The organism is Pedobacter folensis, from assembly GCF_056490665.1.
Map to the genome: position 1 here is coordinate 461,372 of NZ_JBWJIF010000001.1, position 115,343 is coordinate 576,714.

The following is a 115,343-nucleotide window of genomic DNA, read 5'->3' on the forward strand; positions in this document are numbered from 1 at the left end:
ACCCTACTCAAGAACAGGCTAACAATACGGAGAATTATAAAGCTGCAATTGCGGCCTTTCCTTATCTTGGAAGCGATGATCTGAATGCCCGAGTTTGGTGGGATAAACCTTAAAAAATTAACTTCTTAAGGTTAAATTATGGCTCTTGTTTTATTAAAATCCCTGTCAGATAATTTTCTGACAGGGGTTTTTTGTAGCTGTTCAACGCTTTCTTGGTTATTCTGAATGCAACAGGTGAATCAGTCTCGCAATAACGATAGATCGATCAATACACCAATGACTAATGAACCAATGACCAATAAACCAATGAACTACTATTTATGCAAAAAACATATAACTGAGTGCAATGGCCGTACAAACGCCAACCAAATCAGCCAGTAACATTGAGCCAATGGCATAACGTGTATTCTTTATTCCAACAGATCCAAAGTATACCGCTACTACATAAAAAGTAGTATCAGAAGCACCCTGGAAAACACCCGATAATTTACTGGCAAATGAATCAGGTCCGCTTGAAATCATGGTACTTACCATCATTCCACGGGCAGCGCCACCACTTAAAGGCCTGATTAAAGCTGTTGGTAGTGCATCAACAAATTTGGTGTCGGCTCCAAAAAATACAAACACGTTTTTAATGCCGCTCATCACCACATCAAAAGTCCCGCTGGTTCTCAGCATACTTACCGCAACTAAAATCCCAACTAAATAAGGAACGATTTTCAGTGCCGTTTCAAATCCACCTTTGGCACCATCAATAAACGCATCAAAAACATCTATTTTTTTATATAAGGCACCCAATACAATCAATAAAAAGATCAATAAGATTATTCCACCACTTAATAAGCCTGAAAATGATTTTATGCTTTCTGCATTTAACTTGCTTACATACCAAACCAGTAAACCAACCACTGCTGAGATACTTAATACCCAGGTAATGATAACCGGTTGAAGCAAGTTTATTTTTTGTTTAAAGGATACAATAAGCATCGCGGCCATGGTGCCGACAAAAGTGACGATTAAACAAGGAATGAAAATATCGGTTGGGTCTTGCGCATTTTGAGTTGACCTAATGGCAATTACACTTACGGGAATTAAACATAAACCTGCAGCGTGTAAACATAAAAACATAATCTGCGAATTGCTGGCAACATCTTTATTTGGATTGAGTTCTTGCAAACTTTCCATGGCCTTGATACCAAATGGCGTGGCTGCATTATCTAAGCCTAATAAATTGGCTGAGAAATTCATGATCATATGTCCCATAGAGGGGTGCCCTTTTGGGATCTCAGGAAAGAGTTTCGAAAAGAATGGACCAATAATTCTGGATAATAAACGGATGCCACCTGCTTTTTCAGCAATGCTCATTAAGCCCATAAATAAGGCCAGTGTTCCGATTAATTTAATGCAAAGGTCAACCGCGATCCAGCAGGTTTCGATAATACCATCTAATTTTAAGGGATTCAAAGGATCGGATGATTTACCAATTACCATCCAGTTAAAAATATCGCTATGTCCGAAAAAGAAACATTTAATACTTGCTACTACAATAGCCACGATAATAAATGCTGACCAGATTCTGCTTAATGCCATTAGGGTTGTTTAGTTTTATTTGAAGGGGTTAAAATACCTTTTTTAGTCGAAAGTTCATAGAAGAGAGTTTGGAGTTGGGAGGCTTTAGTCCGAAGTTAGGTTTGTGCCTATCAAATGATATATCTTTTCAGTTTATGGTTCATGGTCAAATAGTTGATAGACTGATCACATAGGAATTTTTGACCATTAGCCATTAACTATCAACCGAAAAAGTCCATGACCAATAGATATACTATCAACCATGGACTTTTTTGACTTTGGACTCAGGACTTCTGACTCCCGACTAACTAAGGTTTATCATCTGTTAACTCAAAACCCCAGGTTTTTCCTTTTTCAGTAGCAGGAATTCCACTGGTCATCCAGGCCGGAGCCTTTGCACCTTTTAAATAATAGTCGAAAAACTGTTGTTCGCGGATTTGAATATCCTTACGGTTCTGGCGTTGGACCAAATTGTGTGCTTCACCATTGTAGTTAAGCATCCAGACTGGTTTACCTAAGCGACGCAAGCCTGTAAACATCTCAATCCCTTGATACCATGGCACAGCACCGTCTGCATCGTTCGCCATTACCACAACTGGTGTATTTACTTTCGGAAACATAAACAATGGTGAGTTCTCGATATATAACTCAGGTTTTTCCCAAAGGGTTGCACCGATACGGCTTTGTGTTTTCTCATATTGGAACTGACGGTTCATGCCCGTTTCCCAGCGGATACCACCATAAGCAGAAGTCATATTGGCTACAGGTGCACCAGCCCAAGCTGCAGCATACATGTTATTTTGTGTAATAAGGTATGCTACCTGATAACCGCCCCAGCTTTGTCCCTGAATACCAATTTTACTTCCATCAACCCAGCTATTTTTCTTCAGACTTTCTACACCTGAATTGATAAATTCAACTGCCGATTTGCCTGGATGACCAGTTTCGTAACTAATATCAGGTGCAAAAACCAGGTATCCGTTACTCACGAAATAAGAAATATTTAAACGTGATGGCGTAGGAGCCGGCGCCTGATAGGTATATAAACCATCCGTTAATTTTTCGTAGAAATAAGCAATCATCGGATATTTCTTATTTGGATCGAAGTTTTCAGGTTTGTAAAGGATGCCTTCAGCCTTATAGCCTTTTGGCGTGGTCCATTTCACCAGCTCAGCCGTACCCCAGTTGTAGTTTTTTTGTTGAGGATTGGTATTGCTTAATTTGGTTTCCGTTTTGAAATCTGTAGTAATGTAAACATTTGGCGATTCTACGTAATTGGCTTTATCGTAAATGTAAACATCGGCATCTTTAGCTTTTACCAGGTTTGAATATTTAAACTTAGCCATTACCACCAATTCTGGTGCTTTAGCCGAACCAACGTTGGTGCGGTAAAAACCATTTTCTTTAGTGAGGTTGTTAAAGCCGTCTAACCAAACCGTTTCGTTCGCTTTTACAAATTTGCTATCTGCATTGCGCTCAAATCTGTTGTCTTGTTGTACTCTTTCGTAACGGAAAGTAATGTTGTTTGCTCTTCCAAAACCGGCAGTAATATTCTTTGGTGCCAATTTTCCGTCTGGTGAGAATGACCAGATATCATATTTATCGTTAATTAAAACAGCTTTATCACCTTCAGTCCAGGTAGCTAAGCCATAAGCAGAAGGTAAGTCTGGCACATCATTCTCTTCATCAACAAATTTTTCACTTAAACCTGCCGTTAAAACGGTAACCTTTGCTGTGGTTACATTGTAGGTATTCCAACTGCCCGATTTTCGATCGAAGTATAAAACATAATTTCCTGCCGGTGAAGCCAATGCATAACCATTGAGGTTCTCGATGATTTTCTTTTTCTGGCCATTTTTAGTGTCAACCAAATAGTAATCTTTTGAAGTTGAACCGCTCCATTGCGATTCTATCCTGCGACCGTAATCTGTAGAAGCTAAAACCTGCCCGGCATCACCTTCCGCTATGATATTTGCATCAGGTAATTTTAAATCGGTAAGCGGAATTACTTTTGGGTCACTGCTGTAAACATCAATCACCGATAAATAACTTTTTTTGCTGTCTCTTTCTGCGTTTTTTAGTTGCATAGGCTGCAAATAATCGTCTTTGTAATTCCAGACATCAACTTTCGCCACTTCGAAGTCTACGATAGTGGTATCTTTTGGTTTTTTGATAGGAGAGATGCCGAAAAACAATTTCTTGCCATCTTTACTAAAAGTGATTTTACCATCGCCATTAACCGACCATTTTGCGGGTAGGCCAGGCATATCAAAATCAACCAATATCTGTGCAGTATCAAGCGTTAAAGAGTTGTAATAAATATTGTAATCTTTTATTTCCTGTTTCTCCGGGCTTTGCTCGCCTACAAAAGCCACATGCTCGCTTTCCTCATCAAAGGTGAAATTTTTGAAACTTCCTTTGCCCTTAATCAGGGTTTTAAGTGTACCTTTTTCTGTATTTAACAAAAATACTCCTTGTGGAGCAGTTTTGTCCTTTTTAGAGCCACTGCAGGCAAAAACCAATTGTTTTCCATCTTTACTGAAGTAATAGTCGGTAACGAATTTATAGGTTTTATCTGTACCTGTTAAAAGGTTTTTTACCACTAAATCGGTTCCTTCTTCAGTTTTACCTTTAGCCGCAGGCTCATCATCAGCAAAATCTGTTTCGCCATCTTTTTTATCAGCTGGTTTTACTGTTTTTTTTGCTGTATCTGGTTTTTCAGTTAAGTAAGCCATCACACCCGCACCTTCTTCAGGAAATTTGAAAGATTTTACCCTGGCCACTTTAGTAACGGCATTGGTAGTAAGGTTAGCAATACCCAACGAATCTTTTGGCAATTCATCAGCTTTTTTCTTTTTTATTTTAGCCTGACGTAAATCTTTATTTAAAGGGCGGATGTTAAAAGCCGCGAATTTGGAATCGTTACTAAACTGCGAGTTCATTCCTCTTGGGATGTTCATCTTCGCATTGGTTTTAATATTGGTCAGGTACAGCTGTGCATCTCCTTCTTGCTGTAAGATGCTGTACATCGCCCATTGACCATTATTTGATAATTGCTTTGTTCCTACTGATTCCCAGGTATCGTATACCGAATGATCTAAGGGTTTCTTTTGTGCGTAGGCAAAGCTGACAACGAAAAACAGAATAATAGTTAGTCTCTTTTGCATTTTTAAAAGTTAAGTAATTTGTTGGTTGAGATTTAATCTTCTAAAATTGGAATTTTTTAGCTTATTAAGAAACTTGTATGTCAAATATTACAATTAAAAGCCATAAAGGCTGAAGGTTGGAAGGTCCGAAGATATATTGTGTAAAACTCCTTGCTGGGCGTTCTCCGCTAAACGCTTCACGCCATACGCCTTACGCTTCACACCATCCGCTCCGCCCAAAACAAAAATCCCCGATCACTTTGAAGTAATCGGGGATTCCGTATAATTTAAAAGTAAGATTACTTTTTAGCTTGTTGTTGCTGACGCATATAGTCATCCAAACGTTGCTGGAATTTAGACTTTTTCTTTTTCTCATCAGCTGGTCTGGCTTTGTTTTGCTGAATCAAAGCATGGATTTTATCATCATCAACCATTTTACGAATTAAGAACTGCTGTCCGAAAGTCATTAAGTTGGCTAAGAAATAATAATAGTTTAATCCGGCAGGGTAGCTATTTAACACACCTAAGAAAATAACCGGCATGATGTAACCGATGTACTTCATTTGACCTGTTGCTCCAGAAACCTGATTGTTGAAATAAGTCATAATCAATGTAGAGATGGTCATCAATACACACATTAAACTTAAGTGATCGCCGATGAAAGGAATTTTTACACCGAATTTGATAAACTCATCATAAGTTGATAAATCTTTCATCCACAAGAAACTCTCGCCACGTAACTCAAACAAGTTAGGGAAGAAGAAGAAGAAGGCCATTACCAAAGGCAATTGTAATACCATAGGTAAACATCCGCCCAGCGGATTTACACCGGCTTTCTTATAGAGTTTTAAATATTCCTGTTGAACCAATGTTGGGTTATCTTCGCCTACTTTAGCTTTAATTTCGTCCATTTCCGGCTTCAATACCCTCATTTTAGCCATTGAAAGATAAGACTTATAAGTAAGTGGCGATAAAGCAACTTTTAATAAAATGGTTAATACCAAAATGATTAATCCATAGTTCCAGCCAAAGCTGTTTAAAAAGTTAAATACAGGTAGTACAATGAAACGGTTAATGTATTTCAATGGCCAGTAGCCCATATCAACCTGTTGCTCTAAATCGTAACCTTGTGCTTTTAGCGCCGAGAATTTGTTGGTTCCAAAATAGAATTCCATTTCATAAACCTGGTTAGCCGTATGTGCATATGGCAATTGCATATTGGCATCATAAAACTTCACCAAACCTGGAGCTGTTGGAATTTTAACTTCTAAACTTCCTTTTTCGAAAGCCTGTTTAGAGATTAAAGAAGCTGAGAAAAAGTGTTGTTTGAAAGAGAACCACTGGATTTTACCTTTCGATAAATCTTCTTTCTCATCTTTCGAAACACTTAGGTGGTCTACATCGCCATCTAAATATTTGTAGTATGGTGCAGAGTAACGGTGCTCACTTTCGATCGATTTTTCTTGCTGTAATAAAGTAGTCTGCCAGTTTAAACCAATGTTATTACCTGCAATTACTTGTTGTAAGCCAACTAAATTGATGTTGAAAGCAACTTTATTACTTGACGCTTTTAAATCGTATACATATTCTACATATGCGTTAGCGCCATAATTGGCACGCATGGTAACTGTATTTCCGGTTTTTGTTGGAGTAAAGTATAAATCGTTGGTGTTAATTACTTTACCAGCAGCATTAAGATTTAAACCAAACTTGTTCTGATTTCCATCAAATAAAATCAGCGGTTTGCCAGTAAAGGTTTTCTGGCCTTTAATTTCAACCGAAGTAATTTTACCGCCTTTATTGCTTAAAGTAATTAATAAGTTCTCGTTTTCTAACACGGTATTGGCTTCTGTACCGGTTATCGCGGTACCAAAAGGACCTTTTAACGCTAAAGAATCTACAGCCGGGTTAGCAATTGCAGCTGTTTTAGTGGTATCTTTTTGTACTGGTGTAACGCCAGCTTTTTTCAAAGAATCTAAATGCTCTGTTTCTTTGGCTTTTTTCATTTCAGCCTCGTTCGGCCTCAAAAAATAGAATGATCCTGCCAAAATGATCATAATCAGGAACAGTCCTGTAAAGGTATTTCTATCCATTATTTACGTATATACTGCTTTTAATTCGTTTTCTTTTTTGCAAACTCCATCGCAGCGGCGACAAATTTAACAAAAAGTGGGTGAGGATTAGCAACTGTTGATTTTAATTCCGGGTGAAACTGTCCGCCAACGAAAAAGGGATGATTTTTAAGCTCCACAATTTCAACTAAATTGGTTTGCGGATTCATACCTGATGCAATCATTCCTGCATCTTCGTATTGTTTTAAATAATCATTATTAAATTCGTAACGGTGACGGTGACGCTCATTAATGTGCGATTTACCGTATATAGAAAAAGCTTTTGTTCCTTTTTTAATATCGCAAGGGTAAGAGCCTAAACGCATTGTTCCACCTTTGTTTGTTATTTTTTTCTGCTCTTCCATCATGTTAATTACAGGATTTGCAGCATTTTCTTCAATTTCTGTCGTATGTGCATCTTTCAAACCTAAAACGTTACGGCCAAATTCGATCACAGCACATTGCATACCCAGGCAGATGCCGAAGAAAGGAACATTGTTCTCACGAACATATTTTATGGCATCAATTTTACCCTCAATACCGCGGCTACCAAAACCTGGCGCCACTAAAACACCTTGTAAGTGACCTAATTTATCTTTTACATTATCAGGGAAAATTCCTTCTGAGTGAATATATTCTACCTTCACCTTACATTCATTTTTCGAACCTGCGTGTACAAAAGATTCGATAATTGATTTATAAGCATCAGGTAATTCTACATATTTACCAATCAAACCAATTCTAACCTCTGCCGTAGGATTTTTTAAACGGCCTAAGAAATCTTTCCAGCTTTCCATATCCGGATCGCTTTTGGTCGGTAATTTTAATTTCGATAAAACAGTTTTATCCAATTGTTCTTTTAACATCAACAATGGCACATCATAAATAGTAGATGCATCCATCGATTCGACTACCGCATTGATGTTAACGTTACAAAATAAAGCAATTTTTTTTCTGATCTCAGGACTAATGTGGTGCTCGGTTCTGCAAACCAGTATATCCGGCTGTATTCCGTATTCCAGTAAAGCTTTAACAGAGTGTTGTGTTGGTTTCGTTTTTAACTCGCCGGCAGCAGCTAAATAAGGTACCAGGGTTAAGTGGATAACAATAGCATTGGTACTGCCTTCTTCCCATTTAAACTGACGAACAGCCTCAATAAAGGGTAGAGATTCAATATCACCAACAGTTCCGCCAAGTTCAGTAATCACAATATCGTATTCACCGCTATCGCCTAAAATACGCATGTTGCGTTTAATTTCGTCTGTAATATGAGGTACAACCTGAACTGTTTTACCCAGGTACTCACCTTTACGTTCTTTGTTAATGACGTTCTGATAAATACGGCCGGTAGTAATGTTGTTTGCCTGCGATGTTGGAACGTTAAGGAAACGCTCATAATGACCAAGATCCAGGTCGGTTTCAGCACCATCTTCGGTTACAAAGCATTCGCCATGTTCGTATGGATTTAAAGTTCCCGGATCGATATTGATGTACGGATCGAATTTTTGAATGGTTACACGGTAGCCACGTGCCTGTAAAAGTTTAGCTAAAGATGCGGAAATGATGCCCTTACCTAAAGAGGAAGTAACACCGCCCGTAACAAAAATATACTTTGTCATGATTGATAATTTGTGGAATTAACCAGGTGTTTTGAGCCTGTTTAATTGTTTTTGTACGGGATACAAAGGTACAAAAAATTATCGCTCGATTAGATACTTGCCAGATTATTTTTTCATCATATTATATCTCTGATAGTGACTGTTTTAGCTTAGGCGCCAACTTAAAGTATCAGCTTGTAAAGTTCTTTTTTAATATCTTCTATCTTTCTGGGGTTCTTTTTATCATCATAACGGGTATAGAGGTCGATCATTTTTTTGAAATCTTTTTCAGTATCCGTCCTTTTTCCTTTTGAAGGTGGAACAATGTTTAAGATGGGAACGTTTTTGGCCTCAACCTTGGTGGCAAACCAGGTGGTGTTGTATCGTGGTATGGCCAGGCCCAATATCATTCCAGGCAAACCCGTAAATCCTTCTGGACCGCCTTTTAATAAAATTTCTTCACTATAGAAAGCCACTACGGTAACGGAATCGTTTATTACTGCGGTCGCTTTACGACATTCGTAACCGGCAATTTGGCGTACATCGTGCATGATTTTCCAGTTGAGATGGGGGATAGTGTCTTTTAAAATAAAATCTTCGCCATTTATTGGTTTTCTGATTACCCTTGCCTTTTTACTAAAGTCGGTGTACATTTCATTTGTATTCTCCCCGGCAATAAAGAAGAAATTATTATCGTTTAAGGTTTCTTTTGGTTTAAGCTTATAAATAGAGCAGCTATCGTTAAAGCTGTAATCCCAATTGGAAATCCTGTACTTGCTCATTTTATCCCTGGCATCGTCAGATATCCAGGAGTTTGAAGCCAGTTGCTGTTTTTGGTTGATTTTTTTCTCGAAAGTTATTTTAGCACTCTTGATGAAAACGGTTTGTGCTTTAATTATCGTCACTGCAAAAAACAGCATCATTGTTAATCCTAAGTGTTTCATCTTATGTTATTTTTTGTCTTGTTTAATGAAGTTTCCGGTTAAATTATAGGTAACGCCAATCAGTACGTACCTCGGAATAAAGCTGTTGGTGTATTCGCTGATGCTATTGCCTCCAACATAACGGTTATAGCCAATTTTCTCTGCCAGAATATCAGAAATGGATACTTTTACTTCTAACTCTTGTGATTTAAGCATTTTCTTTGATAAATAAGCGTTCCATAATGCAATATTTACGGGTGTGCTAAATGAGGAATTGGCCGGTTGATAAGATAATGATATGGTGGTGTTAAACTCGGTATTATACGGGAGCTGGATGTTCCCTGAAATATCATGATTGTGGATAAAGCTTTTCCCATTATTTATCGAACCGATGGATGACCGGCTGTTCGAAAACGTAAAGGAAGGATTGTACTGCAGCTGAACTTTATTGCCATAATAACTAAAGCGTGGACGGAAACTCAGGCTGTTGTTTATATTTTCATTCAGTTTATTGTTTAAAATGGAAACGGATGTCGAATGGTTAAAACTGGCATTAAAGCCGGTATTAAAATGAATTTTACTAAAACTTTTATTAAAGCTTGCACCTCCGTAAAAATTATTATTCCCATCTAAATTGATATAACTGCTGATGGTTTTGTTTACCTCATCAACTGTTCTCGTACTCACAACAGCATTTTTGGTAAAGCTATAGCCGCCGTATACGTAGGCGTACATCTGCGATTTTTGCTGGTAAATATTAAAATTAAAGCCAAAATTATTGTTGAACGATGGTTTTAAATCTGGATTACCTCTTATTTCATAAAGTGGATTGTTGATTTGTCTGATGGGCTGTAATTGATCCAGACTAGGCTGTCGGGTATTTCCGTTGTAGCTTAATGATACACTGGTACTTTTGCCCAGTTTATAGTTGAAGTTACTCTGTGGGGCCCAGTTTAAATAGTTCCGGTTAAATTTGTTGTTCCGGTCTAAATCATTCAGCTCAAATGTGGTTTCGGTAGCCTCTGCACCACCAGATAAGGTGAACTTCTTCGATCTGTATTGCAATACCACTTTACCAATGTTCGAAAAATTATTGAAATCGAAATTGTTGCTCAGCGAATCGATACGTTTATTATTTAATGATTTATCGAACACCAGTTTATGGCTATTTGATGCCACTGTTTTAAAGCTGTAGGCTGTTTGTAATGAAAATTGTTTGCCCAAAGGTTCTGTATACGATATTCTGGTGCCGAGAGAGCTTTCAGTGCCCGAATTATCGTTCAGGAAATTCTGGTTAACCGTTCTGTTAATTGTTCCACTGCCATCGTAATAATTGGTTACACTTAAACTGGTACCCAGGCTGGTGCTGCTTTTGGTTTCAGGTTGTATATCAATGGAAAGTGTTCTTCCTTTTTTTACAAACTTTTTCGAGTAATTGATATTTCCGTTAAACAAATCATTGTCGCCATTGCTGTCGTTAAACTGATCACTGTTGTTAACAAATATCCCGGCGTCATTTTTGGTTTCGTTGGCGCTTATATACTGGCTGCTGTTTTTTCGTTTACTGCCTGCAAACGATATTTTTAAGGTAGAAAGTGAATCTATTTTAACATCAACGCTACCTTTTAAACTTTGCCCGGTGTTTCTGGTTTCGCTGTTTGATCTGCCTTCGCTAAAAAAATTCGTTCCATTAGGCAATAACGACTGGTTTTTATAGGTGGTTCTGTCCAATATATTTCTTTCACTGCCTTTATAATTCAGTTTTAAGCCAATTTTGTTTTCATTCCATTTGTCGGAAAAATGGGCACCATACCCGGTTACATCAGGCAGGCCACTGGATGGTGAAAAATCATCTTCATCACGGCCGCCGCCATAGCTGATCATCACCGTACTGCCGTCATCGCCCACTTCAATTACATCGTAATCATTACCTTTTAACTTGCTCATGGCGGCACTTGCTTTCGAATCCTGATTGGTATTGGAATTGGATCCAAATACAGCAGCTTTTAATTTGTTTTTATAAATGCCCGCCATACCACCGATATTTTTATAGTGCTTGAGGTCGCTATTGGCATCCAGGGTACTGAGATACCCGTTTTTGGCGTTTTCCTTGAGCTTGATGTTCATGACTTTCTCTTTGGCATCGCCTTCTTTTATGCCTGATAATTCTTCTTCTTTGGTTTTTTTATCGTAAACCTGAACTTCGCTAACTGCATTGGCTTTCAGGTATTTTTGTGCCAGAAGCGGATCGTCGCCAAAAAATTCCTCGCCATCAACCAAAAGCGTGTTTACATCTTTTCCGCCAGCTTTTATGGCGCCATCTTTATCAACCTCAATTCCTGGTAAGCGCCTTAATAAATCCTGTAGATTGGCATGTGGTTTTACTGCAAAACTATCTGCCTGATAAGTTATCGTATCGCCTTTCATGCTAATGGCCTGTTTTTGAGCCTTAATTACCACTTCATTTAAGAGCGTGGCTTTGCTATCCATCGCAATATTACCCAGGTTGAATTTGGATGAATCAGACAACTGGATGTCTCTGATATAATCGGCCATTTTAGGGAAGGTAACCACCAGGGTATAATTTCCTTTTTTTAAATTCGAAAACTCGAATGCACCGTTGGCCTTAGTGCGTGCATCTTTAATTAAAATAGAATCTTTGCTTGATATCAGCAGGATAGCACTATTTTGTAATTTTGTTTTTTCAACTGTATCAACTACAACACCTTTGATGCTTGCGTTTTGTGCCAGTGCGGGTAAAAATAGTAATGAAAAAATAAGAGCCGAGAAGAGTTGCTTGAGCATGGAGGATCTGGAGAAACGTTAAATAATTTATGTTTGGTTAAGTGCACTAAACTACAACTATTTATTTAGTTTAAAAATAAATATTAAAATATTTTTTCGTAAAGAAAAGTTGGAGGGATAGCTTAACACAGGGAATGATGGCATTTTATTTTTCTGCTGCCAAGATCAATTTTTTGATGAGTACAATTTGTCCAAAATGGTAATAGCTATGCTCAATTACGCCTTCTATATTGCGCAGATAGGTGCCATACTTTTCATTTACAAATATTTCATCTAATTTTTCATCAGGAATTTGTGCTACTTCATCAGCGAAAGCTGCCGAATTTGCCAAAAACGCTTCCACCAGTTTTTTCCAATCCGCTTCTGATTGTATTGGCGGAAGGTCGAAACTATATTGATCTTTAATTTCGAGCAAGCCGCCTTTAAATACATTTAAAATGCCAAGCAGGTAATAATTAATGTGAAAGGTTAAAGCCGCAATGGTGTTTAAATCTGCTATCTGATGTGTAGCCTGTTGCCAGGTAATACTTAATAACTGGTCCTTGTAGTTGGTATTGGCAATCCAATATCCGTTTAATAAAACTTCTCTCAGGCGGTTTGCAATAAACTCAGATCTTTTCATTGGTCTCATTTCTTAGTTGAAACTATGGACTTTTAGTGCAAGACTTACTTTTCTACAAATTTTTATTTTTTGCCACAGATTCACAGATTAGATACAATCTGCGAATCTGTGGCTTTTTTTAACAACGAATTGGATTCTAATTTCCTGACATTGATTTATAGCTATTAACAACAGTTGTAGTAAATTTTTACTTTCTGCTCTTTTTCGCTCCAGGCAATGTAAATGTTATTCTCTTTCCCTAAACGATATTTGAAACCGTTTAATCCCGATTTCTTTAATTCTTCGTAAAGGGCTTTGTCGGGCGTGTAATTATCGGCCTTATCTTCCGGCATTACAGCAGGTTCGAGAAAATTATCATCACTAAAAAAATCATCGGCAATGGTTTTTAAAAATATAACCTGGTCTTTTTCCTTGGAGAGATCAACATTTGGATCAGTACTGCCCAATAATTCAGTTCCTTTGATTTTGGTATTGTAAATTTCTTTTCCATCGGCATTTTTAATCGTAAAGTTCAAAACCATTTCTTCAGGTTTTCTGCCGGTGAGTTCGATTTTAAAAGTATCCAAACGTTTTAAATCGGAGAATGACTTAGCGAGGCTTTGGTTAACGTTTTTAAATTCTATGGCATTGTTTACCTTTTTGTTGTCCGAATTACAGGCAAAAAAAACGATAGTTAACAGGAGTAATGTGATGGATTTTCTTTTCATATTGGTAAATCGATCTAAAATAGTAAAAATTTAAATTGAATGATTTACAGATCAAAAATTTGTGATCAATAATTAAGTTTTTATATTTGCGTAACTGATTACGTAATTAATTATTGTTATGAATTTTTTTGAACAGGTAGGTAAGGTCGCTATAGGAAGCAGATTAAGGATGTTAACCGATAAAGTGACAGAAGATGGTGCTCAGATCTATCAATTGTATGATATTGATATGCAGCCCAAGTGGTTTCCGGTATTTTATGCTTTAACCAATGACAAGGAAAAAACCATAACCGAACTCGCTAAAGAAATCGGTCATTCGCACCCTTCAGTAAGTAAAATTATCAGCGAAATGCTGAGAAAAGGTTATGTTAAAGAAAGTAAAGATAAAGCCGACGGACGTAGAAATGTGGTGAGTCTTTCAGAAATGGGGATGGAGATTTCGGCAAAAATAGAAGATCAATTAATTGATGTAAATGCAGCCGTTGAAGAAATTTCCGCTCAATCGCAAAATAACCTTTGGGAAGCCATAGGCGAGTGGGAGTTTTTATTGGAACAAAAAACTTTACTAAGAAGGGTAATGGAAAAGAAAAAAGAGCGTGATAGCTTAAAAGTCGAAATTGTCGATTACCAGCCCAAATACCAGGACATATTCAGGTCGCTCAATGTGGAATGGATTTCACAGTATTTTACCATGGAAGATTCTGATTATAAAGCGCTGGACAATCCGCAGGGTTATATTTTAGATAAAGGAGGTTTTATACTCATTGCACTTTACGAAGGTGAGCCCCTGGGCGTTTGTGCATTAATTAAAATGAATGACGGCGAATACGATTTTGAACTGGCCAAGATGGCCGTATCACCAAAAGCACAGGGTAAAAATGTTGGCTTTTTATTGGCAAATGCCATTGTAGAAAAAGCCAGATCGTTAGGCGCATCTAAAATTTATTTAGAAAGCAATACCATTTTAAAACCGGCAATAAATTTATATCACAAGTTAGGTTTTCAAAAAGTGGCAGGTAAACCAACGCCGTATACGCGTTGCAATATCCAGATGGAGCTGGTGATTAGGTAAATGAATGGTTAGCGCAGGGCGTTTAGGGTTTAGGGAGTAGTAATAACCGCTAAGCCCTAAACTTATAACCAATTATTCCAGTTTCAACGCCTTAAGTAATTTATTTAGTTTCAATAAATCTTCTGGGGTGTCTATTGCAACTGTTTCTAAGTCAGTTACTTTAGTCTGAATGTAAAATCCGTTTTCAATCCAGCGAAGCTGCTCTAAACTTTCGGCAATTTCTAAAGAGGATGGAGGCAATTTGGTAATGGCTTTCAACGATTCTGTCCGGTAACCATAAATACCAATATGTTTATAAAACTGATGTTTTTCTGCCCATACACCTGGTTCACCATTTCTGATAAAAGGAATTGGACTCCGGCTAAAATACATGGCACGACCGTTTACATCGATCACCACTTTAGGGCTATTGGGATTGTATACACTTTCCTGGCTTTGGATCGATTTGATTAACGTTGCCAGTTGTACTTTTTCTTCGGTAAAGCAGCTTGCCAATAATTCAATCTGGGCAGGTTCGATAAATGGTTCATCGCCTTGTATGTTGATCACAATATCGTAGCCGGGTAAAGTTTCAATCACTTCAGCGCATCTGTCGGTTCCGCTTTGGTGATCAGATGAGGTGAAGATAAATTCTCCACCAAACCGTTTTACTTCATCGGCAATCCGTTCATCATCGGTGGCAATGACTACTTTCGATAAGCTTTTGGCTTTCGATGCCTGTTCGTAAACCCTTTGGATCATGCTTTTTCCAGCAATATCTACTAACGGCTTTCCCGGAAAACGGGTAGAGGCATATCGTGCAGGAATAATTCCGATAATTTTTGGATTTCCTAACGTGGAGCTTAAATTTCTATCACTCATATATTATTTCGATAGAATTGATAAAAAACAAATATGAAGATCAATGCGATGATAATATAAGATATCGGATGTGCAAAATTGAATGTCCAACCAAGCAATTTTACACGTTTCGGAACAATTAATCTCGAATCTTTTTTATTGAAATAAAAAGTACCCCATTTCCAGTTCTCCGGATTATCGTGTTCGAAATCTTTTTCCATATTTATCACATTAAATATTTAAACCATTTAGGGGCAGGAGTGTTAAAATAAACCGTTAATCTCCGCTTCTATAGATTGGATTACCGTACCTAAATCTTCAGGGTTGTTGGTGAAATCTAATTTATCTTTATCTAAAATCAATAATTTTCCCAGGTTATAACCTTTAATCCAGGCTTCGTATTTTTCGTTCAGTTTAGACAAGTAATCAATACGGATGCCCGCTTCGTACTCACGGCCACGACGCTGGATATTATTCACCAATGTAGGTACCGATGCACGCAGGTAAACCAATAAATCTGGCGGTTTAATAAAAGAGGTAATATTGTCAAAAATAGCCCGGTAGTTATCATGATCACGGGTGGTCATTAAAGCCATATCATGCAGGTTTTCGGCAAAAATATGTGCATCCTCATAAATAGTCCTATCCTGGATTACGTTACGTTTATTAACCTCAATATCGGTAATTTGCTGAAAACGGCTATTCAGGAAATAAATCTGCAGGTTAAAGCTCCATCGTTTCATGTCGCTGTAAAAATCTTCCAGATAAGGGTTATTGTCCACAGCTTCGTATAAAGCTTCCCATCCATAATTCTTGGCCAATAAGCCTGTTAAGGTAGTTTTACCGGCACCTATATTTCCTACAATTGCTATGTGCATATTTTCTTGCGTTTTGCGGTGAGCGTTTTGCGTCAGGCGATTATAGCGCCAACCGCGATCCGCTTACCACAATATTAATTAAAAACTTTTAAACCCGATTAAACTGCGAACTTCTCTGATGGTTTTTTGTGCGCTTTCACGGGCCTTTAATGCGCCGTGTTTAGCAACTTGTCTTAGGTAAGCATCATCTTTGGCAATATCCAAAATACGCTCACGCATAGGTGCAGTCGTAATAATCATATCTTCTGCCAGTTGTTTTTTGAAATCACCATAGCGGATCTGCATTTTGCTGTACAAATCTTCAAAATGTGCAAGGGTATCAGCACTCGATACCACTTTCATTAAATCAAAAAGATTCTGGATCGGCTCAGGTTTAGGTTGGTTTTCTTCTGTTGGACCACCGTCGCTAACCGCTTTCATTACTTTTTTGCGGATGGTTTCAGGATCATCAGATAGATAAACGGCATTGGCTTCACCTTCTGATTTACCCATTTTGCCTTTACCATCTAAACCAGGTACTTTAACCAGTTTGTCAGAGTAGCTAAAAGCATAAGGTTCAGGGAAATATTCTGTATTGTATAACCTGTTGAAACGGTTTCCGAAAGTACGGGCCATCTCCAAATGTTGCTCCTGATCTTTTCCAACAGGTACTTTTGTAGCTTTATGGATTAAAATATCGGCCGCCATTAGTACCGGATAGGTTAATAAACCTGCGTTTACGTTATCAGGGTTGGCACGCACTTTATCTTTAAAAGAAGTACTGCGCTCCAGTTCACCCATATACGCGTTCATATTTAGATATAGGTATAACTCTGCAATTTCGGGAACATCACTTTGTATGTAAATGGTGCTGTTTTCTGGATCAATTCCACTGGCCAGGTATTCAACCAAAACATGTTTAATGTTTCCATGTAAATCGGCTGGAGTAGGATGTGTAGTTAACGAGTGTAAATCGGCAATAAAAAAGTAGCAATTATAGTCGTTCTGCATTTGAACGAAGTTTTTAACCGCACCATAATAATTACCCAAATGTAATTTTCCTGTTGAGCGAATGCCGCTCACCACTGTTTCTTTCATAATGGCACGAAATTAAAAATAAAATACAAGCAAATCATAAATCGCTTCATTTTTAATGGTAAGATTTTTTAGAACACTCGTCATCTCGACCGGAGTACACATACAGCGCTCGTCATCTCGACCGGAGTGCAACGTAGTGGAGAGATCTTTCTAGTGGCTGGTTTCGCACTAACCATAATTAACATGCCCATAATTTGAAAATGAAAGCCAGCATTTCATCGGGAGTTTCAGTCCTTCTTTCCGTTGCATTCTTCGCTGCGCTGTGGGCTTTCCACTTCAATAAGGTTTATAGTTTGTGGTTTTTGCAAGGATGGAACTCTACGATCATCATCTCGGGCGCAGTGGAGAGATCTTATCTCAATACAATCACTTGCTTAAAATATCAAACTATTTTATATTTTTGGTTATCTATGATTTATTTTCTAAGACAAGTACACCGGATATGGTTTCTATTCTGGATACTGTTTTTTTTCGCTCTGTTCTATCCTTTATATTACGTTACTTCGCGTAATGAGAAATATTACAGCATCCTGAATTTTTTCAGAAAAGCCAATAGTTTTTTGTGCAGTCTGTTTTCAGGTGTTTTTTTTCGTTTCCAGTATGAAGAAAAGCTGAATCGTAAACAAACCTATATCTATTGCGCCAACCACACCTCTAACCTGGATATCATGATTTTCTGTATTATGGGGCATGGTAAATTCCATTTTATGGGAAAGGATGAACTGCTGAATAATCCGGTATTGGGCATTTTTTTTAAAACCATCGATATTTCAGTAAACCGCGACAGTAAGATTTCGGCCTTTAAAGCATTTAAAAAAGCTGGCGAGAACCTGGAAAAAGGAATGAGTCTGATTATCTTTCCCGAAGGTAAAATTGATGATCATTACCCACCAAAGTTAGGCGAATTTAAAAATGGTCCCTTCCGTTTGGCCATTGATAAAAATATCCCGCTGGTACCCGTAAGTATTACTGATGTTTGGAAAATTAATTGGGACGACGGCGCAAAGTATGGAAGTAAGCCAGGAATTTGCGATATTTACGTCCACAAACCCATAAATACATCAACTTTGGCCGATGTTGATGCTGATGTATTGAAAGAAAAGGTTTATACATTGATTGATAGTAAGTTAGTATAGATATGAATTTAGACGCAAAAACCATCCATAAAATAGCCGATCTGGCCAGAATTCATATTGATGATAAACAGGTGGATACACTCATTCCTGAAATGAACAAAATTTTGTCATTCATGGAAAAATTAAATGAATTGGATACTTCAAATGTAAAACCGCTGGTTTATATGAACGAATCGGTAAATGTTTGGAGAGAAGATATAGTGAAACAGGAAATAGCTACGGCTGATGGCTTGAAAAATGCAGCAAAGCATAGCGACCAGTTTTTCATGGTGCCAAAAATTATTGAAAAATAATAGATCTTTCGTCATGCTGATCTGAATCTGATAGTTATCGGATCAACATCATGAGTTTTATTAATTTTTAATCCGCTTGTAACATCTTACCTGCTACGCTTGTCTAAAAAAGAAAAAACATGGAGAAACCACTCATCACGATAAAAGAAATTGGCCGTAAATATGTTATTGGATCTGAAGTGATTCACGCTTTAAAATCAGTTTCTTTAGATATTAATAAAGGCGAATTTGTAGCATTGATGGGGCCATCTGGTTCTGGTAAATCAACCCTAATGAATATTTTAGGGTGTTTGGATACACCTTCAAGCGGAACCTATGTTTTAAATGGAACCAATGTGAGTCACATGAGTGATGATGCCCTGGCAGAAGTGCGTAATCAGGAAATCGGTTTCGTTTTTCAAACCTTTAACTTATTGCCACGCTCAACATCTTTAGATAATGTAGCCTTACCTTTAATTTATGCCGGAACAAGCAAAAAGGACAGGGATGCAAGAGCCGCTAGAGCATTAGAAAATGTAGGCTTAGGTAATCGCATGGATCATAAACCAAATGAATTATCGGGCGGTCAGCGTCAGCGTGTGGCTGTGGCCAGGGCTTTGATCAATAACCCTTCTATTATTTTAGCAGATGAGCCAACCGGTAACTTAGATACCAAAACATCAATTGAAATAATGGGTTTACTGGAAGAAATCCACAGCAAAGGCAATACCATCATTTTAGTAACACACGAAGAAGATATTGCACAGCACGCCCACCGGATTGTACGTATGCGTGATGGTTTGATTGAAAACGATTATTTAAATACCGACATTAAAAATGTATCTCCACGTTTGCAGGCTTTGAAAGATAATGGCAGCGATTGGGAGAAAATCAATTAAGGTTGATGGCATAAGGTGTAGGGCCTAAGGCTTTGAAAACCCTAAACCTTAAACCTTTCACCTTAAACCATTCCAGCATGAAAATCTACACGAAAACAGGCGATAAGGGGCAAACATCACTCATTGGTGGTACCCGTGTGCCTAAATATCATTTGCGTATCGAAACTTATGGAACTGTTGACGAATTAAATTCGTACATCGGCTTAATCATGTGTCAGGATATTGAAACGCAGGACCAGAAACTACTAAAGGAAATTCAGGACAGGTTATTTACCATTGGTTCATCGCTTGCGGCCGATCCTGAAACGTCCAGAATGAAGATCCCTGATCTGCACGATGCCGATATTACTTTGCTGGAAAATGAGATGGACCTGATGAACGAAAAGTTACCCGCTTTAAAACATTTTGTTTTGCCTGGCGGAAACACTGTAGTTTCTTACTGCCATATTGCGCGATGTGTGTGCAGAAGGGCCGAACGGCTGACCGTGGCACTTGCAGAAAATAGCTTTGTAGATGAGCGTGTAAGCATTTATTTGAATCGTTTAAGCGATTATTTATTCGTTTTGGCACGAAAACTGACCATGTATTTTAAGGCGGAAGAAAACATTTGGATTCCGCGGGTTTAATAGTGGAAAAATAAGTTTGTTTTGCTCAAAAATTTTAATATACTTTGCGCAATAATAAGAACAAGAATTTAATTGAATTGACGATATGTATTGGACATTAGAATTAGCATCGCACTTGGAAGACGCACCATGGCCTGCAACTAAAGACGAATTAATTGATTATGGTATCCGCTCTGGTGCCCCGGTAGAAGTAATTGAAAACTTACAGGCATTAGAAGATGATGGCGAACCTTATGAAACCATTGAGGAAATTTGGCCTGATTATCCAACTAAAGAAGATTTCTTCTTTAATGAGGATGAATACTAAACATCAGAAACTACAAAAAAAACCTTCCAGCTAAACTGGGAGGTTTTTTTATGCCTTCATCTCTTCATTTTTATTTCCTATATGTGAGCGCACCAATAAAATAATTACATTTTTTAAACAAAACGGAAAAGCTGAGTGTTAATACTCCAAATAATAACATTACTAAAAAATTAACACTATGGGAAATTTATTGTATTTAGTCGCAGTAGTATTGGTAATACTATGGGTGATCGGATTTATATTTCACGGCTTCGGCGACGTTGGCGGTATAATCCACGTTTTATTGGTAATCGCAGTTATTGCAATTCTGCTTAAAGTAATTGGCCGGGCTGCGTAAAAAATATATCGCACCGATATCCATGAGTTTAAATTAATACTTTAAAGTAAGTGGATTAAAAAAGGAGTTTCATTTTTGAAACTCCTTTTTTGTATTTTAATTTTTCAGCAACAATTCGGCAAGCTCCAGATCGATGGGGTAGGTGATTTTAATGTTTCCTCTTTCTCCTTCGATGATATTAATCCCGTAGCCTACAGATTCTACTACACTTGCATCATCGGTAAAATGAGCATTGAATTCCTGGTTATAAGCTTCCTTAAGAATGTTAAGGCTAAAAGTTTGTGGTGTTTGCACTAAATAAATTTCATCACGTTTTAATGCCGTTGTTTTATCGTCTCTAAGCAAGCGTACACTGTCGCTTGATTGTACTGCTGTGATCACGTTTCCCTGAAGCTCAGCTGCTTTAAAACAATTGTCGATAAGAGATTTGGAAACCAGTGGACGAACAGCATCGTGAATGGCCACATAACTTTCCTCTTCGATGGCATGGATTGCATTTTTTACCGAATGAAAACGCTCCGTGCCGCCATCAATAACCTGATGTGGCACATGGAAATTAAATTCTTCACATAACCTAAACCAGTAAGCCTGTTGATCTTTGTTGAGTACCAGTAAAATTTTAGGTTGGGTATCGCTTTGTGCAAAAGCTTTGATGGTATGCATTAAAACCGGAAGGTTTTTGAGCAGTAGAAATTGTTTTGGGGTTTCCGTTTGCATCCGATTTCCAGAACCGCCTGCTACAATTATAGCGTAGTATTTCATAGTTGAGCGTTTAGGGTAAAGCGTTTAGGGCACAAAACCCCAAACGCCAACCGCAAAACTTATATAATTAGCATGGCATCGCCATAGCTGTAAAATTTATATTTTTCTTTTACTGCAACTTCGTAGGCATTCATTACGTTTTCGTATCCGCCAAATGCACTTACCATCATCAATAAAGTAGATTCTGGTGTGTGGAAATTGGTGATCATTGAATTTGCAATGCTGAAATCGTAAGGAGGGAAGATAAACTTGCTCGTCCAGTCGTTAGCTGCTTTTAATGTTCTGTTTGCAGAAACAGCCGATTCGATCGCACGCATTGAAGTGGTACCCACCGCGCAGATTTTTCTTTTTTCCTCTAAAGCTTTGTTTACAATGTTCGCATCTTTTTGCTCGATGATAAACTGCTCAGAATCCATCTTGTGTTTGGTTAAATCTTCAACCTCAACCGTTCTGAAAGTTCCTAAGCCTACGTGTAACGTTACTTCTGCAAATTCTACACCTTTAAGTTCAAGACGTTTCATCAACTCACGACTAAAGTGTAAACCTGCGGTTGGAGCAGCTACCGCACCTTCGTGTTTAGCGAAAATGGTTTGATAACGTTCTTTATCTTCAGCAGTAGCTTTACGTTTAATGTATTTAGGAAGTGGAGTTTCACCTAAAATTTCAACGTTTTTTCTGAATTCTTCATCAGTACCTTCAAATAAGAAACGGATGGTACGGCCACGTGATGTGGTATTATCTACAACCTCAGCAACCAATAAATCGTCGTCGCCAAAGTATAATTTATTGCCTACGCGGATTTTACGTGCCGGATCTACCAAAACATCCCATAAACGTAATTCCTTGTTTAATTCACGTAGCAAGAAAACCTCGATGGTTGCACCGGTTTTCTCTTTATTGCCATATAAACGGGCAGGGAAAACCTTAGTGTTATTTAATATCATTACGTCTTTGTCATCGAAATAACCTAAAACGTCTTTGAAAATTTTATGTTCAATTTTACCGCTGTCTTTATGTAAAACCATTAGGCGAGCTTCGTCGCGTTGTTCTGCCGGATTATTGGCTACTAATGATTCAGGTAAGTTGAATTTGAATTGTGATAATTTCATTCTTGATGAATTTTTTGAGGTGCAAAAATACGAATTTAATTTTTCTTTTTCGTATTTTATCAAACGCATTTTATGTATATTATGTTTTAATCATTTTAAATCAAATAATACAGGTCGATTAATGCATTGTAGACATAAAATTAATTAGTTTTGAAGATAAGCTGTAACCTTTTGAAAAGCTTTGCATCTAACCTTTAATTATGATAATCTTTAGGCTAATAGGCGAGAGTTTCCGTTTTGCATTTGATGCGTTGCGCCAGAATAAATTACGCACCATGTTATCGCTTCTGGCGATAACAATCGGTATTTTTACCATTATTGCTGTATTCTCTGCAGTAGATACCTTTCGCGGTAAATTGCAGGCCAGTGTAGATAAACTGGGCTCAAATACGATTTATATTCAAAAATGGCCCTGGAGTTTTGGCGATAATTATCCCTGGTGGAAATACATGAACCGTCCTCAGCCTTCATTACGTGATTTTGAAGCGCTCCGCGAGCGAATTGAACATGCGCAAGGTGTTACCTTCGAAATATCGACTAACGACAGGACAATCAAATACAGAAGTAACTCGGTAGAAGGCATTTCGGTATGGGCTGCCTCACACGATTTTAATAAAACCTGGAATTTCGAGCTTCAGGACGGCCGGTATTTTACTGAAAATGAGAGTAAAAATGGTACACCTGTTTGTATTTTAGGCTCTGATATTGCCGATGGGCTTTTTGATGGCGATGCACCAGTGGGTAAACAAGTGCAGATTTTGGGCAGAAGATTAACAGTTGTTGGTGTTTTCAAAAAAGAAGGAGAAGATATGTTAGGTACTTCTCTTGATAAAAACGTAAATATTCCAATTGCCTTTGCAAAAGGCGTTTTAGATATCCAAAATGAACGTTACGGACCACAAATAACTGTCCGGGGTAAAGATAACGTAAGCCTGGAGGAAGTAGAAAGCGAATTGAAAGGTTTAATGCGCTCGATCCACAGAATCAGGCCAGGCCAGGAAGAAGATTTTGCGTTAAACAAAACCACCATTATTTCTAACCAGTTAGATTCGATGTTCAAAATGGTAAATATTGCCGGCTGGGTAATTGGTGGATTCTCGATCCTGGTTGGCGGTTTCAGTATTGCCAATATCATGTTTGTATCGGTTAAAGAGCGTACCAATATTATCGGTATCCAAAAATCGTTGGGCGCGAAAAATTATTTCATCCTGCTTCAATTTATATTTGAATCAATTTCGCTTTGTATTTTAGGTGGTTTGCTGGGCTTATTACTGGTCTTTCTGCTCGCCCTGGGGATAGGTGCGGCCACAGATTTTCACATTATCCTGGGTTTGAATAATATTGCTTTAGGTATCGGAATATCAATTATTATCGGCACGATTTCTGGCTTTTGGCCAGCTTATTCTGCATCAAGGTTAGATCCGGTAGAGGCAATCAGGAGCTAATTTTTAGTTTCCAGTTGGCAGTTGACGGTTTTCAGTTTGCAAATTCAGTAAAGTTTTATAGTCCTCGTTTGTAACGAGGATTTGTGAGATTCACATTTGTAATGTGAACACGCAGCATCAAAAAAGATACTTTCGGCGATAAAATCGCCCTTCACGTGCATCCTCGTTGCAAACGAGGACGATGATAGTCTTTATAGTCCTTGTTTGTAACGAGGACTTTTGAGAATCACATTTGTAATGTGAACATGCGTATCAAGAAAAGATACTTTCAGTGATAAAACCGCCTTTCGCATGCACCCTTATGCAAAACGATGACGATTAAGTAATCAATAGTTATTTGTTTTCAGTTGCAATGCCTTGGTTCATAAACCTTATTGAAGTGGAAAGCCCGCAAGCCCGATCCTTTATCGGGCGAGGACTTGTAACGGAAAGAAGGACTTGATGCTTTGATGAAACGCTGGCTTTCATTTTCCAAACACCATATCGTCATTTCGAGCGGAGTGCAACGTAGTCGAGAACCACGTAGTGCTCAGCGAAGCTAAATCTGTTGCTATAGATCTCTCTCCCGAACGTTCGGGACTGAGCTTCAGTCGAGATGACGAACCTTTTTTCTTGAGATAACGGTGATATAAATATAAAACCCATGTTAACTTAATTAACATGGGTTTTTATGATGATGTTGCTAACTGAAAACCGTTAACTGAAAACTGATTAGGCTAATTTACCTAAAGCTTCTTTTATTCTTCTTAATGCTTGAACTAAACTTTCGTCAGATGCTGCGTACGATAAACGGATGTAGTTGTTGTTACCAAACGAATCGCCACCAACGGTTGCTACGTGACCAACGTTTAATAAATACAAAGCCAGATCAGATGAATCTTTAATTACATTTCCATCAGCATCTTTTTTACCGAAGAAAGAACTGATTTCAGGGAAAAAGTAAAAAGCACCATCAGGAAGATTTGTTTTTACACCTGGAATTTCGTTTAATAAATTGTAAACCAGTTCTCTGCGGCGTAAAAATGCTTCTTTCATTTCTAAAACGCTGGCTAAACCTTGCTCGTAAGCAACAATTCCAGCTCTTTGCGCGATAGAACAGGTTCCAGAAGTTGTTTGTCCCTGTAATTTATCGTTAGCGGCTGCTATTTCTTTATTAGCGGCAATGTAACCTAATCTCCAGCCGGTCATGGCGAAAGCTTTAGAGAAACCGTTTACAATGATTACGCGGTCTTTAATGCTGTCGAATTGCGCAATAGACTCATGTTTATCAACGAAATTAATGTGCTCATAAATCTCATCCGATAAAATATAGATATTTGGGTGTTTTTCGAAAACGGCAACCAGGGCTGCTAATTCTTCTTTACTGTAAACCGAACCTGTTGGGTTACAAGGTGAAGAAAACATAAATAATTTCGATTTCGGTGTAATAGCCGCTTCTAACTGTGCAGGTGTGATTTTGAAATCGCTTTCGATGTCTGTATCGATAAAAACAGATTTGCCTTCGGCCAACGTTACCATTTCTGAGTATGAAACCCAATAAGGTGTTGGGATGATCACTTCATCATCAGGATCGATCAAAGTTAAAATAACATTCGATAACGATTGTTTTGCACCTGTTGAAACAACGATCTGAGAAATATCATAATCCAGATTGTTTTCTGTTTTTAGCTTGTTTACGATCGCCTGGCGCAGATCTGGATAGCCCGGTACCGGCGAATAACGTGTATAATTTTCGTCTAATGCTTTTTTAGCTGCATTTTTTACGTGATCGGGTGTATTGAAATCGGGTTCGCCAACGCTTAAACTAATGATGTTAATGCCTTTAGACGCTAATTCGCGGCCAAGTTTGGTCATTTTAAGGGTTGCAGATTCAGATAGACTGTTGATTCTTTTGGATAAGGTGCTCATGGTTAATTACTTTGAGCGCAAATATATAAACCAAATATTATTCTGCACTAAAAAAGACATAGTTTTTCTCATTTAATTTATTCGATAAGCGTATTTTTGGAAAAAATATACTTGTGTCGGTAAAAAAGAAAGCAATAATAATTTCTCTGGTGGTGAGTGTGGTGCTGATGTTGGCCAAGTTTGTCGCGTATTTTATTACGGGTTCAAATGCGATCTTAACAGATGCAGCAGAGAGTATTGTAAACGTAATAGCAGGCAGTTTTGCCTTTTATAGCATTTATCTCAGTACACAACCCCGCGACGAAAATCACCCTTATGGACATGGAAAAGTTGAGTTTTTCTCGGCCTTTGTTGAAGGGATATTGATTCTGATTGCAGGGGTGGTTATTATTTTCAAATCATCTTACAACCTGATCTATCCTCACGTGGTAGGGGAGTTATTGACCGGAACACTAATTATTGGTATTACCGGTTTGATCAATCTGATTGTTGGCTTGTACCTCATTAACGTCGGTAAAGATGAGCATTCGATTACCTTACAAGCTGATGGCAAACATTTATTAACCGATACCTATACCAGTGGCGCGATTGTTATTGGCTTAATATTAATTCAGCTGACAAATATTATTTGGCTGGATAGCTTACTCTCCTTTTTAGTAGGCTTTTACATTGTTTATTCCGGCTATAAGCTTACCCGTGGTTCGGTGGGGGGCTTAATGGACGAAAGCGATTTTACACTTGTTGAAGAAGTGGTGGATGTTTTACAAAAGAACAGGCATAATCCCTGGATCGATGTGCATAACCTGCGTACGCAGCAATATGGCCCTGAATTTCACATCGATTGCCATGTAACATTACCCTACTATTTTGATTTAAATAAAGTTCATCGCGAAATTTCGCAGATTGATGAACTGATCAACAAAAATGGCTTCCGTAAAGCAGAGCTATTTATTCATGCAGACCCCTGTTTGCCTGAGTGTTGTCATTATTGCCATATGAGCGAATGCCCGGTTAGGGCTGAAGCTTTTAGAAAAGAAATTGTCTGGACACCTGAAATAGTAATCAAAAATAAAAAGCACTTCGAAAATGAGCTACTTTAATGTTAGGGTTTATGGATTGTTAATTAACCAGAATAATGAGGTTTTGGTGAGTGATGAGGAAGAATATGGTTTCCGTTTCAGTAAGTTTCCTGGTGGTGGACTAGAACTTGGTGAGGGCTTAATTGATGGCTTAAAACGTGAGTTTGTAGAAGAGTGTGCTGCAGAAATTGAGGTGTTATCTCATTTTTATACTACAGATTTTTTTGAGAAATCATCATTTAACGATAGCCAGGTCATCAGCGTGTATTATCTGGTAAAAGAAAAAGCACCTTTACAGCTGGCTTTTAAGGATACCATTTATGATTTCGATGGGGAAGGTGAAATTCTTCAGGCGTTTAGGTGGGTGAAAATTGAGGATTTAAGTATTGAAGATATCACCTTTAAAACAGATAAAACCGTAGGCCAGCTTTTAAAAGATCAATATTCAGTTGAACAGTAATAATTTTTATGTCAGATTTCTCCAAACCCCAAACGCCGGACTCCAAGCTTAATTTAACTGAACGCGATCAAAAGGTAATCTGGCATCCTTACACGCAAATGAAGAATGCGTTGCCCCACATCCCCATTGTTAGGGGAGAAGGTGTTTATGTTTTTGATGAAAGCGGAAAAAGATATATCGATGCAGTTTCCTCCTGGTGGGTTAATATTCATGGCCATTCACACCCTTATATTGCACTAAAAGTAGCAGAACAGCTTAATGTGCTGGAGCACGTGATTTTTGCAGGTTTTACGCATGAACCCGCTGTATTATTGGCAGAAAGGCTGTTGCCTATATTACCGGGTAAACAGGATAAAGTTTTTTATACAGATAACGGATCAACAGCGGTAGAGGTGGCCTTAAAAATGTGCCTGCAGTACTGGGACAATAAAGGCAAGTCAAAAACGAAGATTTTAGCTTTTAAGAACGCCTATCATGGCGATACTTTTGGCGCCATGTCGGTTAGCGGTCGCAGTATTTTTACGGATGCTTTTAATAGTTTGTTATTCGATGTCGAGTTTATCGATCTCCCTAACGAATACAATATCTCACATCTCACATCTCATCTCTCAAATCTTACCGATACCGCTTGTTTTATCTTCGAACCACTCATCCTGGGATCTGGCGGAATGCTCATGTACGAAGCTAAATATTTAGATCAACTTTTATCCGCCTGCAAAGAAGCAGGGATTTTAACTATTGCTGATGAGGTAATGACAGGTTTTGGCAGAACAGGAACTTACTTTGCCTGCGAGAAACTAATTAACAAACCTGATATTATTTGTTTAAGCAAAGGTTTAACCGGCGGTACAATGCCTTTAGGTGTAACCACCTGTACTAATGAGATTTTTGAAGCATTTTTAAGTGATGATAAATTAAAAACGCTTTACCACGGACACTCTTTTACGGCGAACCCGATTGCTTGTGTTGCTTCGCTGGCGAGTTTAGATATCTTGTTAAAAAGTGAAACGCTTCAGAATATCAAACGGGTAGAAGCCAAACATGCTGTTTTTCTGGAAGAGATTAAAACACATGTTAAAGTTAAAGCCATCAGACAAACGGGAACCATTATTGCCATTGAGTGGGAAACTGGAAATGAAACTTCTTATTTAAGTAATCTGCGTAATTTATTGTATGCGTACTTTTTAGATAAGGGGATAATATTAAGACCATTAGGCAATATCATCTATATCCTGCCTCCATATGTCATCAGTGATGAAGACCTGGATTATATTTATGCAACGATAAAATTAGCACTGGAAGAGATATAGGTAGCTATTAAGAAAGTTTAAGTTGTCAAAGAAACTTTAAGGTCGTAGCGAGACGCTACGACCAGTATTTTGACGAAACAAAAGAAATCACGCTGCTGGTTCTAAATAATTTTTAAGCGCATCATTAACAAAATAAGTCCAGCCACCGTTGAAACTGGTTTTGGCAAAATCAGGCCCGTTCTCAGCAAAACTTTCTATTCCACTGTGTGTTAATTTCAATCTGGTTTGCTCGCCTTGCTCGAATAACTCCCAACTAACAACCGAATTGCCTGGATAGCCATCATATCGCCAGGTGTAAGCCAGTTTCCTGCCCTCAACAATTTCTGTTATTTCGCAACGATGTAAATATTGTGGCCCATCATCGGGTCCGCCAGAAAACTCAAATTTAAAACCCACTTCAGGTTTAAAGTTTTCCAACTGAAAATACCATTGTTTAATTTCGTTATTATCGGTTAAAGCTTTCCAAACTTTTTCGATAGGAGCGTTGTACACCCGCTCTACAATAACTGGTTCGTTTTTCATCTTTATGTTGATTTAGTTTCTTTTGATAAGTGTATTTCTAAAGCATCTAATTTGCCTGTCCAAAAAGTTCGGTATTGTTCTATCCACTTAGCTACTTCTGCAAGTTTTTGAAATTTTATGTTACAATATCGGTCACGACCTTGTTGCGTAATTTCTACTAAACCGCATTCTGTTAAAACTTTAATGTGTTGCGAAATGGCCGGCCGGCTCATGTCGAAATTTTCGGCAATTGCATTTAGATTTAAGGTGTTATGCGCAATCAGATTGATGATTTCTCTTCGTGTAGGATCGGCAATGGCTTGAAATACATCTCTTCTCATAAATTAATTGCGTAAGTGATTGCTTACGAATATACATGTAAGTAATCACTTACGCAAATTTTAACTGATGTTTTTAGTAATAAAAAACTAACCTAAAGGCATTTTGCTCATATCCATATAAAGAATGCTCCACCTTTGTCCGTCCAGGTCAACAAAACCACAACCATACATCCAGCCATCTTTGTAGCCTGGCTCGCCATAAAGCGTACCACCGGCCGCTATCACTTTTTGCGCAAGGTCATCTACCTCTTCCGGACTTTCTGCATCAAAGGAGAACAATACTTCAGCACCATCGCGTTTATCGGCAATGTTGGTTCCTGCAAAGCCCTCATACAAAGCTTCTTCAAAAAGCATAATGGCCAAATTGCTTTCTCCTACTAAAAAGCAGGCAGAATCTTCGCGGGCGCCGTACTGTAAGTTAAGGGTGAAACCGAGTTGCGTGAAGAATGCTTTAGACTTATTAATGTCTTTTACCGGAAGATTTATCCAAAGTGATTTTATCATAACGTTTTATATTTTGATGTAAGTAAAGATAGGTAAGCGGCAATAGACTTATCCTTGGCAAAAAAGAAAATTTACAGGGCTGTTTGAGACAATCAGTCTCTGCTATATTTTTCAGAAAGCTTTTTAGGTGCCACGTTACAATAAGAAAGTGTAAGCGCATCGATGATCATTTCATCTGGTAATGTTGTTAGCTCAAAAATAGTCCAGCCTTGTTTACCCCAGGCTCCGGTAGCCGGGCGTATTTGATTTGAATCATAATCGCAGAAAACAGACTGATCAATTGCTGATAATTTGAATGTCGCCTGCATTTTTTGAAGATTTAATGTTGCAAAGATCTTTTTATTTACACGAAAAGAAGTTTTTTCGAAATGCGGCAGTTCCATGACTTCATCAAAAGATAGGCAATGTGCTATAAAGGTTAGATTATCCATAAGAGTTATTACTGGATGAAGGAGACTTGATTACTATTGAAAATCTGCTCAGGAAATCGGTCGTTGATTAGTAAGGTTAATGTTTTGGCCGGTTTTTGATTCTTATCGATGAAATAAAGCGTATTAGCCTTTAATTTAACAGGTAGTTCATCAGGCATATCGAAATGATACTGCGCCTTGAATTTTATATCTGCATTATAGAATATAAGTCTACTATGACCATGATATACTATTGCAGCTTTAATTCTACTAAATTCTTTAACTACATAAAACTTAACTTTTCCATTTTTATCTGTTATTTTCCCCAGATAGATTGATCTTAAATCGCCGTTTTTTGTTTTTTGAAATATATTTTTACCAATATTTTTCTGGGCTAAATCTATGTTTGGATCATCAATATTTTGACCTGAACACCAGGCATATGAAATTAATAACAACAGGATAATTGAGAGGCTCTTGGGCAGCATTTGATTAAATTTCCTACAATTTATACAATTTCTGTGGATGTTGTTCTGCGTAATTGAGAATTAAATTTAAAATATAACTGTTGGATGGATAGATAGATAAATCATTTTTGATGGGGGCCAGGCCATCCGATAAGTAATTTCTGTCTGTAAAATAACCCATCCCATAAAACTTTCCCTTTTCCACCACCAGGCAGCTAAATTCTTCCTCTTTTCTGCCTTCATCTACCAATGCAAAACTGGGTTGCTGGTTTTGAATATCGCTTAATGCCGCATTTAGTTTTTTGTTGTAAACGGCTACGGTTTCTATGCCACTGCATGCACCAAAACATTGGCCATTTTCATGGGCATAACATTTGGTTGCCGTTTTTTGTAAATAACACAGCTTTGCGCAAAGCTGGTACTTATCAACCAGTTGGTTTAAAAAATTATAGCCTTCCAACAAGCTATTGAAACTCTGTAGGGCGTTATTGTTCTTTTTATGTTTATCGATGGCTAAACGTAAATAACCGTTTTGATCTTCGAAAACATATAAATCATATTTATGCTCATAACGTTTCATGGCGCGGTTATTTTCCGGCCAGAGGCGTTTAATTTCATTGGCTTCTAAAATTAAAGCCATCAGTTCGGTACCACAAATTACATAATCTACATGATGAATAGTGCGTAAAAAATCCTGGCGCTGCCGGTTAGGTGTGTTACCAGTAAAGTGACTGGTTACACGTTTCTTCAGGTTTTTCGCTTTTCCAACATAAATAATTTTGCCCTTACTATCTTTAAAATAATATACACCAGGCTGATTGGGCAACCTCAAAATACAGGCTTTATCTAAGTGAGGCGGTAAAACCTGTTCTTTAGATGTTTTCTTCAGCATTTCTGCTATGGTACCTTCCTGATCGTGTTCCAGTAGTAAATTGAAAAGAATACTTGTTGCATCTGCATCTCCTGCTGCCCGGTGCCGGTTTTGAATCGGAATCTGCAAAGCTGTACAGAGTTTACCCAGGCTATACGAAGATTTTCCAGGTATTAGTTTTCTGCTCAACCGTACTGTACACAGTTTTTTACACTGTAAATCGTATCCTGCGGCTGCCAGATGATGCTTTAGAAAGGAATAATCGAAATTTACATTGTGAGCTACAAAAATCTTATCATTTAACAGTTGATAAATCTGTAATGCCACGTCATCAAAAGTTGGGGCATCCATTAACATGAGATCATCAATACCGGTAAGTGCCGTAATGTAAGCGGGTATCGGCTGCTTAGGATTAATCAGGGTAGTGTATGACTCAACTATTTGATTGCCATCATGGATGTTAATGGCAACCTCGGTAATACCATTTGCTGAGGCATGGCCACCAGTGGTTTCAATATCTACAACTGCGTATAACATTAAATTAATTTGAAATACAAATCTATGCTAAAATAATTAGTATGAAAATAATTTTGATTATTTCTTTAGCATAAAAAAAGCGGTTACCTATTTAACGTAACCGCTCCTGTATTTTGTATGTAGATGTTATTTAAGTTTACTGAGCAGTTTACTTAAATTAGGTTTAATGCCCAAAGAAATTGGTACCGTGTTAAAAGCCCGGTTCTGGATTTTGCTAAAACCGTACATGTAACTGGCCTCCACAAATAAATTAGCACCGCCAATATTGTATTCTATACCGGCACCACCTTCTGCAATGCCTAAACTATTCGATTTATTATCCTGGGTAACCTGCAAAGTTGAGGTATTAACCCCCGCCTGTGGCGTAAGGATAATGCCACCGCCGGCACCGGCAAAACCATAAAATGCCCATTTATTGACAATTTTACGGTAACCTAATGCCACATTTAATAAATAAGTGGTTGCTCTTCCTTTTTGTAGCGTGTAGGTATATCCTGCATCAGGGGTAATCTGGTTAAAGGTGAAAGCATGTAAACTTACTTTCGGATAAAGAAACAAACCGCCATCGCCTAAACCTAAATTTAAACCTAAGGATGTTGAAAATTTAGGCTTAAAATAATCCGAAGTTTCACCCATGGGGAATGCAAAGCCAATTCCACTCATCGAATAAAGTTTATCTGGTCTGCTTTGCGCTTTTACCTGGATGGATACTACTGTACATAACAATAGAAGAGATGTTAATAATTTTAATTTCATATCTGATTTTTTAATTTTCGGTTAAAGCATTTACTTTTTGGAGTAAATCTGCTATGTTAAAGGGTTTTTCTAAATAATCGTCGGGATGATATTTTTGTGATGTGATATAATTTTCATCATACCTGGCCGATGCCATAATTATAGGGATGTGCGCTGTTTCAGGATTCAACCTTAACTCTTTAAACACCGCACGCCCATCCATTCCATTCAACATAATGTCTAGAATAATCAGATCGGGATTAAAATCTCTTATGGTTTTAAAAATATACCGTGGCGATAGTAGCGGATAAACTTTATAATGTTCAGTTTCTAATATATCCTGGAAAACTTCTAATACATCTGGATCATCATCCACAATCAACACTCTTTTCAAAACAGATCAATTAATTAATAATAGTCTATCCTAATACAAAGTTTTGAAGGTAATGTTTTGATTAAACGTTAAAAACTGATTGGAGATGATGAGGGGCGGTTATTAAAGACTACATTATAGCACCGGGACGGGGTTTTTCCTGGAGTAAATTGTTCTTAATGAAATTTGCGAAAAGTTCGATGTATGTGCCTGAAACGGTAAAAGATGTTTCGCCCGAAAGCAGTATTTTATTTCCAAGTACACTCTTGATGTGCTGTTTGGCGATTACAACAGTAGGATTGATCTGGATAAATGCAGAATGTTTTTTTAACATTTTCAAAGTCTTGATGAAATTAGATTTCGAACTTAAAAAAGCATTTTTTGTCGTTTTAAACTGAATATCTTCTCCCATTTCTTCTACCGCAATTAACTCATTCAAATCTATTCTAACCAGGTCACCATTTTCACCCTGTAAAGGGATGTAAAAAAAATGATCGTCGAAAATAGATAAAGCATGTTGTACTTTTTTCCCGGTTGGGTAAAGGTTGTTTATTGTTTTAGCAAAATGCAAAATAGAATAAGGCTTAAGTAAATAAGCATCCGCGTCAACCTTAAAGGCATCAATGGCATACCTTGGGTGTGCGGTGGTGAAAACCAGGTGTTTTGTTTTTTGCCTCAACAGGCTTGCCAGTTCGATTCCGGATAGTGAGGGCATTTCGACATCCATAAAAATAATGTCGACAGGGTTAGCTACCGATATTTCTGCGAGGGCCTGGAGCGGTTCAGTAAAAGTTTGGATAAGTTTCAAATCAGGCAGCTTATCCATATATGCTATTAAGCTCTCCAGAGAATGAGGATCGTCATCAATAGCGATACAACTTATTGACATTTTTTATAGGTTTAGTTGATGCAAATTACAATTTCAGCCAGTAAAATGAAAAAAAAACACATTCGAAACGGATTTTTACGTATTCGGCAAGGAAAATCAGCTTTTCTTTTGAGATTATTGCTTAATCTGAAATTTTAGATTAAAATTATTAAATGAGGTATTGCTGATTATAATTTAATGGTTAGCATTACCTTAAAATAGTGGTTTGAATCAGCAAAGTAATTGAATTCGGCACTTTTGCCATAGGTGTAAGCTAAACGTTTCCTGATGTTTTCCATTCCTGAACTTAAACCTGAATTATCTTTAACTGCCCTGATTAAGTTTGAGGTTTCTATTATAAGCTGATCATGTTCAGTCCTCAGGCTCACTTCGGCAGGATGTGATGCGGTAAGCAGCTCGCCATGTTTAAACATGTTTTCTACCAAAGTGGTTAACACTAAAGGAATGATTTTAATGTTACGTATTTCGTCGTCATACCAGAAACGGAGCTGTACGTGGTGATCTTTACGCAGCTGATGCAGGTTGATGAGGTTTTCGACCTGATTGATCTCCTCATCGAGCAAAATAAATTCCCTGTCCTTATTGCTGTCGACCGAATAGCGCATCATCTCTGAAAGAGAATGGATGGCTTCTGCGGCAACCGGAGAAGAATCTTTAGCATTTTGATAAATAAAATCGAGCGTATTAAACAACAGATGAGGCTGTATTTGCGCCTTTAAAAAGGCATTTTCTGATTTAGCGATTTGGATAATATTATTTAAACGTTGTTTTTCCAGATCTTCGATCTTCTTTCGCTCTTCGAGAAAATTAAGGAGAAAATAATAACTGGTAGCAAAACACATAAAATATATGGCGCGATAAATCGGCGCAGCAAAAAAAGCCGCGTTAAATATTAGTTTAATGGGCCCGTTATAGTCGGTATAATTAATTACAATATAATCTAAACAAACCGTTAGGATTAAATAAGCAGCCAGTTCGAGTAAAATGAATAAGGGTAATTTCCACCACCTTTCGTTAAGTTTTTTTAGGGCAAAAGCCAAAACAACGTGAGCATGAAAATAAAAGGTAGCGATGTTTAAACTATAAAAAATAACATAAGTACTCAGTGTAGAGAATCTGCCGGCAAAGATGCCGATGATGATGGCTTCGTAGAATATGAATATGGTCCAAACTAAAATGTGCAGTTTTTTGTCGGAAAACCAGTTTAGAATTTGGTTAAAATTATTCTTTTTAGGGGTAGGCGTCATTTGGCTAGTTAATTGGGGAACGGCTATATATGCTAAACAATAAACCGTCAGCGTTTAATTGTTTAGATAACGAAAATACTAAAAAATTAGTTTACGATCGGTTAGTTTTAATCGTTTTCTCTTTGATGTAGTCCTGTATGCTCTCACGGTAACTATTTCCAATGTTGATGGTGAGGTCGTTAATCATTTTTAAGGTATGACCTTCTACTTTCTCAATGTAGTTTTTAGCGATAATAAACGAGCGGTGTGCCTGGGCAAAATTCTGATAATCTTTTAAAATGATTTTTATCTCTGATAATGCAATGTAGGATACAATCGTTTCGTTTAAGGTAAAAATCCGGACATAGTTTTGCAGACTTTCTATCGCCACGATATCGGTATACCTTACCTTAATCAAATTGTTCTTTTCATTTTTATTCCTTACAAAGAAATAGTCATCCTCTTGCTTAATATTAACATTTGGTAAACTGGGACTGAGGGGAAATAACCTGTTGATGGTTTCCGCAAAACGGGCAAAGGTATAGGGTTTTAATAAATAAGCGCTTGCATTCATTTCAAAAGCTTCATAAGCATATTTGGAATGCGAGGTAGTAAATATTAATTTATCTGTTTTATGTCTGATGGCTTTTGATAATTCTAATCCCGAAATCATAGGCATATCAACATCTATAAAAACAATGTCAACACGATCTCCTGCCGTAATTTCATTTAATGCCTGTAACGGATCTGTATACGATTTTATTAAATGAATATTTGTGAGATTATTGATGTATGATTTTATACCGTTGACGGCGTGAATGTCGTCATCAATTACGATACATGTTAATTTCATTAGGTGTGTTTTAAGGTTAAGCGAAATTATAGCTTGCGTTTTAAATAAAGAAATTATTTTGGACCTGTAATCATGTTTAGTTGGTTTTTGTAGTAAATATGATACGTATATGTTTTTTCCTGCAAGAATTAAAGTCTATAAAATCCCATGACGGCACTTTTTATAAAATGAATAAAACAAATTGATTTAATTGCTTGTATAACAATATATTGTATTTTGAAACGTAGTTATTAATGGATATATTTATTAACCAAAATAATCATCCCTAATTATCTAAAACAATATCCCATGAAAAATAGAATTCGCACCACCAATAGATTAAACGTGTCTATAACTAAAAAGGTTATTGAGCTGCAGGAGCAGGGTTACGACTGCGATTTTCTGCTGCTGGCCAACGGCAGTTTGCAATGCATGCAAACTAACTTAAATTACCCGCTAAGTACGGTGGCGATTAAACAAAGGGAGCATGGTTACGATTTCTTCAGCCATTCGTACAAACACGTACATACCATAGAAACAGGTAACGGGGAAAGGGGAGTATTACTTACCGAAAAAGCATTTTAACTGATTGCTTTATGCGGCTGATCTATAATTAAATTTACCAGGTTTAATAGTAAGTATTTTTTGATCTATGCGCAATTCCAATAGGAATAGCAGGCAATGCATTTAGGGTATTTAGTGAAAAAAACTTTTTCATTTTCTTTTTGTTTAGATTTTATTGAATATATTTAAACAAAATAATGAATTACTCCATTTCAGATCTTGAACAGCTTTCGGGCATTCATTCTCATACCATCAGGATCTGGGAGCAACGATACAATGCGCTGAGTCCGATGCGATCTCAGGGCAATACACGTTTTTATGATGATAAACAGCTCAGAAAGCTATTAAACATCGTTAGTTTAAATAAAAGCGGCTTAAAAATTTCTAAAATCTGCAGTCTCTCTGATGCGGAGATGGATCAACTTATCGATCAACAGTTTTCCTATTCAGCTGATGATGAGCAGGCCGATCATTATGTTTCTCAGCTGATCAGTCATGGTTTAGCCTTTGATGAGCGCGCCTTTAATCAATTAATAGATCAAGGCATTGATCAGTTAGGACTTTCAGGCTGCTACCGGAAAATTATGTATCCATTGCTGGTGCGGTTGGGATTAATGTGGCAAAAAGATGATATTTGCCCTGCTCACGAGCATTTTTTATCCAATATTATCCGTCAAAAAATATTTAGCCATATCAATAATCTTCCCTTAACAAGGCATTCCGGTGAAAGCTGGCTTCTTTTTTTACCGGAAGACGAAGATCATGATATCGGGCTGCTTTTTGCCAGTTATATGCTGAGGCTGCATCACCATCAGGTTATTTTTTTAGGTAGTAAAGTTCCGTTGGATTCGATCAAGCGCGTATTTTCTACCTTAAATGTAGGTCATGTGTTGCTTTTTATGATAAAATCCAGATTAGCGCCTGCGGCTCAAAAATATATAGATCAATTGTCTGAAATATGCTTATCCACTAAAATCCATCTTGCAGGAAACAGTCAGGTTATCGGTAAACTCAAGAATATCGATCACATCAACTGGTTTAAAACACTCGATGAATTTGAAAAAACAATACAATATCCCGTTTTACATGAAAGAAATTTTTGATCAACTATCTGCCGATTGTAGCCGGCTTACCACTAAGTTATATAGTACCAGTTTTTCTTATGGTATTTATTTTCTAGGTAAAGAACTGCGCCAACCCATACACGCTATTTACGGGTTTGTACGTTTAGCTGATGAAATTGTAGATAGTTTCCATCATTATGACAAGAAATTTTTATTAGATAAATTTAAACTCGATACTTTCGAAGCCCTCAACCTGGGCATTAGTTTAAACCCCATCTTAAATTCATTTCAAAAGGTTGTCAATCAATACCAGATAGATCAGGAACTGATTGTTCTTTTTCTTAAGAGTATGGAGATGGATCTTTCGACACTAAAATATACTCCTGATCTTTACAACGAATATATCCTCGGCTCTGCAGAAGTGGTAGGCTTGATGTGTTTAAAGGTTTTTACCCATGGTAGCAGTGCAGATTACGAACAGTTGAAACCTTATGCCATGAAATTGGGTTCCGCATTCCAAAAGGTTAATTTTTTGAGGGATGTTAAGGCTGATCATCAAACACTTAGCCGGAATTATTTCCCTAACGTTAATTTAGCCCTTTTCTGTGATCATCAAAAAAAACAAATTGAAGAAGAAATTGAAGCAGAATTTGCAATTGCGTTAACCGGTATTAAGCTGTTGCCCACAGCTTCCAGAAATGGCGTATATTTGTCCTATATCTATTACAAAAAATTATTCGCGAAGATAAAGCGTTTAAGTGCTGAAAAAATTATGACTGAAAGGATCAGGATTTCGAACACACATAAAGTTGGTTTGATGTTTGATTCGATTATTCGTAATAAGTTAAATGTAATTTAAATGGAAGAGCAAGTTATTCTGGTTGATGAGGAGGATGTGCCGAAAGGGCAGATGGATAAAATGGAAGCACACGAAAAAGGCATATTACACCGTGCCTTTTCTGTTTTTATTTTTAATTCTAAACGCGAACTGTTGCTGCAACAAAGGGCAATGAGTAAATACCATTCTGCAGGTTTATGGACGAATACCTGCTGCAGCCATCCGCGGATTGGAGAAAGTAATATCCATGCAGCAAGAAGAAGGTTGATGGAAGAAATGGGAATGGATTGCGAATTGAATTACCTGTTTAAATTTACCTACAAGGCCCTATTTGAAGATGGCTTAACGGAACATGAGGTAGACCATGTTTTTTTTGGCATGAGTGATGAATTGCCAGTGATAAACCGCGATGAAGTAGAAACTTTTAAGTATATGGATTTAGAGGCTTTGGCACAAGATATTGCCGTTAATCCGGGCGCTTACACGCCATGGTTAAGGATCTGTTTAGATAAAGTGGTCACACACGCATCAACGGCTAAAACAAAAAACGGGCATACAGCCTAAGCCATATACCCGTATCTAAATTAACGCTCTCGAGGACAAATATAGGACTAGTTTGCAAAATTCCTAAACGTTTAACATTTCTTTTACTTTAAGATTATAGTTCGCAGTTTGGATTGGTGTCGGCCTGTAAATTAAGGCATTAATATCTAGCTATTTATAAGTTTGGACGAAATAAATGCCGGAAAATATTTTTTTTCTCTAAGTCAATTTGTTTTTGATATTTCATCTGGTTGTATTTTGTCGACCTGTTTTAAGCGCCTCTTTTTTTATCGTTCTGGCCATATCGCTGTGATATTATTCTTCCCCGAGTTTCTGAAATTCAAATTTATCTTTAATGTGCCTGTTAAAATATCTCCCTTTCGATCCCGAAGCCTTTAACATTTTATAAACGCGTTCAGGAACATTTTGATACAGATAAATCATATCGGTTACAAAGAGGATTTTCAATGTTGCTGTAGCCGCATCATAACTAAAATATTTGATCACTGACGATGGCATAATATCAGGTTATACCTTAAAAACAGCTACACTTACAAATGGTTTCACTCATTTTTGAGTGCTGATTCTTCTTTCTGAACTTTAATCTTTTCCTTTTTCAGATCGATACGGATGAGGTTGTACAGGCTCATATAAACGTTTGCAACCCATACTATCGAAAAGAAGGAAATAATGTAACCCCGCCAATCAGGATAAATTAAAGTGAATTTTGTAATCAAAAGCAGGATTATGGTTACATAATGACTAAAACAGTATTCACATGTAAATACATAAAAAAACTTTCTTTTCGCCAGTTGGTTGCAGTTTTTAGAGCGGTTTACACAGAATTCACGCGCCTCTTTAAAAATTTCTTCCTTGGTAACTGTCCAGGCTATGCAAGCTACTGGTATGGCCATAATAAAGAGGTAATAGATATGTGTTTCCATAATAATCAAATCGGGGTATAAATACAACCTTAAACCCTTGAAAATGTTTACCTAAGCGATAAACATTTTGATTATATTTATGTTAATCATTATCTAATTATTTATTTTATGGAAAGATCAGAAATCATATCTCTACTTGAGGTAATCAATCAACAGGTGAGTTCTTCGGTTTTAGGTGGGATGGAAGAAGAGTACGAAGAATTAGAAAGCATGGGGCTGATTAAAATTAACCGTGAATCGGTACAATGGTCATCGGCTATGACGCCCGCCGGAAATGCTTATCTGGGGCACGATTAGTTAGGTTAAAAAATGCATTAACATAATGCCATTTCTGTAATCGTTGATCGGCTATGGAATATAGACTTCTGACGATGATTCGGAAAACAGGTTCCGGTTATTATCGGTTCAGGAAGTTCTGCACTTCACTTTATGCTAAAGAAAATTCGGGATGATCAGGTTATTCAATCTGAGGTAGTGCTGCTATTTGAGGTTTAATAGGGAGTGCATTTATGCGAGAGATTTTCCGTGCGCGCTGTGCTTCCATGGCAAAATAAAAACAGCTAGCGGAGACACTAACGTGTTGACCTCCATTAGAATCTTTACGACTAAACTTTGACCAACTTATTGTTGGAATTCTGCTAAATTTGCAGCAAGTTTAGAATTGTGCCTAAATAAAATAAACGGCCCTTCTATCTGCAGATATGAACGATTTACAACTTAGAACGGTAAATGTAACCAGATATGTTACGCCTTTACGCGAGGGTGGCTCTATGCCCGCCATTGCTGAAGCTGACGATAACTTTTTATATGTACTGAAATTTAGAGGTGCAGGACAAGGTACCCGTGCTTTAATTGCTGAGCTCATTGGTGGTGAAATAGCCCGCTATTTGGGTTTACGTGTACCTGAATTGGTTTTTGCCAATTTAGATGAAGCTTTTGGAAGAACAGAACCCGATGAAGAAATCCAGGATTTGCTAAAAGCCAGTGTGGGCTTAAACTTGGCCTTACACTATTTATCTGGTGCGATAACATTCGATCCAACCGTAACTACAGTTGATGCTAAACTAGCCTCGCAAATTGTATGGCTTGATTGTTTTTTAACCAACATGGACCGTACCTGCAGAAATACCAATATGTTGCTGTGGCATAAGGAACTTTGGTTAATCGATCATGGTGCTGCCTTATATTTTCATCATTCATGGCAAAATTGGGAAGAACAGGCCATTAAACCATTCTTTTTGGTCAAAGACCATGTCTTATTACCATGGGCCACTGAACTGGAGCTTGTAAATGAAGCGTTTACTAAACTACTTAGTCCCGAAAAGATAAAAGCGGTAATTGATTTAATTCCCGACGACTGGCTGGAAGGTGAAACGAATTTCGAAAGTAAAGCAGCGCACCGCAATGCCTATACGCATTTCCTTACGACCAGATTATCTCATTCAACTATATTTTTAAAAGAAGCACAGCATGCAAGGGAAATTCTTATTTGAGTACGCTGTGATTCGCGTAATGCCCAGGGTAGAACGGGAAGAATTTATTAATGTGGGTATTATTTTGTTTTGTGCCAGGCAAAAATTTTTAAAGAGCATTTTTGCACTGGATGAGAAAAGAATAATGGCTTTTTCTGCTGATGTAGATTTAGAAGAGCTGAAAGAGAACTTGTGCGCTTTTGAAAGAATAAGTACAGCAGCAAAAGGATCAGGTCCCATTGGTTTATACGATCAGGCCTCTCGTTTCAGGTGGCTTACCGCAACCAGAAGTACGGTAGTGCAATGCTCGAAAGTGCACCCTGGCTTTTGTGATGATGCCGAAGCGACTTTGTTAAGGTTGCATCAGGAGCTGGTTTTATAGCGCGATACGCGTGGCGTTAAGCGTTTGATTTACTCAATAGAAGAGTCAATCAATTTAACTTCCAGCAATTAACCGATTAACCAATTTAAACAATTAACCCATCTAGCCTTGCCAAAAGAATATTTCAAAAAACTTCAGGATTTGCTCGATACCGAGCGCAATGAAGATTTACAATCGTATTTAAAACTTACTGAAAATACTTCGGCAGTCGATAGGAGGGCCCTGGGTTTAACCTGGTACCCCATTGCCATCAGGAATACCGAAATAGGTCGTGGTGATTACTTAACCGTAGAGCTGGAAAGAACTACGCATCAGGATTTTTCTCATCAGTTCCGTTTTGGTTCTGCTGTGGTATTGTTTTCCAATCACGATGCCAAAGAAGACCGTTTAGAAGGGATTATTACGCATCAAAGCGGTAGCCGGATGAAAATCAGTTTCCGGGTGGATGAATTGCCAGACTGGACAAGAGATGGCAAACTCGGTGTAGACTTACTTTTTGATAATAATAGTTACGATGAAATGCAGAGTGCGCTTAAACAGGCTACGCATTTAGCAGAAAATGAATCAGAAAATAAACTGATCCGTATTTTAACGAAAGGAGAAAAACCATCATTTCAGGGAGAAGAGAAATTTATTATCCCAAATACACTAAACGATTCACAGCAATTAGCGGTCAATAAAATTATTGCAGCCGATCATTTGGCTGTGGTTCATGGTCCGCCGGGTACCGGAAAAACCACAACGCTCGTGCATGCCATAAAATCGTTGGCTAAACACAGCGATCAGAAAATCCTGGTGGTCGCACCAAGTAATACTGCTGTTGATTTACTTACCGAAAAGTTAGCTGCTGAAGGCTTAAAAGTAATCCGTGTGGGTAATCCGGCAAGGGTTTCAGAAAGGTTGCTTGCCGCTACTCTTGATCATCAAATGGCCGATCATCCGGAGATGAAAACAATCAAGGCTTTAAAAAAACAAGCCAGTGAGTATAAAAACATGGCCCATAAATACAAACGCAGTTTTGGTAAAGCAGAACGCGACCAGCGTAAGGCATTGTTTGATGAAGCCCATAAAATTGGAAAAGAAGTAGAAAAAACCGAGCAATACATCATGGATAATCTGTTTACTAAAGCACAGATTATTACGGCCACACTGGTCGGCGCAAACCACTATACCGTTCGGAATTTAAAGTATAATACCATAGTAATTGATGAGGCTGGCCAGGCTTTAGAACCAGCTTGCTGGATACCAATTTTAAAGGCGCAGAAAGTCGTATTGGCTGGCGATCATTTTCAGCTTTCACCAACCATAAAATCAAATGAAGCAGCCAGAAATGGCTTAAGTAATACCTTATTAGAGAAAACGGTAAAGCTTCATCCAGAGTCGGTTGTGTTGTTGAAAGAACAGTACAGGATGAATAAAGATATCATGGGTTATTCTGCTCAGGTTTTTTATCATAATGAATTAAAAGCCCATCACTCTGTAGCCGGTCATTTATTATTTCCCGGCGATCAACCGATTCAGTTTATTGATACGGCAGGTTGTAGTTTCGACGAAAAATTAGATGGAACAAGTACAACCAATCCTGATGAGGCCGCGTTTTTGATCAAACATTTAACCCACCTGGTAGCTAATTTAGCTGCTAATCCTGCCACAGATGGCTTTCCATCCATTGCAATTGTTTCGCCTTATAAACAACAGGTTCAGATTTTAAATGCCCTGGTTCAGGAAAATGAAATTTTAAATCCTTATCGTAATCACATTGCAGTAAATACCATTGATAGCTTTCAGGGGCAGGAGCGTGATGTAGTTTATATTAGTTTAACCAGAAGTAACAGCGATGGAAGCATAGGCTTTTTATCAGATACGAGGAGAATGAATGTTGCCATGACGAGGGCCAGGAAAAAACTCGTAATTATCGGAGATAGTTCAACCTTATCGAAATCTGATTTTTATGCTGACTTTATTCAATACGCAGAACAACTGGATGCCTACCACAGCGCCTGGGAATTTATGGAGCTTTAGCCATAAAACTGTTACTTATGATATTAAAAATAATAAATAAAATTATTATTTTTACATTAATCATCTCACATTAATGGTAAAATTCGGTGTTATTGTCAACCTGGATAGCACTTCTTTAAGAATGTTTAAACCGATAATAGATTAGATGGCTTGGTTTCAAATTTAACTTTACCATTTAGATGATTGAAAATATCAAAATTCTTATTGCCGATGACAGCGAATTGATGAGGCTTTTAATGAGACGTTTTTTTAGCAAATGCCTCATCTCACCCGATATCTCAGAAACCAAAGATTTACCAGATACCATTAATTACCTCAGGAAAGAAGTGATCGATTTTCTCCTGCTGGACATTAATATGCCACAAGGTGATAGCAATCCGGATACCATAAGGGAAATCCTGGCCATCCAGCCGGATATTAAAATCTGTATGTTTAGCGGAAATGACCGAACTACACTGGAGCAGGGGTATTTAGATGCCGGGGCTGTAGGTTTTATCCAAAAAGATGAAAATATGGGCTCCTCACTCGAAAAAGTAATTAAAGGCGTTTATTGCTAAACTTTTTCCAGTTTCTTTTCTTCTTCCAGTTTACCCGAGATACTTGCTCCTGCAATGAGCAGCTCGTGCGTAATGGTTTTGGTATATTCTGTAATTTCTGATTTAAAATCTTTTACCGATGAGCCGGAACGTATTTCCTCCAACCTTTTTTCCCACTGTCCGGTAAGCTCAGCCTGCGCAATCTGTTTATCTTTAACCACTTCATAAACAGCCAGGCCTTTATTGGTTGGTACAAGATTTCTCTTTTCCCTTGTAATATATTCCCGGGTGATTAAGGTTTCGATAATGGATGCACGCGTTGCGGGCGTACCTAAGCCACTATCTTTCATGGCATAGCGTAATTCTTCATCTTCGATCTCTTTGCCGCATGTTTCGAGTGCTTTTAATAGCGAGGCCTCGTTGTACATGGGCTTAGGTTTGGTCTGCTTTTCTAAAAGAGATTTTTCAGTTATAGCCAATTGTTCTCCAACGGCAACCTTCGGTAAGGCTGCGTTGTCTTCATCCTTTTTATCGTCTTCGGGGTCGTTAAATACCGCCCGCCAGCCCGCAGAGCGGATGACCGTTCCATTGGCTACAAAAGTAACGCCTGATTGAATGGTTATTTTGGTTAATTCTTTAAGGCATTCCTGGTGAAAAGCCTCAATCATACGACCAACAACCATATCGTACACCGCTTGTTTATCTGCACTTAGTCCATAAGCCTGTTCTCCGGTAGGTAAAACAGCGTGGTGATCGGTCACTTTTTTTGCATTAACACTTCGCTTATTTAAAGTAATGCTTTGCAGAAATTGTGCTTGTTTTCCAAAATCGGGATGATCGGTAAATTTCGCAATCAAATCTGGAACGCCGGCAAAAACATCATCGCCAATATAACGCGATCCGGTACGGGGATAAGAAACCAGTTTACTCTCGTACAGGTTTTGCAAAATATTAAGTGTTTGATCGGCAGTATAGCCCTTTTTCTTATTGGCTTCCTGTTGCAAACTGCTTAAATCGTGCAATAGTGGAGGTGGTTCTTTTCTCGGTTTAGCTTCTACAGCGGTAATGTTACCACCTGTTGGAAAACCAGAAGCCACATCCTCTACAAGTGCAAACAACTTTTCTACTTCTTCCTTTTCTTTGTAATTCGAAGTGGAAATGGCCTTAAAAACCTGCTCATCTTTAGAAAGTAAAATACTGATCTGATAATAGGTTTGCGGTACGAAGTTTTTGATTTCTAAAAAACGGGCGCAGATCATGGCCAGGGTGGGCGTTTGTACCCGTCCCAACGAAAGCACTGTTCTGTTGCCTGCTGAAATGCTGAGTGCCTGTGTTGCATTCATTCCCACCAGCCAATCAGATTCTGAGCGGCAATGAGCCGAATTAAACAAGGTATCGTAATCTGTTCCGGGTTTTAAATTTCTGAATCCATCTTTTATCGCTTCATCAGTTTGCGAAGAGATCCAGAGGCGTTTGAAAGGTTTTTTGCATTTCAGGTAATAATAAATATACCTGAAAATTAATTCACCCTCACGCCCGGCATCCGTTGCCACAATGATTTCGCTCGCCTCATCGAAGAGCTTTTTAATGGTGTCTAATTGTTTCCGAACAGCCGGATCTTCTACAAAACCATCTTTTGTTTTAATCTTCCTGACAGCAAGTTTAAACTTTTGCGGAAGCATGGGTAAATGTTGCTTCCTCCAGCCAATAAAACCATAATCCTGAGGAGGAGCCAATTGTAATAAATGCCCGAATGCCCAGGTAAAAGAATATCCTTTACCTTCAATGTATCCATCTTTTCTGGTGGTTGCTCCGAAAACTTTAGCAAGTTCACGACCAACAGAGGGCTTTTCTGCAATTACAATCTTCATGAATGGGCTTATCTTTTCAAGCCCAAAGATGATTAAAATATCGGCAACAGCTTAAAAAAATTACTCACAATAGTACTTAACACTCGTTTTGGCAAACAATTATCAGATAACTTTGTCCAACATTTGGATCCGGAATTTTTATATCGAATTGATTAACAATCCGGTAATATCTCGATCTAACAGCTACACTTGATTTTTAATGAATGGATAAAGTTTACGAATTAGAAGGGAATAAAATTAAAGTCGGGCTCGAGCCTCAATTAATCCGTGTGTACAGTAATGCAGAACTTTGGGCTTATCTCGATGGAAAAGCAGATGCCAGATTTGAGCTAATGGCCAATACCATTAAAGCCGATTATGAACAGCATTTTGGCAAGAAACTGGCTATCTCTAACGCTTCGCTCATTGTAGAAATCCTCGTACACGTGTACTGCGATTACCTGGGTTTATCCTTCAACCGCATGGTACAAATAAAATGGACCCAGGCTTTGGTTAAAAAACTGCTCAAGCGTGCTGAGGTTGTTGATTGCGGCGAAAAAGGGGTAGACAGTAACCGTTGGGTTTGGGATTTACTCGCCAGTTATAAATCAATTTTTACCAGAATCCTACCTAAAAACCTAAATGCCAAAAATATTAAGCACTATTAATCCATTTGAGCGCTTAAAATCTGTTCCTGATTTAAAACAACACTTGCAGCCAGTGTTTCATTTAAAAATGATGAATTGTATTGCTGGTCTGAATTATTGATAAACAGCACCGTTCGGTCTGAAATGGTGTTAATCACCTGATCGGCCAGCTTAGCCGGAACAGCCGGACAACCCTGGCTTCTGCCCAGTCTACCCAACTGATCAATGCTTTTTTGGCTTACATAACTGGCTCCGTGTACCACGATAGACCTTTCGCGTGCATTACTGTTAAAACCCTGGTCCATACCGTCTAGTTTTAGCGAACGGCCATGTTTTCCATAATAGATTTCGCCAGTTAAATAAAAGCCTAAACTGCTCTGATTGGAATTGATCTGGTTTGAAAAATAGGATGGTTTATCGCCACCACTGTTTTGCCCGTGCGCTACCCAGGTATTTAAGATTAGTTTTTTGCTTGCAAGATCGATAATGTATAAGCGTTTTTTACAGCTTTCCTGATCGAAATCGGCAATGGTTAAAATAGATTTGGCGTGTAATAGACCAGAATATTTTAAATTATAAAATCCGGTCAAGGCCTTTTCGAAAACCTGTTCACTTAATCCGGCAGAATCTAAATGAACCTGGTGATAAATATTCGAGATGTATTGATTGTATAAACTATCTGCAGCGACATGTTTAACTATTTCTTGTTGTGTGTGGGGAAGCTCCACTGCTTTCCAACTTGTTCCGACAATGCTCATACCCACTAAAAAAATCGTAGCAATGTCCAGGATGTATTTCTTCATTCAGTATGGTTTAGTTTGATATTGAGCTATTTATACGGTTGTTTTATTCAAATGTTGCCCTAAATCATTTTGTAGTGTTTAAAATACAATTGGTTTTACATTGTTGTGACTTAAGGAAGGTGGATATAGCTTTTAAGAATGTGAATTTAATTTCTTGGAAATGAATCTTGCTAACAATCGTTTTCATTTAGTGTTATGTAATAAACCTGTACAGCATGAAAATTTTATTAACCGGAGCAAACGGTTATATTGGCACCCGACTACTCCCGCTATTACTAGAAGAAAAGCACGAAATCGTTTGTATGGTTAGGGATAAGCGCAGGTTTATTTCTGAGTCTGATTTAAGTGATCAGGTTAAGATTATCACAGGCGATTTACTCGATGCAGAAAGTTTAAACGAAATTCCGAAAGATATTGATGCCGCATATTACCTGGTTCATTCCATGTCTTCAAGCCAGACCGGTTTTTCAGATATGGAAAAGGCTTCGTCCGAAAACTTTTCAGCGGCCATCAGCAAAACCAATTGCAGGCAGATTATTTATTTAACCGGCATTGCCAATGATGAACATTTATCTAAACACCTGGGGTCGAGGTTAGCGGTGGAAGAAGAACTTAAATCATCGGGTAAAGCCTGTACCATTTTACGGGCAGCCATTATTATTGGATCAGGAAGTGCATCCTTCGAAATTATAAGAGATTTAACTGAAAAAATTCCCTTCATGATTACGCCCAAATGGGTAGAAACACGCTGCCAGCCAATTGGTATTCGCGATGTATTGGCTTATCTGCTTGGTGTTTTACAGCGTGAGCAAGCGTTTAATCAAACATTCGATATTGGTGGTCCTGATGTGCTAACCTATCGCGAAATGCTTTTAGGCTATGCTAAAGAACGCGGATTAAAACGATGGATCATTACGGTTCCGGTACTCACACCCCGATTATCGTCTTTATGGTTGAATATGATTACACCCGTACCTTATTCGTTAGCCCGTAGTTTGGTAGATAGTATGAAAAATGAAGTAATATGTAAAGATCACCGCATTCAGGAAGTTGTACCACGAAAATGTTTAAGTTACTCCGAATCTTTACACTTAGCCTTCGAAAAGATCGATCAGAATTCTATTGTTTCAAGCTGGAAAGATGCCCTGAACCGTGGTTATTTAAATTCGAATTTTATGGATCAGATTAAGGTTCCGCAGAATGGAACCTTAGCGTATAAAGTTAAAATGCCCTTTGAACGCAAGGCGGAAGAAGTTTTTGAAAACATCTGGAGCATTGGTGGCAATAGAGGCTGGTATTTTATGGACTGGCTCTGGCATTTACGCGGCTTTTTAGATAAAATGTTTGGTGGGGTAGGTACCAGAAGAGGAAGAACCAGTAATATTGATCTCCAGGCCGGAGATGTGCTCGATTTCTGGCGTGTATTGCTTGCCGACAGAAAGAGTAAAAGATTGTTATTATATGCCGAGATGAAAGTACCTGGTGAGGCATGGCTCGAACTGAAACTGGTAGAGTTTCATGGAAAAGCATTTTTATCGCAGATCGCTACCTTTAGGCCTAAAGGTTTGTGGGGCAGGATATATTGGTATGCCATGTGGCCATTTCATATTATCCTCTTTAAAGGCATGGCGCGGGAGATTACCACATATAAACCCAATAATTAAATCTATTTCCCTATTTTTGTCACATAACGAATCTAAAATGCCAAACGAAGAAAATGATTACACTTTCTGGACCAAATACAAGAAATTTGCTTCAACAGAGATTTTGATGTACTTAATTATGATTATTGGTATCGGTCTTGGAATTATTTTTTTAAGCTAAGGGCTAACTTTAAATAATCCGCAGAATTTACATCATTAATAAATTTCGAGAACTCGTTATACTGCGCTGCAGGGAACGTACCATCATTTAGTATAAATTTCCGGTAATAGGTCAGTTTATTGCCCGCTAAACTTGCCTTACATACATATTCCCCAAAAGGACTTTTAAATGCTTTGTTTTGTGCAGTAATCAATTCTGTATTGACATTGTCTGGTAAGGTATAAACTATGGTATCTTCATCGGTATAACCACGGTTAATATAAACGGGCAGGGTTCTATTCTTTATTTCGGGAATCGATCTCCTCAGATTAAATGCATTAAGCTGCAAAAACATTTTATTTCCATTTACGGGGGCGTAATTTCTGATATTAATGCTTATCTCTTCCGTTAATTTGGGTGATATATCTTTTTTCTGCGCAAAGGAAACCGCCTCGAAATCGATATTGTCGATGTTGTAAGTTTCTTTTAATAATTTATGCTGTTCGGTTATCGATTTGCCAATCAGTGATTCCTGATTTTCATATTGCGAGCCGGCATAAACGGTATTCATCCTGCCCGATACACTTCCGTCTAACTGAATGGTTAAATCGGCCTTACGGACCTGCAGGTTCTCAGCGGTTGTTAGTTTTGGTGTATGCAATAATTTTCCTCCTTCGGGGGTACAGGCTAGCACTAACCGGTCATCCGTAAAATCGCTTAAAAAACCAAAAGGGATTTTTTGGCTGGTGCACTCTAACCAGGTCGTATCACCCTGTAATGGCATACACAGGATAATATGATTGCCTTGTACCATGCTGGCATACTTTGGATCCATGCTTTTCTTTTCAGAACCGGCCGATACGACACAGTAATAAGAATCTATATTTGCCGCACTAAGCAGGCTTTGCATGTAGTTTACTAAAGCTTTACAGTCGCCATATCCTAAACGGTCTACTTCACTGGCTGCAATGGGCTGAAAACCTCCAATGCCAATTTGTACACTGATATACCTTGTTTTATCCTGTAAATACTGATAAATTTTGCGTGCTTTATCTTTCTCTGTTTTTTCGTTTTTTACCAGATCCTTTACCATTTCAATGGTGGCAGGCGGCAGGGCTTTGCGATCTGCCAGCAAATCATCATAAATCCATTTGCCTAGCTCTGGCCAGTTGGTGTAACTGCCTTTATGGTTGTAATAATAAAACGCTTGAGGAGCAATCTGGATGTTGGTTGCGTAAGTTTCGTGTGCCGGACTATAGGGCTCAGTTCTAACAGCCAGGATATTATTGGCTTTCCAGATTGTTTTTTTCTGCTTTTCGTCTGTTAGTACTTCTGGCGTTCCACTATAATTCTGGGTTTTTATCCTGACCTGGTCTGTTGGTTTACAAATAAAGGTATAAGTGCTTTTCTCTACCGAAACATCATCGGCTGGTTTCGGATTCCAGTCAGGTATAATCAGGTTTTGCTTGTTTCTAATTTCATAATTATAAACCAGGGTGTAAGGATACTGGTTAACCGATGGTAAATAATGTTTTATGCGGCTATCAACAAACAGCGAGAAGCCATCGGCTGCGCTCATATCAGCAAAATCGTTCTGAGAAAACTTACTGATAAGTTTGCCAACGCTATTGTAAACTTCTCCTTTGATACCTTTAATTGAGATGTTTTTATCGTAATAGATTACCAAACGTGCTTCATCCTCTCCATTTTGGTTAAATACTGTAATGGCTTTTTTAACATTGAGCATGACATTGTCGGGCGAGCGCATATCAACGGTAGTTTCTTCATTTCTGATACAGGCGTTTGCCCGGTTGCGCAGATTGGCAGGAATTAAATCTACATCATAATTATCTTGTGCAAAGCCAGTAACCGAAAGTAAAAGCAGGAAGCACACCGTGAATAAAAACCTCATTTAGTTTGCTTTTTTTAATAAAAATTCTGTTTTCTGGTTCTGGATAATCTTACTGTAGAATTCCTTTAAGAAAAGATATTCTTCTGGCTGATAAATAGCATTGTTAAACTGCAAAATTTGGTTTACCGAAATGGTGTCTCCATCTAAACCCGTTTGCAATAAATATTTTCCACCGGCATTGGGCAAAGCTATGGCCATGTCTTTTGGTTTCTCCAGCAATTGGTATTGCGCTGGTAAGGTTACGCTAATGATAACGCGCTCATCAGATGCTGCACCCAAATCAACAGGGTAGGTGCGCTCGTTTAAATTAAAGGGATTTTTCGAGATGGTATTAATAAAAAACGGGCTGAAATAGAACTGCTCTTTATTGGTGCCATCGTTTATGGTAAACTCGACCTCGTATTTTTCTATTAAAGCATTTTCTACACTATCCAGGTTCTCGATTTTATGATCCTGGATTTTAATTCTGGTTAGCCTTTCATCAAGTTTCTCTACATACTCATCTGGAGAATTGTACCGAAGAATATCTTTACGCTTGCCCAATGCAGCATAACCCATGGTATGGGTGGTTAAAGTGCCAACAATTTTTCCATCGGTAGTCATTTTTCCCACCAGGATATAACTGGTAGTCGTTTTTTGGCTGGCCTTTAAATCGATCCAGTAAGATGGTTTTTTTAAATTAATTACCCTTCCCTGGTCGTTAATGCACCGGAGCGGTAATAAACCGAAGGGGAGAAGTGGTTCGGTAGCATCTAATAAATAACTTTTATCGGCAATATTTACTTTGGCAACCAGGTAATTAAAATCGCTCATTACCGGATAAAGCTTATTTACAGTACCGTTATCGCGGGTAGAAAGGATAACGGCCTCCGCATCTAAACCTGCTGCAGAAAGTGCAGCAATTAGGCTCAGGTTCACATCTGCCACATTACCTGATCTGTTTTCTAGTGCCTTTTTAATGTTATCCTCTGAATATTTCCCATAATAATTATTCCACTTGATCTGTTTTTTGATGTAATTATAAACGGCTTTTGCTTTATCCAGATCAGTTGTACTCCCTTTTGTGATTTCGGGAATAAGATCTTTAAAAACATCTTTCCTTTTCATCTGATCGCCCAAAGTTTTATAAGACGATAACTCATAATCAACATCTTTCCAGGTTTTGGTGTAAGATGTTTTACCACCATTTAAATTCTGAACATCAGAAAGCTCAAAATAAATCGCCGATTTGAAATTACTAGGCGCCGTCATGTTATCTTCCTCAATAAATGCCGGAATATTTTTCATCATGTAGTTGATTTTTGAACAATCGATCGCTACACCCGAAAGCCTTAAACATTCTTTGTTCAGCTCAACTTTTTGATCAGTTAGTTTTTGAAAACCACGCAAAGAAACATTGTAATTGTAAATGCCCGGAATATAAACCAAATACTCGCTGATTACCTTAGGAATGCTGCTTTGAAACTCCCATGTTTTGAAATTAAATAAGTTAGGCGATTTTAACCTATAACTGTATTCGATAATCGAGCCTTCTTTGAGGTTTGGAAGCGTAAACTTGGTCAGCCTGGTATATTTCGACCTGTTTTCGACGAAAATGGCCTTTTTATCCATAACCGTTTCCACAAAATTATTGTCAACATAATTGAAGGTAGAAGCTTTTAACTCGCTGATTGTTTCTTCGCGAGTTTCATCTTTATAGGTTGGAATAACAATATTGGCTTCCTTAAAGCCATCTTTATTATATATTTTGATTTTTACATGGTGTTCAAAAATCAACTCTAAACTGCCGGTATTATCGTCGCGTTGAATAGATGCCGTACCAAATTCTTTTAAAACAATAGCATTGGCATTGCTGTCTAATTTTTTTCTGTCGAATTCGTAATCGTCGTAGGTAATGGCTCCAAAGTTAAAGTTTTGAGCCTGAGTGGTTAGTGATAAAAAGAGGAGGAATAGTATGGCTAATGTCTTATTCATTTGAGCGTATATAAATTGCCGCAATTTAAACCTACAAACTAACATTCTAAAATAATTTGACAATTAAATTTATAAATTAATAAAGCTGTTTTACAGAACTAATGAAACCTTTTTAGCACTTTTGAAAAAAAGAATTTGACATTCCGATTCAAATCTAATGTCGCCAATCTCACATCATAAGAAATGAAATTAAATTTAAAGCGCCCTTTAGCATTTTTTGATTTAGAAGCTACTGGAGTTAATGTTGGAGCTGACAGGATCGTTGAAATAGCGATTTTAAAAGCCATGCCAGATGGTTCTGAACTTGTTAAAACCTGGCGTGTAAATCCAGAAATGCCGATCCCGTTGCAAACTTCGTTAATACATGGTATTTATGATGAAGATATTGCAAATGAGCCTACCTTTAAGACTTTGGCTGCAGAAATTGCTGAGTTTATTGGAGAAAGTGATCTGGCGGGATACAATTCGAATAAATTTGATATTCCAATGCTTTTAGAAGAATTTTTAAGGGCAGAAGTTGATTTCGACATGAGCAACCGCAAATTTGTGGATGTACAGAATATATTCCACCAAATGGAGCAACGTACATTAAAAGCGGCTTATAAATTCTATTGTCAGGAAGATTTAATTAATGCACACGCTGCAGAAGCGGATGTAATTGCGACCTATAAAGTTTTACTTGGACAGTTAGAAATGTACAAGGAAACCGAGTTCGAAAGCAAACAGGGTGTAAAAAGTATTCCGGTTGTAAATGATGTGGATGCGTTGCATATCTTTACCAATATTAATAAACCTGTAGATTTTGCCGGCCGTTTGGTTTACAATGATAACGATGAGGTATGTTTTAACTTTGGAAAACACAAGGGCAAAACCACCGCTCAGGTATTTTCTGTAGAGCCCAGCTATTATGCCTGGATGAAACAGGGTGATTTCCCTTTGTATACCAAGAAGAAATTAGATGAGGAGTGGGCAAAATTTAATGCCAAGAAAAATGAGAACAGGACTCCCAGACCTCAAAATAATACATCGGCAAACAAACCCCAATATCAGCAAAAGCCTCAACCTAAGCCAGAAAAACCTGCACAGCCGATTAATACGGATATGTTGGAGCAATTGAAAATGAAGTTCGGTAAATAGCTGTTTTTTTGACCACAGATAAAAAGGATAAACACAGATCATTAAGTTTAATGTGGAAGAACTTAATTCTATAACTGAAAAAATAATTGGAGCTGCTTACGTGGTTTCAAACACGCTAGGTTGTGGTTTCCTGGAAAAGGTTTATGAGAATGCAATGTTCCTGGAAATACTAAAATCCAATTTATGTGTAATAAAACAACAGCCATTACATGTTTTTTATGATGATCAAGTTGTTGGTGAATACTTTGCGGACTTGTTGGTTGAAAATGAAGTTATAGTCGAAATTAAAGCAATAAAAGAGCTGAACGAAGTTCATCAGGCACAGCTGATGAACTATTTGGTTGCTTGCAATAAAAGATGTGGACTGTTAATCAATTTTGGGAAACCAAGAGTAGAGATTAAGAGAATGCTAAATGGATATTAAACACTTGTTTAAGATCCGTGTTTATCTGTGTCCATCTGTGGTTAAAAATTATGCATATGAAATCTATAAAAATATTTTGCCTTTTATGGTGTACGGCATTTTATGCCAGCGCACAGATATCCTTGCCTATAGAACCTGTATTTCAGAAAGCCTATCAAAAGGAAACCAGAAATACGAACGGTAAGCCTGGTAAAAACTATTGGCAAAATACTTCAAAATACGATTTGAACGTAGATTTTAATCCTGTCAGCAGGTTTTTAAAAGGTAAGGTTCAGGTAACTTATACCAATAACAGTCCTGATACACTGAAGGAAATCTGGTTTAAGCTTTATCCAAATCTGTACAAAAAGGGAACGCCAAGAAAATCAAAACTGGCAGAATCTGATCTTGGTGATGGAGTTGCGATAGAAAAACTGGCAGCGAACGGAAAATCAATCACTGATTTTAAAATAGATGGAACCAACATGACTGTTAATGTCCCATCTGTGTTGCCTGGCAAAACCATTAGTTTTAGTATTGATTATAGCTACACTTTAAATAAAGGCTCGCATATGCGTACAGGTCAGGTAGATGAGGGCTCACATTTTGTGGCTTACTTTTTTCCGCGCATTGCGGTTTATGATGATGTAGATGGCTGGAATAAATTCCCATATACCGGAGCTGAAGAGTTTTATAACGACTTTGACCAGTTTAATGCTTCGATTACGGTGCCGGGAGGGTATGGTGTTTGGGCAACCGGCGATTTGAAAAATCCTTCGGAGGTTTTCCAGAAAGATATTGTTTCGAGAATGTTATCTGCAGAAAAAAACGATGCTGTAATTGATGTAATTACGGATAAAGATTTAGCCGGTAAAAAAGTAACACAACCTAATGCTTATAACACTTTTAAGTTCGAAGCTAAAAACGTGACCGATTTTGCATTTGCTTTGAGTGATCATTACTTATGGAAATCGAGCAGTTTAGTGGTTGATCCCAAAACGAAAAGAAGAACACGTGTTGATGCTGTTTTTAACCCGAAGCACAAAGATTATTACGAAGTGATCGATTTTGCCCGTAAAACGGTAGAATCAATGAGTTATACTTTCCCGAAATGGCCTTTTCCTTATAACCATGAAACCATATTTGATGGTTTAGATCAGATGGAATATCCAATGATGGTAAATGATAATCCGGTTGACAATCGTACAGATGCTATTACCTTGACTGACCATGAAATTTTTCACACCATGTTTCCGTTTTATATGGGCATCAACGAAACCAAGTATGGCTGGATGGATGAAGGCTGGGCCACCATAGGCGAGTGGTTGATTTCTCCGATGATTGATTCTACGATTGTTGATGAATACGGCGTTCAGCCTACTGCTTCCTCTTCGGGCGGGAAAGACGATACCCCAATTATGACCTTAACGCCTGATTTAAAAGGATCCGGATCATTTACCAACTCTTATCCTAAACCTGGTTTAGCTTATTTGTATGTAAAAGATTACCTGGGCGATGCATTGTTTACCAAAGCTTTACACACCTACATCCAAAACTGGAATGGCAAACACCCAATGCCCTACGATTTTTTTAATAGCATGAATGAAGGTAGTGGTAAAAATTTAAACTGGTTTTGGAAGGCCTGGTTTTTTGATGATGGTGTTACCGATATGGCTATAAGGGCAGTGGATAAAACTTCAGGCGGATACACCATTGTTGTGGAGAATAAAAGTGTTAAAGCTATGCCAGTAGATTTAACCTTAACTTATGAAGATGGTTCTGTTGAAAAGAATCACAGTACAATCGGCATTTGGGAAAAAGGCGACAAACAGGTTAAAATCAATATCACAACCACTAAAAAGTTAACTAAAGTAGTGATGGGAAATCCACATACACCAGATAAGGTTAAAAGTGATAATAGCTTTTCAGTGAATTAGATGGATATTAAGGGAGTTAAGTTTTTGGACGATTTGCTAAGTCAAATTTGACTTCCTTAATGATTTAGTTATAAGATATATTTCTGGCTATCGTCATCCTGAACTTGTTTCAGGATCTATTTAACTTAATTCTTAATGATAGATGCTGAAATAAATTCAGCATGACGACCCTTTCAACCTTCAATCGGATCGTTAAAATTATCCTTCATACTGATTAAACCTTTTTCTAACCCAGCAGTTCTCTTTTGAGATTTATCATCCGACTTCTCTTTAATCATTAGAGTATCAATATAATCTGATACCCTTTTTTTTAATTCGGTAGGTAAGTCAGCAAGCTTTGTATATAATTGAATATCAGTCATCATATCAAATATAATAAAGATTTGTAATTATTCAGGTTTAAGAAAATCGATATTTCTTTTTAGTCCGGTAAATTTGGTACGTTTAACCGCCGATCCCTTAAAAACCCTTTTAAAAACATCATCTGTAATTTCGGTCAGGTCTTTTGCATTCAAATCCAGTAATCCGTCCGCAGGTTTAAAAGCTTCTTCATGGTGTGCTTTAGAGAAGCGGTTCCAGGGGCAAACATCCTGACAGATATCGCAGCCAAACATCCAATTGCTCATTTTATCTTTAAACTCATTGGGGATCTCATTTTTGAGCTCAATGGTGAGGTAGGATATACATTTCGTTCCATCTACCACCTGTGGCGCAATAATGGCATCAGTGGGGCAGGCATCCAAACAGCGGGTGCAAGTTCCACAGTAGTCGGCCTGATATGGATGATCGTAATCCAATTCCAGATCAACAATCAGTTCGGCAAGGAAGAAAAAAGAACCATCGGTTTTGCTGATTAGATTAGAATTTTTACCGATCCATCCAATGCCCGATTTTTTGGCCCAGGCACGGTCTAAAACCGGAGCAGAGTCTACAAACGCCCTTCCGGAAACTTCTCCAATATTTTCTTCTATAAAATGAGTGAGTTCTTTTAGTTTATCTTTTATTACAGTATGGTAATCCTGTCCGTAAGCATATTTAGAAATTTTCGGCGCATTGGGGTCTGACTGTTTTTCTTCGGTATAATAGTTTAGCGACAAGGAAATTACCGATTTGGCACCATCAACCAGTAATCTGGGATCGAGGCGTTTATCGAAATAATTTTCCATGTATTTCATTTCTCCATGACGGTTCTGGTTCAGCCAGTTTTCCAATCTGGGTGCTTCTTCTTCCAGAAATTCAGCTTTGGAAATGCCACAGGCCATAAAGCCCAGGCGCAAGGCTTCATCTTTGATCAGCTGGCTATATTTTGCATGATTGTTGTACACCGATCTGCAAAGATAAGGCTTAAGATTTAAAACATTTTCATTAATCACTTGTTCTCCATACAGAAACTAAATTAATTGATTATGGTTCATCCCGATTGGAGTAATAACCAGCGGGAGAGCTTTTAGAGTATTAGCCATGGAAAATATAGATCCACAACATACGGAATCAGGAGCAGCTCCGAAACCGATTGAAAAAGATTACGAAAGTCACAAAGAAGATCCGGGACCAGCAAAACCAGCCGTTACTGAAAAAGACGAAAACGGAGGTGGACAAGCCTTAAAATGGGTGTTACCGCTGGCTGTAATTATTGGTCTGATTATATGGTTTGTGATGAGAAAATAATTAGCTTTAGATTAAAAATGAAAATGCCGGTACATTAATTTGACCGGCATTTTTTATGGGTATTTATTTTAACAATTTAACCTGATAAAGATCTTTCCGTCTGTCTTTTAACACCTTTACCGTTCCATAATGGTGCAGCTCGTCTAGCAAATGCAAGTCAACATCGACTACCAACACCATTTCGGTATTTGGTGTGGCTTCTGCTTTGATGGCATTGGTTGGAAATGCGAAATCGGATGGCGTAAAAACTGCTGATTGGGCAAACTGGATGTCCATATTATTTACCTTAGGTAAATTGCCCACACAACCTGCAATGGCTACATAACATTCGTTTTCTATCGCCCGTGCCTGCGCGCAATGACGAACGCGTGTATAACCATTTTGGGTATCGGTTAGGAATGGCACAAATAAAATCTGCATCCCCTGATCGGCATAAATGCGGCTCAATTCAGGGAACTCTACATCATAACAAATCAAAATGCCGACTTTACCACAATCGGTATCAAAAACCTGCACCTTATCGCCACCAATCATGCCATAATATTTTTGCTCGTTTGGTGTGATGTGGATTTTTCTATACTCATCTATTTTACCCGTGCGGTGACAAAGGTAAGTGGCATTGTAAAGTTTACCATCCTCAATGAGTGGCATACTGCCTGTAATGATGTTGGTATTGTAGCTCAGCGAATATTCATGCATTTTTTGTACAATCTCTTCTGTTTTTTCAGCAAGCTTGCGCATGGCTTCAATTTCTGGCAAGTGATTGTATGGTTGCAGCAGGGGGGTATTGAATAGCTCAGGGAACATCACAAAATCTGATTTGTAACCACTCAAAGCATCCACAAAAAATTCTACCTGCTCGTAAAACGCATCCATATTGGGGAATAAACGCATTTCCCATTGTACTAAACCTAAACGGATGGTCATCGCAGAACGGGCTGAAGCATCAATACCCTGGTAATAAATGTTATTCCACTCGATTAAGGTGGCATATTCTTTCGATTCTTTATCGCCTGGTAAGTAATTCTTTAATACTTTTCTGACGTGAAAATCATTCGAAATCTGAAAAGTAAGTGTGGGGTCGTAAATTTCTTTAGCTTTTACCTTGTCTATGTATTGCCTCGGACTCAGTTGCTCTGCATATTGGTGATAACCAGGAATTCTACCACCGGCAATAATACTTTTGAGGTTAAGGCTTTCGCAAAGTTCCTTCCTGGCCTCGTATAACCTTCTTCCTAAACGTAGTCCGCGATAATCGGGGTGAACGAAAATTTCGATACCGTACAGGGTATCGCCATTAGGGTCGTGTGTAGTAAAAGAATAATCACCAGTAATTAATTTATAGGTGTGCCGATCGCCGTATTCATCGTATTCTACAATAATGGCGAGTGAGCAGGCTACCACTTTATCATCAACGGCGATACAAAGCTGTCCTTCGGGGAAAATATTTAAAAGTTTTGCAATACTTGATTTCGGCCAGATGGAACCACCCATACTGTCGTAGGCCTGTAGCATTGATTCTTTAAGATCGGCGTAATCTTCGAGCGTTAGTTTACGTAATTCAATATTCATACTGTTTGATTTGTACATTAATGAACACAGAAAGGACTTAAATGTTCAGATGGATTTTATTTTTTCGGCAGATCGTCATTGCGAACTGAAGAAGTAGGACAGTGGGTTGTGTGAAGCAATCTATAATAACAAGTCATTAGATTGCTTCGGCTCGCTCAATCCCTGCCTCGCAATGACGAAAAAACGTAAGGTTGCACGAAACAATCTTACACTAAAACAACTTCCCCGTTTGCCCGGGATAATTCTTTTTTAAATGTTTGTAAGCGGCTTCGGTCACCTCGCGGCCGCGTGAAGTACGCATAATATAGCCTTCCTGGATTAAAAAAGGTTCATAAACTTCTTCAATGGTGCCTTCATCTTCTCCAACAGCAGTGGCAATGGTTTTTAAACCGACCGGGCCGCCCTTAAATTTATCGATAATGGTCACCAGAATCCTGTTATCCATTTCATCTAAACCATGCTCATCTACATTAAGTGCATTTAAGGCATAGCGGGCTATTTCCGTATCGATATTTCCGTTTCCTTTAATCTGTGCAAAATCTCTGGTTCTCCGTAAAAGTGCATTGGCAATACGGGGTGTGCCGCGACTACGGCGGGCAATTTCGTAAGCACCTTCATCACTGATTGGTGTTTTTAGGATGTCGGATGAGCGTAACACAATTGTAGTAAGCAATTTGGCATCATAATAAGCCAAACGGGCGTTAATTCCGAAACGGGCTCTTAAAGGCGCAGTTAACAATCCGGAACGGGTCGTGGCTCCAACCAGTGTAAAAGGATTAAGCGATATCTGTACTGAACGGGCATTCGGGCCGGTCTCGAGCATAATATCGATTTTAAAATCCTCCATGGCAGAATACAAGTACTCTTCCACAAGGGGGGATAAACGGTGGATTTCATCAATAAAAAGGATATCACCTTCATCCAGACCAGTTAACAAACCAGCTAAATCGCCGGGTTTATCTAAAACCGGACCAGAAGTTACTTTGATACCAGTGGCCATTTCATTGGCAATGATATGAGAAAGGGTGGTTTTGCCTAATCCCGGAGGGCCGTGCAAAAGAACATGGTCTAAAGCCTCACCACGGAGTTTTGCTGCCTGAACAAAAATCTTCAGGTTTTCCATCACTTTTTCCTGTCCCGTAAAATCTTCAAAAGCTTGTGGCCTTAAAACCCTTTCAATATCGCGATCGGTAGGGCTTAGGTTGCTTGCTTCAGGATCCAGATTCTCATTCATACAGCAAATATAAAATTAAATGCTAAAAAAATTAGGATTTTTTAAATTTATCAGCAACCACAAGATCTTTTGATCCCGCAGTGTATTTATAAAAACCTTCGCCGGTTTTAACACCTTTTTTACCTGCTGCAACCATGTTTACCAATAACGGACAAGGTGCGTATTTAGGATTGCCAAAACCATCGTTTAATACTTTTAAGATAGCCAAACAAACATCCAGACCAATAAAATCAGTTAATTGTAAAGGACCCATCGGGTGTGCCATTCCGAGTTTCATCACCGTATCGATTTCGTAAACACCCGCAACGCCTTCATATAAAGTATAAATGGCTTCGTTAATCATGGGCATTAAAATGCGGTTGGCCACAAAACCAGGATAATCATTTACCTCAACCGGAACTTTTTCCAAACTTTGAGATAGCGACATAATGGTATTGGTTGTTTCATCACTGGTGGCATAACCCCTGATTACTTCTACCAGTTTCATTATCGGAACGGGGTTCATGAAATGCATCCCGATTACCTTATCGCCCCTGTTGGTTACAGCTGCAATCTGGGTAATGGAAATAGAGGAGGTGTTGGAAGCGAGAATAGCATGTGCCGGAGCATACTCATCTAAATCCCTGAAAATCTTCAGTTTTAAGTCTACATTTTCTGTAGCGGCTTCTACAATTAAATCAGCCTGCTGTACGCCATCCTTTGTTGAAGTATAGGTCGTAATGTTATTAAGCGTGGTCGCTTTCTGATCTGCTGTTAATGTTCCTTTGGCGACCTGTCTGTCTAGATTTTTGGTAATGGTTTGTATGGCCTTATCCAATGCATCCTGATTGATGTCGATCAGGTTGACCTGATAATTAAATTGCGCAAAGGTGTGGGCGATGCCATTTCCCATTGTGCCAGATCCTATAACTGCGATTTGTTTCATTTTTTTAAGGGATTCTAAAAGGCGAATTTACAAGTAAAAGATTAGTTAAAATAGAGATTTTGCCGGATAGCCAATCTCTATTTTTTATAGACAACCTTATGGTGCCAACCTGGTTTTGGTCCAGATTCCTTTAACCTTTTCGAAATTTATTCTGTCGTGCAACCTGTTGCTTCTTCCTTGCCAAAACTCAATTCTGGTCGGTTTTACGATATAACCACCCCAGTGTGCAGGTTTAGCTACACCTTTATCGGCACTTTTAGCTTTTAATTCTTCAACTTTCTCTTCCAGAAAAGCCCTGTTAGGAATAATCTGGCTTTGAGGAGAAGCTACCGCGCCAATCTGACTGTCAACCGGTCTGGTATTGAAATATTCCTCTGAAGTTTCTTTGTCTAGTTTTTCTACTGTTCCTTCAATTCTAACCTGTCTTTCCAGTTCAGGCCAGAAAAATACCAACGCCGCATATGGATTTCGTTTCAGCTCTTTTCCTTTTGCACTCAGGTAATTGGTAAAGAACCTAAATCCATCCGTATCAACACCTTTAAGTAAAACGATACGGGCATCTGGCCGGCCAGCTTTATCGGCCGTCGCTAAGGTCATTACATTGGGTTCGTATAACTGGGCATCAACTGCGTGCTGAAACCACTTTTTAAACTGGATAATTGGGTCTTGATCAACGTCAGATTCGTCTAGCGAAGCGCTTTTGTAATCTTGGCGCAGGTTTTGTAGAAATTCATTTGTAACTTGCATTTAACAAAAATAGGCATCTTTTACGGTGTAACAAATGATTATCATCATGCTGAACAATATAAAACCAAAAACAGGCCGCTTGCTCATCTCAGAACCTTTTATGGCCGATCCGAATTTTAAAAGATCTGTGGTACTGTTAACCGAACATGGCGATGATGGCACTGTGGGTTATATCCTTAATCAGGTAGGAAATCTGATGCTGAACGATGTGATCCAGGATTTGTGGGATGCGAAAAATTACATTTATTTTGGCGGACCTGTTGCTGCAGATACTTTACATTTTATCCATAGGAGTTATGATAAATTGCAGAGTGGCGAACCCATCGGGAATGGATTGTATTGGGGCGGGAATTTTGAAACCCTTAAAATCCTCCTAAATACCAATGCCATAAGCGCTGATGAAGTGAAATTTTTTATGGGTTATTCTGGTTGGGATAATGGACAGCTTGATCGCGAATTAGAGCAGAATGCCTGGATGGTGAGCGATATCTTTAATCCTGATCTCATTTTTAGTAACGATGATGAAAAGCTTTGGCGCGATGTAGTGGTAAACTTAGGCCCGAAATATGCACACATCAGTAATTTCCCTGCAGACCCGAGTTTGAACTAGTCAGTTTTCAGTTTGCAATTTTCAGTTAATAATTAAATAAATGCCAGAATTTATTTAAAATAAAACGATAAATATTTATTGTTTTATTTTAAATTATGTTATATGTTTGTTTCATATTTAAATTTATTAACTATGAAACTCTCAGAAAGTAAGGTCATTAAAGCGCTGAATGGTTTTGCCAGTTTTGCCTTGGTTTTATATATCATTATTTTAATCGTTTCTGTATTCAATTCTGGAGTGCCAAGTGCTACTAAAGGAATAAAATGGTACACTGTATTCAATGTAAAGGCAGAAAAAAAGGTTGAAAAGGGGACAGTCTCTGTTGACGACAGTTTAAATAATTGGTTTAATAGGGGATTCCTTGTAAGCGAAACAAAAATGTCATCAATATCTTTGCGTTTTAAATCTTATTCCGACTTATTTTCATTTTCGGCCATCATTTTTCAATTAGTTTATCTCTGCTATTTCTTGTGTATAGGCTTTTTAATCCTGCTGCTTAAGTGGTTTTTTAAATCACTTACCAAAGATGAGGTTTTTACCAGAAAGAATGTTTCAATTATAATATACAGCGGCGTTGTATTGATGTTATTACCCTTTTTACGATGGATTACACAAGAACTTTTAATTAATTGTATCAACAGATTAAAACTTAATGATTCGGGTTACGATATTAGTAATGGTGTAGGTTTTTTTGGCACCGAAACACTTATTGGACTGGTATTATTGGCTTTTGGCCTTGCTTTCAAAGTTGGCGTTGATATCAAACAAGAAAACGAATCATTCGTATAAACCTAAATTATGCCAATAATTATAAATTTAGATGTGATGCTGGCCAAACGAAAAATGTCGTTAACTGAGCTCTCGGAGAAGGTAGGTTTAACGATTGTAAACCTCTCCATATTAAAAACGGGTAAGGCAAAAGGTGTGAGGTTTGATACGCTGGAAGCAATTTGTAAAGTTTTAGATTGCAAACCAGGCGATATTATTGATATGGAATAAAAAGCAAGGGATGTAAGTTATATTAAGCCGTCATCTCGACTGAAGTGCAACTAAACGGAGAGATCTATCTGGAATATCTCTCTAGTTAGATTTCTCGACTCCGTTGCACTCCGCTCGAAATGACGAACTCTTGAGTTTAGTTATTGCCGTTTAGGACTCCAGACTATCTGCACTTTCTTCAACTTTTCTTCTTAACTCATCTTTATAAGCCTGCATTTTAACGGTTAAAGATTCATCAGCAGTAGCTAAAATCTGCGTAGCTAATAGCCCCGCGTTTTTAGCAGCGTTTAAAGCTACTGTAGCCACTGGAATACCATTTGGCATTTGTAAGATAGATAAAATACTATCCCAGCCATCAATAGAATTTGATGATTTAACCGGAACACCGATTACCGGTAATGTGGTGATAGAAGCGACCATGCCCGGCAAGTGAGCAGCACCACCGGCACCGGCTATAATTACCTTTAGGCCACGGCCTTGTGCTTCTTTAGCATAGTTAAACATACGTTCTGGTGTTCTGTGGGCAGAAACAACCGTAATTTCATAGTTTATTCCAAATTCTTTTAATACATCAGCAGCATCTTGCATAACAGGTAAATCTGATTTGCTTCCCATGATAATTCCTACCAATGCTGAATTTGAATTTCCTTGACTCATATTTATTTTATTTCTTTTTAACTTCTTTTAAATTTAGTACTTCCACCTCGCGATTAGTTCCCCTTCAGGAGGCTAGGGGGCTTATGCAATTACTTTTAATGTTTTTTGTACAAACCGTGCTTTTTCAATGGCTTTGTCCCTGTCAATATCTACTATGGTGACGTGTCCCATCTTGCGGAAAGGTTTAGTGTATTTTTTGCCGTATAAATGAACATAAACGCCATCAATGCCTAATGTTTTCTCCAGATTTTCATATTTAGCTACACCTTCAAAACCTTTTTCACCAAGAAGATTGATCATAATGGCATTGGTAATGCTGCTGGTGTCGCCCAGTGGTAAGTTATAAATAGATCGTAAATGTTGTTCGAACTGAGAAACATAATTGCCTTCTATGGTTTGATGACCGCTATTGTGCGGGCGGGGAGCAACCTCGTTAACCAATAATTCGCCATCTTTACATACAAACATTTCTACCGCTAAAATTCCGGTAATGTTCATCGCCGAAGCAATATTTTTGGCAATGTTTTCGGCTTTTTGCTGTAAGCTTTCGGCAAAAGTAGATGGCGAAATCAGAAACTCCACCAAATTGGCTTCCGGATTGAATTCCATTTCTACCATTGGGAAAGTTTTTACATCACCATTGGCGTTACGGGCAACAATTACCGCAACTTCTTTTTCAAAATCGACCAGTTTTTCAATAATACAAGGTGCATCAAAAGCTTTGTCCAAATCTGCGGCACTGTTGATTTTCATTACCCCCTTGCCATCGTAACCATCTTTCCGCAGTTTCAAAATATATGGAAAAGGGAAAGGACTGTTCTCCATATCTTCCTTGGTATTTACAATCTGGAAAGGAGAGGTTGGGATATCGTTTTCTTTGAAAAACTGCTTCTGTACGCCTTTATCCTGGATTAAACGGATTACCCTCGATTGCGGGAATACTTTTTTACCTTCTTTTTCGAGTTGTTCAAGCGCATCGATATTTACTTTTTCAATTTCAATCGTAATGATGTCGGCTTTCTTTCCGAAGTTGTAAACGGTATCAAAATCGGTAATCGAGCCATTTTCGAAGTAATTGGAAATGTGTTTGCAGGGAGCATCAGGATCTGGGTCTAAAACTAATGTAGTTACATTGTAATTGATTGCTTGTTGAATGAGCATTCTGCCCAATTGTCCACCACCTAAAATACCTAATTTTAATTCGCTAATCTGTTTTGCCATGCGCTTGAAAATAATGCTACTTTTGTGCAAAAGTAACCATAATAAATTTTATTGATGAATGCTGATGCAATAATTATTGGTGCAGGTGCTTGCGGATTGATGTGTGCGGTGCAGGCAGGCTATCTGGGTAAGAAAGTAATTGTGCTCGAAAAAAATGAAAAACCTGGTGCCAAAATTTTAATTTCAGGTGGAGGCCGCTGCAATTATACCAACCAATTTGCATCAGCTGAGCAGTTTATATCGGCAAATCCACATTTTATTAAATCTGCCTTTACGCAGTGGACGGTTGATGATACCATAAGCTTTTTTGAAACCTATGGCATAACAGGTAAAGAAAAAACTTTAGGCCAATTATTTCCTGATGATAAAAATGCGAAAGATGTTGTTGAGGTTTTTACCTCCATTTGCGGAGATTTCGGACAGGAAATCAGGTGTAATGCCGATGTAAAGGGTATCGAAATATTGCCGGAAGGGTTTAAAGTAAGTTATGAGAAAAATGGAAAAACAATCGTTCTAACTGCAGAAAAACTGGTGATTACCACTGGTGGTTTACCCATTCCAAAAATGGGTGCGACCGACTTTGCCTTACGCTTTGCCAGAAAACACGACTTAAAAATCATTGAAACGGCTCCCGCTTTGGTTCCATTAACCATTACCGGAAAAGACGAAGAGTGGTTCGCACAACTTTCGGGTAATTCTGTTTTTTGCGAAGTAAGCAATGATGAGATTTCGTTCGAAGAAAATATCCTCTTTACGCATTGGGGATTAAGTGGTCCGGCTATTTTGCAGATTTCTTCTTTTTGGAGGAGAGGCGAGACGATTAATTTAAATCTGCTGCCACACCAAAATGTGCTTACCTTATTGGATGAGGAAAGAAAAAATAATGGTAAAACACTACTGTCGACATTGTTGAACAGGATTTATACCAAAAAGTTTACCGATGCATTAGGTAAATTTTTGCCTTTAAGCAAGCCTGTGGCTGCATTAACAAAGGCTGAGATCGATTTAATTGAACAGACGATTCACCAATTTAAAGTTAAACCTGCTGGTGATAAAGGTTACGATAAGGCTGAAGTAATGCGTGGCGGAATTGATACCAATGAGATATCTTCTAAAACCCTGGAGTGCAAGAAGATTCCAAACCTGTTTTTTGGCGGCGAATGTTTAGATGTTACCGGTTGGTTGGGCGGTTATAATTTTCAGTGGGCCTGGGCCAGTGGTTTTGTAATCGCACAAAATATTTAGTTTGTAAATATTAATTAAAGGTGATCAATAATATTTTGAAAATGAGCGGCTGTAATACTTCGGATATTGCAGCCCTGCTATCCCTTCAAGTCCTCACTCATGCTTCGCTCCGGGCTTTTCGTTCTATCAGGTTTGTTTAACCCGAAACTGTGGTTCTTTGGCGAAAGGCTAAGGGCATAAAACCTGTCCGTTAGGTTTAAAACTTATCATAAAATTTAGTAAATTTGATATGTTATGGAATCATTAAAAGATATTATATCAACTAACGCAGAGGTGTTAGGGGGGCTACCTGTTTTTGCAGGCACAAGAGTTCCCGTTGAAACCTTATTTTTCCATGTAGAGAAAGGAATCACTATCGATGAATTCTTAGAGGATTTTCCAAGTGTATCTAAGAAACAGGTAATTCGTGTGTTGGAAGTTGCGAACAAATTAATAACCTCAGGTCATATAGACAAAATGTATGAAATTGCTTCTTGATGAAAATCTTCCTAAAAGATTAAAAGAACATTTTATCGAACATGAAATTTATACTGTTAGAGACAAGGGATGGAATGGAGTTAAGAATGGTGAGTTGCTGAAGTTAATGATTGCTGATGACTTTCAGGTATTGATCACATTTGATAAAAATCTGCAATATCAACAGAATTTTGCAAAGTATACCTTACCTATCATTGTTTTAAATGCATTAGACAATACATATCTAACCCTAAAGGAATTGGTACCCCAAACCTTATTATTGTTAAAATCCAATCTAAAAGCCGGCGCTAACGTAGTTACTTACAAATAAACATTCGGCATTACTTCCCATGCCCATGGTTTTTTAAAGGTTTTGAAGGTTCTGAGCTGCGAAAAATACAAAACTTCACTGGTTCTCCGGTTCGAAATATCCCGTCGGTGCAGATTGCCTACGGTGGTAAATAACTCACGTGTTTTAAAATCGTAAACCCTTTCGGTCATATCACCGCTGTTCTGGTTAAAATACAAATTGATTGCGCTGGTTAAAAACCAGTCTTTATTTTCGAATTTAAAGGTATAACCCAGTTCCCAGCGCCATTCAGAACCGCCCTGGAAGCGCAAATAGAGTTGCTGGTCTTTAATGGCAATCTGCTGTAGCGGATCGCCCAACTTTCCACCTTCTTCTGAGCGTAGAATGAAATCGTTGTTTTGTGTAGATAAGCTAAAAGCCCCGGTTGACTTATCTTTAAAAAAGATAGCCAGTATCCTCGGTTTTTGGGTTTCTTTTATAATGTCGGTATGGTTATCTCCATAAACACGTGTTTCATCTATTGTTTTATTACACTCAAAAACTACCGCTAAATCGTCTGAGGCATCGTTGTTTAAATCGCCATAAACCTGATCGATAACAGTCCAGTTGGCAGGAGTAAACTGTTCAACAGAAGCGCCTTGTGCTTTAATTTTAGGAAATACAAATGTTTTTTGCGCAAAGCTGATTTGCGCACAGAGCATCAGGATGTAAAAACAGAAAACTTTCATTCGGGTAGAAAACGTGTTGATGTAGGGTTAAAACGTTTGGATTGGTGTTTTAGTTTAAGATAGTTGCATATCTAGGTAAATTCGTCATGCTGAATTTATTTCAGCATCTTTTCTGCAGAATATACCCTGAAATGAATTCAGGGTGACGACTCTATTAAAAATTCCCTTACTTTTGCAGAAAAAACAATTCCTTTTGAAAACCGAAATCTTTGCCATTACGCCGCCCTTTACCCAACTGAATACTCCATATCCAGCAACGGCGTATATAAAAGGTTTTCTGAACACTAAAAATATCAGTGCCACACAGGCCGATTTAGGTATTGAGGTCATTTTAGCGCTATTCTCAAAAAAAGGACTTCAAGATCTGTTTTGTCACACGGAGCCTGGTCGAAGTGCCGGCGATCAAAAAACTAAAAGCGACAATGCTAAACGTATTTTTGCTTTACAGGATGAATATTTAAAAACAATTGATGCGGTAATTGCCTTTCTACAGGGTAAGAATCCAACTTTGGCTTTGCAGATTTGTAGCGACGATTTTCTCCCGCAAGCTTCGCGTTTTTCGCAATTAGAGGAGTTAGACTGGGCTTTTGGTGCGATGGGTACGCAGGATAAAGCGAAACACCTGGCTACCCTTTATCTCGAAGATATATCTGATTACATAGTAGAGTGTATTGATGAAAACTTTGGTTTCAGCCGTTATGCAGAGCGTTTGGGCAGAAGTGCAAATTCTTTTGATGAATTGTATGATGCTTTACTCAAAGAACCTACCTATATCGATCAGATCCTGATTTCGGTTTTAAAAGATAAAATTGAAACCGTTCAGCCTAAACTGTTTTTGATTTCTGTTCCGTTTCCAGGTAATTTATACAGTGCTTTCCGCTGTGCGCAATGGGTAAAGGCCAATCATCCGGAAATTAAAATTTCTATGGGTGGTGGTTTCCCCAACACCGAGTTAAGGTCTTTATCGGATGCAAGGGTTTTTGAATTTTTCGATTACATCACTTTAGATGACGGCGAATTGCCAATTGAACTTTTATACCATAATATTATACATCCCGTTCCTGCTGAAGCCCATTTTTATAAAAGAACTTTTTTACTCGAAAATGGTCAGGTCGTTTACCGTAACGATGCTTTTAGAAATGATTACAAGCAGGCTGATGTGGGTACACCTGATTACACCGGTCTATTATTGGATAAATACATTTCGGTAATTGAAATCGTAAATCCGATGCACCGCATGTGGAGCGATGGACGATGGAATAAACTCACCATGGCACATGGCTGTTACTGGGGGAAATGTACCTTCTGCGATATTTCATTAGATTATATTAAGGTTTATGAACCGGTTGCAGCTAAATTGATTGTAGACCGGATTGAAGATCTGTATGAAAAGACCGGGCAAAATGGTTTTCACTTTGTTGATGAAGCGGCACCACCTGCATTGATGCGTGAGGTTGCCCTGGAAATCATCAGAAGAAAATTAGCGGTTACCTGGTGGACCAACATCCGTTTTGAAAAAAGCTTTACGCAAGATTTGTGTCTGTTATTAAAAGCATCGGGCTGTATTGCGGTTTCAGGTGGATTGGAAGTGGCCTCAGATCGTTTGTTGAAACTGATTGATAAGGGCGTAACGGTAGAACAGGTGGCTAAGGTTACCCGTAATTTTACCGAAGCTGGAATTATGGTGCATGCTTATTTAATGTATGGCTACCCAACCCAAACCGTACAAGAAACAATTGATAGTTTAGAGATGGTACGTCAGTTGTTTGAAGTTGGGATATTACAATCAGGCTTTTGGCATCAATTCGCCATGACAGCACATAGTCCGGTAGGCATGTATCCGGAAAAATTTGGTGTCGTAAAGGATACCGAAGTGATCGGAACTTTTGCCAATAACGACATCAACTATACCGATAAAACAGGTATTGATCATAATAAATTCAGCTTTGGATTGAAAAAGTCACTCTTCAATTTTATGCATGGTATCTGTTTTGATTACGAACTGCAGGATTGGTTTGATTTTAAAATTCCTCGGACGAAAATTCCTGCCGATTTTATTGAAAAGGCTTTAAATGATGCCGATCAGTTCAATACCAAACCTACTGCAAAAGTTGTTTGGATAGGTGGAAAACCTTCTGCCGATTATTTTACCAAGTCGAAAAAAGGCAATAGCTGGGAAATGGCCGCACTCACTTTTCATGATAAAAAAGAATCGTTTACGGTTCAAACCAATAAAAAAGAAGGGGAGTGGTTAAGCGCTATTTTAAATAAAATCTCCATCTCGAACGAAAAGGTATTCACTTTTCAGGAGGTTAAAGCCGATTTTGAAAATGAAATGGAAAATTTTGAACTTTTCTGGTATTCTAAACCCATCAATACGCTCAGGGAATTCGGCTTATTGGTTTTATAATCTCAATCGTCACCCTGACCTGTAGTGAAACGGAAAGCTACGAAGTAAATTTATTTCAGGGTCCTTCAAAATTGATTTACACTTACGCTCGTTCCTGCCATAGCGCTTAATTTATTTTTACTACATCTTCATTTTAAAATGCGTCAGAAAATAAATGATGCAGATTAATACAATTGAATTTAAGATCAACAGCAACCAGGAAATAACAGATTTCCTATCTTTCATCACCGCTATAAAAGAAGTGATGTAAGCCATTGCAATCAGCGCCAAAAATAGGTTTACTGTCTGGATGCCCAGAATGTAATATCCGCTGTACGAAAAAACCAGTGTGCTAAGGACCAGGAATACAACTGAGGCGGTAGTGTAAAGCTTATTCGGTTTCATGTTCTGCGCTTTAAGACTATTTATTCTTTTCAATATCCTTTAACACCCAATCCATTTCGAGATCTCTTTTTGCCAGATAATCAACTAAAGTATAATTAATTTTTACATCGGGCATTACCCCACGACCAATTGTGGTAGATGGCTGTGGTAAATTAAAAGGTACAAGACCAATACTGTAAGTAATTCCTGTATTTTTTAGTTTGCCGTTAAAATAAGTTCCTGCATTTATGTTATTTCTCCCACCTCCGGTTTCTTCGCCAATTAAAATCCCTCTTTGCGATAATGCCAGCGTGTTGGCAAATATACTAGCTGCTGAAAATGTTCCACCGTTTATTAAAATATACAGCTTGTTTTTATAAGCATTGTTAAAAGGAATCAGGTTTCCGTAAGCATTTTGATTAAATTCCTTAACATAATTGATTTGCTTTTTTCTATTGCTATCCAATGTAGGTAATAACATCCCTTTAATCAATTCCTGTGGAAATTCAATAGGCTTAATGGATTTATTAATGAAGAATTTTAAGAAATGGCACATTAAAAAAATATCCCCTCCTGTATTGTTCCTTAAGTCAAGGATTAAATTTTGAGTTTTAGGTAGTGTATTATTAAATAGGTCAACATCATGCTGCTCCATCTTAGCTGTAAAAGTATTCACTTTTAAATATGCCGTATGAGTATCCAGTTTTTTATAGCTCAAAAATTGAGATTTATTGTTTGTTTGCTGTTTACTAGATTGTAGTGCGTTTTTAATATCATATGGTTTACCAATTAGATAGGCACTGTCGATATGATCGCCATTTTGAAACACTATTTTCAGGCTGTCCTTGTTTTTAAAAATGCGCCAAACGTTGTCCAGATTTCCATAATTCAAAAAGTAATATTTGAATGTGTTGTTATAACCATCTGAAAAAGAATTTTGTAAAGCCGTTTTAATAATATCTACTGCTTTAATATTATTGATGCTAACGATTTCTGATCCAGCGCCTAGATTTGTGTTTAAGCTCCTATTTTCTATCAGAAAGCTCTTATCTGCTATAAATTTCAAGCTCAATTGTTCGAATGGCGAGGAGTAGGGCCTAGCATATTTAGAGTAATCGCTTTCAGTTATTTTTGTCAGTTCATAAAAGTTGATTTTTAAATGCCCATCCCCAACCTTACTTAAAATTGGTAATAACTGAAGATATAAGTCCGCCGATGTTAAAGGTTTATTTATTGATGATTTAAGGCTATCGATCTTAAAATCCAATTCACCTTTTTTGATATATTGATAAAGTTTAAGGTGATGCTTTTTTAAATCGGCGTATAATTGATCGATGTCTGTTCTGATGTTGGAAATAGGATGTTTTTCTTCTAATTGATGATAAAGGTATTGAGCCTTTGATATACTGAAAAACAAAATAAACAGTACTAAAGTAAAACAGTATTTCATAGCGTTAAATTATCTGCCAAGTTCAATATTGTATCTATTCTTGTTTTTGACCACATGAGGAATGTAAAAACATTTAAGCTTATATTTTCCTCATACATCTTAATATGGTCAAAAATTGTTTAACACTGACCCTATAATAGTTTAATCACAATGTGGAACAGTAAAAGTCCAGGTTTCTGAATCAGTAGCAGGAACAATATAACCGTTTCCTCTGGTATTTTCGAACCATAATTTACCCCTTAGTTTTTCTCTGGTTCCTACTTCATTTAAGGTTGCGCTATCATACAGCCGCCCGTTGATCATCACATATTTGATTTTTTCCGAATTGCGGATATCATCTAAAGGATTGGCATCCATAATTACCATATCAGCCAGTTTACCTACTTCCAGCGAGCCAATTTCCTTGTTCATCCCCAAGTAGCTGGCGCCATTTAAAGTTGCCGCTCTAATGGCTTGCATGGGCGTAAAACCACCCTGAACAAACATCCATAATTCCCAGTGTGCACCTAAACCCTGGATCTGCCCGTGTGCACCAAGATTAACTTTTGTACCGCCATCAGCAATCTGTTTAGTGGCTTTGGCAATGTCGATATGGTTATAATCGCTGTACTCAGAAGTTGTTCTGCGTCTGGCTCTTGCATCAATAATAGAGCGTGGCGTATAGGTCATGAGTTTTTCGTTTTCCCAAACATTGGTTCTGTCGTACCAGTAATTTTCACCCCACTGACCACCATAGGCTACAATTAAAGTAGGGGTATAGCCTACTTCAGTATTGTTCCAGAGTGTGGTCACATCTTTATAAACCGGTAAAACAGGAATACTGTGTTCAATTCCCGTATGCCCATCGGCAACCATATTCATGTTGGTGAAAAAGGTAGAGCCACCCTCAGGTACAACTTCCATATTTAACTGACGGGCTGCTTCTAAAATCTGCTGGCGCTGCTCTCTGCGTGGTTGATTATACGATTTTACTGAAAAAGCCCCAACTGCTTTTAATCTGCGCAGATTGGCCAGCGCATCGTCCAGGCTATTAATTACAACTTTAAAATCGCCATCTGCACCATATAAAATACCGCCGGTTGAATACACACGCGGACCAACCATTCTGCCGGCCTTAAGCATTTCGCTCTGGCTAAAAACCATTTCGGTATTGCTCGATGGATCGTGTGAAGTGGTTACACCAAAAGCCAAATTAGCCATGTAACTCCAGTCACTTTGTGGTGTTATGCCATCCGGACTGGTACGTAAGTGAGCGTGAACATCAATAATACCCGGCATAATGGTTTTGCCATTTACATCAATTACTTTGGCATTAGCCGGAATGGTTACCGCATCTGCTTTTCCTATTGCTGTAATTTTATTTCCATCGGTAACAATGGTTCCATTTTCAATTACTTCATCACCTTTCATCGAAATAATCCTAGCGCCTTTGAGTGCCACTATTCCGGTAGGGAGGTCAGACTTTAATACCAGATTGATGTCGATCGAAGATGCCTCAGTTTTAGGTGTTGTTCCATCAAAGTTGAAAGCATTATTTACATCAACCGTGAAATATTTCGGGCCGAGGGTCCAATGCAGGCTTTTACTATCGGCGCTCCATTGAATATACGTTCCACCATCGGTAGTCACTTTTGTAACCGGAATAGCTTTATTGCCCGCTGATGCATCTTGTGCAGCACCAATATTGATCATCGGCGTGATGTATACGTTAAACAATTCGTTAAATGCCACCCATTTATTATCAGGACTAATAACGAACTGATTGGCATATTGAGAAGTAAAGTGTGTTCTTTCGTTTGCTCCGTTTAAATCGATACTTTTTAATGCTTTTTTACCATCAGCAAAACTCTGGAAATAAATGCGGGTATCGGTATTGTTAAACTGCGGACGGATTCCGTTATCCAAAATCAAAGTTTTAGCACCACCATTGGCTGGCATCATAAAAATACCTGTACCTCGACCATAGTTATAACCTAAAACATCGTTGCCACTTCCTTTTCTAAAAACGATTTTGTCGCCTTTGGTTGAATATTGAGGAGAATAATAAAAACCTTTTTCATCAGTTAGCATAATGGTTTTTCCCGATTTTACATCCGTACGTTTTATTGCCCCCCGCAATTCATCGCTCCAGGTGGTATAAACAACGTATTTTCCGTCCGGACTAAAAGCAGGTTCAAACTCGAAATCCAAACCATTGGTTAATCTTTCTGGCGTTCCTGTAGGTAATTCTTGTTTGTATAAGTATCCTGCGGCATTAAAAACAATTATTTTTCCATCAGGTGAAGTGGTTAATTGTCTTAACATTTTGGCCGAAAACTCATTGCTGAAAACCTGTTGCTCAAAATGTAAGGCTTTTTGTACGGTTTGAATGGTGTTCGCTTGAAAAGGAATAGTGCTGTTGATTAAGGTTCCGATTTCTGTTTTTCTGATTTTTCCTTTTGCATAGAAAACAATGCTTTTGCTATCTGGAGTCCAGGCAAAATTTGGATAAACACCGAAAATTGCCCAGGTTTCCTGCTGATCATGAGATAAATCTTCATTTACCGGCCATTCTTCACCAGTCTTCAGGTTCTGTACATATAAGGTAGATTTTAACCTCACACGCTTTACAAAAGCGATTAAATTTCCATCCGGAGAAACCTGCGGACGGCAAGCGCCACCTTGCTCATTAATCAAAGTGCTTAATTTTCCCGTTGTTAAGTCAAGCTGGCGGATGGCATAAATGGTTCCGTTGGGATCTTTGCTGTATTCAAAATTAGGACCAGGACTTACATCTTCACTAAAGTAAACATACCTGCCATCTGGCGAAACGTTGGGCTCGCCCGCGTCTTGCTGATCGTTTTTGCGTTTGGTTAACTGCACACCATCGCCACCGTTTATGCTGTACATCCACATTTCGCCGGCGCCTAAAGAACGACCTGCAGTAAAGTGTTTTCTCGCAATTACATATTCGCTATTTGGCATCCAGGTGGCATTATTCAATAACCTGAAATTTTCTTTGGTAACCTGTTTTTTACCCGAACCATCACGGTTCATGATCCAGATGTTATCGCCACCGCTTTTATCACTGGTATACGAAATGTATTTTCCGTTGGGGCTAAAACGGGGCTGAACATCCCATGCAGTGCCGCCACTAATGAGTTTTGCAACCCCACCAGTTATTGGCATCACGTAGATATCGCCCAGTAAATCAAAAGCAATTTCCTGCCCGTCAGCACTAACATCAAGATTCATCCAGGTGCCTTCGTCGGTATTTAAGGTGAAGTTTTTTGTTGTGCCCTGGTATTTTTCAATGTCCCATTTTTTTTCCTGGGCATTTGAACTGAAGAATAATAAGGAAAGAGCGGATAGAAAATAGAGGTGTTTCATTATTTTGGGATGGTTATAATATTATTTGGGGATGGTTATGATATATGGGATAATTATTTAAACAATCGTGTATTTTTCTTTAGCGTAATTTTTTATCTGTTAGCCGAGTTTTATATTCGGCTATTAAAGTAGGCCTGTATTTTGTATTCATAAGGTTCTGGAAAATTAAGGAATTCGAATTACCCCATTCGGAACTTTTAGTGCAGCATTTACAGTTTTTAAAGTAGCCGTTCGGGCATTTTTAATCAAACTAATCATATCTGTAAACTGCGTTTCTAACATGTACCTGTCTTATTGAGCAAAGTTAATAATCTTTTATAGATGATTTTTTCAATTTCTGGTAATAATAAATGGCGATTTTGGATTAAATGTATAGTTTTGATACCGCCGATTTATGACAGCAATAGAGATTTTACAAAAATATTGGGGACATCAAGCTTTTAGGCCATTACAGGAAGATATTATTTCCTCGGTTTTAGAAGGAAACGACAGTTTAGCCTTATTACCAACAGGTGGAGGTAAATCGATCTGCTTTCAGGTTCCCGCATTGGTTAAAGAGGGGATTTGTATCGTTGTTTCGCCGTTAATTGCCCTGATGAAAGATCAGGTAGAACACCTGAAATCAAAAGGAATTGAAGCCATTGCCATTTATGCCGGGATGGGAAAACGTGAAATAGATATCCTACTCGATAACTGTATTTACGGAAAAATTAAGTTTCTTTATTTATCTCCCGAGCGTTTATTGTCTGATTTAGTGCGGGTTCGTATTTCCTATATGAATGTAAACCTGATTGCGGTAGATGAAGCGCATTGTATTTCGCAATGGGGATACGATTTCCGTCCGCCTTATCAACAGCTTTCGAAGCTCCGCGAAATCTTGCCCAATGTTCCGGTTTTGGCACTTACTGCAACCGCTACTGCGTTTGTGCGGAAAGATATTGTAGAAAAACTGGAAATGAAGGACCCCAAGGTTTTTGTTAAAAGTTTTGCTAGAGACAATTTAAGTTATGTGGTGTTCGGCAATGAAGATAAGTATAAAAAGCTGATTGATATTTGTAATAATGTTAAGGGTACTGGTCTGGTGTATGTGCGTAACCGCAGGGAAACTGCCGAAGTATCTAATTTTATCAATAGAAACCAGATCAAAGCCGATTTTTATCATGCCGGATTGGAACGTGATACACGCTTCCTGAAACAGGAAGAGTGGAAGAACAACAAAACCCGCATCATGGTGGCTACGAATGCTTTCGGGATGGGCATAGATAAAGCAGATGTTCGTTTTGTGGTGCATTTAGATTTACCCGAAAGTTTAGAGGCCTATTACCAGGAAGCAGGCAGGGCAGGGCGTGATGAAAAACGAAGTTATGCCGTTCTTTTAGCCAATCAATCTGATGTTTTGGGACTGGAATCGAGATACCTCGATAGTTTTCCTAGTCCGGATGAAATCAGAAAAACCTATCATTACCTCGGCAATTATTTTCAATTGGCATTTGGCGCAGGTGAAGGTTTAACTTTTACTTTTGATATCGCTGATTTCTGCAAACGATTTAATATTAGTGTTTTAAAAACAATTTCAGCGCTGAAGTTTTTAGAACATGATGGTTATCTCACCCTATCTGAAAGTGTTTTTCTTCCATCGAGGATGATGTTTATTGCCAGTCATGAAGACATTTACCGTTTTCAGATTGAGAATAAGGCTTATGATGGCATTATAAAAACCATTCTACGTTCACACGGTGGCGCTTTTGACGGTTTTGTTAAAATTAATGAAGCCGATTTAGCCAAAAAAACCGGATTATCGTATAAAGAGATTATCGCTCTGCTTAACAAATTACAAGCCATTGAATTACTTACGTATATCCAGCAGACTGACCAACCGCAATTGCAATACATTAGGCCAAGGGTAGATATGGACCATTTTGATTTGGATGTGAAATACCTGGAGCTGAGGAAGGAAATCCTGCATAAACAGATTAATGCTGTGATAGGTTATGCTTCGTCTAACTTGTGCAGAAGTGTTCAATTGCTCAATTATTTCGACGAACACCATGCTACGAAATGTGGTGTTTGCGATGTTTGCCTTGCCGAAAAAAGAGCCGAAAACCAGAGCCAGATAGGCGAAGCGCTTGAATTTGAGATTGTTTCTTTGCTGCAACAACAAGCACTAAGTCTTGATGATTTGGTTACCAATATTAAAAACGGTGCCGAAGCCGAAAGAATTGATGCCATTCGGGAATTATTAGATGCCGGTAAGATTAAATCTGATGGGAAGAAATATTATCTTTAGATGTGAGATGTGAGATGTGAGATGTGAGATGTGAGATGTGAGATGTGAGATGTGAGATGTGAGATGTGAGATGTGAGATGTGAGATGTGAGAAAAATGCCAGTCAAGTTACCAATAAAGTATTAGTTTTGTAATGAACTATTTAATCGGTTTAATCAAATTAATTAACGCAATCACCTGCGAAGCAAAAAATAAATGATAGCAAAAAACAATAAGAAAACCATCCGTTCGTGGGCATTCTTCGATTGGGCAAACTCTGCCTATAATTTAGTCATCACCTCTACCATTTTTCCGGCTTATTACACCATTATTACCACCACTAAAGAGCATGGCGATAAAGTGGAGTTCTTTGGTCGAACCTATGTAAACACTTCACTTTCCAACTATGCCTTATCATTTGCGTACCTGATTATGGCTTTTGCTTTGCCGATGCTTTCATCCATTGCTGATAGAAGGGGGAATAAGAAATCGTTTATGAAATTCTTTACCTACGTGGGTGGAGCGGCTTGTATTGGTTTATACTTCTTTAAATTGGATACGCTCGAAATGAGTGTGATTTTGTTTGCCTTAGCCGCAATGGGTTATATCGGCGGCGTATTGTTTAGTAATTCGTACCTGCCAGAAATCGCGACAGAAGAACATCAGGATCGTGTGAGCGCACAAGGTTTTTCATATGGGTACATTGGTTCGGTTTTACTGCAACTGATTTGTTTTCTGTTTGTGCTAAAACCAGAATGGTTTGGTATTACTGATGCCTCATTCCCGCCAAGATTATCTTTTTTATTGGTTGGGGTATGGTGGATCGGTTTCTCTCAGATTCCTTTTTCTGCACTTCCAAATGGAACGCCTCAGCACGATAAAGTAAAAACGAATATTCTTAAAGATGGCTTTAGTGAGCTATCTAAAGTTTGGGCACAAGTAAAAGAAATGAAGGTTTTAAAAGGATTTTTAGTTTCTTTCTTTTTCTACTCCATGGGGGTGCAAACCATTATGCTGGCAGCAGCAGGTTTCGCCGAAAAAACATTAAAACTAGGCACTGCAAAACTGATTGCCGTGATACTAATCATTCAGCTTGTGGCTATTCCAGGTGCTATGCTCATGTCGTATTTAGCCAAAAAAATCGGGAATATAAACGTGTTAATTATGGTGGTTGTAGTATGGGTTGGCTGTTGTGTTTTTGGTTATTACATTACTAACGAATATCAGTTTTATTCATTGGCCGCCATTGTTGGCTTAATTATGGGCGGAATCCAATCTTTATCTCGTTCTACCTATTCTAAATATTTACCGGTTGATACAAAAGACAGCACTTCATTTTTCAGTTTTTATGATGTAACGGAGAAACTGGCAATTGTAATTGGCCTTTTCAGTTTTGCTTACATTGAAGATTTAACCGGAAATATTCGCTACTCAATTATCGCTTTGGCATCATTTTTTATCGTTGGATTAGTTCTTTTAGTGCTTCTCAGAAAAAACGAACATAAAGAATCGCTAAAATTGTAAGTTTGCAGTCGTTAAGAATATTATGAAAGTAGAATTATTTGTGCCTTGTTTTGTAGATCAGCTCTATCCGGAAACCGCTTTTAATACGTTAAGGTTATTAGAAAAATCGGGATGTGACGTAACCTACAATTCAAAACAAACCTGTTGTGGGCAACCTGCGTATAATGCAGGTTATTGGGATGAGGCTAAGGAAGTAGGTACAAAATTTTTAAATGATTTTACCGAAAACACCTATGTGGTTGCACCATCGGCATCGTGTGTAGGCATGGTAAAAGGTGGCTTTAACGATCTGTTTACCAATACCATTGTGCACAATAAATGTCGTAGCCTGCAGTCAAATATTTGGGAACTTTCTGATTTTCTGATCAATGTGGCCAAAAGGGATTATTTCGGCGCAGAGTTAGAAGGAAAAGCTGTTTACCACGATTCGTGCAGTGCCTTACGCGAATGCAAAATCAAAGACGAACCACGCCAGTTGCTTTCGAAAGTTCATGGATTGGAAATGATCGAAATGGAGGATACCGATATGTGTTGTGGCTTTGGCGGAACCTTCGCGGTTAAGTTTGATGCGATTTCATCTGCAATGGCCGAGCAGAAAGTTAATCATGCCCTGGCACAGCAGGCAGATTATATTATTTCGACCGATTTATCTTGTTTACTCCATCTTCAGGGCTATATCGAAAAGAATAATTTACCCATCAAAACCATGCACATTGCTGATGTGCTTTGTAATGGTTGGTTAGAGAGTACGGAATATTAAGCCCTGGCCCCAAAAGGGAAGAAGATACTTTAAACCTATCAGGTTCTGAAAACTGATAGGTTTTTTTTAAAAGAACCACAGTCTTTTGTTAAATAAACCCGACCGACAGCGTTATCCCGATATCAGTCTGGTTTTAATTCATCATGTTTTCTATCGGGATTAAGCAAAGGGCGGGACTGTGACAACAAAAGAACCACAGGCACTGCTTTTCTAATAAAAGGGACTGGATATTGTAATATTTAAATTACTTTGAGCGGAAATCTACATTTAAAGGATTTAAGCATAATCTTTAACACAATTTAACAGGTTTTACGTTACAATCTATAATATCTTTGTTAAACCTTTTTAAGGCTTTCGTATCTAAACAACAAAACAAAATCATAATGAAAACAATATTCATCGCTTTATTAGGAGTAATGTCCATTGCATCAGTAGCCAATGCACAGCAGAAAAAAACTTCTGGAGCCATACAATTTGAAAGTATTATCGACCCTGCGGCAATGGCTTCGGCAAATGGTATCCAGTTAACGGACCAAATGAAAGCCAGGATGCCTTCTACAAGTAAAAGTAATTTCGAGTTATTATTTACAGCTACAAATGCCAGTTATATGCCAGTGGAAGAAACTGAAGATAGTAACGGAGCTGGTGGCGGTGGCGGCGGAATGGGTCGTATGATGATGCGTTTTGGTGGCGCTGGTGGTAATCGTGAGTATTATTATGTTTTTGCTGACAAAAGCTTAACAGAAGTTTTCGACTTAAACGATACGACTTATTATATGCCAAGTAAATTAACCTTATCTACTTCTGGCCCGATCAGCTCATTCAGAATGGGTGGTGGCAATCCTAACGATACCACTAAAGCAAAACCTGCTCCGGCGCCAAAAATAGAAGTGGTGAAAACGGATTCTACTAAACAGATTTTAGGCTTTACCTGTCACCAGGCCATTGTAAGATCGACAAGAGCAATCAAAATCTTAGACATGGATAAAAATGTGGTTGAAGAAACCAAAATCTGGTATACCAAAGATTTAGGCTTCGATTTTTCTCCAAATCCAAACATGTGGACAGAAGGTGCTGTTTTGGCTATCGAAGGGAGAGGAAGCAGTTCAATTGCTAAAAGTATTGAGTATAGAAATGTAAGTTCAAAAGACGTAACTGCACCTAAAAAAGCAAAACTGATTACTGCTGAAGAGTATAAAGCGAAAATGGAGAACATGATGAAACGTTTTAGACAAAACAGACCAGGTGGCGGTCAGGTAAGATCATTTGGAATGAATTAATTGAGTGCATAGCCAGATATCAGAAGTTTTGCCCGGGCCTGTGCCTTGTGTTAACTTCGGATGTATGGCATCAAAAGCCCTGAAAGCGTAAGCTATCAGGGCTTTTTTGTGTATCATTTTTGAAAGGCTTGGGTTTACTTTTTGCAACTAAAATTAGAATAACTATTATTGGAATTAATTAAAAACCTAACCAGCGTGATTACAGCACAGAACGACAGTAACCTATTAGCAACTAAACAGCATTTTGAAATTTTAGATGGATTAAGAGGCCTAGCCGCAGTAATAGTCGTGATATACCATTTCATGGAAATTGCGATTACCGATTATAATAAAAATTTTCTCTCCCATGGCTTTCTGGCGGTCGATTTCTTTTTCTGTTTGTCGGGTTTTGTAATTGCCTACGCTTATGATACACGTGCCGCAAATATCGGATTAATGCAGTTTTTTAAACTAAGATTGATCCGTTTGCATCCTTTAGTCATCATTGGTTCAATTTTAGGACTGTTAACTTTTCTGTTCGATCCTTATAGTGATTTTTATGCCGTTTACGGCTTCGGGAAAACACTAATAATGTTTTTGGCCTCTGCATTTTTGATTCCATATCCGGTTATGCCAGAGCGTTATACCAATCTATTCTGTTTAAATGCACCTGCATGGTCTTTATTCTGGGAATACATCGCCAATATTTTCTATATCCTTGTGCTTTATAGATTGAATAAAAAAGTATTGCCTGTATTGGTTTTGCTTGGGGCAATAGCCATCTGTTATGTGGCTTTAAAAGTGCCTAATGCTAATTTAAGTGGTGGCTGGGGTGGACAAAACTTTTGGGATGGTGGTGTGAGGGTACTATATTCTTTCTCAGCCGGCATGTTGGTTTATCGTTTCAACTGGATCATTAAAAATAAACTGGGCTTCCTCGGCGTGAGTCTGCTCTTACTTGTGGCTTTCCTTTTCCCTTATAGAGATGCATATAACTGGATTACCGAAACCATCATCGTATTGTTTTATTTCCCGCTTTTAGTGGCTTTAGGTGCCGGGGCAGTAATTAGTGAACCTTTAAAGAAACTGTGCACCTTATCCGGAGAAATATCGTACCCGCTGTATATGACGCATTATCCTTTCGTTTGGATATTTCTGACTTATGTTGCCGTGGTTAAACCTGCAATGTCGACCTTATGGGTAGTTATCCCGGTTTCGGTAGCCGTGCTGGTATTACTGGCTTATCTGATCATGAAGTTTGTCGATATCCCATTGCGTAAATATCTGAAGGCTAAATTTTTATAAGTCTGACTTGCATTTTTTTAGCCGCGGAGATACAGACTAATAGACCGTATTGTATAAAACACCTGGACTTACTTCTCTGTGGCAATTTGTGCCGCTGTGGCTTATTTTATGTTGTTTTCCTGATTAAAAATCGTATCTTTGCACAAAATAAAATCACATTGTAGGTGATCTTTACTCACATTTTATAAAAATTAAATCATAGTTGTAGATGATTAACATTACTTTACCTGACGGTTCTGTCCGTCAGTATGAAAAGGGCACTTCTGCCCACCAAATTGCATTGTCAATTTCTGAGGGTTTAGCCCGTAACGTATTAGCCGCCGAGGTTAATGGCGAAGTTTGGGATTCAACAAGACCAATCGAATCTGATTCATCAGTGAAATTATTGACCTGGAATGATACTGCCGGAAAATCGACTTTTTGGCACTCATCTGCCCACTTAATGGCTGAGGCTTTAGAAGCACTTTATCCGGGCACCAAATTTGGTATCGGTCCGGCTATCGAAACTGGCTTTTATTATGATGTAGACTTTGGCGACCGCGAATTTTCTTCGGACGATTTCAAAGCCATCGAAACCAAAATGATCGAGCTGGCTAAACAGAAGGAAACTTTTGTACGCGAAAGTGTAAGCAAAGCTGATGCGGTAAAATATTTCACCGAAAAAGGCGATGAGTATAAATTAGATCTAATTGATGGCCTGGAGGATGGTAAAATTACTTTCTATACCCAGGGTTCATTTACCGATTTATGCCGTGGTCCGCATATTCCAAATACTGGTTTTGTAAAAGCAGTAAAACTGATGAATGTGGCTGGTGCTTACTGGCGTGGCGATGAAACTAAAAAACAGTTAACCCGTATTTATGGTGTAACTTTTCCTAAGGCGAGCGAGCTTACCGAATATCTTTTAATGATTGAGGAAGCAAAAAAACGCGATCACCGTAAATTAGGAAAAGAATTAGAGCTGTTTGCTTTCTCAGAAAAAGTAGGCATGGGCTTGCCATTATGGTTGCCTAAAGGAACTGCTTTGCGCGAACGTTTGGTCAACTTTTTAACTAAAGCACAGGCTAAAGCAGGTTACGAACAAGTAGTAACGCCACATATTGGCCATAAAAATTTATATGTAACCTCAGGTCACTGGGAGAAATACGGTAAAGATTCGTTCCAGCCGATTAAAACCCCGCAGGAAGGAGAGGAGTTCTTCTTAAAACCGATGAACTGCCCGCACCACTGTGAGATTTACAAAACAAAACCACGTTCTTACAAAGATCTTCCGGTTCGTTTTGCAGAGTTTGGTACAGTTTATCGCTATGAGCAAAGCGGCGAATTACATGGTTTAACCCGTGTACGTGGCTTTACTCAAGATGATGCTCACTTATTCTGTATGCCAGAACAAGTGAAAGAAGAGTTTAAAAAAGTAATTGATTTAGTGCTTTATGTATTTAAATCATTGGGTTTTGATAACTATACTGCTCAGGTTTCATTAAGAGATCCCGAGAACAAATCGAAATACATTGGCTCTGACGAAAACTGGAGACTATCTGAGAATGCCATTATTGAGGCAGCTGCAGAAAAAGGCTTAAATACCGTTGTAGAATATGGCGAAGCGGCTTTCTATGGCCCTAAGCTCGATTTTATGGTGAAAGATGCTTTAGGTAGAAAATGGCAGCTGGGTACTATTCAGGTTGATTATAACTTACCAGAGCGTTTCGAATTGGAATATACCGGTAGCGATAACCAAAAGCACAGACCAGTAATGATTCACCGTGCGCCGTTTGGTTCATTGGAAAGATTTATTGCAGTTTTGATCGAACATTGTGCCGGAAATTTCCCGTTATGGTTAAGTCCGGAGCAATTTATTGTTCTTCCTATTTCAGAAAAATATGAAGAATATGCAAAAAAAGTTTTAGATGAACTAAATAATTCCGATATTCGCGGGCTGATTGACTTTCGTGATGAGAAAATCGGTCGCAAAATACGCGATTCGGAAGTTAAAAAGATCCCATACATGCTCATTATCGGTGATAAAGAAATGGCAGAAGGAAAAGTTTCTGTCCGTAAACATGGTGAGGGAGATTTAGGCGAAATGACGTTGGAAGAGTTCAACAATTTATTAAGAAAAGAAATAACAGTTTAAATTAAATAGTACAAATTTGGCATTAGGAAGACCAGGATTTAACAGGGGACCACGTCCACCTTTTAAGAAAAAAGAAGCAGAGCATAACATTAATCAGTATATTAAATCGCCCGAAGTGCGTTTAGCTGGCGATAATGTTGAACCGGGGATTTATCCTTTGGCAAAAGCTTTGGCACTTGCTGATGAACTGGAATTGGATTTGGTAGAAATATCTCCAAATGCCGTACCACCAGTTTGTAGAATTATTGATTATAGTAAATTTGTTTACGAGCAAAAGAAAAAGCAGAAAGAAATTAAAGCTAATGCGAAACAAACTGTAATTAAGGAGATCCGTTTTGGTCCTAACACCAACGATCACGATTTCCAGTTTAAATTGAAACATGCAGTAAGCTTTTTAGAGAACGGTGAAAAAGTTAGGGCTTACGTGCATTTTAAAGGTAGAGCAATTGTTTACAAAGAGCAGGGAGAGATTTTATTGTTAAAATTTGCCCAGGCTTTAGAAGATGTAGGAAAAGTAGAGTTATTACCTAAGTTAGAAGGTAAACGTATGTTCCTGACAGTTGCGCCTAAAGTAGCAAAAAAATAAAAATAGGTTTATAAATTAAAAAACAGGTTATGCCAAAAATGAAAACCAATTCCAGTGCTAAAAAGCGTTTTTCGCTTACTGGAACAGGTAAAATCAAAAGAAACAACGCATACAAAAGTCACATCTTAACCAAGATGAGTACTAAACGTAAACGTGCCTTAGGTCAAGCAAGTATCGTATCTGATGCTGATATGGGTAACGTTAAACGTATGCTTTGTATCGGAAAGTAATTTATTAATTCACCAGGTATCAGGCTTTAAGTTTCCGGTTAAACGGAACGCCGCTTGCCAAAAAACAACAACAACATGCCACGTTCGGTAAACGCAGTAGCTTCGAGAAGAAGAAGAAAAAAAATCCTTAATCTAGCCAAAGGCTATTGGGGAGCAAGAAGTAAGGTTTATACTGTTGCTAAAAACACAGTAGAAAAAGGTTTGCAATATGCATACCGTGACCGTAAAGTTAAGAAAAGAGAATTCCGCGGATTATGGATCCAACGTATTAATGCAGGTGCTCGTCAGCACGGTATTTCTTACTCTCAATTAATTGGTAAACTAGCTTCTAAGGAAATCGGTTTAAACCGTAAAGTATTGGCTGATTTAGCAATGAATCACCCAGAAGCTTTCAAAGCTGTAATTGATGCAGTAAAATAGAAATTTTCGCCTAGGCGATAATCATATTTAAAAAGGTCCCGATGTAAATCGGGACCTTTTTTTTGTTGTTTGGTTTTGAAAATCTAATATAATCCTAATTCTGCTAAACAGGCAAACTGCTGACCATCATGTGCAGATTTAGCAATGATTTTATAATAGAGGAAGGTTTGTGCCGAAGCAAAATCAAAGTATTGCACGCCACTAATGTTTTTTGCTACATAGTTACCTTGAGAGGTGAAATTGATACCATCCGTACTCGTTAAGATTTCGAAATCTTTAACGGCTCTGCTTAAACTGCTGCGCTGCAATAAACTTACGCCACTTGCTGTTTTAGAAGTCGTACCTACTTTAATTACCACATTGTGTGGGTATGAAGTAGCCGAAGTTCTCCATCGCGAATGCCAAACAGTAGTCGCATTACCATCAATTAAGCTGGACGCTTTACCATCAGAGCTTTCTTCAGAACTAAATGAATTGATTGTCCATCCTGTTTTGCTTAACTCATTTTTGGTTGAGAAGGTTAATATAGGTAAACCTCCCGAAAAAGTATAAGCATAAATTTGTTCGGTTACTGTTCCGTTATCGTGTACCAGTTTAACTTTCAGTTCGTATGGAATACCATCAGCTTTTTCCTGCAGATCGGCAATCGGCATAACAACCCTAAAACTATCAGTGCCGATTTTTTTCGATTCCCAGGTAATGGCATTGTAATCATGGTTAACGCCGGTACCTTCATTGTTTACATTAGGGTCATTGTAGTATATAATACTGGTTACATTACCGGTAGAAGTAAACTTGCCAGATACTACTATCGATGCTAAAGTGCTCGAATAGCTGGCATATATCTTATTAATGCTACTGGTTACGGCGCCATAATAGGTACTGGAATTGTTATTGAAAACCTGATTCACATTTAAAATCGCCGCATCTGCAGCTGTTAAAAATGTTGGGCTTTTACCTAAAGTTCCGTTACCCGCCCACATTAGGGCCATTCCTAAGGTTGAGTTTTCGGAAACTTTTTGCCTGTTGTGTGGCAGATTTAATCCATGACCCAGCTCATGTACCATACCGCCAAACCACACACTAAAGCGATTGCCTACGGTAGTGCTTAAGCCCAGGTTTGCAATGTCCATTTCTTCATAATCCAAAGCATAACACCACCTGCCGGTACCATAAAACGGACCTCCGCTTGGTGTGCCATTCGCACCGATGGAATACCTTGGAATTATGATCAAAGTATGATCGCTGGTTTTATCAGCCGGGTGTGCAGCAAAATAAGCATTTACCTCACTTGCTACGGCGCCGTTGCCTCCCGAGTAGGGATAACTGGCTTTTGGTAAAGTTCCCCTAATGGTTAAGATTTTTACATTTCCGGCGCCATCATCAGCAAGACCAAATGTTTTGTTGCCGTAACCGTTGCGATTCATTTCTTGTTTGTACCAGTCTTGGGTCCATAATAAAAGATCACTCAATCTTTTTCTGTAACCGGCAAGGGTATCGAGATCGTTAGGTACAAAATACACAATATTTACATTGCGACTTTGTGTAATAATGTTAGTTGTAGCCTGTTTTTTGCTAATAGAGAGGGTTTTTTCCTCAGGTTGCAATACTTCGGCTTTTTTACAAGACAGGGTAAATAAGCAGGCGCAGAATAGCCCTGTTAAAAGTAGACTGTTTTTTTTCATACGATAATTTTAGGTTTAGGTTGATAATATAGGGAATTGGTTATTGTTGCTATCTTATATGCTGTACTCAGCCTCTTTGCCTAATCTTATCGGTTTTATACCAAGATTATACCACCATAGTTTGCCAGTCGCGGCCGCTATCCCAAATCTTAAAAAGTGCGTATTGTAAGTAGATTTTTATCTTATCCAGATTTAAGTTACACACAAACTTATATAGTAGGAGGAATTAAAACCGCGCAAACGTTTGTGTTACATCAAACGTAACAGATTTAAACAATAGCGTATAAATGCCATTCAACCAGGTTTTAACGGCTATTTGATTGCTTTTTTATATGACATAAAAATTTATGAAGCGCAAACGTTTGATTGACTTGTATTAGCTGTTTGATTTGCCTGTAGATGGATGTTTACAACTGAATGTAGTGCGCTACAAGGGAGAATTAAATCTTTGCCTAAAAGGTAGGCTTAAAAAGATGGGGGCAAGGTTATTATTTGTCGTCATTTCGAGCGGAGTGCAATGTAACCGAGAATCCTAAAAAGAGTAAATCACTCTCCCAAATGTTCGGGGCTGCGCTACAGTCGAGATGACGACTTTTTTATTGAAATTATCACGATTAGCTCTGATCGTCGGTATCTGCGTCAGGTGCATTCTTTTGAACCGATTCGATGCCGTTATCTCTGGCAGAACTACTTTCGTACATCTCGCTGGAGCCAATCAACTGGCCATTTGTAGCCTTCAAACTGAAATAGTACTTGCCATTAGATGAGGTCTTTTTTTCAAATTTAGAATCATCCTGCGCATTTTTTTTAACTGATTCGATCCCGTTTTCGCAGCTCGATTTGGCCGAATAGCCTTCGCTTGTTAAAATGGTCTGGCCATTGCCGGCTTTAAGATTAAACTGGAATTCTCCGTTCGATCTTTTAGTAATTACAAATTTTCCCATAGGTCTGATTTTAATTTATTACCTGGTTAGCATTTTAACCTAAAATAACTAGGTATTATTCCTAAAGTTATTAAAGTTTGTAACCAATTACAATAAGCAGATAAGAGAATTAATGAAAATTTAACCCAGACTATTGGTAAATTTCATGCGGATGCCGCTTTGGAAGTTTTGGATAATTTTGAAAATTTCGATCAAGGTTACTTTTTCGATTTTAGTTAAACTATCAATTTCAATAAAATTATTCGGCGCTGCCTGATCATTGATAATCAGATTGGCCTGATGTTTTAATCTCAAACCCATCAAATAATAATATGACTGTGAAAGTTCGTTAAACTGCTCTTCACTAAAAACACCTAGTTCCCTGAGCGCTTTTAAACGCTCGCCGGTATTTTCTTTTTGAAAAATCCTGTTCTGTAAAGCATAAACCCTTGCTAAATCTACAATAGGAGTCATGGCTGTTTTAATATCAAATACTTCTTTTTTATGGATTTTTTGCGTTCTGATATTTCTAAAATAGGTGAGCGGTGGCTCATAAAGCAAGGCATTTTTGGCCAGGTATACATAGAATTTTTCGATAGGCTTCTGCAGTTCTTCATCAACAAAAGATCTCAGACTTTCCATAATGGTTAAGTCACCATAAATGGCCCTGCAATCGAAAAATGCGGCAAATTTTACAGCAGCTTCAGGCAAAGCTTCTTCAATCCAGTTTTTATAATTGTATTTCCAGTGCGACAGTGAATGGGTCCAGTTTGGGTTGGTAGCCATATAATCGCCATCGCAGTATACAAAACCAACAAAATTTAGTTTGTCAGAAACCTGTGTAGCCAGGTCTAGAAAATAGGAGCGTACGGCTGCTCTTTTATCTTCTCCGGTATCTTCGTAAATAATGGCATTGTCCTGATCAGTTTTGAGGCTCAGTTCTTTTCGTCCCTCGCTGCCCAAAACCATAAACACAAACTTTGCAGGTGGCGGACCAAGTTTCGCAATTACTTCTTCGATAATTTTAAAAGAAATGGTATCAGCAATGGTCGTTACGACCTCGTTCACAATTTTCGAATGAACACCTCTTGCCAGTAACTGTGCAACAATATTGGGTACCTTTTGCCATTTTAGTTTTAAATCGCTGGTATTTACAGCCGATTTTACAGATTGGATGAAAACCAATGGCGATTCTGCCTGTTCGCTTAAAAGGCGGTTCCTGCTCAGAAAACCAACATAATTACCATTGTCGTTTACCAATAAATATCTGGATTTTTTGCTGAACATCATCAATATCGCCTCATACACATATGCCTCCGGGCTTATGGTGACGATATTGGTATCCATCACTTCATCAATCGGCAAGTTTGGATTCAGTTGTTTAGCAATGACGTTATCCCTTAAAGTAATATCGGTTACGAAACCCAGGTAAACATCCTGATCATTTTTAATAAAAAGACAACTGGTTTTTTGATCTGACATTTTAATTGCCGCCTCGAAAATAGGCGTGCCTGGGCTGCAACTCACTATCTTTTTGAAAGTAATGTCTCCAATGCGGGCGGTATAAATTTGATCGGCTAATTTATCTTCCATTAAAAAGTCCCTGTAAAATTCTTTTAAACGAAAATTCTTTTGTCTTTTTCTGTTCCAGGTTAAAAGTATGCTCCTGATGGTAGGCTGAAGTTAAGGTAATTTTGTCTGTTTTTAAAAGATGAAAGAAAATCTTTGCCGTATTTGATGCATCTGATAAGGCATTGTGGGCATTTTCAGGTATTTCATTAAATAATATGGTGTAAAATTTATCCAGTTTTAAATGACTGATTACGGTATTGGTGATATAGGGTGCACTCGCTTTCATGGTACAGAAAAAAGCAAGATTTTTAAATATGTTTTCCCTTCCAATGCGGTATAATTCAACATTCACCATGTGATAGTCGAGCTCAATGAAATGTCCGATAACCAAGGGCTGGTATTTTTCGATATCTTGAGCAAACTGCAACATCACCTTTTCCTTGTTTTCGCCATGCGTATGCAAATATTCAGGACTAATTTTATGGATTTTTAAGGCCGCTTTATCAATAATGAAATCGGTATTTTTAATGTAGTGATTCTCACGCTTAACTTCCTGGTAAGATTGATCATAAATAATCCAGGCAATTTGGACAATATGCGGCCAGTTCTTTTCTTTAGAATAAGGTGCTGTCCAGTTTTTAGGCAGACCTGAAGTTTCGGTATCAACAACGAGGAAGTATTCTTGCAATTTTAAATGGTTAGCGTTTAAGATTGAACGATTTCAAAGGTAATTAATTAAGAATGTAAACTATAATTATTCCTAAATCCTTCCCCGAAAAGCAATTTATAAATAAAGCGTTATTTATTTGTTAAAGTGAAAGATTTGCAGTTATTTGGTGCCAAAATTTAATTAAAATATGCGCTCTCTATTATTTAGCTCCCTAGCCTGTATATTGTGCCTGAGTTCTGCCTTTGCTCAGCAAAAGCTCGGAGAAAACATGCATTTCAAAAAACTTGACAACGGTTTAGAAGTGCTGGTGGTTGTAGACCGGACTGTGCCATTGGTGACCATCGAAATGGCTTGTAGAAATGGTTCTTTTACCGAAACCGACGAATTTAATGGCTTAAGTCACCTTTACGAACATTTGTTTTTTAAGGCCAATAAAGATTATCCCGATTTCGAACGTTTAAATTCGAGAATGAACGATCTGGATATCAATTCGAATGCCACCACCAGAGAAGAGGTAGTGAATTATTTTTTTACACTTCCGGCTGCTAATTTAAAGCCAGGATTAAGTTTAATGAATTCCTCCATTCGTTATCCAAAATTCATAAAAGAAGATATGGCTTTGGAAAATGAAGTGGTAAATGCTGAATTTACCAGGCACGAATCGAGTCCGATATTTGCTTTGATAGAAGCCAATTCGCGACACATGTGGGGCTCAAATTATTCCCGTAAAAATGTAATCGGCAGTCATGAGGTGATTTTATCGGCTACTCCGTCAAAAATGGATTCCATTAAAAATAAATACTACTGGCCAAATAATGCTGTGCTGGTAATTGCCGGCGATGTTAAAGTAGATGAAGCTTTTAGCTATGTAAATTCTGTTTTCGGAAGCTGGAAACGCTCGCCGGTTGATCCTTTTGTAAAATGGCCAATTCCGGAGTTTAAACCGCTTCAAAAAAACGATTATTATTTTGTCGAATCGAATAAAAGCCCTGTTCCGTTTATGCTTTTTAGCTGGCATGGTCCCGATACCAGGAACGATATTCCAGCTACCTATGCTGCTGATGTTTTTTCTTTCATCGTGAACCAAAACGGTTCTAAAATGAAACAGGCACTTATTAATTCAGGATTGGCGCAACAGGCCGATGTGAATTATTACACGCAAAAATATACCGGGCCAATTAGTTTGATGGTGAGCCCTAATCCGGCAAAAATAAAGGAATGTTATGAGGAAGTGCTGAAGCAGATTTCGCTTTGGGCCAATGAAGATTATTTGTCTGATTTACAGATTGAAAGAGCCAAAAGGTTATTGTCTATCGAACAGGTAGAAAGGAGAGAAGTTACTTCCGATTATGCACATTTACTTTCGTTTTGGTGGGCTTCAGCATCAATTGATTATTATACCCATTACGAAGAAAATGTAAATAAAGTAACCAGGAAGGATTTGCTCGATTATGTACGCAAGTATATTAAAGATAAACCTTATTGTGCTGGCCTGATGATGGATAAAGCAGGGATGAATGAAGTGAAGCCGGCAACATTTTTTAAATCATCTAAATAACCCTACGCTCCATGAAACGATTTATATTTTTAATCAACTTTATTTTAGTTTTTCATCTTGCCAACGCGCAAACCAAAGCCATTTCATTTGATGTGAATGGTTTAAAGGTGATTTTAAAATCTACCCAGAAAGAAACAGTTAGTATGAGCATGTTTTTTAAAGGTGGAGTGATGAATTATAACGCTGAAAGAGCTGGAATTGAAAACCTGGCTTTGGCTGCTGCAGCTACCTGTGGTACTAAAAATTACAGCGTTGTTGATTATCAAGAGTTGGCTGATGAGTACGGAATTGATATTTCTGGTTCATCGAGAACAGACTATGGCACCATTAGCATGGACTGTATTTCCAAGTATCTTGATCAGGGCTGGAAACTTTTTTCAGATGCAGTAATTAATCCGGCCTTTGATAAAACGGAGTTTCAGACGACTAAAGAGCGGATGATTACGGGCATTTATCATAGTCAATCTGATCCTGAAACAAGGATTGAGCAGCTGACCATGGAAAGTATGTTTAAAGATTCGCCTTACAGTATTAATCCTTTGGGTACAAGCAAAACCGTAGGCGGTTTTACCGCGGAAATGGTGAGCAACTATTACCATAACGAATTGTTGAACAAGAATAAAATGTTCTTGGTTGTAGCTGGAAACATTACGAAGGAGGAGTTGGAAAAGAAGATTCAGGCTTCTTTTAGCAGTCTTAAAGGAAAAACCTACACGCCACCCGTTTACGATCGTAAGACTTTAACAGGAGAGCATCTGGTGATAGAACAAAGAGATATTGCGACCAATTACATGAGTTGTATTATGAATGCACCAACCATGACAAATGCCGATTATTATGCATTTGTGCTAACCATTAATGCCTTAAGTGGCAGTATGAATTATGAGCTGAGAACTAAATTGGGTTTATCATATGCGCCGGGTGCAACCGTTAAAGTACAACAGATTCCATATACTTCTATGTTTGTAAGCACCACGCAGCCTAAAAAAGCTTTTAAAGCGATGATTTCGGTTTATAATAATATTAGGGAAGGGAAATATGGAGAGCGTTATCTTGAGGCCTTAAAAAAAGAGCATCGTGACCGCTACTACAGACATCAGGAAAGTGCAAGCTCGATTGTGAAAGATTTAGGTGAAGCTGAAGTGCTGGGCGATTACAGTATTACGGAGAATATGGTCGCCAATTTTAACAAAGTAAGCTTGCAGGATATGAAAGATTCTTTTGCAAAGTATTTAAAAGGTGCCATTTGGATATACCTGGGCGATGAACAAGTAGGCAGAGCTGCTTTTCAGTAGCTCTTTTGGTCGTCATTTCGAGCGAAGTGCAACGCAGCCGAGAAATCTGTTAGATAGATCTCTCTCCCGAACGTTCGGGACTGCACTTCAGTCGAGATGACGACTTTTTCTATTTTATTCGCACTATTTACTAATCAACAAAAATGCAAGGGCAGCTAATACCGAACCAATTATTGGCCCAACAATGGGTACCCAGGCATAACTCCAGTCGCTACTTCCTTTTCCCTTCATTGGGATTAAAAAATGAATAATCCGCGGTCCTAAATCTCTTGCCGGATTTATGGCATATCCGGTGGTTCCACCTAAGGCCAAACCAATTACCCATACTAAAAATGCGACCGGAATGGCACCCATCGAACCTAAGCCAATAGGGGTGGTCACCGTTTCTTTGGTGCCCATACTGGCATCAGTAAAATAAAAGATGACAAATATTAAAACAAAAGTGCCGATAATTTCTGACAACAAATTGGACGAGATATTTCTGATGGCTGGAGCGGTAGCAAAAGGAGCGGCCTTTAACCCCTGATCATCTGTGGCATCGAAATGATCTTTGTATATAAGCCAAACCAGAAAAGATCCGGTCATTGCACCCGCGAGTTGTGCGATAATATAAAACGGAACCAATGCCCAGCTAAAGCCTTTTCCGATGGCAAGTCCGAGGGTTACAATTGGATTTAAGTGCGCTCCGCTGTACGGACCAGCTACCACAACCCCAACAAATACGGCAAGTGCCCAGGCGGTTGTAATGACAATCCATCCGCTATTATTTCCTTTAGTACCTTTAAGCACTACGTTAGCTACTACACCATTTCCTAAAAGAATCATTAGTGCGGTACCAATAAATTCTGCAAGATATACATTCATATAATTAAATTCTTATCCGATTAAAATTTGTTCAATTAGTCTTCTGCGTTTACTCTTGCCGCTTTTATGGCTCTATTCCAGCCCTTTATTCTTTCTGTATTATCAATTCCCTCCTCGGCAACAAAAGTCCTGTTGATTTTCCATTGCGAACGGATCTGATCGATGTTTTTCCAGAAACCTGTGGCTAATCCGGCCAGGTAAGCAGCACCAATAGCGGTTACTTCTGTTACATCTGGTCTGATTACTTTACAATTTAACAGATCGGCCTGAAACTGCATTAATAAATCGTTGGCCGTAGCACCACCATCTACCCTTAATTCGGCAATATTTACGCCTGCATCTGCTTCCATCGCTTTTAAAACATCCATGGTTTGATAGGCAATACTTTCCAGGGCTGCCCTGGCGATATGCGATTTGTTTGTGCCGCGGGTTAACCCGGTGATGGTCCCTCGTGCATGTTGATCCCAGTGTGGGGCGCCTAAGCCTGCAAAAGCAGGAACAACATAAACCCCATCGGTATCTTTTACTTTTTTAGCCAAGGTTTCTACATCTGCCGATTTGGAAATGAGTCCCATTTCATCGCGAAGCCACTGAACAACCGCGCCGCCGATAAAAATACTACCCTCCAAAGCATAGTTTACTTCTCCATTAATCTGCCAGGCGATAGTAGTTAACAGGTTGTTGGCAGAGATTTTTGGCTTCGATCCAATATTCATCAACATAAAACAGCCGGTCCCGTAGGTATTTTTGACCATCCAGGTTTCGGTACACATTTGCCCGAATAAAGCCGATTGCTGATCGCCCGCTATACCTGCAATAGGAATTTTTGCGGCCAGTATACGGCCAGCGGTTTCGCCGTAAACCTCGCTCGACGATTTTACCTCCGGGAGCATGGCTTTTGGAATTGAAAAAAGTTCAAGCAATTCGTCATCCCAGCTTAAGGTGTGGATGTTATAGAGCATTGTTCGCGATGCATTACTGACATCGGTTACATGTTTTTCGCCTGCTGTTAGTTTCCAGATTAACCAGGTATCGATGGTTCCGAAGGCAAGTTTTCCGGCTTCAGCTTTTTCCTTTGCACCGGCAACATTTTCTAAAATCCATCTGGCTTTGGTAGCCGAGAAATAAGAATCTATAATCAGTCCCGTTTTTTCCTGTATTTTACTGGCCAGTCCTTGTGCTTTAATTTCATCGCAATAGGCAGAGGTACGCCTGTCTTGCCAAACAATGGCATTGTAAATCGGTTGTCCGGTTTCTTTATCCCAAACCACAGTGGTTTCGCGCTGATTGGTAATGCCGATAGAATCGATATCACCTACGGTTAAGCCTGCTTTAACAATCACTTCTGTTACAACAGCCAATTGTGTCGACCAGATTTCCATTGGATCGTGTTCTACCCAACCTGCTTTGGGATAAATCTGTGTGAATTCTCGTTGTGCAATGGCAACAATTTCGCCATTGTGGTTAAAAATAATTGCTCTCGAACTTGTGGTTCCCTGATCGATAGACAAGATGTATTTACTCATAATTAGGAATTTGGTTAATTGGCTAAAGCCGATTCGGTTATTTTAGGTGTAGAATGATAAATATAACCATCGGCTAATTTATTAAAAGTTTCGATTTGGTTAGTTTCCCAGTTTTTATCGGCGGATAATTCTTGGGCCAGGAGGGAAGCTACTCTGGGCGCCATATCTTTGGCTGCCTGCGCATTAATAAACAGTATCCTTAATCGTCTGCTTAAAATATCTTCTACCGTTTCGGCCATTTCGTTTCTTGCAGACCAAATCACTTCAGCTTCAGTAAAAGGGAATGCCGGATTTAATTTGTTTCCAAGGCCTGGATCTTGCGCAATTAAAGCTTCAATTTTACTGCAATCGGATCCGTATATAGCTAAATGATGATCTACGGTAGTGGTTGAACTGCCGTGTATACTTAAATTTTGGGTTACACATGCTTTCGATTCTAAACCGCCATGGGTGATGGCCAAATCTACAGTTTCTTCTGCCATTCGGCGGTAGGTCGTCCATTTTCCACCGGTAATGGTTATCAATCCCTTTGCCGAAACAATCAGTTTATGGTCTCTGCTAATTTCTTTCGTACTGTTTCCATCGCCATTAGTAGGAGCAGCCAAAGGACGTAAACCTGAGAATACACTTAAAATATCTTTTTCCAAAGGTTTGCGGTTAAAATAACTCGCCGCAGTACTCATAATAAAATCTACCTCTTCTTTAAGTGCCCTGGGTTCTAAACTGTGTTCGTCTAACGGCGTGTCTGTTGTGCCCACCAACAAATGATCGTGCCATGGAACAGCAAATAAAACACGTCCATCAGAGGTTTTGGGTATCATTAAGGCCGATTCGCTATTTAAAAAACTTTTGTCTAACACCACATGTACACCCTGGCTGGGACGCACCATTTTTTTTGAATTCGGGTTGTTCATTTGAAGGATATCATCCACAAACACACCGGTGGCATTAATCACTATTTTGCCACTATATTTTGCCGTTAAACCAGTGATGGTGTCTTCCGTTTCAATACCCGTAACCTGATCACCACTTTTTAACAAGCCGGTTACCTTTGTGTAATTCAATAATGACGCACCGTTTTCAATAGCGGTTTGTGCAATGTTTATCGCTAAACGGGCATCGTCAAACTTGCCGTCATAATACCTGATGCTTCCTTTTAATCCCTTCTCCTTAATGCCAGGCATCATGGTTAGGGTTTCTTTTTTAGAGAAAAACTTAGATTTGCCAAAGCTATATTTGCCTGCTAACCAATCGTAAAGCGTAAGTCCGGTTAAATATTTTACAACAGAGAACCAATCGTAGCAGGGAATCAGAAATTCTTCTTTATTTACCAGGTGTTTCGCATTTTGTTGTAAAAGCCCACGCTCTTTTAATGCATGTTTAACCAAACCGATATCGCCCTGGGCAAGATAGCGCACACCACCATGTACCAGTTTAGTACTCCTGCTGGATGTTCCTTTGGCAAAATCTGATTGCTCGACGAGTAAAGTTTTAAAACCCCGGCTTGCAGCGTCTAATGCTGTGCCCAAACCTGTAGCACCTCCGCCAATAATAATGAAGTCCCAATTTATGTTTTCTGCGATATGATGCGGGTGTAATCTTTTCATTTAAACCTATAAAAATAATAAAACGAAACAATACGCAATTATAAGAAATCATAATCGAAATAATATAATATGTGTGTTAAAAATTTATTAAATATTTGTTTAAAATATTTTAAAGAATGTTTTTATTGCTAATTTGCAGCACGCTAATTAAATATACTATGATGAATTTGGCTGAGAGGCACCAGTTTATTTTAAGTCGCCTGCAACGTGATCAGTACATAAATGTAGTCGATTTATGTAAGGAATTGAAAGTATCGTCTGTAACAATAAGAAAGGACTTAAAACTACTGGAAGATAAAAGTCTTCTATTTAGAACGCATGGAGGTGCTACTGTAAACAATCCATATACGGTAGATCGACCGGTTAATGAGAAAGAGAAAATCCAATCTACTGAGAAGAATAAAATAGGTATTGCTGCAGCAGGATTGTTAAATGATAACGATTCGATTGTGATTGCATCAGGTACCACAGTGCTGTATTTTGCGAAGAATATTGCGCCAGCAACAAATTTAACAGTGGTTACTTCTGCATTAAATGTAGCACTCGAATTAATGCGCGAGCCCAGTATTGAAGTGATACAATTGGGGGGATTGCTTAGAAAAAGTTCCTCATCGGTAATGGGTGCTTATGCCGAACAGGTATTGCAGGATTTTTATTTCAATAAACTATTTTTAGGTGTTGACGGGATTGATCTTGATTTTGGTTTAACCACTACAAATGCCATGGAGGCACATTTAAACCGTAAAATGATCGGTGTTTCGCAAAAAACAATTGTACTGGCCGATTCTACTAAATTTGGAAAAAGGGGCTTTGGAAAAATATGCGGATTAGAAGAAATTGATCATATTATTACCGATAAAGGAATTTCTGAACAAATTGTTAAACATTTAGAGAGTTTAGGTGTTACTGTTACTATCGTATAGCGAATTCCACGCTAACGGTATATCCCAAACATTATAATTTGAACATGGAAAGAAAACGAATACACATTTTAGAAGATGATCAGGAGATCAGAAACGTTATTGAAATTCTATTAAAAGATGAGGGTTTTGAGTTACAGCTTTCATCATCATTTGCTGAGTTAAAGAAAAATATTCAGGATGCAATGCCTGATCTTTTCTTGCTGGATGTAATGTTGCCAGATGGAAACGGCGCAGAGATTTGTGAAGATTTAAAAACCGATATTTTTACTAAACACATCCCGATTATTGTAATGTCTGCACAGAACAATAGCGAACAAAAAGCTATTGATGCATTTGCGGATGATTATATCAGTAAACCTTTTGATATTTATGATGTTTTGGCGCGTATTAATGCACAGTTAAAACGCAGTACAGAAAACAGAACAAAAGTTTAATTACAATAAGGTTAAATAAAAAAAGGGAAGTCAAAAAATGGCTTCCCTTTTTTATGAATTAAATATTTTCTTAGGTCTGCTTAACATCCTGTGCTTTGTTGAACATGACAAAACGTTTAGAATCGCCTACGCGTTGTGGTACTGTCGCGTTAGAAACAATAGCATAATCTTCAGTATGCTTGTTAATAAAAACACCTGCACCAATAATATTGTGGCCGCCAATGGTAATATCTTCTTTAACAGCGGAGTTAATACCTAAAAAGGAATTATTGCCTATAGTTACATTACCGGCTAATATATTACCAGATAACAGCACATTATTTCCTAAGGTAGAGTGGTGGCCAATCCGGGCACCGATAAGCATACAATTGTTGCCTATGGTTACAAAAGGCTGTATATCGCAGCACTGATCAATAAAAGTATTGTGGCCAAATACCAAATCGGGCCATACATTAGCTTTCGAAGAAATATAATTTGCAAAGCTGTAACCAGTTTCACTTACCTTTTGATATACACTTTCCCTGGCACTGTTTCTACCAATGGCAATATGCATTTTATGGCTATCTGGAGGAAAATCTTTAAGCACCTGTGCGAAGCTTAAAATGGGTAATCCCAATAGTGTATCGCCTGCAGGAGGCACATAGGCATCATCAACACAAAATGCGACAACATTATAATCGCTGTCATTCATAAATGAATAACAGATAAACTCAGCCATTTTTCCAGTTCCATAAATAATAACTTTCATATTTCATTCTTTGTTTTTAGGTTAGTTACGAATTTATACATAAAACAGGCTTTTAAACCCTTTAAAAGCATACTGTACACATATTGCTAATCCAGGTTTACAGCATGCACAGTTGCGCATTTTCTTGCTTTTTAACCCGGTTTAAAGGGATATGGCTTTTATGTTAATCGTTTTATCTGGGCGAATGGCTACCGGCGAACCACTGCAGATGAAATCTCAATACGATGAAGTAAAATGTTAGTTGGCGCTCATTAAAAATATATTGTAAAATATGTTGCACAGAAAGATGCGAAGCGCAACCTGTTGGCTGCTGATGAGAGAAAAATAATCCATCAATCTACAAATTTAAGTTTGTTGATCAGCGGTTTTGCTTTGAAATTTTATAAAAATCATTTTTTACCCCCTATAAAATGTAGTATTAAGCAGCTTTTTTAAATGTTAAAACATTTTCTGATGTTTTTTGAGTTTTCGCCGATAAGTTCTTATTGAAAAACAGGCTTTTTTGAGTGAAAATACAACCAGAAGATTATACATGTTATGCGTTGTAAAATTTACAAATGATGTGCATTTTATGGGCACAGTAGCTAAAATGCTGTGCATGCTGGTCGTATTTTATACAATTTAAATACAACCCCGATCTGCCTATAAAACATTGACGCTTAATTGCATAGCTTAGTTCTCAATAAATCCAAACAAAAAACTAAACATTACTTAAGCTATGAAGAAAGTAATATTATTTATCGCAATATATACAAGCATTATCACCGGATGCGCTCCCAGAAGAGATCTTGTATACTTTAGTAACCTGGCTAAACAAACTAGCGAAGTAAAGCTTCAAGGTCAGGAAGTTAAAATCCAGCAGAACGATCTTTTAAGTGTAAGCATAAACAGCTTAAATCAAGAATCAAATGTATTATTTGCAGTTAATACCCGAAATGCAAGTGCCGACAATAATTATAAAATAGAAGGTTACCGGGTAAGTAAAGACGGAATGATTAACCTGCCCGTTGTAGGCAACGTTCGTTTAGAAGGTTTAACCATTGAGCAGGCACAGGCCACCATCTCGAAAGAGTTAGATAAATACGTTAAAAAACCGGTAGTTGATGTTCAGTTAGTCAATTTTAAGGTAACAGTAATTGGCGAAGTAAACCGGCCATCAACCTTTACCGTACAGGGAGATAATATTAACCTCCTGGAAGCATTAGGAATGGCAGGCGACATGACTGTTTATGGTAAACGGGAAAATATTTTAGTGATCAGACAACAGAATGGTCAAAGGGTGATGAAAAGACTTAATCTGAATAACCAGGATGTGATGGATTCTCCATTCTTCTACCTGAAACAAAACGATGTGGTTTATGTAGAACCCGATAAATCAAAAGCAATTGAATATAGCCCGAATACACGCATAATGCCAGTGGTAATTGCTTCTATATCAGCAGTTGCCGTATTAATCACAGCAGTTCTTCGTCGATAACGTCTCTTAAAACATGATATCATGCTTAAACAAAGTATAAATGGTGGCGCAAAAGATTTTGCAGAAACTATGAACAGGTTTGCCAGAAACTGGCACTATTTCTTAATCAGTATCATTATTTCTATGGCTGCTGTATATGGTTTTCTGTACATCACCCCACCCAAATATAAAGTGAGCAGTACACTATTAATCTCTGATGATAAAAATGGTGCTGCAATGTCTAACAGTACCGCTTTCAGTGATCTTAATATGTTTCAAACGGTTAAAACGGTTGATAATGAAATTGAGATTTTACGGTCAAGAGATTTGATTTTTAAAGTATTGAAAAAACTAAACTTAGAAACAGCTTACTTTAAAAAAGAGGGGATTAGAGAAAAAGAACTTTATGGAAAAACCTCTCCGCTTGTTGTTACCGCCATCAGTTTAAAAAATGGTGCTTATGCCAGGAAAATTAATGTTTCTTATCTGGATGACATTTCTTACATCATTCAGGATAGCCTAAAGACCAATATCGTAAAGTATGGCGATACCATTAGTACTAAAAATTACGCCATTAAAATAAATAAAGGTCCGGCCTTCAAAGCCGAATTTGGTAAAATTAAACTCCAGTTTAAAAACCTGTATAAAATGACAGAGGCTTATAACCTGGTTTCTTTAAAAATAGTTCCGGTGGTTAAAGATGCCAACACCATTACCATTAGTTTGAACGATGTTGTGCCACAACGGGGAATTGATATTCTTAACGATCTGATTGAAACCTATAATATTAATAACGTTAACAATAAAAATACCATTGCCCGCAATACCATTAAATTCATCGATAACCGACTAAAATACCTGGTTGCAGATCTTTCTGGTACGGAGGAGGATGTGGAGAGTTACAAACAGCAAAACCGTGTTACCGATGTAAATATGGATGCGCAGATGAATGCTGCACGCTCAGGACAGTACAATCAGTTATTGGAAGAATCGTCGGTGCAACTGAGGTTATTGCGGTCTATCGAAAATTATTTTAGGGGCAAACAAAGCCAATATAACCTTGCTCCAAGTGCAATGGGCTTAAAAGATCCAATTTTGAATTCATTGATTTCGAAATTTAACGATCTCCAGTTAGAGCGGAACCGGATGTTGCGTACTGCGAATGCTGAGAACCCTTTGGTACTCAACCTTAATGAGCAAATAGCAACCTTAAAAACCAATATTTTAGAAAACCTATCCAGCATTAAACAGGGTTTCGTTATTGAAAGAAACAACCTGAGCTCCAATTATGCTCAATTCGATAATAAAATTAAATCTGTGCCTACCATAGAACGTGGCTTGTTAGAAAGAAGCCGTGAACAAAGCGTAAAATCAGGTTTATATAAATATTTGCTGCAAAAAAGAGAGGAAACGGCTTTATCGCTTTCGGCTACTGTGCCCACCTCTCAAGTGGTAGACAAACCGGCATATAACACTATACCAAACAGCCCTAAGCAACCACTTTTATACCTGTGTGGATTTATTTTCGGCTTTTTTGTTCCGGCCGGAGTAATTTACGCCAAAGGATTTTTCAATAACAAAGTACAAGATGCCAGTACGATTGAGCTTACAGGTGCAAAAATGCTGGGCGAACTTTCTCATAACCTGGATAAAAGTACCATCGTGTTTCAAAAAGATAACCGTTCCACCATCTCAGAGTTATTTAGGTACATCAGAATGAATTTAGGACTGATGTCTAACAATATCGAAAATAAGGTAATGCTGGTTACCTCGAGTATGAAAGGAGAGGGTAAAACATTCTTCAGTGTAAACCTGGCTACTACTTTAGGTATGCTCGATAAAAAAGTGGTTGTATTGGAGTTCGATTTAAGAAAACCTGATCTTTTGAATAAGGTGGGTTTAAAACAAACGATCGGCTTAACCGACTATTTAATCGGCGAGTCTTTGCTAGATGATATTATCAAACCGACCAGTGTTTCTGACAATATTTCGGTTATTGGCTGTGGTCAATCACCTGAAAATCCTGCAGAAGTAATGATGAGTCCTAAAATGGATCTGTTATTTGATGAACTGAAAGATAGGTTTGATTACATCATTATCGATACTTCGCCGGTTGGCCAGGTGGCCGATGCCTTTAGTTTAGCAGAATATGCCGATGTAAGCATTTACCTGGTGCGATACAATTACACCAATAAATACCAGTTGGCCATATTGAAAGATATTTGTGAAAACAATAAACTCAAAAATCCGATGGTCGTTTTTAACGATGCCAAAAGAGAAAAGAGCCAAAAATACAGCTACGGTGGTTACGGTTATGCCATGGCAAACTAAAACTACCACGTTTTAAAAGAGAATACCAATACCCTTTACCAAATAAACGTCCCCAAACGATTTAATTCTGTTTACAAACAATAAAGTGAGGATGCTTAAACTGAGCATCGTATTAAGGCATTATCAGCTTGTAAACTACTCTTAATTAGATTGCCCATTTGCCCCAAAAAGCAAAATAAGATTAAAAAATAAAATTGTCATGTAAGTGATATAGCGAAGCTGTATCCGGCCGACTAAAAAGGCGCTTTAGCAGACAGTTTTAAAGATAATGCCCAATACCTGTCATGTAAGTGATATAGCGAAGCTGTATCAAATGGCCTAGAAAATAAACGATAAACTCATTAAAATAAAATGGAATCTATAATTAACATCAAGCCCTCGTTTGCAAAAAAATGGTTTGTGATTTATACCCGTCCCCGTTGGGAGAAAAAAGTTGACCGTTTGCTGCAAGAGCAAGGTTTCGAATCTTTTTGTCCTGTTCGGAATGTAGAAAATCAATGGGCCGATAGAAAGAAAATCGTTAGTCTTCCACTTTTTACCGGATATGTTTTTGTGAAAATAGATGAGCGGGAAGGCTACAAAATCAGGTATACACTGGGGGTTTTAAACTTCATTAATTACATGGGGAAACCTGCAGTAGTTCGCGATAGTGAGATTGAAAAATTGAAACACATCATGGATACCTACAATGATGTAGATGTAGTGAGTTTAACCGGTGTTTCGAAAGGAGACCGTGTTCGGATCAGTAATGGTCTTTTCCATAACCAGGAAGGAGAGGTGATCCAGATTCAAGGTAAGCATGTTTTAATGTCGTTCGATCATTTAGACTGTGCTTTAGTTACCAGAGTGCCTATAAGCAACTTAACATTAACCGTAAATACACAACAACACTATGTATAACGCTGAAGATAATCTGAAAATGGCCGTAATTGGCCTTGGCTACGTTGGCTTACCATTGGCAGTAGAATTTGCAAAAAAATACAAGGTATTTGGCTTTGATATTAACGAGACCAGGATAGCAGAATTAAAAGCCGGCTACGACAATACACTGGAAGTTAACGAATCTGAATTAAATGAGGTTTTAACATTCGAATGCACAACTTTAAAAGGCCTGTACTGTACCAATGAAATCGAAAAATTACGCAGCTCGTCGGTTTACATTGTTACAGTGCCAACGCCTGTTGATAAAAACAACCGGCCAGATTTAACCCCACTGATTAAAGCGAGTGCAGTTGTCGCTAAAGTTTTAAAGAAAGGAGATATAGTGGTTTATGAATCAACTGTATACCCTGGCGTAACCGAAGATGAATGTGTGCCGATTTTAGAAAAAGGATCAGGTTTGGTTTTCAATAAAGACTTTTTTGCCGGTTATTCTCCGGAACGTATTAATCCTGGAGATAAGCAACATACCGTAGCCAATATCTTAAAAATCACCTCGGGTTCTACACCTGAAGCCGCCGAAAAAATAGATGAGCTCTACCGTTCGGTCATTACCGCAGGAACCTATAAAGCTTCGTCTATTAAAGTGGCCGAAGCAGCTAAAGTAATTGAAAATGCGCAGCGTGATATCAATATCGCTTTTGTAAATGAATTGGCAATGATTTTTAACCAGATCGGTATCGATACTTCAGAAGTTTTAGCCGCGGCCGGAACCAAGTGGAATTTTCTAAATTTTAAGCCAGGTTTAGTTGGCGGGCATTGTATTGGCGTAGATCCTTATTATTTGGCCCAAAAAGCACAAGAAGCTGGTTACCATCCCGAAATTATTTTAGCCGGCCGACGTGTAAACGATGGGATGGGTAAATATGTAGCCGATCAGGTCATCAAAAAAATGATTGCGCAAAACATCCACATCGTAGGAGCAGAAGTACTGGTGTTGGGCTTTACGTTTAAAGAAAACTGTCCGGATGTACGAAATACCAAAGTGATTGATATTGTAAGGCGACTGGAAGAATACAAAGTTAAAGTAACCATCCATGATCCCTGGGCAAATGCCGATCAGGCCAACCATAACTATGGTATTATCTGCGAAAATGGTTCGTCGAAAACCAGAAAGTACGATGGAATTATACTGGCCGTAGCACACGAAGCTTTCAATAATTTAAATATTACAGCATTACGTAAGCCAGCCTGTGTGGTGTACGATATAAAAGCGGTATTGCCACAATCAATGGAAACGGTTCGATTGTAAGATCATGAATTTAACATATAAAGCGCGATCGGGCATTATATGGTCGATCGGACAGCAGTTTAGTGTTAAATTCATAAACCTGTTCGTTACCATCATATTGGCCCGCCTGTTAAGCCCTGCAGAATTTGGCTTAATCGCAATGCTCTCTATTTTTATCGCTGTTGGCAATTCATTAATGGATAGCGGTTTAACATCATCGCTAATCCGCACAAGAACGGCAGGACAAAAAGATTTTTCTACTATATTTTTTTTTAACCTGTTTGGAAGCATCATTGTTTATGGTGTTTTGTTCTTTACAGCACCTTTAATCGCTGATTTCTACAGACAACCCTTACTGACCAATATTGTTAGGGTCTACGGATTAACCTTTTTAATCAATGCCTTTTTCAGCATTCAGAGTACTTTATTAACGAAGGAAATGAAATTTAAACTGCAAACGGTAATTCAGATACCAGCAGTAATATTGGGCGGTTGTTTAGGCATTTACCTGGCGAAAAAAGGTTACGGAACCTGGAGTTTGGTTTGGATGAGTTTACTGAGTGCAAGTGTTTCTACAGCATTACACTGGTTTTACTCCGATTGGCGGCCACGACTGATTTTTAATAAAAGAAGCTTCAGAAAGCATTTTCATTTTGGATACAAGATGACGCTTTCCGGTCTGCTGGATACCATTTATCAAAATTTATACACCGTTATTATAGGTCGCTTTTACGCTGCAGCTCAATTGGGCTTTTATGCCAGGGCAGATAGTTTAAGTCAGTTGCCCATTGGAATTATTTCTACAGCAATTAGTAAAGTAACCTATCCGATGTTTTCGAACATCAGCAATGACGATGTAAAACTTAAAATGGTTTACCGAAGGTTAATGCAGCAGGTATTATTCTGGAATGCACCAAGCCTGATTTTTTTGGCACTTATTGCCCAACCTTTAATTTCCTTACTGTTAACCGATAAATGGCTGCCTTCAGTACCCTATTTTCAGATTTTATGTATTGCGGGTATTCTATATCCTGTTCATGCATACAACCTGAACATTTTAAAAGTTAAGGGACATAGCGGACAGTTTTTAAGATTAGAAATTATAAAAAAGGTGCTGAGTGTAATCGGAATTATTTGTGTAATTCCATTTGGCATTATGGGCTTGTTATATTTTCAACTCTTCTTTACCGTTTTTGCCTATTATATCAATTCAACGTATAGTGGCAAATTAATCAATTATCCACTTAAAGAACAACTTCAGGATATTGCACCTATTTTAATGTTATCTAGCTTATTAGGTGTAGCATGTTATTGCCTCGATACCTGGTGTTTATCGCATTACCATATTAACAATATTCTTCGCATTGCTGGCATAAGTATTATTTATGGCAGTTTTTACCTCGGCATCAGTAGCAGCATTAAAATGGCTGCACTCGTTGATTTTAAACAATTAATCCTCAAACAATGATACCTGTAACTAAACCCTTTTTGCCAAAACAGGCAGAATTTAAAAGCTATGTAAGTAGCATTTGGGCCAGACAGTGGCTCACCAATAATGGTCCTTTAGTAAATGAGCTGGAGTTAAAGTTACAGCAATACTTAGGCCTGCCGCATTTGTTATATGTAACCAATGGCACTATTGCATTACAGCTGGCTATTCAGGCTTTAGAAGTTAAAGGTGAAATTATTACCGCACCATTTTCTTTTGTAGCCACCACCAGTAGTATTGTTTGGCAAGGCTGTAAGCCAGTTTTTGTGGATATAGATGAAGATACCCTCAATATAGATCCCAATAAAATTGAAGCGGCCATTACGCCAAATACCTCAGCAATTTTAGCTACACATGTTTTTGGAAATCCTTGCGATGTCGAAGCGATAGATCGCATTGCAAAAAAACACGGACTAAAAGTAATTTACGATGCTGCTCATTGTTTTGGGACAAAATATAAAGGTAAATCTATTTTCGCTTATGGCGATGTAAGCACAACAAGCTTCCATGCTACAAAACTCTTTCACACCATTGAAGGTGGGGCTGTTTTTACTCAAAATCCAGAGATTTTAAAGCGAATGGCGCTGATGCGGAATTTCGGTTATAGCGGGGTAGATACTTTTTCAGAGATCGGTACCAACGCTAAAAACTCCGAATTTCATGCCGCTATGGGCCTTTGCAATTTAAAACATATCGATCAGATTTTAAGTAAACGCAAAGAACTATCACAACATTACGAAATGCGCCTGAATAAAATAGAAGCGCAGTTTCAAGTTATCCAGGCTGATACAGATTTTAATTACGCTTACTATCCTGTAATATTCCGGTCGGAAGAAGTTATGCTCGATTGCATGAAAGAATTAGAACTGGTTCAGGTGTATTGCAGGCGATATTTTTATCCGTCTTTATCGGCTTTACCCTATATCGATAAGGTAAATATGCCTATTTGTGATTCTATTTCTAAACGTATTATGTGTTTACCACTCTACCATACCTTAACCAGTGCTGATCAGGATTTAGTGGTCAGGATTATTTTAAGAACTCAGAATTACCGCAAAAAACAAGTGCTTAAACTCGCTGATTATGGCAAGCTGGTTAATGGCAGCATAGGCATGGTAGTTAATGGCAACTAAATGACAGCTTCAATTATGAAACAAGATGATACAGATGTAATGGTTAGCATTTTTTGCATCACTTATAACCACAGTAAATTTATTGCAAAAGCCCTGGATGGATTTCTGATGCAGCAATGCAATTTTAATACTGAAATTATTATTGGCGATGATTGTTCTACTGATGGAACCACTGAGATTATTGACGAATATGTTGCCAAGTATCCTGGCAAAATTAAGCGCTTAAAAGCACCTAAAAATATCGGGGCCACGAAAAATGTTATTCGCGTAGCCTTAGAAACCAAAGGAAAATATGTGGCCACCTGCGATGGAGACGATTATTGGACAGACCCCTACAAGCTGCAAAAACAGGTTGATTTTTTAGAAAACAACCCTGATTATGTAATGTGCTGCCATTATACCCGCGAAATTAATTTTGATGATACGGAGCTGATTTACATGGATTTTAGCCCCGTTCCTTTACAGTATAGCTTTAACGACCTGATTGTTAATAAACAGGCTGAAACCTGTACCGCAACCATTGTTTATCGCAATATAGACGCCATTAGAAATCTGTATAAAAACGACTGGCTGTTAAAATGTTATGCCTGCGATAAGATCTTGAAACTTTACTGCACCTGGGTAACAGGTAAAAAAGTATACGTTATGCCAGAAGTAATGAGCTGTTACAGGCGTCATCCCGGCGGTATCTGGAGTCCCATATCGTATGTTCCATTAAAAAAAATGCAACTGAGCGATTTCTACATCATTATTAAAATCTTCACCTATACCGGTTTGCAAAAAGCTAAACTTTTGTACTTCTACTTTAGAAGATATTTCTTCTTTGAAGTGAAATATAAAAACTTCAGAAACGCTTTCCAGACCATTAAAACGATAGTAAACTAATTCGAAATGGCTACTAAATTATGCTTCGTAATCAACAGTTTAGAAGGTGGTGGTGCTGAGCGGGTAATTAGCAATCTGGCTAATCACTTCAGCGATAAAAATTGCAGCGTCACCATGATTTGTCTCAATACAGCAGAAGTTAGGTATGAAATAAATAAAAAAGTTAAAATCGTAAACCTGGTGGAGCGAAAAGGTCGTCATAATCTTTTCAACAGACTTAAATATGCTTACCTGACTTTTTACCGGTTACTCGCGGTATTAAAGAAAGAAAAACCAGTTTGTACCATTTGTTTTATGACATCTGCAAACATTTGGGCAGGTTTATGTTGTGTGATTTTAGGCTTACCCTACCTGGTTTCGGAAAGAACAGCGCCGGTTTACACCTTAGATCAATACAATAGATTGTTGCAGTGGATGGTGTTTCATATTTATAGAAAATCAAAAGCCATTGTTTTGCCCGCATTTGAGATGTTTAAAGGATTTAAAAGAATTAAACAGTTCGAAACACTGTATAATTTTAAAACGATACACAATCCAATCCATCACTTTTCTCATGCGAATACAGGCCCTGTTAACAGTAAACGATTTATCCTCTCTGTTGGGAGGTTATGTTATGAAAAAGGTTTCGACAACCTTATTGAAGCCTATAGCAAACTGGAATTGACTGATGTTGATCTTCTAATCTCCGGAGAAGGACCGGATAGAGCAAGTCTTGAAAAACAGATCGCCGATTTAAACTTAAAAGACAAAGTCAAGCTGATTGGTTTTAAATCCAACCTGCAGGATTATTATGCACAGGCTGAAGTTTTCGTGCTTTCATCCAGGAGTGAAGGTTATCCTAATGTACTGGTAGAAGCTATGGGCATGGGCTGTGCCTGTGTAGCCATGGACTGTGAGTTTGGTCCTTCAGAAATTATCAAACACGGAATTAACGGACTTCTGGTTGACAAAGAAGATATAGTTGGACTTTCATTGTCTATCGATAAAATACTTAATAACAGTAATTTAAGAAGTGAATTTTCAGAAAAAGCAAAATCGATCAACGAAACAAATTCTATTGAACGCATTTCTGCCAACTGGGAGCAACTCATCATGTCATGACAAAAAAAATAATGTTTCTCTTTTTGTTGTTTGCCTACGTTTACGCAACAACATTCAATATCTTCATGACAGGGGTTTTCAGAATTCCGGCACCAATGGTTTTCCTGGCACCGTTAATCTATTTCTACCGGACAGAAGAAACAGGCTTTCTATATGGCAAAGAGTTATTTATTTTCTTTATTGCTGCACTGTTTTTTTATCTCATAGGTCAGGAAGATGTTACCGGTTTTTTTGCACTATTAATTGTTGCGGCCTGTTTTGCCTTGTTATTCAACTATGTTATCGGCACTAATTTAAAGCGAATGAACATCGCTGTCGGGTTTTTCTTCGGCTTGTTGCTGCTTTCAGGAATCATCATGTTTATCGATCACCAGATCAACATGGCACCTATACGCTCGCTTTTGGTGCAGGAAGATGTATTGCAGGCACCAGCTGGCATATCGACCACTATTTTTACATTCGGCTACCAGATGGCTGCTTTAACACCATTTCTGGTTATCAATGCTATACTATTTAAAAGAAGCTGGCTAATTAACCTTCTCTTATTTGGATTATCGCTCTCTCTTATTTTCTTCGGTATGCAAAGATCGGTTCTGGTGGCTTTTGCAGTAGTAACCGGATTATTTTTCCTGAGCTATTATAAAGCCAAATCAATTTTAATATTCGGCGTGTTTTGCGCCATATTTTTTATTGCGCAAAGCTCGATTGAACAATTTTCTGAAGGTAAAAAACAACAGAATATTTTAAATAAAAGCGCTGAAAATGCTAAGGGTAAAGAAGAACGTGGTGATTTGATGGGAGAGAACATCCAGATTATAACCGAGTATCCTTTTGGCTTACTGTTTTATGGAAAAACCTGGAATGATGTGGTACAGCACAACTTTGTTTATAAAAAAGGACCCATCGTAATTACCTCTCATAATGCTTATTTAATGTTTATTACTTATTTAGGCCCTTTGCTGGGCTTTATTTTACTCGTGTTATTATATCGAAAAGTAGGAAAGATTATTTTTTATGCTTTTCTCCATATCAAAGATAAGAAGAACGCACTGCTGGTCTGTTTAAGTTGCTCTTTTCTGGCCATTTCCATCAATTCCTTTTTTCATAACGAATGGCTCCTGGCTACAAGCGGCCCTACCTTGTTCCTCTACTTTGCCATTTTACAACTTTCCAAAATCAAAATGGAAGATCCCATTCTGGTTGAATACAATTGACACAATTAAATTGACGAATATGAATATCCCATTCTCTCCACCCTTTATCGATCAAGCCGTGGTTGATCAGGTATTAGAAACACTTAACGACAATTGGATCACAACAGGACCAAAAGTAAAAGCCCTTGAATGTGAAATTAAAGCGATTACTGGAACTGATGAGGTGATCTGTGTAAACTCTTGGACATCGGGCGCTATTTTAATGTTAAAGTGGTTTGGTGTTAAAGCCGGCGACGAAGTAATTGTGCCAGCATATACCTATAGTGCCACGGCATTAGCTGTGCTTCATTGTGGTGCAACTCCGGTTATGGTTGATGTGCTTGATGATTTTAATATTGATCCTGAAAAGGTTCAGGCAGCAATTACTTCTAAAACCAAAGCTATAATTGCAGTAGATATTGCCGGCTGGCCATGTAATTATACTGCTCTAAAAGAATTGATTAATCATGTTGACATTAAGAAAAAATTTAAATGTCAGTCAGATAAACAATCCTTGCTTAAAAGGATATTACTGATTTCGGATGCTGCACATTCAATAGGGAGTTTGTATTATGATCAACCAGCTGCACAGATGTGCGATGTAACGATATTTTCTTTTCATGCCGTTAAAAATATAACAACAGCCGAAGGAGGTGCAATCTGTTTAAATCTTCCGGCTGCATTTGATCCTCAGGAAGAATACAGCTACTTAAAAATGTACACGCTTAATGGTCAGAACAAAGACGCGCTTTCTAAATCAAGAGGTGCTGGCTGGCGGTACGATATCCTGTTTCAGGGACTAAAGATCAATATGCCTGATATCTGCGCTGCAATTGGTTTAGCACAGATCAGGAAATATAATCAAGAACTATTGCCGCAACGAAAAAAAATCGCTCAGCAATATTGTGAGGGTTTTCAGCAAGAAGATTGGTTTATTGCGCCACCTTTAGTGAGTACGCAACGCGAATCCTGTTATCATCTTTTTCCCTTGAGGGTTAAAGGTTTAACCGAGAAACAGCGGGATCAGATCATTGATGACCTGGCATCCTTGGGTATTGCGAGCAATGTTCATTTTATCCCGATGCCAATGCTTACGCTCTTTAAAAACCTGGGTTATAAAATTGAAGATTATCCAATGGCCTATCAGAATTATGCCTGTGAGATTTCTCTCCCCATTTATCCGCAATTAACAGTTACACAGGTAGAATTTATCGTCACTTCGGTAATCAGTTGTGTGCATATTCAATTAAATAGCCATTTAGAAATTGATGAAGGTGGCTTTTCAGGACATAAACAAATGGCAGTAGCATCATGAAAATAAATAAGAAAAGAATATTCGATGTGGTTTTTGCAATCCTGTGTTTAGTGTTGTTCAGTCCGCTTTTAATCTTGATTGCTATCCTAATCAAGCTCGACTCGAAAGGCCCTGTTATTTTTAAACAGATTAGGGTGGGACGGAACATGAAAGATTTTCATTTGGCAAAATTTCGAACCATGTATGTAACACAGAGTAACAATAGCCTACTCACCATCGGGAACAGAGATAACCGCATTACAAGAATAGGCTTCTGGTTACGGAAATACAAGTTAGATGAATTGCCCCAGCTATTGAATGTTTTAAAAGGGCAGATGAGTTTTGTTGGGCCAAGACCAGAAGTTAGAAAATACGTAAACCTTTATAATGACGAACAACGTTATGTTTTATCGGTTAAGCCTGGTATTACTGATTGGGCCTCAGTGGAGTTTTGTAATGAAAACGAACTTCTTAAACATGCCGAAGATCCCGAAACTTATTACATCGAAAGGATTATTCCCGCA

111 protein-coding genes (2 of these 111 running past the window's edge) are annotated in these 115,343 nt (G+C 38.1%); 59 read left to right on the top strand and 52 right to left on the bottom strand.

Features of this window, described 5'->3' with window-relative positions:
• Positions 1-113, top strand: the end of a protein-coding gene (locus tag AC04QZ_RS01675; protein ID WP_478356321.1) for a SusD/RagB family nutrient-binding outer membrane lipoprotein. 1,309 nt of this gene lie to the left of the window's left edge; 113 of the gene's 1,422 nt are visible here — the last part of the coding sequence; its start codon lies beyond the left edge, outside the window; the stop codon is at positions 111-113.
• Between the two features lie 205 nt (positions 114-318).
• Here the strand turns inward: AC04QZ_RS01675 and AC04QZ_RS01680 are convergent, their stop codons facing one another.
• The 8 genes from AC04QZ_RS01680 to AC04QZ_RS01715 all read right to left on the bottom strand — a co-directional run bounded on the left by AC04QZ_RS01680 (position 319) and on the right by AC04QZ_RS01715 (position 13,481).
• Positions 319-1,590, bottom strand: coding sequence for a nucleoside recognition domain-containing protein (locus AC04QZ_RS01680; protein WP_086545927.1), 1,272 nt, complete (start codon positions 1,588-1,590; stop codon positions 319-321).
• Positions 1,591-1,877: 287 nt separating this feature from the next.
• Complete coding sequence (locus tag AC04QZ_RS01685) at positions 1,878-4,736, bottom strand: S9 family peptidase (RefSeq protein ID WP_478356322.1); 2,859 nt, start codon at positions 4,734-4,736, stop codon at positions 1,878-1,880.
• 278 nt (positions 4,737-5,014) lie between these two features.
• Positions 5,015-6,808 (bottom strand): membrane protein insertase YidC, encoded by a 1,794-nt coding sequence (gene yidC / locus AC04QZ_RS01690; RefSeq protein ID WP_478356323.1) that lies wholly within the window; start codon positions 6,806-6,808, stop codon positions 5,015-5,017.
• Positions 6,809-6,828: 20 nt separating this feature from the next.
• On the bottom strand, positions 6,829-8,445 hold the full coding sequence (locus AC04QZ_RS01695) for a CTP synthase (protein WP_086545930.1): 1,617 nt from the start codon (positions 8,443-8,445) through the stop codon (positions 6,829-6,831).
• Positions 8,446-8,606: 161 nt separating this feature from the next.
• Entirely contained in the window at positions 8,607-9,368 is a 762-nt protein-coding gene (locus AC04QZ_RS01700; RefSeq protein WP_478356324.1) for a GLPGLI family protein, read from the bottom strand.
• 6 nt (positions 9,369-9,374) lie between these two features.
• The gene (locus AC04QZ_RS01705; protein ID WP_478356325.1) at positions 9,375-12,152 is read right to left on the bottom strand and encodes an outer membrane beta-barrel protein; all 2,778 of its coding nucleotides are present in this window, start codon (positions 12,150-12,152) and stop codon (positions 9,375-9,377) included.
• 145 nt (positions 12,153-12,297) lie between these two features.
• A complete protein-coding gene (locus AC04QZ_RS01710; RefSeq protein WP_478356326.1) occupies positions 12,298-12,774 on the bottom strand; it encodes a DinB family protein in 477 nt (158 codons plus the stop codon).
• 164 nt (positions 12,775-12,938) lie between these two features.
• Complete coding sequence (locus AC04QZ_RS01715) at positions 12,939-13,481, bottom strand: hypothetical protein (RefSeq protein ID WP_478356327.1); 543 nt, start codon at positions 13,479-13,481, stop codon at positions 12,939-12,941.
• 118 nt (positions 13,482-13,599) lie between these two features.
• Between AC04QZ_RS01715 and AC04QZ_RS01720 the strand changes: the two genes are divergently transcribed.
• The gene (locus AC04QZ_RS01720; protein WP_478356328.1) at positions 13,600-14,553 is read left to right on the top strand and encodes a bifunctional helix-turn-helix transcriptional regulator/GNAT family N-acetyltransferase; all 954 of its coding nucleotides are present in this window, start codon (positions 13,600-13,602) and stop codon (positions 14,551-14,553) included.
• A 72-nt stretch (positions 14,554-14,625) separates the two neighbouring features.
• On the opposite strand, the gene kdsB is transcribed toward AC04QZ_RS01720, so the two are convergent.
• From kdsB to trpS, 4 genes are all read right to left on the bottom strand, one after another.
• Complete coding sequence (kdsB, locus tag AC04QZ_RS01725; protein ID WP_086545936.1) at positions 14,626-15,414, bottom strand: 3-deoxy-manno-octulosonate cytidylyltransferase; 789 nt, start codon at positions 15,412-15,414, stop codon at positions 14,626-14,628.
• Positions 15,411-15,614 (bottom strand): DUF5808 domain-containing protein, encoded by a 204-nt coding sequence (locus tag AC04QZ_RS01730; RefSeq protein WP_086545937.1) that lies wholly within the window; start codon positions 15,612-15,614, stop codon positions 15,411-15,413. Before AC04QZ_RS01730 ends, kdsB begins: the two co-directional genes overlap by 4 nt.
• A 42-nt stretch (positions 15,615-15,656) precedes the next feature.
• Positions 15,657-16,271 carry a deoxynucleoside kinase gene (locus AC04QZ_RS01735; protein ID WP_025144984.1) on the bottom strand — a complete coding sequence of 205 codons (615 nt, stop codon included), beginning with the start codon at positions 16,269-16,271 and terminating at the stop codon, positions 15,657-15,659.
• A gap of 78 nt (positions 16,272-16,349) precedes the next feature.
• A complete protein-coding gene (gene trpS, locus AC04QZ_RS01740; protein ID WP_086545938.1) occupies positions 16,350-17,348 on the bottom strand; it encodes a tryptophan--tRNA ligase in 999 nt (332 codons plus the stop codon).
• Positions 17,349-17,758: 410 nt separating this feature from the next.
• Between trpS and AC04QZ_RS01745 the strand changes: the two genes are divergently transcribed.
• The 6 genes from AC04QZ_RS01745 (at position 17,759) to AC04QZ_RS01770 (ending at position 20,925) form a co-directional block, all read left to right on the top strand.
• A complete protein-coding gene (locus AC04QZ_RS01745) occupies positions 17,759-18,484 on the top strand; it encodes a lysophospholipid acyltransferase family protein (protein WP_478356329.1) in 726 nt (241 codons plus the stop codon).
• Positions 18,485-18,486: 2 nt separating this feature from the next.
• Positions 18,487-18,777, top strand: a complete 291-nt coding sequence (gene gatC / locus AC04QZ_RS01750) for an Asp-tRNA(Asn)/Glu-tRNA(Gln) amidotransferase subunit GatC (protein WP_086545941.1) — start codon at positions 18,487-18,489, stop codon at positions 18,775-18,777.
• Positions 18,778-18,896: 119 nt separating this feature from the next.
• Positions 18,897-19,655 (top strand): ABC transporter ATP-binding protein, encoded by a 759-nt coding sequence (locus tag AC04QZ_RS01755; RefSeq protein ID WP_086545942.1) that lies wholly within the window; start codon positions 18,897-18,899, stop codon positions 19,653-19,655.
• A 77-nt stretch (positions 19,656-19,732) separates the two neighbouring features.
• Entirely contained in the window at positions 19,733-20,281 is a 549-nt protein-coding gene (locus tag AC04QZ_RS01760) for a cob(I)yrinic acid a,c-diamide adenosyltransferase (protein ID WP_478356330.1), read from the top strand.
• Between the two features lie 85 nt (positions 20,282-20,366).
• A complete protein-coding gene (locus AC04QZ_RS01765; RefSeq protein ID WP_010603503.1) occupies positions 20,367-20,588 on the top strand; it encodes a DUF2795 domain-containing protein in 222 nt (73 codons plus the stop codon).
• Between the two features lie 178 nt (positions 20,589-20,766).
• Positions 20,767-20,925, top strand: a complete 159-nt coding sequence (locus tag AC04QZ_RS01770; protein WP_139180130.1) for a lmo0937 family membrane protein — start codon at positions 20,767-20,769, stop codon at positions 20,923-20,925.
• 96 nt (positions 20,926-21,021) lie between these two features.
• Here the strand turns inward: AC04QZ_RS01770 and AC04QZ_RS01775 are convergent, their stop codons facing one another.
• Together AC04QZ_RS01775 and queA are read right to left on the bottom strand one after the other, a co-directional pair.
• Positions 21,022-21,687, bottom strand: coding sequence for a 2-C-methyl-D-erythritol 4-phosphate cytidylyltransferase (locus AC04QZ_RS01775; RefSeq protein ID WP_478356331.1), 666 nt, complete (start codon positions 21,685-21,687; stop codon positions 21,022-21,024).
• A gap of 59 nt (positions 21,688-21,746) precedes the next feature.
• Positions 21,747-22,796 (bottom strand): tRNA preQ1(34) S-adenosylmethionine ribosyltransferase-isomerase QueA, encoded by a 1,050-nt coding sequence (queA, locus tag AC04QZ_RS01780; RefSeq protein ID WP_086549297.1) that lies wholly within the window; start codon positions 22,794-22,796, stop codon positions 21,747-21,749.
• 200 nt (positions 22,797-22,996) lie between these two features.
• Here queA and AC04QZ_RS01785 point away from each other — a divergent pair, with 200 nt between their 5' ends.
• A complete protein-coding gene (locus AC04QZ_RS01785; RefSeq protein WP_086545945.1) occupies positions 22,997-24,241 on the top strand; it encodes an ABC transporter permease in 1,245 nt (414 codons plus the stop codon).
• 711 nt (positions 24,242-24,952) lie between these two features.
• Here AC04QZ_RS01785 and AC04QZ_RS01790 read toward each other — a convergent pair.
• The gene (locus AC04QZ_RS01790) at positions 24,953-26,149 is read right to left on the bottom strand and encodes a pyridoxal phosphate-dependent aminotransferase (RefSeq protein ID WP_478356332.1); all 1,197 of its coding nucleotides are present in this window, start codon (positions 26,147-26,149) and stop codon (positions 24,953-24,955) included.
• Between the two features lie 113 nt (positions 26,150-26,262).
• Here AC04QZ_RS01790 and AC04QZ_RS01795 point away from each other — a divergent pair, with 113 nt between their 5' ends.
• Genes AC04QZ_RS01795 through bioA form a run of 3 tightly spaced genes read left to right on the top strand, consistent with a single transcriptional unit; the run spans position 26,263 to position 28,998 of the window.
• Entirely contained in the window at positions 26,263-27,249 is a 987-nt protein-coding gene (locus AC04QZ_RS01795; protein ID WP_086545946.1) for a cation diffusion facilitator family transporter, read from the top strand.
• Entirely contained in the window at positions 27,236-27,688 is a 453-nt protein-coding gene (locus AC04QZ_RS01800; protein ID WP_478356333.1) for an NUDIX domain-containing protein, read from the top strand. Before AC04QZ_RS01795 ends, AC04QZ_RS01800 begins: the two co-directional genes overlap by 14 nt.
• An 8-nt stretch (positions 27,689-27,696) precedes the next feature.
• Positions 27,697-28,998, top strand: coding sequence for an adenosylmethionine--8-amino-7-oxononanoate transaminase (bioA, locus tag AC04QZ_RS01805; protein ID WP_478356334.1), 1,302 nt, complete (start codon positions 27,697-27,699; stop codon positions 28,996-28,998).
• An 87-nt stretch (positions 28,999-29,085) separates the two neighbouring features.
• Here bioA and AC04QZ_RS01810 read toward each other — a convergent pair whose 3' ends face one another.
• The 11 genes from AC04QZ_RS01810 to AC04QZ_RS01860 form a co-directional block, all read right to left on the bottom strand.
• Positions 29,086-29,520, bottom strand: a complete 435-nt coding sequence (locus tag AC04QZ_RS01810; RefSeq protein ID WP_086545949.1) for an SRPBCC family protein — start codon at positions 29,518-29,520, stop codon at positions 29,086-29,088.
• Between the two features lie 2 nt (positions 29,521-29,522).
• Complete coding sequence (locus AC04QZ_RS01815; protein WP_478356335.1) at positions 29,523-29,840, bottom strand: ArsR/SmtB family transcription factor; 318 nt, start codon at positions 29,838-29,840, stop codon at positions 29,523-29,525.
• A gap of 87 nt (positions 29,841-29,927) precedes the next feature.
• Complete coding sequence (locus AC04QZ_RS01820; RefSeq protein ID WP_478356336.1) at positions 29,928-30,344, bottom strand: VOC family protein; 417 nt, start codon at positions 30,342-30,344, stop codon at positions 29,928-29,930.
• A 92-nt stretch (positions 30,345-30,436) separates the two neighbouring features.
• A complete protein-coding gene (locus AC04QZ_RS01825) occupies positions 30,437-30,775 on the bottom strand; it encodes an MmcQ/YjbR family DNA-binding protein (RefSeq protein WP_478356337.1) in 339 nt (112 codons plus the stop codon).
• 8 nt (positions 30,776-30,783) lie between these two features.
• Positions 30,784-31,242, bottom strand: a complete 459-nt coding sequence (locus AC04QZ_RS01830; protein WP_478356338.1) for a hypothetical protein — start codon at positions 31,240-31,242, stop codon at positions 30,784-30,786.
• Between the two features lie 13 nt (positions 31,243-31,255).
• Positions 31,256-32,629, bottom strand: a complete 1,374-nt coding sequence (locus AC04QZ_RS01835; protein WP_478356339.1) for an exonuclease domain-containing protein — start codon at positions 32,627-32,629, stop codon at positions 31,256-31,258.
• A 126-nt stretch (positions 32,630-32,755) separates the two neighbouring features.
• On the bottom strand, positions 32,756-33,385 hold the full coding sequence (locus tag AC04QZ_RS01840) for a hypothetical protein (protein WP_478356340.1): 630 nt from the start codon (positions 33,383-33,385) through the stop codon (positions 32,756-32,758).
• A gap of 10 nt (positions 33,386-33,395) precedes the next feature.
• Entirely contained in the window at positions 33,396-33,749 is a 354-nt protein-coding gene (locus AC04QZ_RS01845) for a response regulator (RefSeq protein ID WP_478357413.1), read from the bottom strand.
• 118 nt (positions 33,750-33,867) lie between these two features.
• A complete protein-coding gene (locus tag AC04QZ_RS01850) occupies positions 33,868-34,626 on the bottom strand; it encodes a LytR/AlgR family response regulator transcription factor (RefSeq protein WP_478356341.1) in 759 nt (252 codons plus the stop codon).
• A 167-nt stretch (positions 34,627-34,793) separates the two neighbouring features.
• A complete protein-coding gene (locus AC04QZ_RS01855; protein WP_478356342.1) occupies positions 34,794-35,873 on the bottom strand; it encodes a sensor histidine kinase in 1,080 nt (359 codons plus the stop codon).
• Between the two features lie 91 nt (positions 35,874-35,964).
• The gene (locus AC04QZ_RS01860; RefSeq protein ID WP_086545959.1) at positions 35,965-36,705 is read right to left on the bottom strand and encodes a LytR/AlgR family response regulator transcription factor; all 741 of its coding nucleotides are present in this window, start codon (positions 36,703-36,705) and stop codon (positions 35,965-35,967) included.
• Between the two features lie 288 nt (positions 36,706-36,993).
• Between AC04QZ_RS01860 and AC04QZ_RS01865 the strand changes: the two genes are divergently transcribed.
• From AC04QZ_RS01865 to idi, 4 genes are all read left to right on the top strand, one after another.
• Complete coding sequence (locus AC04QZ_RS01865; RefSeq protein WP_086545960.1) at positions 36,994-37,269, top strand: hypothetical protein; 276 nt, start codon at positions 36,994-36,996, stop codon at positions 37,267-37,269.
• A 176-nt stretch (positions 37,270-37,445) separates the two neighbouring features.
• Entirely contained in the window at positions 37,446-38,351 is a 906-nt protein-coding gene (locus AC04QZ_RS01870; RefSeq protein ID WP_478356343.1) for a MerR family transcriptional regulator, read from the top strand.
• Positions 38,335-39,171, top strand: a complete 837-nt coding sequence (locus AC04QZ_RS01875) for a phytoene/squalene synthase family protein (RefSeq protein WP_478356344.1) — start codon at positions 38,335-38,337, stop codon at positions 39,169-39,171. Before AC04QZ_RS01870 ends, AC04QZ_RS01875 begins: the two co-directional genes overlap by 17 nt.
• The gene (gene idi / locus AC04QZ_RS01880) at positions 39,172-39,714 is read left to right on the top strand and encodes an isopentenyl-diphosphate Delta-isomerase (protein WP_478356345.1); all 543 of its coding nucleotides are present in this window, start codon (positions 39,172-39,174) and stop codon (positions 39,712-39,714) included. It begins immediately after the preceding gene.
• 294 nt (positions 39,715-40,008) lie between these two features.
• Here the strand turns inward: idi and AC04QZ_RS01885 are convergent, their stop codons facing one another.
• Together AC04QZ_RS01885 and AC04QZ_RS01890 are read right to left on the bottom strand one after the other, a co-directional pair.
• Positions 40,009-40,212, bottom strand: a complete 204-nt coding sequence (locus AC04QZ_RS01885) for a KTSC domain-containing protein (RefSeq protein WP_086545964.1) — start codon at positions 40,210-40,212, stop codon at positions 40,009-40,011.
• Positions 40,213-40,256: 44 nt separating this feature from the next.
• Positions 40,257-40,637 carry a hypothetical protein gene (locus tag AC04QZ_RS01890; protein ID WP_086545965.1) on the bottom strand — a complete coding sequence of 127 codons (381 nt, stop codon included), beginning with the start codon at positions 40,635-40,637 and terminating at the stop codon, positions 40,257-40,259.
• A 108-nt stretch (positions 40,638-40,745) separates the two neighbouring features.
• On the opposite strand from AC04QZ_RS01890, the gene AC04QZ_RS01895 reads away from it, so the two are divergent.
• The 5 genes from AC04QZ_RS01895 (at position 40,746) to AC04QZ_RS01915 (ending at position 45,070) form a co-directional block, all read left to right on the top strand.
• Entirely contained in the window at positions 40,746-40,934 is a 189-nt protein-coding gene (locus AC04QZ_RS01895; RefSeq protein WP_057934571.1) for a hypothetical protein, read from the top strand.
• A 404-nt stretch (positions 40,935-41,338) separates the two neighbouring features.
• The gene (locus tag AC04QZ_RS01900) at positions 41,339-42,130 is read left to right on the top strand and encodes a HipA family kinase (protein ID WP_086549298.1); all 792 of its coding nucleotides are present in this window, start codon (positions 41,339-41,341) and stop codon (positions 42,128-42,130) included.
• Positions 42,108-42,491, top strand: a complete 384-nt coding sequence (locus tag AC04QZ_RS01905; RefSeq protein WP_478356346.1) for a DUF3037 domain-containing protein — start codon at positions 42,108-42,110, stop codon at positions 42,489-42,491. The genes AC04QZ_RS01900 and AC04QZ_RS01905 overlap by 23 nt, the downstream gene beginning before the upstream one ends.
• Positions 42,492-42,599: 108 nt before the next feature.
• Positions 42,600-44,513 (top strand): AAA domain-containing protein, encoded by a 1,914-nt coding sequence (locus AC04QZ_RS01910; RefSeq protein ID WP_478356347.1) that lies wholly within the window; start codon positions 42,600-42,602, stop codon positions 44,511-44,513.
• 179 nt (positions 44,514-44,692) lie between these two features.
• Positions 44,693-45,070: a response regulator gene (locus tag AC04QZ_RS01915; RefSeq protein WP_086545969.1), complete on the top strand. Its 378-nt coding sequence runs from the start codon at positions 44,693-44,695 to the stop codon at positions 45,068-45,070.
• Here the strand turns inward: AC04QZ_RS01915 and AC04QZ_RS01920 are convergent.
• Positions 45,067-46,920, bottom strand: a complete 1,854-nt coding sequence (locus AC04QZ_RS01920) for a DNA topoisomerase 3 (protein ID WP_478356348.1) — start codon at positions 46,918-46,920, stop codon at positions 45,067-45,069. The genes AC04QZ_RS01915 and AC04QZ_RS01920 overlap by 4 nt on opposite strands.
• A 203-nt stretch (positions 46,921-47,123) precedes the next feature.
• Here AC04QZ_RS01920 and AC04QZ_RS01925 point away from each other — a divergent pair, with 203 nt between their 5' ends.
• Positions 47,124-47,567, top strand: coding sequence for a hypothetical protein (locus tag AC04QZ_RS01925; RefSeq protein WP_478356349.1), 444 nt, complete (start codon positions 47,124-47,126; stop codon positions 47,565-47,567).
• On the opposite strand, the gene AC04QZ_RS01930 is transcribed toward AC04QZ_RS01925, so the two are convergent.
• Positions 47,564-48,349 carry a murein L,D-transpeptidase catalytic domain family protein gene (locus AC04QZ_RS01930; RefSeq protein WP_478356350.1) on the bottom strand — a complete coding sequence of 262 codons (786 nt, stop codon included), beginning with the start codon at positions 48,347-48,349 and terminating at the stop codon, positions 47,564-47,566. The two genes, AC04QZ_RS01925 and AC04QZ_RS01930, sit on opposite strands and share 4 nt — an antisense overlap.
• Positions 48,350-48,564: 215 nt before the next feature.
• Here AC04QZ_RS01930 and AC04QZ_RS01935 point away from each other — a divergent pair, with 215 nt between their 5' ends.
• The gene (locus tag AC04QZ_RS01935; RefSeq protein ID WP_478356351.1) at positions 48,565-50,013 is read left to right on the top strand and encodes an SDR family oxidoreductase; all 1,449 of its coding nucleotides are present in this window, start codon (positions 48,565-48,567) and stop codon (positions 50,011-50,013) included.
• A gap of 37 nt (positions 50,014-50,050) precedes the next feature.
• A complete protein-coding gene (locus tag AC04QZ_RS01940; protein WP_478356352.1) occupies positions 50,051-50,173 on the top strand; it encodes a hypothetical protein in 123 nt (40 codons plus the stop codon).
• Here AC04QZ_RS01940 and AC04QZ_RS01945 read toward each other — a convergent pair.
• Both AC04QZ_RS01945 and AC04QZ_RS01950 read right to left on the bottom strand, forming a co-directional pair.
• Positions 50,157-52,064 carry a DUF3857 domain-containing transglutaminase family protein gene (locus tag AC04QZ_RS01945; protein WP_478356353.1) on the bottom strand — a complete coding sequence of 636 codons (1,908 nt, stop codon included), beginning with the start codon at positions 52,062-52,064 and terminating at the stop codon, positions 50,157-50,159. The two genes, AC04QZ_RS01940 and AC04QZ_RS01945, sit on opposite strands and share 17 nt — an antisense overlap.
• Positions 52,065-54,038, bottom strand: a complete 1,974-nt coding sequence (locus AC04QZ_RS01950; RefSeq protein WP_478356354.1) for a transglutaminase family protein — start codon at positions 54,036-54,038, stop codon at positions 52,065-52,067.
• Between the two features lie 183 nt (positions 54,039-54,221).
• On the opposite strand from AC04QZ_RS01950, the gene AC04QZ_RS01955 reads away from it, so the two are divergent.
• Genes AC04QZ_RS01955 through AC04QZ_RS01965 form a run of 3 tightly spaced genes read left to right on the top strand, consistent with a single transcriptional unit; the run spans position 54,222 to position 57,515 of the window.
• Positions 54,222-55,175: an exonuclease domain-containing protein gene (locus tag AC04QZ_RS01955; protein ID WP_478356355.1), complete on the top strand. Its 954-nt coding sequence runs from the start codon at positions 54,222-54,224 to the stop codon at positions 55,173-55,175.
• A gap of 52 nt (positions 55,176-55,227) precedes the next feature.
• Complete coding sequence (locus tag AC04QZ_RS01960) at positions 55,228-55,599, top strand: GxxExxY protein (protein ID WP_478356357.1); 372 nt, start codon at positions 55,228-55,230, stop codon at positions 55,597-55,599.
• Between the two features lie 56 nt (positions 55,600-55,655).
• On the top strand, positions 55,656-57,515 hold the full coding sequence (locus tag AC04QZ_RS01965; RefSeq protein WP_478356358.1) for a M1 family metallopeptidase: 1,860 nt from the start codon (positions 55,656-55,658) through the stop codon (positions 57,513-57,515).
• A 173-nt stretch (positions 57,516-57,688) separates the two neighbouring features.
• Here AC04QZ_RS01965 and vapB read toward each other — a convergent pair whose 3' ends face one another.
• Both vapB and queG read right to left on the bottom strand, forming a co-directional pair.
• Positions 57,689-57,880 carry a type II toxin-antitoxin system VapB family antitoxin gene (gene vapB / locus AC04QZ_RS01970; protein ID WP_478356359.1) on the bottom strand — a complete coding sequence of 64 codons (192 nt, stop codon included), beginning with the start codon at positions 57,878-57,880 and terminating at the stop codon, positions 57,689-57,691.
• Positions 57,881-57,904: 24 nt separating this feature from the next.
• A complete protein-coding gene (queG, locus tag AC04QZ_RS01975; protein WP_478356360.1) occupies positions 57,905-58,840 on the bottom strand; it encodes a tRNA epoxyqueuosine(34) reductase QueG in 936 nt (311 codons plus the stop codon).
• A 136-nt stretch (positions 58,841-58,976) separates the two neighbouring features.
• Between queG and AC04QZ_RS01980 the strand changes: the two genes are divergently transcribed.
• A complete protein-coding gene (locus tag AC04QZ_RS01980) occupies positions 58,977-59,183 on the top strand; it encodes a hypothetical protein (RefSeq protein ID WP_086545979.1) in 207 nt (68 codons plus the stop codon).
• Between the two features lie 63 nt (positions 59,184-59,246).
• Here AC04QZ_RS01980 and AC04QZ_RS01985 read toward each other — a convergent pair whose 3' ends face one another.
• The 4 genes from AC04QZ_RS01985 to pdxH all read right to left on the bottom strand — a co-directional run bounded on the left by AC04QZ_RS01985 (position 59,247) and on the right by pdxH (position 63,661).
• Positions 59,247-60,755, bottom strand: coding sequence for a bifunctional GNAT family N-acetyltransferase/carbon-nitrogen hydrolase family protein (locus AC04QZ_RS01985; protein ID WP_086549300.1), 1,509 nt, complete (start codon positions 60,753-60,755; stop codon positions 59,247-59,249).
• A 211-nt stretch (positions 60,756-60,966) separates the two neighbouring features.
• Positions 60,967-61,989 (bottom strand): Holliday junction branch migration DNA helicase RuvB, encoded by a 1,023-nt coding sequence (gene ruvB, locus AC04QZ_RS01990; protein WP_029277907.1) that lies wholly within the window; start codon positions 61,987-61,989, stop codon positions 60,967-60,969.
• 31 nt (positions 61,990-62,020) lie between these two features.
• Entirely contained in the window at positions 62,021-62,914 is an 894-nt protein-coding gene (locus AC04QZ_RS01995) for a 3-hydroxyacyl-CoA dehydrogenase family protein (RefSeq protein WP_478356361.1), read from the bottom strand.
• Positions 62,915-63,010: 96 nt separating this feature from the next.
• A complete protein-coding gene (pdxH, locus tag AC04QZ_RS02000) occupies positions 63,011-63,661 on the bottom strand; it encodes a pyridoxamine 5'-phosphate oxidase (RefSeq protein ID WP_478356362.1) in 651 nt (216 codons plus the stop codon).
• 46 nt (positions 63,662-63,707) lie between these two features.
• On the opposite strand from pdxH, the gene AC04QZ_RS02005 reads away from it, so the two are divergent.
• The 3 genes from AC04QZ_RS02005 (at position 63,708) to AC04QZ_RS02015 (ending at position 65,270) form a co-directional block, all read left to right on the top strand.
• Positions 63,708-64,271 carry a YqgE/AlgH family protein gene (locus AC04QZ_RS02005; RefSeq protein ID WP_086549301.1) on the top strand — a complete coding sequence of 188 codons (564 nt, stop codon included), beginning with the start codon at positions 63,708-63,710 and terminating at the stop codon, positions 64,269-64,271.
• Positions 64,272-64,403: 132 nt separating this feature from the next.
• Positions 64,404-65,060, top strand: coding sequence for a DUF2975 domain-containing protein (locus tag AC04QZ_RS02010; protein ID WP_478356363.1), 657 nt, complete (start codon positions 64,404-64,406; stop codon positions 65,058-65,060).
• A 9-nt stretch (positions 65,061-65,069) separates the two neighbouring features.
• Positions 65,070-65,270 (top strand): helix-turn-helix domain-containing protein, encoded by a 201-nt coding sequence (locus tag AC04QZ_RS02015; protein ID WP_086545983.1) that lies wholly within the window; start codon positions 65,070-65,072, stop codon positions 65,268-65,270.
• A 150-nt stretch (positions 65,271-65,420) separates the two neighbouring features.
• On the opposite strand, the gene purE is transcribed toward AC04QZ_RS02015, so the two are convergent.
• Positions 65,421-65,927, bottom strand: coding sequence for a 5-(carboxyamino)imidazole ribonucleotide mutase (gene purE / locus AC04QZ_RS02020; RefSeq protein WP_108198968.1), 507 nt, complete (start codon positions 65,925-65,927; stop codon positions 65,421-65,423).
• Positions 65,928-66,008: 81 nt separating this feature from the next.
• A complete protein-coding gene (locus tag AC04QZ_RS02025) occupies positions 66,009-67,148 on the bottom strand; it encodes a 5-(carboxyamino)imidazole ribonucleotide synthase (protein ID WP_478356364.1) in 1,140 nt (379 codons plus the stop codon).
• 54 nt (positions 67,149-67,202) lie between these two features.
• Between AC04QZ_RS02025 and AC04QZ_RS02030 the strand changes: the two genes are divergently transcribed.
• The 3 genes from AC04QZ_RS02030 to AC04QZ_RS02040 all read left to right on the top strand — a co-directional run bounded on the left by AC04QZ_RS02030 (position 67,203) and on the right by AC04QZ_RS02040 (position 69,180).
• On the top strand, positions 67,203-68,393 hold the full coding sequence (locus tag AC04QZ_RS02030; RefSeq protein ID WP_478356365.1) for a BaiN/RdsA family NAD(P)/FAD-dependent oxidoreductase: 1,191 nt from the start codon (positions 67,203-67,205) through the stop codon (positions 68,391-68,393).
• Positions 68,394-68,627: 234 nt separating this feature from the next.
• Complete coding sequence (locus AC04QZ_RS02035; protein WP_086545987.1) at positions 68,628-68,870, top strand: DUF433 domain-containing protein; 243 nt, start codon at positions 68,628-68,630, stop codon at positions 68,868-68,870.
• The gene (locus AC04QZ_RS02040) at positions 68,854-69,180 is read left to right on the top strand and encodes a DUF5615 family PIN-like protein (RefSeq protein WP_478356366.1); all 327 of its coding nucleotides are present in this window, start codon (positions 68,854-68,856) and stop codon (positions 69,178-69,180) included. Before AC04QZ_RS02035 ends, AC04QZ_RS02040 begins: the two co-directional genes overlap by 17 nt.
• On the opposite strand, the gene AC04QZ_RS02045 is transcribed toward AC04QZ_RS02040, so the two are convergent.
• Positions 69,171-69,887, bottom strand: coding sequence for a hypothetical protein (locus tag AC04QZ_RS02045; protein WP_478356367.1), 717 nt, complete (start codon positions 69,885-69,887; stop codon positions 69,171-69,173). The genes AC04QZ_RS02040 and AC04QZ_RS02045 overlap by 10 nt on opposite strands.
• Positions 69,888-70,080: 193 nt before the next feature.
• Between AC04QZ_RS02045 and AC04QZ_RS02050 the strand changes: the two genes are divergently transcribed.
• Complete coding sequence (locus AC04QZ_RS02050) at positions 70,081-72,297, top strand: B12-binding domain-containing radical SAM protein (protein ID WP_478356368.1); 2,217 nt, start codon at positions 70,081-70,083, stop codon at positions 72,295-72,297.
• Positions 72,298-72,417: 120 nt separating this feature from the next.
• On the opposite strand, the gene AC04QZ_RS02055 is transcribed toward AC04QZ_RS02050, so the two are convergent.
• The 3 genes from AC04QZ_RS02055 to AC04QZ_RS02065 all read right to left on the bottom strand — a co-directional run bounded on the left by AC04QZ_RS02055 (position 72,418) and on the right by AC04QZ_RS02065 (position 77,479).
• Complete coding sequence (locus AC04QZ_RS02055) at positions 72,418-72,681, bottom strand: hypothetical protein (protein WP_086545991.1); 264 nt, start codon at positions 72,679-72,681, stop codon at positions 72,418-72,420.
• A 16-nt stretch (positions 72,682-72,697) separates the two neighbouring features.
• Positions 72,698-74,110 (bottom strand): S41 family peptidase, encoded by a 1,413-nt coding sequence (locus tag AC04QZ_RS02060; RefSeq protein ID WP_478356369.1) that lies wholly within the window; start codon positions 74,108-74,110, stop codon positions 72,698-72,700.
• 141 nt (positions 74,111-74,251) lie between these two features.
• The gene (locus AC04QZ_RS02065; protein WP_478356370.1) at positions 74,252-77,479 is read right to left on the bottom strand and encodes an amidohydrolase family protein; all 3,228 of its coding nucleotides are present in this window, start codon (positions 77,477-77,479) and stop codon (positions 74,252-74,254) included.
• Between the two features lie 394 nt (positions 77,480-77,873).
• On the opposite strand from AC04QZ_RS02065, the gene AC04QZ_RS02070 reads away from it, so the two are divergent.
• The 9 genes from AC04QZ_RS02070 to rplT all read left to right on the top strand — a co-directional run bounded on the left by AC04QZ_RS02070 (position 77,874) and on the right by rplT (position 87,962).
• Positions 77,874-79,766, top strand: coding sequence for a RecQ family ATP-dependent DNA helicase (locus tag AC04QZ_RS02070; RefSeq protein ID WP_478356371.1), 1,893 nt, complete (start codon positions 77,874-77,876; stop codon positions 79,764-79,766).
• A gap of 194 nt (positions 79,767-79,960) precedes the next feature.
• Positions 79,961-81,268, top strand: a complete 1,308-nt coding sequence (locus AC04QZ_RS02075) for an MFS transporter (protein WP_086545994.1) — start codon at positions 79,961-79,963, stop codon at positions 81,266-81,268.
• A 22-nt stretch (positions 81,269-81,290) separates the two neighbouring features.
• Positions 81,291-82,028 carry a (Fe-S)-binding protein gene (locus AC04QZ_RS02080; protein WP_086545995.1) on the top strand — a complete coding sequence of 246 codons (738 nt, stop codon included), beginning with the start codon at positions 81,291-81,293 and terminating at the stop codon, positions 82,026-82,028.
• A gap of 383 nt (positions 82,029-82,411) precedes the next feature.
• Positions 82,412-83,308 carry a hypothetical protein gene (locus AC04QZ_RS02085; protein WP_478356372.1) on the top strand — a complete coding sequence of 299 codons (897 nt, stop codon included), beginning with the start codon at positions 82,412-82,414 and terminating at the stop codon, positions 83,306-83,308.
• A gap of 168 nt (positions 83,309-83,476) precedes the next feature.
• The gene (locus AC04QZ_RS02090) at positions 83,477-84,592 is read left to right on the top strand and encodes an acyltransferase family protein (protein ID WP_478356373.1); all 1,116 of its coding nucleotides are present in this window, start codon (positions 83,477-83,479) and stop codon (positions 84,590-84,592) included.
• A gap of 208 nt (positions 84,593-84,800) precedes the next feature.
• Positions 84,801-86,726 carry a threonine--tRNA ligase gene (thrS, locus tag AC04QZ_RS02095; protein WP_057934170.1) on the top strand — a complete coding sequence of 642 codons (1,926 nt, stop codon included), beginning with the start codon at positions 84,801-84,803 and terminating at the stop codon, positions 86,724-86,726.
• Between the two features lie 16 nt (positions 86,727-86,742).
• A complete protein-coding gene (gene infC / locus AC04QZ_RS02100) occupies positions 86,743-87,312 on the top strand; it encodes a translation initiation factor IF-3 (RefSeq protein WP_051691975.1) in 570 nt (189 codons plus the stop codon).
• A gap of 29 nt (positions 87,313-87,341) precedes the next feature.
• Positions 87,342-87,542, top strand: coding sequence for a 50S ribosomal protein L35 (rpmI, locus tag AC04QZ_RS02105; protein WP_029279105.1), 201 nt, complete (start codon positions 87,342-87,344; stop codon positions 87,540-87,542).
• A 75-nt stretch (positions 87,543-87,617) separates the two neighbouring features.
• A complete protein-coding gene (rplT, locus tag AC04QZ_RS02110) occupies positions 87,618-87,962 on the top strand; it encodes a 50S ribosomal protein L20 (RefSeq protein WP_025144714.1) in 345 nt (114 codons plus the stop codon).
• Between the two features lie 83 nt (positions 87,963-88,045).
• On the opposite strand, the gene AC04QZ_RS02115 is transcribed toward rplT, so the two are convergent.
• The 4 genes from AC04QZ_RS02115 to AC04QZ_RS02130 form a co-directional block, all read right to left on the bottom strand.
• Positions 88,046-89,647, bottom strand: a complete 1,602-nt coding sequence (locus AC04QZ_RS02115; RefSeq protein ID WP_478356374.1) for a discoidin domain-containing protein — start codon at positions 89,645-89,647, stop codon at positions 88,046-88,048.
• A 614-nt stretch (positions 89,648-90,261) separates the two neighbouring features.
• Positions 90,262-90,591: a YegP family protein gene (locus tag AC04QZ_RS02120; RefSeq protein ID WP_478356375.1), complete on the bottom strand. Its 330-nt coding sequence runs from the start codon at positions 90,589-90,591 to the stop codon at positions 90,262-90,264.
• Between the two features lie 120 nt (positions 90,592-90,711).
• Entirely contained in the window at positions 90,712-92,163 is a 1,452-nt protein-coding gene (locus tag AC04QZ_RS02125; protein WP_478356376.1) for a DUF294 nucleotidyltransferase-like domain-containing protein, read from the bottom strand.
• A complete protein-coding gene (locus tag AC04QZ_RS02130; protein ID WP_478356378.1) occupies positions 92,153-92,830 on the bottom strand; it encodes a 3'-5' exonuclease in 678 nt (225 codons plus the stop codon). Before AC04QZ_RS02130 ends, AC04QZ_RS02125 begins: the two co-directional genes overlap by 11 nt.
• A gap of 250 nt (positions 92,831-93,080) precedes the next feature.
• Between AC04QZ_RS02130 and AC04QZ_RS02135 the strand changes: the two genes are divergently transcribed.
• Positions 93,081-94,370 carry a M16 family metallopeptidase gene (locus tag AC04QZ_RS02135; protein ID WP_478356379.1) on the top strand — a complete coding sequence of 430 codons (1,290 nt, stop codon included), beginning with the start codon at positions 93,081-93,083 and terminating at the stop codon, positions 94,368-94,370.
• A gap of 11 nt (positions 94,371-94,381) precedes the next feature.
• Entirely contained in the window at positions 94,382-95,665 is a 1,284-nt protein-coding gene (locus tag AC04QZ_RS02140) for a M16 family metallopeptidase (RefSeq protein WP_478356380.1), read from the top strand.
• A 123-nt stretch (positions 95,666-95,788) separates the two neighbouring features.
• Here AC04QZ_RS02140 and AC04QZ_RS02145 read toward each other — a convergent pair whose 3' ends face one another.
• Genes AC04QZ_RS02145 through AC04QZ_RS02155 form a run of 3 tightly spaced genes read right to left on the bottom strand, consistent with a single transcriptional unit; the run spans position 95,789 to position 99,662 of the window.
• Positions 95,789-96,529 carry an MIP/aquaporin family protein gene (locus AC04QZ_RS02145; protein WP_478356381.1) on the bottom strand — a complete coding sequence of 247 codons (741 nt, stop codon included), beginning with the start codon at positions 96,527-96,529 and terminating at the stop codon, positions 95,789-95,791.
• 35 nt (positions 96,530-96,564) lie between these two features.
• On the bottom strand, positions 96,565-98,055 hold the full coding sequence (gene glpK / locus AC04QZ_RS02150) for a glycerol kinase GlpK (protein ID WP_478356382.1): 1,491 nt from the start codon (positions 98,053-98,055) through the stop codon (positions 96,565-96,567).
• Between the two features lie 14 nt (positions 98,056-98,069).
• Positions 98,070-99,662 (bottom strand): glycerol-3-phosphate dehydrogenase/oxidase, encoded by a 1,593-nt coding sequence (locus tag AC04QZ_RS02155; protein WP_478356383.1) that lies wholly within the window; start codon positions 99,660-99,662, stop codon positions 98,070-98,072.
• A 158-nt stretch (positions 99,663-99,820) separates the two neighbouring features.
• On the opposite strand from AC04QZ_RS02155, the gene AC04QZ_RS02160 reads away from it, so the two are divergent.
• Together AC04QZ_RS02160 and AC04QZ_RS02165 are read left to right on the top strand one after the other, a co-directional pair.
• Positions 99,821-100,585: a DeoR/GlpR family DNA-binding transcription regulator gene (locus tag AC04QZ_RS02160; protein WP_478356384.1), complete on the top strand. Its 765-nt coding sequence runs from the start codon at positions 99,821-99,823 to the stop codon at positions 100,583-100,585.
• A gap of 44 nt (positions 100,586-100,629) precedes the next feature.
• Positions 100,630-101,019 carry a response regulator transcription factor gene (locus tag AC04QZ_RS02165; RefSeq protein ID WP_086546007.1) on the top strand — a complete coding sequence of 130 codons (390 nt, stop codon included), beginning with the start codon at positions 100,630-100,632 and terminating at the stop codon, positions 101,017-101,019.
• A gap of 70 nt (positions 101,020-101,089) precedes the next feature.
• Here AC04QZ_RS02165 and AC04QZ_RS02170 read toward each other — a convergent pair whose 3' ends face one another.
• Positions 101,090-101,767 carry a PglD-related sugar-binding protein gene (locus AC04QZ_RS02170; RefSeq protein ID WP_478356385.1) on the bottom strand — a complete coding sequence of 226 codons (678 nt, stop codon included), beginning with the start codon at positions 101,765-101,767 and terminating at the stop codon, positions 101,090-101,092.
• Between the two features lie 718 nt (positions 101,768-102,485).
• Here AC04QZ_RS02170 and AC04QZ_RS02175 point away from each other — a divergent pair.
• The 11 genes from AC04QZ_RS02175 to AC04QZ_RS02225 form a co-directional block, all read left to right on the top strand.
• Complete coding sequence (locus tag AC04QZ_RS02175; RefSeq protein ID WP_086546009.1) at positions 102,486-103,244, top strand: polysaccharide biosynthesis/export family protein; 759 nt, start codon at positions 102,486-102,488, stop codon at positions 103,242-103,244.
• A 21-nt stretch (positions 103,245-103,265) separates the two neighbouring features.
• Positions 103,266-105,554, top strand: a complete 2,289-nt coding sequence (locus tag AC04QZ_RS02180) for a GumC family protein (RefSeq protein WP_478356386.1) — start codon at positions 103,266-103,268, stop codon at positions 105,552-105,554.
• A 351-nt stretch (positions 105,555-105,905) separates the two neighbouring features.
• On the top strand, positions 105,906-106,454 hold the full coding sequence (locus AC04QZ_RS02185; protein WP_086546011.1) for a UpxY family transcription antiterminator: 549 nt from the start codon (positions 105,906-105,908) through the stop codon (positions 106,452-106,454).
• Entirely contained in the window at positions 106,447-107,745 is a 1,299-nt protein-coding gene (locus AC04QZ_RS02190) for a nucleotide sugar dehydrogenase (protein WP_086546012.1), read from the top strand. The genes AC04QZ_RS02185 and AC04QZ_RS02190 overlap by 8 nt, the downstream gene beginning before the upstream one ends.
• Positions 107,746-107,749: 4 nt before the next feature.
• Positions 107,750-109,192 carry a lipopolysaccharide biosynthesis protein gene (locus tag AC04QZ_RS02195; protein ID WP_478356387.1) on the top strand — a complete coding sequence of 481 codons (1,443 nt, stop codon included), beginning with the start codon at positions 107,750-107,752 and terminating at the stop codon, positions 109,190-109,192.
• Positions 109,189-110,346, top strand: a complete 1,158-nt coding sequence (locus tag AC04QZ_RS02200) for a DegT/DnrJ/EryC1/StrS family aminotransferase (protein ID WP_478356388.1) — start codon at positions 109,189-109,191, stop codon at positions 110,344-110,346. Before AC04QZ_RS02195 ends, AC04QZ_RS02200 begins: the two co-directional genes overlap by 4 nt.
• Before the next feature lie 15 nt (positions 110,347-110,361).
• On the top strand, positions 110,362-111,231 hold the full coding sequence (locus AC04QZ_RS02205) for a glycosyltransferase (RefSeq protein WP_478356389.1): 870 nt from the start codon (positions 110,362-110,364) through the stop codon (positions 111,229-111,231).
• A gap of 6 nt (positions 111,232-111,237) precedes the next feature.
• Entirely contained in the window at positions 111,238-112,332 is a 1,095-nt protein-coding gene (locus tag AC04QZ_RS02210; RefSeq protein WP_478356390.1) for a glycosyltransferase family 4 protein, read from the top strand.
• Positions 112,329-113,546 carry a hypothetical protein gene (locus AC04QZ_RS02215; protein ID WP_478356391.1) on the top strand — a complete coding sequence of 406 codons (1,218 nt, stop codon included), beginning with the start codon at positions 112,329-112,331 and terminating at the stop codon, positions 113,544-113,546. Before AC04QZ_RS02210 ends, AC04QZ_RS02215 begins: the two co-directional genes overlap by 4 nt.
• A 19-nt stretch (positions 113,547-113,565) precedes the next feature.
• The gene (locus tag AC04QZ_RS02220; RefSeq protein ID WP_478356392.1) at positions 113,566-114,840 is read left to right on the top strand and encodes a DegT/DnrJ/EryC1/StrS family aminotransferase; all 1,275 of its coding nucleotides are present in this window, start codon (positions 113,566-113,568) and stop codon (positions 114,838-114,840) included.
• Positions 114,837-115,343, top strand: partial view of a sugar transferase gene (locus tag AC04QZ_RS02225; protein WP_478356393.1) — the 5' portion only. It continues 96 nt past the right edge of the window; only the first 507 of its 603 coding nucleotides appear in the window; the start codon lies at positions 114,837-114,839; its stop codon lies off the right edge, out of view. Before AC04QZ_RS02220 ends, AC04QZ_RS02225 begins: the two co-directional genes overlap by 4 nt.

What these genes read in the sequence shown, in the direction of transcription:
- AC04QZ_RS01680 (WP_086545927.1), bottom strand. Translation starts at nt 1,590, where the DNA reads ATGGCATTAAGCAGAATCTGGTCAGCATTTATTATCGTGGCTATTGTA.
- AC04QZ_RS01685 (WP_478356322.1), bottom strand. Translation starts at nt 4,736, where the DNA reads ATGCAAAAGAGACTAACTATTATTCTGTTTTTCGTTGTCAGCTTTGCC.
- yidC (WP_478356323.1), bottom strand. Translation starts at nt 6,808, where the DNA reads ATGGATAGAAATACCTTTACAGGACTGTTCCTGATTATGATCATTTTG.
- AC04QZ_RS01695 (WP_086545930.1), bottom strand. Translation starts at nt 8,445, where the DNA reads ATGACAAAGTATATTTTTGTTACGGGCGGTGTTACTTCCTCTTTAGGT.
- AC04QZ_RS01700 (WP_478356324.1), bottom strand. Translation starts at nt 9,368, where the DNA reads ATGAAACACTTAGGATTAACAATGATGCTGTTTTTTGCAGTGACGATA.
- AC04QZ_RS01705 (WP_478356325.1), bottom strand. Translation starts at nt 12,152, where the DNA reads ATGCTCAAGCAACTCTTCTCGGCTCTTATTTTTTCATTACTATTTTTA.
- AC04QZ_RS01710 (WP_478356326.1), bottom strand. Translation starts at nt 12,774, where the DNA reads ATGAAAAGATCTGAGTTTATTGCAAACCGCCTGAGAGAAGTTTTATTA.
- AC04QZ_RS01715 (WP_478356327.1), bottom strand. Translation starts at nt 13,481, where the DNA reads ATGAAAAGAAAATCCATCACATTACTCCTGTTAACTATCGTTTTTTTT.
- AC04QZ_RS01720 (WP_478356328.1), top strand. Translation starts at nt 13,600, where the DNA reads ATGAATTTTTTTGAACAGGTAGGTAAGGTCGCTATAGGAAGCAGATTA.
- kdsB (WP_086545936.1), bottom strand. Translation starts at nt 15,414, where the DNA reads ATGAGTGATAGAAATTTAAGCTCCACGTTAGGAAATCCAAAAATTATC.
- AC04QZ_RS01730 (WP_086545937.1), bottom strand. Translation starts at nt 15,614, where the DNA reads ATGGAAAAAGATTTCGAACACGATAATCCGGAGAACTGGAAATGGGGT.
- AC04QZ_RS01735 (WP_025144984.1), bottom strand. Translation starts at nt 16,271, where the DNA reads ATGCACATAGCAATTGTAGGAAATATAGGTGCCGGTAAAACTACCTTA.
- trpS (WP_086545938.1), bottom strand. Translation starts at nt 17,348, where the DNA reads ATGAAAGAAACAGTGGTGAGCGGCATTCGCTCAACAGGAAAATTACAT.
- AC04QZ_RS01745 (WP_478356329.1), top strand. Translation starts at nt 17,759, where the DNA reads ATGATTTATTTTCTAAGACAAGTACACCGGATATGGTTTCTATTCTGG.
- gatC (WP_086545941.1), top strand. Translation starts at nt 18,487, where the DNA reads ATGAATTTAGACGCAAAAACCATCCATAAAATAGCCGATCTGGCCAGA.
- AC04QZ_RS01755 (WP_086545942.1), top strand. Translation starts at nt 18,897, where the DNA reads ATGGAGAAACCACTCATCACGATAAAAGAAATTGGCCGTAAATATGTT.
- AC04QZ_RS01760 (WP_478356330.1), top strand. Translation starts at nt 19,733, where the DNA reads ATGAAAATCTACACGAAAACAGGCGATAAGGGGCAAACATCACTCATT.
- AC04QZ_RS01765 (WP_010603503.1), top strand. Translation starts at nt 20,367, where the DNA reads ATGTATTGGACATTAGAATTAGCATCGCACTTGGAAGACGCACCATGG.
- AC04QZ_RS01770 (WP_139180130.1), top strand. Translation starts at nt 20,767, where the DNA reads ATGGGAAATTTATTGTATTTAGTCGCAGTAGTATTGGTAATACTATGG.
- AC04QZ_RS01775 (WP_478356331.1), bottom strand. Translation starts at nt 21,687, where the DNA reads ATGAAATACTACGCTATAATTGTAGCAGGCGGTTCTGGAAATCGGATG.
- queA (WP_086549297.1), bottom strand. Translation starts at nt 22,796, where the DNA reads ATGAAATTATCACAATTCAAATTCAACTTACCTGAATCATTAGTAGCC.
- AC04QZ_RS01785 (WP_086545945.1), top strand. Translation starts at nt 22,997, where the DNA reads ATGATAATCTTTAGGCTAATAGGCGAGAGTTTCCGTTTTGCATTTGAT.
- AC04QZ_RS01790 (WP_478356332.1), bottom strand. Translation starts at nt 26,149, where the DNA reads ATGAGCACCTTATCCAAAAGAATCAACAGTCTATCTGAATCTGCAACC.
- AC04QZ_RS01800 (WP_478356333.1), top strand. Translation starts at nt 27,236, where the DNA reads ATGAGCTACTTTAATGTTAGGGTTTATGGATTGTTAATTAACCAGAAT.
- bioA (WP_478356334.1), top strand. Translation starts at nt 27,697, where the DNA reads ATGTCAGATTTCTCCAAACCCCAAACGCCGGACTCCAAGCTTAATTTA.
- AC04QZ_RS01810 (WP_086545949.1), bottom strand. Translation starts at nt 29,520, where the DNA reads ATGAAAAACGAACCAGTTATTGTAGAGCGGGTGTACAACGCTCCTATC.
- AC04QZ_RS01815 (WP_478356335.1), bottom strand. Translation starts at nt 29,840, where the DNA reads ATGAGAAGAGATGTATTTCAAGCCATTGCCGATCCTACACGAAGAGAA.
- AC04QZ_RS01820 (WP_478356336.1), bottom strand. Translation starts at nt 30,344, where the DNA reads ATGATAAAATCACTTTGGATAAATCTTCCGGTAAAAGACATTAATAAG.
- AC04QZ_RS01825 (WP_478356337.1), bottom strand. Translation starts at nt 30,775, where the DNA reads ATGGATAATCTAACCTTTATAGCACATTGCCTATCTTTTGATGAAGTC.
- AC04QZ_RS01830 (WP_478356338.1), bottom strand. Translation starts at nt 31,242, where the DNA reads ATGCTGCCCAAGAGCCTCTCAATTATCCTGTTGTTATTAATTTCATAT.
- AC04QZ_RS01835 (WP_478356339.1), bottom strand. Translation starts at nt 32,629, where the DNA reads ATGTTATACGCAGTTGTAGATATTGAAACCACTGGTGGCCATGCCTCA.
- AC04QZ_RS01840 (WP_478356340.1), bottom strand. Translation starts at nt 33,385, where the DNA reads ATGAAATTAAAATTATTAACATCTCTTCTATTGTTATGTACAGTAGTA.
- AC04QZ_RS01850 (WP_478356341.1), bottom strand. Translation starts at nt 34,626, where the DNA reads ATGTCAATAAGTTGTATCGCTATTGATGACGATCCTCATTCTCTGGAG.
- AC04QZ_RS01855 (WP_478356342.1), bottom strand. Translation starts at nt 35,873, where the DNA reads ATGACGCCTACCCCTAAAAAGAATAATTTTAACCAAATTCTAAACTGG.
- AC04QZ_RS01860 (WP_086545959.1), bottom strand. Translation starts at nt 36,705, where the DNA reads ATGAAATTAACATGTATCGTAATTGATGACGACATTCACGCCGTCAAC.
- AC04QZ_RS01865 (WP_086545960.1), top strand. Translation starts at nt 36,994, where the DNA reads ATGAAAAATAGAATTCGCACCACCAATAGATTAAACGTGTCTATAACT.
- AC04QZ_RS01870 (WP_478356343.1), top strand. Translation starts at nt 37,446, where the DNA reads ATGAATTACTCCATTTCAGATCTTGAACAGCTTTCGGGCATTCATTCT.
- AC04QZ_RS01875 (WP_478356344.1), top strand. Translation starts at nt 38,335, where the DNA reads ATGAAAGAAATTTTTGATCAACTATCTGCCGATTGTAGCCGGCTTACC.
- idi (WP_478356345.1), top strand. Translation starts at nt 39,172, where the DNA reads ATGGAAGAGCAAGTTATTCTGGTTGATGAGGAGGATGTGCCGAAAGGG.
- AC04QZ_RS01885 (WP_086545964.1), bottom strand. Translation starts at nt 40,212, where the DNA reads ATGCCATCGTCAGTGATCAAATATTTTAGTTATGATGCGGCTACAGCA.
- AC04QZ_RS01890 (WP_086545965.1), bottom strand. Translation starts at nt 40,637, where the DNA reads ATGGAAACACATATCTATTACCTCTTTATTATGGCCATACCAGTAGCT.
- AC04QZ_RS01895 (WP_057934571.1), top strand. Translation starts at nt 40,746, where the DNA reads ATGGAAAGATCAGAAATCATATCTCTACTTGAGGTAATCAATCAACAG.
- AC04QZ_RS01900 (WP_086549298.1), top strand. Translation starts at nt 41,339, where the DNA reads ATGAACGATTTACAACTTAGAACGGTAAATGTAACCAGATATGTTACG.
- AC04QZ_RS01905 (WP_478356346.1), top strand. Translation starts at nt 42,108, where the DNA reads ATGCAAGGGAAATTCTTATTTGAGTACGCTGTGATTCGCGTAATGCCC.
- AC04QZ_RS01915 (WP_086545969.1), top strand. Translation starts at nt 44,693, where the DNA reads ATGATTGAAAATATCAAAATTCTTATTGCCGATGACAGCGAATTGATG.
- AC04QZ_RS01920 (WP_478356348.1), bottom strand. Translation starts at nt 46,920, where the DNA reads ATGAAGATTGTAATTGCAGAAAAGCCCTCTGTTGGTCGTGAACTTGCT.
- AC04QZ_RS01925 (WP_478356349.1), top strand. Translation starts at nt 47,124, where the DNA reads ATGGATAAAGTTTACGAATTAGAAGGGAATAAAATTAAAGTCGGGCTC.
- AC04QZ_RS01930 (WP_478356350.1), bottom strand. Translation starts at nt 48,349, where the DNA reads ATGAAGAAATACATCCTGGACATTGCTACGATTTTTTTAGTGGGTATG.
- AC04QZ_RS01935 (WP_478356351.1), top strand. Translation starts at nt 48,565, where the DNA reads ATGAAAATTTTATTAACCGGAGCAAACGGTTATATTGGCACCCGACTA.
- AC04QZ_RS01940 (WP_478356352.1), top strand. Translation starts at nt 50,051, where the DNA reads ATGCCAAACGAAGAAAATGATTACACTTTCTGGACCAAATACAAGAAA.
- AC04QZ_RS01945 (WP_478356353.1), bottom strand. Translation starts at nt 52,064, where the DNA reads ATGAGGTTTTTATTCACGGTGTGCTTCCTGCTTTTACTTTCGGTTACT.
- AC04QZ_RS01950 (WP_478356354.1), bottom strand. Translation starts at nt 54,038, where the DNA reads ATGAATAAGACATTAGCCATACTATTCCTCCTCTTTTTATCACTAACC.
- AC04QZ_RS01955 (WP_478356355.1), top strand. Translation starts at nt 54,222, where the DNA reads ATGAAATTAAATTTAAAGCGCCCTTTAGCATTTTTTGATTTAGAAGCT.
- AC04QZ_RS01965 (WP_478356358.1), top strand. Translation starts at nt 55,656, where the DNA reads ATGAAATCTATAAAAATATTTTGCCTTTTATGGTGTACGGCATTTTAT.
- vapB (WP_478356359.1), bottom strand. Translation starts at nt 57,880, where the DNA reads ATGATGACTGATATTCAATTATATACAAAGCTTGCTGACTTACCTACC.
- AC04QZ_RS01980 (WP_086545979.1), top strand. Translation starts at nt 58,977, where the DNA reads ATGGAAAATATAGATCCACAACATACGGAATCAGGAGCAGCTCCGAAA.
- AC04QZ_RS01985 (WP_086549300.1), bottom strand. Translation starts at nt 60,755, where the DNA reads ATGAATATTGAATTACGTAAACTAACGCTCGAAGATTACGCCGATCTT.
- ruvB (WP_029277907.1), bottom strand. Translation starts at nt 61,989, where the DNA reads ATGAATGAGAATCTGGATCCTGAAGCAAGCAACCTAAGCCCTACCGAT.
- AC04QZ_RS01995 (WP_478356361.1), bottom strand. Translation starts at nt 62,914, where the DNA reads ATGAAACAAATCGCAGTTATAGGATCTGGCACAATGGGAAATGGCATC.
- pdxH (WP_478356362.1), bottom strand. Translation starts at nt 63,661, where the DNA reads ATGCAAGTTACAAATGAATTTCTACAAAACCTGCGCCAAGATTACAAA.
- AC04QZ_RS02005 (WP_086549301.1), top strand. Translation starts at nt 63,708, where the DNA reads ATGCTGAACAATATAAAACCAAAAACAGGCCGCTTGCTCATCTCAGAA.
- AC04QZ_RS02010 (WP_478356363.1), top strand. Translation starts at nt 64,404, where the DNA reads ATGAAACTCTCAGAAAGTAAGGTCATTAAAGCGCTGAATGGTTTTGCC.
- AC04QZ_RS02015 (WP_086545983.1), top strand. Translation starts at nt 65,070, where the DNA reads ATGCCAATAATTATAAATTTAGATGTGATGCTGGCCAAACGAAAAATG.
- purE (WP_108198968.1), bottom strand. Translation starts at nt 65,927, where the DNA reads ATGAGTCAAGGAAATTCAAATTCAGCATTGGTAGGAATTATCATGGGA.
- AC04QZ_RS02025 (WP_478356364.1), bottom strand. Translation starts at nt 67,148, where the DNA reads ATGGCAAAACAGATTAGCGAATTAAAATTAGGTATTTTAGGTGGTGGA.
- AC04QZ_RS02030 (WP_478356365.1), top strand. Translation starts at nt 67,203, where the DNA reads ATGAATGCTGATGCAATAATTATTGGTGCAGGTGCTTGCGGATTGATG.
- AC04QZ_RS02035 (WP_086545987.1), top strand. Translation starts at nt 68,628, where the DNA reads ATGGAATCATTAAAAGATATTATATCAACTAACGCAGAGGTGTTAGGG.
- AC04QZ_RS02040 (WP_478356366.1), top strand. Translation starts at nt 68,854, where the DNA reads ATGAAATTGCTTCTTGATGAAAATCTTCCTAAAAGATTAAAAGAACAT.
- AC04QZ_RS02045 (WP_478356367.1), bottom strand. Translation starts at nt 69,887, where the DNA reads ATGAAAGTTTTCTGTTTTTACATCCTGATGCTCTGTGCGCAAATCAGC.
- AC04QZ_RS02055 (WP_086545991.1), bottom strand. Translation starts at nt 72,681, where the DNA reads ATGAAACCGAATAAGCTTTACACTACCGCCTCAGTTGTATTCCTGGTC.
- AC04QZ_RS02060 (WP_478356369.1), bottom strand. Translation starts at nt 74,110, where the DNA reads ATGAAATACTGTTTTACTTTAGTACTGTTTATTTTGTTTTTCAGTATA.
- AC04QZ_RS02065 (WP_478356370.1), bottom strand. Translation starts at nt 77,479, where the DNA reads ATGAAACACCTCTATTTTCTATCCGCTCTTTCCTTATTATTCTTCAGT.
- AC04QZ_RS02070 (WP_478356371.1), top strand. Translation starts at nt 77,874, where the DNA reads ATGACAGCAATAGAGATTTTACAAAAATATTGGGGACATCAAGCTTTT.
- AC04QZ_RS02075 (WP_086545994.1), top strand. Translation starts at nt 79,961, where the DNA reads ATGATAGCAAAAAACAATAAGAAAACCATCCGTTCGTGGGCATTCTTC.
- AC04QZ_RS02080 (WP_086545995.1), top strand. Translation starts at nt 81,291, where the DNA reads ATGAAAGTAGAATTATTTGTGCCTTGTTTTGTAGATCAGCTCTATCCG.
- AC04QZ_RS02085 (WP_478356372.1), top strand. Translation starts at nt 82,412, where the DNA reads ATGAAAACAATATTCATCGCTTTATTAGGAGTAATGTCCATTGCATCA.
- thrS (WP_057934170.1), top strand. Translation starts at nt 84,801, where the DNA reads ATGATTAACATTACTTTACCTGACGGTTCTGTCCGTCAGTATGAAAAG.
- rpmI (WP_029279105.1), top strand. Translation starts at nt 87,342, where the DNA reads ATGCCAAAAATGAAAACCAATTCCAGTGCTAAAAAGCGTTTTTCGCTT.
- rplT (WP_025144714.1), top strand. Translation starts at nt 87,618, where the DNA reads ATGCCACGTTCGGTAAACGCAGTAGCTTCGAGAAGAAGAAGAAAAAAA.
- AC04QZ_RS02115 (WP_478356374.1), bottom strand. Translation starts at nt 89,647, where the DNA reads ATGAAAAAAAACAGTCTACTTTTAACAGGGCTATTCTGCGCCTGCTTA.
- AC04QZ_RS02120 (WP_478356375.1), bottom strand. Translation starts at nt 90,591, where the DNA reads ATGGGAAAATTTGTAATTACTAAAAGATCGAACGGAGAATTCCAGTTT.
- AC04QZ_RS02125 (WP_478356376.1), bottom strand. Translation starts at nt 92,163, where the DNA reads ATGGAAGATAAATTAGCCGATCAAATTTATACCGCCCGCATTGGAGAC.
- AC04QZ_RS02135 (WP_478356379.1), top strand. Translation starts at nt 93,081, where the DNA reads ATGCATTTCAAAAAACTTGACAACGGTTTAGAAGTGCTGGTGGTTGTA.
- AC04QZ_RS02140 (WP_478356380.1), top strand. Translation starts at nt 94,382, where the DNA reads ATGAAACGATTTATATTTTTAATCAACTTTATTTTAGTTTTTCATCTT.
- AC04QZ_RS02145 (WP_478356381.1), bottom strand. Translation starts at nt 96,529, where the DNA reads ATGAATGTATATCTTGCAGAATTTATTGGTACCGCACTAATGATTCTT.
- glpK (WP_478356382.1), bottom strand. Translation starts at nt 98,055, where the DNA reads ATGAGTAAATACATCTTGTCTATCGATCAGGGAACCACAAGTTCGAGA.
- AC04QZ_RS02155 (WP_478356383.1), bottom strand. Translation starts at nt 99,662, where the DNA reads ATGAAAAGATTACACCCGCATCATATCGCAGAAAACATAAATTGGGAC.
- AC04QZ_RS02160 (WP_478356384.1), top strand. Translation starts at nt 99,821, where the DNA reads ATGATGAATTTGGCTGAGAGGCACCAGTTTATTTTAAGTCGCCTGCAA.
- AC04QZ_RS02165 (WP_086546007.1), top strand. Translation starts at nt 100,630, where the DNA reads ATGGAAAGAAAACGAATACACATTTTAGAAGATGATCAGGAGATCAGA.
- AC04QZ_RS02170 (WP_478356385.1), bottom strand. Translation starts at nt 101,767, where the DNA reads ATGAAAGTTATTATTTATGGAACTGGAAAAATGGCTGAGTTTATCTGT.
- AC04QZ_RS02175 (WP_086546009.1), top strand. Translation starts at nt 102,486, where the DNA reads ATGAAGAAAGTAATATTATTTATCGCAATATATACAAGCATTATCACC.
- AC04QZ_RS02180 (WP_478356386.1), top strand. Translation starts at nt 103,266, where the DNA reads ATGCTTAAACAAAGTATAAATGGTGGCGCAAAAGATTTTGCAGAAACT.
- AC04QZ_RS02185 (WP_086546011.1), top strand. Translation starts at nt 105,906, where the DNA reads ATGGAATCTATAATTAACATCAAGCCCTCGTTTGCAAAAAAATGGTTT.
- AC04QZ_RS02190 (WP_086546012.1), top strand. Translation starts at nt 106,447, where the DNA reads ATGTATAACGCTGAAGATAATCTGAAAATGGCCGTAATTGGCCTTGGC.
- AC04QZ_RS02195 (WP_478356387.1), top strand. Translation starts at nt 107,750, where the DNA reads ATGAATTTAACATATAAAGCGCGATCGGGCATTATATGGTCGATCGGA.
- AC04QZ_RS02200 (WP_478356388.1), top strand. Translation starts at nt 109,189, where the DNA reads ATGATACCTGTAACTAAACCCTTTTTGCCAAAACAGGCAGAATTTAAA.
- AC04QZ_RS02205 (WP_478356389.1), top strand. Translation starts at nt 110,362, where the DNA reads ATGAAACAAGATGATACAGATGTAATGGTTAGCATTTTTTGCATCACT.
- AC04QZ_RS02210 (WP_478356390.1), top strand. Translation starts at nt 111,238, where the DNA reads ATGGCTACTAAATTATGCTTCGTAATCAACAGTTTAGAAGGTGGTGGT.
- AC04QZ_RS02215 (WP_478356391.1), top strand. Translation starts at nt 112,329, where the DNA reads ATGACAAAAAAAATAATGTTTCTCTTTTTGTTGTTTGCCTACGTTTAC.
- AC04QZ_RS02220 (WP_478356392.1), top strand. Translation starts at nt 113,566, where the DNA reads ATGAATATCCCATTCTCTCCACCCTTTATCGATCAAGCCGTGGTTGAT.